At 72.4% G+C, this 111095-nt stretch carries 114 protein-coding genes, 4 tRNA genes, 1 pseudogene and 1 riboswitch (2 of these 120 running past the window's edge); of the genes and pseudogenes, 81 read left to right on the forward strand and 38 right to left on the reverse strand.

Annotation, left to right across the window (positions count from 1 at the left end):
* A protein-coding gene (locus PIJ49_RS00305) for a methionine ABC transporter ATP-binding protein (RefSeq protein WP_209685010.1) crosses the window boundary here: on the reverse strand, positions 1-181 show its 5' end (the start). The gene continues 860 nt to the left of window position 1, outside the view; only the first 181 of its 1041 coding nucleotides appear in the window; it begins with the start codon at positions 179-181; its stop codon lies beyond the left edge, outside the window.
* On the reverse strand, positions 181-1131 hold the full coding sequence (locus tag PIJ49_RS00310) for a MetQ/NlpA family ABC transporter substrate-binding protein (RefSeq protein ID WP_271825091.1): 951 nt from the start codon (positions 1129-1131) through the stop codon (positions 181-183). Before PIJ49_RS00310 ends, PIJ49_RS00305 begins: the two co-directional genes overlap by 1 nt.
* 237 nt (positions 1132-1368) lie before the next feature.
* Between PIJ49_RS00310 and PIJ49_RS00315 the strand changes: the two genes are divergently transcribed.
* On the forward strand, positions 1369-1860 hold the full coding sequence (locus PIJ49_RS00315) for a 2'-5' RNA ligase family protein (protein ID WP_271825092.1): 492 nt from the start codon (positions 1369-1371) through the stop codon (positions 1858-1860).
* 27 nt (positions 1861-1887) lie between these two features.
* On the opposite strand, the gene PIJ49_RS00320 is transcribed toward PIJ49_RS00315, so the two are convergent.
* The 3 genes from PIJ49_RS00320 to PIJ49_RS00330 form a co-directional block, all read right to left on the reverse strand.
* A complete protein-coding gene (locus PIJ49_RS00320; RefSeq protein ID WP_271825094.1) occupies positions 1888-3135 on the reverse strand; it encodes a D-arabinono-1,4-lactone oxidase in 1248 nt (415 codons plus the stop codon).
* A 71-nt stretch (positions 3136-3206) separates the two neighbouring features.
* Positions 3207-4691, reverse strand: a complete 1485-nt coding sequence (locus PIJ49_RS00325) for an MDR family MFS transporter (protein WP_066655368.1) — start codon at positions 4689-4691, stop codon at positions 3207-3209.
* Positions 4692-4833: 142 nt separating this feature from the next.
* Positions 4834-5115, reverse strand: coding sequence for an acylphosphatase (locus PIJ49_RS00330; RefSeq protein ID WP_066655367.1), 282 nt, complete (start codon positions 5113-5115; stop codon positions 4834-4836).
* A 102-nt stretch (positions 5116-5217) separates the two neighbouring features.
* On the opposite strand from PIJ49_RS00330, the gene PIJ49_RS00335 reads away from it, so the two are divergent.
* The 6 genes from PIJ49_RS00335 (at position 5218) to PIJ49_RS00360 (ending at position 11426) form a co-directional block, all read left to right on the forward strand.
* The gene (locus tag PIJ49_RS00335; RefSeq protein ID WP_271825096.1) at positions 5218-5937 is read left to right on the forward strand and encodes an NUDIX hydrolase; all 720 of its coding nucleotides are present in this window, start codon (positions 5218-5220) and stop codon (positions 5935-5937) included.
* 8 nt (positions 5938-5945) lie between these two features.
* Positions 5946-7217, forward strand: coding sequence for a quinolinate synthase NadA (gene nadA / locus PIJ49_RS00340; protein ID WP_271825097.1), 1272 nt, complete (start codon positions 5946-5948; stop codon positions 7215-7217).
* A 32-nt stretch (positions 7218-7249) separates the two neighbouring features.
* Positions 7250-9007, forward strand: coding sequence for an L-aspartate oxidase (locus PIJ49_RS00345; protein ID WP_271825099.1), 1758 nt, complete (start codon positions 7250-7252; stop codon positions 9005-9007).
* Complete coding sequence (gene nadC / locus PIJ49_RS00350; protein ID WP_271825101.1) at positions 9004-9891, forward strand: carboxylating nicotinate-nucleotide diphosphorylase; 888 nt, start codon at positions 9004-9006, stop codon at positions 9889-9891. Before PIJ49_RS00345 ends, nadC begins: the two co-directional genes overlap by 4 nt.
* A 4-nt stretch (positions 9892-9895) precedes the next feature.
* The gene (locus PIJ49_RS00355) at positions 9896-11080 is read left to right on the forward strand and encodes a cysteine desulfurase family protein (RefSeq protein WP_271825102.1); all 1185 of its coding nucleotides are present in this window, start codon (positions 9896-9898) and stop codon (positions 11078-11080) included.
* A 79-nt stretch (positions 11081-11159) separates the two neighbouring features.
* A complete protein-coding gene (locus PIJ49_RS00360) occupies positions 11160-11426 on the forward strand; it encodes a hypothetical protein (RefSeq protein WP_066655361.1) in 267 nt (88 codons plus the stop codon).
* Positions 11427-11721: 295 nt separating this feature from the next.
* Here the strand turns inward: PIJ49_RS00360 and PIJ49_RS00365 are convergent, their stop codons facing one another.
* Positions 11722-12183, reverse strand: a complete 462-nt coding sequence (locus PIJ49_RS00365) for an MSMEG_6728 family protein (protein WP_271825103.1) — start codon at positions 12181-12183, stop codon at positions 11722-11724.
* An 87-nt stretch (positions 12184-12270) separates the two neighbouring features.
* On the opposite strand from PIJ49_RS00365, the gene PIJ49_RS00370 reads away from it, so the two are divergent.
* Complete coding sequence (locus tag PIJ49_RS00370; RefSeq protein WP_209685020.1) at positions 12271-12867, forward strand: NAD(P)H-dependent oxidoreductase; 597 nt, start codon at positions 12271-12273, stop codon at positions 12865-12867.
* Between the two features lie 251 nt (positions 12868-13118).
* Here PIJ49_RS00370 and aroQ read toward each other — a convergent pair whose 3' ends face one another.
* Positions 13119-13598 carry a type II 3-dehydroquinate dehydratase gene (gene aroQ / locus PIJ49_RS00375; RefSeq protein ID WP_209685021.1) on the reverse strand — a complete coding sequence of 160 codons (480 nt, stop codon included), beginning with the start codon at positions 13596-13598 and terminating at the stop codon, positions 13119-13121.
* A 136-nt stretch (positions 13599-13734) separates the two neighbouring features.
* Here aroQ and PIJ49_RS00380 point away from each other — a divergent pair, with 136 nt between their 5' ends.
* Positions 13735-15405 (forward strand): sodium:solute symporter family protein, encoded by a 1671-nt coding sequence (locus PIJ49_RS00380; protein ID WP_066655354.1) that lies wholly within the window; start codon positions 13735-13737, stop codon positions 15403-15405.
* Positions 15406-15429: 24 nt separating this feature from the next.
* Entirely contained in the window at positions 15430-15756 is a 327-nt protein-coding gene (locus tag PIJ49_RS00385) for a hypothetical protein (protein ID WP_194074877.1), read from the forward strand.
* Between the two features lie 336 nt (positions 15757-16092).
* Here the strand turns inward: PIJ49_RS00385 and PIJ49_RS00390 are convergent, their stop codons facing one another.
* A complete protein-coding gene (locus PIJ49_RS00390; RefSeq protein ID WP_271825105.1) occupies positions 16093-16623 on the reverse strand; it encodes a DUF3800 domain-containing protein in 531 nt (176 codons plus the stop codon).
* A gap of 104 nt (positions 16624-16727) precedes the next feature.
* Between PIJ49_RS00390 and PIJ49_RS00395 the strand changes: the two genes are divergently transcribed.
* Entirely contained in the window at positions 16728-17135 is a 408-nt protein-coding gene (locus PIJ49_RS00395) for a VOC family protein (protein ID WP_245172227.1), read from the forward strand.
* Positions 17136-17190: 55 nt separating this feature from the next.
* On the forward strand, positions 17191-17787 hold the full coding sequence (locus PIJ49_RS00400; RefSeq protein WP_066658490.1) for a DNA-3-methyladenine glycosylase I: 597 nt from the start codon (positions 17191-17193) through the stop codon (positions 17785-17787).
* Positions 17788-17797: 10 nt separating this feature from the next.
* On the opposite strand, the gene PIJ49_RS00405 is transcribed toward PIJ49_RS00400, so the two are convergent.
* The gene (locus PIJ49_RS00405; RefSeq protein ID WP_066655347.1) at positions 17798-18268 is read right to left on the reverse strand and encodes a GNAT family N-acetyltransferase; all 471 of its coding nucleotides are present in this window, start codon (positions 18266-18268) and stop codon (positions 17798-17800) included.
* A complete protein-coding gene (locus tag PIJ49_RS00410) occupies positions 18265-19047 on the reverse strand; it encodes a LysR family transcriptional regulator substrate-binding protein (RefSeq protein ID WP_209685023.1) in 783 nt (260 codons plus the stop codon). Before PIJ49_RS00410 ends, PIJ49_RS00405 begins: the two co-directional genes overlap by 4 nt.
* Before the next feature lie 33 nt (positions 19048-19080).
* Here PIJ49_RS00410 and PIJ49_RS00415 point away from each other — a divergent pair, with 33 nt between their 5' ends.
* The 3 genes from PIJ49_RS00415 to PIJ49_RS00425 are packed head-to-tail and all read left to right on the forward strand — an operon-like array spanning position 19081 to position 20575.
* Complete coding sequence (locus PIJ49_RS00415) at positions 19081-19470, forward strand: DUF5997 family protein (RefSeq protein WP_066655342.1); 390 nt, start codon at positions 19081-19083, stop codon at positions 19468-19470.
* Positions 19471-19500: 30 nt separating this feature from the next.
* Entirely contained in the window at positions 19501-20016 is a 516-nt protein-coding gene (locus PIJ49_RS00420) for a hypothetical protein (protein WP_066655339.1), read from the forward strand.
* 31 nt (positions 20017-20047) lie between these two features.
* Positions 20048-20575 carry an Lrp/AsnC family transcriptional regulator gene (locus tag PIJ49_RS00425; protein WP_066655337.1) on the forward strand — a complete coding sequence of 176 codons (528 nt, stop codon included), beginning with the start codon at positions 20048-20050 and terminating at the stop codon, positions 20573-20575.
* A gap of 48 nt (positions 20576-20623) precedes the next feature.
* Here the strand turns inward: PIJ49_RS00425 and PIJ49_RS00430 are convergent, their stop codons facing one another.
* The gene (locus PIJ49_RS00430) at positions 20624-21055 is read right to left on the reverse strand and encodes a GNAT family N-acetyltransferase (RefSeq protein WP_126892230.1); all 432 of its coding nucleotides are present in this window, start codon (positions 21053-21055) and stop codon (positions 20624-20626) included.
* 111 nt (positions 21056-21166) lie between these two features.
* Here PIJ49_RS00430 and PIJ49_RS00435 point away from each other — a divergent pair, with 111 nt between their 5' ends.
* The 7 genes and pseudogenes from PIJ49_RS00435 (at position 21167) to ribH (ending at position 30613) form a co-directional block, all read left to right on the forward strand.
* Positions 21167-22618, forward strand: a complete 1452-nt coding sequence (locus PIJ49_RS00435; protein WP_271825110.1) for a hypothetical protein — start codon at positions 21167-21169, stop codon at positions 22616-22618.
* A 29-nt stretch (positions 22619-22647) separates the two neighbouring features.
* The gene (locus tag PIJ49_RS00440; protein ID WP_271825112.1) at positions 22648-24450 is read left to right on the forward strand and encodes a hypothetical protein; all 1803 of its coding nucleotides are present in this window, start codon (positions 22648-22650) and stop codon (positions 24448-24450) included.
* A 171-nt stretch (positions 24451-24621) separates the two neighbouring features.
* The gene (locus tag PIJ49_RS00445; protein WP_235426350.1) at positions 24622-25950 is read left to right on the forward strand and encodes an alpha/beta hydrolase; all 1329 of its coding nucleotides are present in this window, start codon (positions 24622-24624) and stop codon (positions 25948-25950) included.
* Positions 25947-28391 (forward strand): MprF family protein, encoded by a 2445-nt coding sequence (locus PIJ49_RS00450; protein WP_066655328.1) that lies wholly within the window; start codon positions 25947-25949, stop codon positions 28389-28391. The genes PIJ49_RS00445 and PIJ49_RS00450 overlap by 4 nt, the downstream gene beginning before the upstream one ends.
* A gap of 182 nt (positions 28392-28573) precedes the next feature.
* A riboswitch (FMN riboswitch) is annotated at positions 28574-28707 on the forward strand.
* 96 nt (positions 28708-28803) lie between these two features.
* Positions 28804-29445, forward strand: a complete 642-nt coding sequence (locus PIJ49_RS00455) for a riboflavin synthase (RefSeq protein WP_066655327.1) — start codon at positions 28804-28806, stop codon at positions 29443-29445.
* A 44-nt stretch (positions 29446-29489) separates the two neighbouring features.
* Positions 29490-30113: pseudogene (ribB, locus tag PIJ49_RS00460) on the forward strand (3,4-dihydroxy-2-butanone-4-phosphate synthase); the annotation flags it as partial.
* 20 nt (positions 30114-30133) lie between these two features.
* Positions 30134-30613 carry a 6,7-dimethyl-8-ribityllumazine synthase gene (gene ribH / locus PIJ49_RS00465; RefSeq protein WP_066655326.1) on the forward strand — a complete coding sequence of 160 codons (480 nt, stop codon included), beginning with the start codon at positions 30134-30136 and terminating at the stop codon, positions 30611-30613.
* Between the two features lie 280 nt (positions 30614-30893).
* On the opposite strand, the gene PIJ49_RS00470 is transcribed toward ribH, so the two are convergent.
* Both PIJ49_RS00470 and PIJ49_RS00475 read right to left on the reverse strand, forming a co-directional pair.
* Entirely contained in the window at positions 30894-31064 is a 171-nt protein-coding gene (locus PIJ49_RS00470) for a hypothetical protein (protein WP_153257430.1), read from the reverse strand.
* A 91-nt stretch (positions 31065-31155) separates the two neighbouring features.
* Positions 31156-31710, reverse strand: a complete 555-nt coding sequence (locus tag PIJ49_RS00475) for a TetR/AcrR family transcriptional regulator (protein ID WP_066655324.1) — start codon at positions 31708-31710, stop codon at positions 31156-31158.
* A gap of 136 nt (positions 31711-31846) precedes the next feature.
* Here PIJ49_RS00475 and PIJ49_RS00480 point away from each other — a divergent pair, with 136 nt between their 5' ends.
* The 5 genes from PIJ49_RS00480 to PIJ49_RS00500 all read left to right on the forward strand — a co-directional run bounded on the left by PIJ49_RS00480 (position 31847) and on the right by PIJ49_RS00500 (position 37959).
* Positions 31847-33910 (forward strand): aldo/keto reductase, encoded by a 2064-nt coding sequence (locus PIJ49_RS00480; protein ID WP_271825118.1) that lies wholly within the window; start codon positions 31847-31849, stop codon positions 33908-33910.
* Positions 33889-34911 (forward strand): LacI family DNA-binding transcriptional regulator, encoded by a 1023-nt coding sequence (locus tag PIJ49_RS00485; RefSeq protein ID WP_271825119.1) that lies wholly within the window; start codon positions 33889-33891, stop codon positions 34909-34911. The genes PIJ49_RS00480 and PIJ49_RS00485 overlap by 22 nt, the downstream gene beginning before the upstream one ends.
* Positions 34912-35135: 224 nt before the next feature.
* Positions 35136-36659, forward strand: coding sequence for an MFS transporter (locus PIJ49_RS00490; RefSeq protein WP_066658484.1), 1524 nt, complete (start codon positions 35136-35138; stop codon positions 36657-36659).
* Between the two features lie 131 nt (positions 36660-36790).
* Positions 36791-37300 (forward strand): flavin reductase family protein, encoded by a 510-nt coding sequence (locus tag PIJ49_RS00495; protein WP_066655321.1) that lies wholly within the window; start codon positions 36791-36793, stop codon positions 37298-37300.
* Positions 37301-37344: 44 nt separating this feature from the next.
* Complete coding sequence (locus PIJ49_RS00500) at positions 37345-37959, forward strand: superoxide dismutase (RefSeq protein WP_209685033.1); 615 nt, start codon at positions 37345-37347, stop codon at positions 37957-37959.
* Between the two features lie 203 nt (positions 37960-38162).
* On the opposite strand, the gene PIJ49_RS00505 is transcribed toward PIJ49_RS00500, so the two are convergent.
* The 6 genes from PIJ49_RS00505 to upp all read right to left on the reverse strand — a co-directional run bounded on the left by PIJ49_RS00505 (position 38163) and on the right by upp (position 44581).
* Positions 38163-38735, reverse strand: coding sequence for a TetR/AcrR family transcriptional regulator (locus tag PIJ49_RS00505; RefSeq protein WP_144411343.1), 573 nt, complete (start codon positions 38733-38735; stop codon positions 38163-38165).
* Between the two features lie 90 nt (positions 38736-38825).
* Complete coding sequence (locus PIJ49_RS00510) at positions 38826-40316, reverse strand: serine hydrolase domain-containing protein (protein WP_209685034.1); 1491 nt, start codon at positions 40314-40316, stop codon at positions 38826-38828.
* The gene (locus tag PIJ49_RS00515; protein WP_271825125.1) at positions 40313-41662 is read right to left on the reverse strand and encodes a cryptochrome/photolyase family protein; all 1350 of its coding nucleotides are present in this window, start codon (positions 41660-41662) and stop codon (positions 40313-40315) included. The genes PIJ49_RS00510 and PIJ49_RS00515 overlap by 4 nt, the downstream gene beginning before the upstream one ends.
* Positions 41659-42147, reverse strand: a complete 489-nt coding sequence (locus PIJ49_RS00520) for a MarR family winged helix-turn-helix transcriptional regulator (protein ID WP_066658477.1) — start codon at positions 42145-42147, stop codon at positions 41659-41661. Before PIJ49_RS00520 ends, PIJ49_RS00515 begins: the two co-directional genes overlap by 4 nt.
* 318 nt (positions 42148-42465) lie before the next feature.
* Positions 42466-43236, reverse strand: coding sequence for a winged helix-turn-helix domain-containing protein (locus PIJ49_RS00525; protein WP_144411342.1), 771 nt, complete (start codon positions 43234-43236; stop codon positions 42466-42468).
* Between the two features lie 709 nt (positions 43237-43945).
* Complete coding sequence (upp, locus tag PIJ49_RS00530) at positions 43946-44581, reverse strand: uracil phosphoribosyltransferase (RefSeq protein ID WP_066655308.1); 636 nt, start codon at positions 44579-44581, stop codon at positions 43946-43948.
* Positions 44582-44656: 75 nt separating this feature from the next.
* Between upp and PIJ49_RS00535 the strand changes: the two genes are divergently transcribed.
* Positions 44657-45088, forward strand: a complete 432-nt coding sequence (locus PIJ49_RS00535; protein WP_271825353.1) for a nucleoside deaminase — start codon at positions 44657-44659, stop codon at positions 45086-45088.
* A gap of 67 nt (positions 45089-45155) precedes the next feature.
* On the opposite strand, the gene PIJ49_RS00540 is transcribed toward PIJ49_RS00535, so the two are convergent.
* Positions 45156-46112 carry a cation diffusion facilitator family transporter gene (locus PIJ49_RS00540; protein ID WP_271825128.1) on the reverse strand — a complete coding sequence of 319 codons (957 nt, stop codon included), beginning with the start codon at positions 46110-46112 and terminating at the stop codon, positions 45156-45158.
* A gap of 95 nt (positions 46113-46207) precedes the next feature.
* Here PIJ49_RS00540 and proC point away from each other — a divergent pair, with 95 nt between their 5' ends.
* Entirely contained in the window at positions 46208-47038 is an 831-nt protein-coding gene (proC, locus tag PIJ49_RS00545) for a pyrroline-5-carboxylate reductase (protein WP_251159589.1), read from the forward strand.
* Positions 47039-47133: 95 nt separating this feature from the next.
* On the opposite strand, the gene PIJ49_RS00550 is transcribed toward proC, so the two are convergent.
* Positions 47134-47772 (reverse strand): potassium channel family protein, encoded by a 639-nt coding sequence (locus tag PIJ49_RS00550; RefSeq protein ID WP_066655303.1) that lies wholly within the window; start codon positions 47770-47772, stop codon positions 47134-47136.
* 67 nt (positions 47773-47839) lie between these two features.
* On the reverse strand, positions 47840-49279 hold the full coding sequence (locus PIJ49_RS00555; protein WP_066655299.1) for a TrkH family potassium uptake protein: 1440 nt from the start codon (positions 49277-49279) through the stop codon (positions 47840-47842).
* 71 nt (positions 49280-49350) lie between these two features.
* Between PIJ49_RS00555 and PIJ49_RS00560 the strand changes: the two genes are divergently transcribed.
* The 5 genes from PIJ49_RS00560 to PIJ49_RS00580 all read left to right on the forward strand — a co-directional run bounded on the left by PIJ49_RS00560 (position 49351) and on the right by PIJ49_RS00580 (position 51055).
* Positions 49351-49866, forward strand: a complete 516-nt coding sequence (locus tag PIJ49_RS00560; protein WP_066655298.1) for an ArsR/SmtB family transcription factor — start codon at positions 49351-49353, stop codon at positions 49864-49866.
* Between the two features lie 146 nt (positions 49867-50012).
* On the forward strand, positions 50013-50207 hold the full coding sequence (locus PIJ49_RS00565) for a helix-turn-helix domain-containing protein (protein WP_058729786.1): 195 nt from the start codon (positions 50013-50015) through the stop codon (positions 50205-50207).
* Positions 50208-50332: 125 nt separating this feature from the next.
* On the forward strand, positions 50333-50431 hold the full coding sequence (locus PIJ49_RS00570) for a 30S ribosomal protein bS22 (RefSeq protein ID WP_003792170.1): 99 nt from the start codon (positions 50333-50335) through the stop codon (positions 50429-50431).
* Between the two features lie 70 nt (positions 50432-50501).
* A complete protein-coding gene (locus PIJ49_RS00575; RefSeq protein WP_066655297.1) occupies positions 50502-50765 on the forward strand; it encodes a glutaredoxin family protein in 264 nt (87 codons plus the stop codon).
* Positions 50762-51055 carry a Dabb family protein gene (locus PIJ49_RS00580; RefSeq protein ID WP_066655295.1) on the forward strand — a complete coding sequence of 98 codons (294 nt, stop codon included), beginning with the start codon at positions 50762-50764 and terminating at the stop codon, positions 51053-51055. The genes PIJ49_RS00575 and PIJ49_RS00580 overlap by 4 nt, the downstream gene beginning before the upstream one ends.
* Positions 51056-51127: 72 nt before the next feature.
* Here PIJ49_RS00580 and aspS read toward each other — a convergent pair whose 3' ends face one another.
* Positions 51128-52468, reverse strand: a complete 1341-nt coding sequence (aspS, locus tag PIJ49_RS00585; RefSeq protein ID WP_251154606.1) for an aspartate--tRNA(Asn) ligase — start codon at positions 52466-52468, stop codon at positions 51128-51130.
* 141 nt (positions 52469-52609) lie between these two features.
* Here aspS and PIJ49_RS00590 point away from each other — a divergent pair, with 141 nt between their 5' ends.
* Both PIJ49_RS00590 and PIJ49_RS00595 read left to right on the forward strand, forming a co-directional pair.
* Positions 52610-52990, forward strand: a complete 381-nt coding sequence (locus tag PIJ49_RS00590; RefSeq protein WP_271825239.1) for a hypothetical protein — start codon at positions 52610-52612, stop codon at positions 52988-52990.
* The gene (locus tag PIJ49_RS00595) at positions 52944-53156 is read left to right on the forward strand and encodes a hypothetical protein (protein WP_251154607.1); all 213 of its coding nucleotides are present in this window, start codon (positions 52944-52946) and stop codon (positions 53154-53156) included. The genes PIJ49_RS00590 and PIJ49_RS00595 overlap by 47 nt, the downstream gene beginning before the upstream one ends.
* Positions 53157-53195: 39 nt before the next feature.
* Here PIJ49_RS00595 and PIJ49_RS00600 read toward each other — a convergent pair whose 3' ends face one another.
* Complete coding sequence (locus tag PIJ49_RS00600) at positions 53196-53570, reverse strand: MerR family transcriptional regulator (RefSeq protein WP_235426653.1); 375 nt, start codon at positions 53568-53570, stop codon at positions 53196-53198.
* A 136-nt stretch (positions 53571-53706) separates the two neighbouring features.
* Here PIJ49_RS00600 and PIJ49_RS00605 point away from each other — a divergent pair, with 136 nt between their 5' ends.
* The 6 genes from PIJ49_RS00605 to ccsB all read left to right on the forward strand — a co-directional run bounded on the left by PIJ49_RS00605 (position 53707) and on the right by ccsB (position 60008).
* Positions 53707-55197: a SulP family inorganic anion transporter gene (locus PIJ49_RS00605; RefSeq protein WP_066655289.1), complete on the forward strand. Its 1491-nt coding sequence runs from the start codon at positions 53707-53709 to the stop codon at positions 55195-55197.
* A 108-nt stretch (positions 55198-55305) separates the two neighbouring features.
* The gene (locus PIJ49_RS00610) at positions 55306-55962 is read left to right on the forward strand and encodes a histidine phosphatase family protein (protein ID WP_066655287.1); all 657 of its coding nucleotides are present in this window, start codon (positions 55306-55308) and stop codon (positions 55960-55962) included.
* On the forward strand, positions 55962-56573 hold the full coding sequence (locus tag PIJ49_RS00615) for a TlpA family protein disulfide reductase (RefSeq protein ID WP_066655286.1): 612 nt from the start codon (positions 55962-55964) through the stop codon (positions 56571-56573). Before PIJ49_RS00610 ends, PIJ49_RS00615 begins: the two co-directional genes overlap by 1 nt.
* Positions 56574-56618: 45 nt before the next feature.
* The gene (locus tag PIJ49_RS00620; protein ID WP_066658457.1) at positions 56619-57317 is read left to right on the forward strand and encodes a cytochrome c biogenesis CcdA family protein; all 699 of its coding nucleotides are present in this window, start codon (positions 56619-56621) and stop codon (positions 57315-57317) included.
* A gap of 73 nt (positions 57318-57390) precedes the next feature.
* Positions 57391-59019 (forward strand): cytochrome c biogenesis protein ResB, encoded by a 1629-nt coding sequence (gene resB / locus PIJ49_RS00625; RefSeq protein WP_066658460.1) that lies wholly within the window; start codon positions 57391-57393, stop codon positions 59017-59019.
* An 8-nt stretch (positions 59020-59027) separates the two neighbouring features.
* On the forward strand, positions 59028-60008 hold the full coding sequence (gene ccsB, locus PIJ49_RS00630; RefSeq protein WP_144411449.1) for a c-type cytochrome biogenesis protein CcsB: 981 nt from the start codon (positions 59028-59030) through the stop codon (positions 60006-60008).
* A 253-nt stretch (positions 60009-60261) separates the two neighbouring features.
* On the opposite strand, the gene PIJ49_RS00635 is transcribed toward ccsB, so the two are convergent.
* The gene (locus tag PIJ49_RS00635; RefSeq protein WP_066655283.1) at positions 60262-61242 is read right to left on the reverse strand and encodes an o-succinylbenzoate synthase; all 981 of its coding nucleotides are present in this window, start codon (positions 61240-61242) and stop codon (positions 60262-60264) included.
* Positions 61243-61440: 198 nt separating this feature from the next.
* Between PIJ49_RS00635 and PIJ49_RS00640 the strand changes: the two genes are divergently transcribed.
* From PIJ49_RS00640 to PIJ49_RS00655, 4 genes are all read left to right on the forward strand, one after another.
* Positions 61441-62025, forward strand: coding sequence for a hypothetical protein (locus PIJ49_RS00640; protein WP_209685044.1), 585 nt, complete (start codon positions 61441-61443; stop codon positions 62023-62025).
* 72 nt (positions 62026-62097) lie between these two features.
* The gene (locus PIJ49_RS00645; protein ID WP_066655279.1) at positions 62098-63027 is read left to right on the forward strand and encodes a 1,4-dihydroxy-2-naphthoyl-CoA synthase; all 930 of its coding nucleotides are present in this window, start codon (positions 62098-62100) and stop codon (positions 63025-63027) included.
* 16 nt (positions 63028-63043) lie between these two features.
* Positions 63044-64195 carry an AMP-binding protein gene (locus tag PIJ49_RS00650; RefSeq protein WP_271825241.1) on the forward strand — a complete coding sequence of 384 codons (1152 nt, stop codon included), beginning with the start codon at positions 63044-63046 and terminating at the stop codon, positions 64193-64195.
* Positions 64196-64219: 24 nt separating this feature from the next.
* Entirely contained in the window at positions 64220-65215 is a 996-nt protein-coding gene (locus PIJ49_RS00655; protein ID WP_235426349.1) for a 1,4-dihydroxy-2-naphthoate polyprenyltransferase, read from the forward strand.
* Positions 65216-65279: 64 nt separating this feature from the next.
* Here the strand turns inward: PIJ49_RS00655 and PIJ49_RS00660 are convergent, their stop codons facing one another.
* Positions 65280-65621, reverse strand: a complete 342-nt coding sequence (locus tag PIJ49_RS00660) for a DUF4229 domain-containing protein (RefSeq protein WP_066655275.1) — start codon at positions 65619-65621, stop codon at positions 65280-65282.
* A 78-nt stretch (positions 65622-65699) separates the two neighbouring features.
* Between PIJ49_RS00660 and PIJ49_RS00665 the strand changes: the two genes are divergently transcribed.
* On the forward strand, positions 65700-66077 hold the full coding sequence (locus PIJ49_RS00665) for a PLDc N-terminal domain-containing protein (protein WP_251154611.1): 378 nt from the start codon (positions 65700-65702) through the stop codon (positions 66075-66077).
* Complete coding sequence (gene menD / locus PIJ49_RS00670) at positions 66025-67812, forward strand: 2-succinyl-5-enolpyruvyl-6-hydroxy-3-cyclohexene-1-carboxylic-acid synthase (RefSeq protein ID WP_271825242.1); 1788 nt, start codon at positions 66025-66027, stop codon at positions 67810-67812. Before PIJ49_RS00665 ends, menD begins: the two co-directional genes overlap by 53 nt.
* A 37-nt stretch (positions 67813-67849) precedes the next feature.
* Here the strand turns inward: menD and PIJ49_RS00675 are convergent, their stop codons facing one another.
* Positions 67850-69109, reverse strand: a complete 1260-nt coding sequence (locus PIJ49_RS00675; protein ID WP_271825243.1) for an isochorismate synthase — start codon at positions 69107-69109, stop codon at positions 67850-67852.
* Positions 69110-69193: 84 nt separating this feature from the next.
* On the opposite strand from PIJ49_RS00675, the gene PIJ49_RS00680 reads away from it, so the two are divergent.
* Genes PIJ49_RS00680 through PIJ49_RS00695 form a run of 4 tightly spaced genes read left to right on the forward strand, consistent with a single transcriptional unit; the run spans position 69194 to position 73654 of the window.
* The gene (locus PIJ49_RS00680; RefSeq protein WP_066655267.1) at positions 69194-69985 is read left to right on the forward strand and encodes a demethylmenaquinone methyltransferase; all 792 of its coding nucleotides are present in this window, start codon (positions 69194-69196) and stop codon (positions 69983-69985) included.
* 32 nt (positions 69986-70017) lie between these two features.
* The gene (locus PIJ49_RS00685) at positions 70018-71094 is read left to right on the forward strand and encodes a polyprenyl synthetase family protein (protein WP_066655261.1); all 1077 of its coding nucleotides are present in this window, start codon (positions 70018-70020) and stop codon (positions 71092-71094) included.
* A 57-nt stretch (positions 71095-71151) separates the two neighbouring features.
* Positions 71152-72522, forward strand: coding sequence for an FAD-dependent oxidoreductase (locus tag PIJ49_RS00690; RefSeq protein WP_271825244.1), 1371 nt, complete (start codon positions 71152-71154; stop codon positions 72520-72522).
* Positions 72523-72532: 10 nt separating this feature from the next.
* On the forward strand, positions 72533-73654 hold the full coding sequence (locus tag PIJ49_RS00695; protein ID WP_271825245.1) for a heparan-alpha-glucosaminide N-acetyltransferase domain-containing protein: 1122 nt from the start codon (positions 72533-72535) through the stop codon (positions 73652-73654).
* Positions 73655-73696: 42 nt separating this feature from the next.
* Here PIJ49_RS00695 and cls read toward each other — a convergent pair whose 3' ends face one another.
* Positions 73697-75157: a cardiolipin synthase gene (gene cls / locus PIJ49_RS00700; RefSeq protein WP_209685048.1), complete on the reverse strand. Its 1461-nt coding sequence runs from the start codon at positions 75155-75157 to the stop codon at positions 73697-73699.
* A 10-nt stretch (positions 75158-75167) separates the two neighbouring features.
* Complete coding sequence (locus PIJ49_RS00705; RefSeq protein ID WP_066655250.1) at positions 75168-75656, reverse strand: YajQ family cyclic di-GMP-binding protein; 489 nt, start codon at positions 75654-75656, stop codon at positions 75168-75170.
* A 118-nt stretch (positions 75657-75774) separates the two neighbouring features.
* Between PIJ49_RS00705 and PIJ49_RS00710 the strand changes: the two genes are divergently transcribed.
* The 5 genes from PIJ49_RS00710 (at position 75775) to PIJ49_RS00730 (ending at position 78429) form a co-directional block, all read left to right on the forward strand.
* Positions 75775-75856 (forward strand) — tRNA-Tyr (locus tag PIJ49_RS00710).
* Positions 75857-75943: 87 nt separating this feature from the next.
* On the forward strand, positions 75944-76765 hold the full coding sequence (locus PIJ49_RS00715) for an inositol monophosphatase family protein (protein ID WP_066655248.1): 822 nt from the start codon (positions 75944-75946) through the stop codon (positions 76763-76765).
* Between the two features lie 179 nt (positions 76766-76944).
* Entirely contained in the window at positions 76945-78156 is a 1212-nt protein-coding gene (locus tag PIJ49_RS00720) for a peptidoglycan DD-metalloendopeptidase family protein (protein WP_271825246.1), read from the forward strand.
* A gap of 92 nt (positions 78157-78248) precedes the next feature.
* A tRNA-Thr gene (locus tag PIJ49_RS00725) sits at positions 78249-78320 on the forward strand.
* Positions 78321-78352: 32 nt separating this feature from the next.
* A tRNA-Met gene (locus PIJ49_RS00730) sits at positions 78353-78429 on the forward strand.
* A 311-nt stretch (positions 78430-78740) separates the two neighbouring features.
* Here the strand turns inward: PIJ49_RS00730 and PIJ49_RS00735 are convergent.
* A complete protein-coding gene (locus PIJ49_RS00735) occupies positions 78741-79118 on the reverse strand; it encodes a hypothetical protein (protein WP_251159577.1) in 378 nt (125 codons plus the stop codon).
* A gap of 119 nt (positions 79119-79237) precedes the next feature.
* On the opposite strand from PIJ49_RS00735, the gene PIJ49_RS00740 reads away from it, so the two are divergent.
* Genes PIJ49_RS00740 through PIJ49_RS00750 form a run of 3 tightly spaced genes read left to right on the forward strand, consistent with a single transcriptional unit; the run spans position 79238 to position 81143 of the window.
* Entirely contained in the window at positions 79238-79687 is a 450-nt protein-coding gene (locus PIJ49_RS00740; protein WP_081984962.1) for a MaoC family dehydratase N-terminal domain-containing protein, read from the forward strand.
* The gene (locus PIJ49_RS00745; protein WP_066655238.1) at positions 79684-80109 is read left to right on the forward strand and encodes a MaoC/PaaZ C-terminal domain-containing protein; all 426 of its coding nucleotides are present in this window, start codon (positions 79684-79686) and stop codon (positions 80107-80109) included. The genes PIJ49_RS00740 and PIJ49_RS00745 overlap by 4 nt, the downstream gene beginning before the upstream one ends.
* On the forward strand, positions 80106-81143 hold the full coding sequence (locus PIJ49_RS00750; protein ID WP_066658454.1) for a UDP-N-acetylmuramate dehydrogenase: 1038 nt from the start codon (positions 80106-80108) through the stop codon (positions 81141-81143). The genes PIJ49_RS00745 and PIJ49_RS00750 overlap by 4 nt, the downstream gene beginning before the upstream one ends.
* Positions 81144-81261: 118 nt before the next feature.
* On the opposite strand, the gene PIJ49_RS00755 is transcribed toward PIJ49_RS00750, so the two are convergent.
* Complete coding sequence (locus tag PIJ49_RS00755) at positions 81262-82446, reverse strand: pyridoxal phosphate-dependent aminotransferase (RefSeq protein ID WP_066658451.1); 1185 nt, start codon at positions 82444-82446, stop codon at positions 81262-81264.
* 215 nt (positions 82447-82661) lie between these two features.
* On the opposite strand from PIJ49_RS00755, the gene PIJ49_RS00760 reads away from it, so the two are divergent.
* The 6 genes from PIJ49_RS00760 (at position 82662) to PIJ49_RS00785 (ending at position 86253) form a co-directional block, all read left to right on the forward strand.
* Positions 82662-82734: transfer RNA gene (locus PIJ49_RS00760), tRNA-Trp, on the forward strand.
* A 20-nt stretch (positions 82735-82754) separates the two neighbouring features.
* A complete protein-coding gene (gene secE / locus PIJ49_RS00765; RefSeq protein ID WP_066658449.1) occupies positions 82755-83033 on the forward strand; it encodes a preprotein translocase subunit SecE in 279 nt (92 codons plus the stop codon).
* A gap of 146 nt (positions 83034-83179) precedes the next feature.
* Positions 83180-84232 carry a transcription termination/antitermination protein NusG gene (gene nusG, locus PIJ49_RS00770; protein ID WP_209685055.1) on the forward strand — a complete coding sequence of 351 codons (1053 nt, stop codon included), beginning with the start codon at positions 83180-83182 and terminating at the stop codon, positions 84230-84232.
* 122 nt (positions 84233-84354) lie between these two features.
* Positions 84355-84786, forward strand: coding sequence for a 50S ribosomal protein L11 (gene rplK, locus PIJ49_RS00775; protein WP_017888638.1), 432 nt, complete (start codon positions 84355-84357; stop codon positions 84784-84786).
* Between the two features lie 84 nt (positions 84787-84870).
* Complete coding sequence (rplA, locus tag PIJ49_RS00780; protein WP_066655236.1) at positions 84871-85560, forward strand: 50S ribosomal protein L1; 690 nt, start codon at positions 84871-84873, stop codon at positions 85558-85560.
* Positions 85561-85644: 84 nt separating this feature from the next.
* Positions 85645-86253, forward strand: a complete 609-nt coding sequence (locus tag PIJ49_RS00785; protein ID WP_271825253.1) for a Pr6Pr family membrane protein — start codon at positions 85645-85647, stop codon at positions 86251-86253.
* Here the strand turns inward: PIJ49_RS00785 and PIJ49_RS00790 are convergent.
* Both PIJ49_RS00790 and PIJ49_RS00795 read right to left on the reverse strand, forming a co-directional pair.
* Entirely contained in the window at positions 86250-87005 is a 756-nt protein-coding gene (locus PIJ49_RS00790; protein WP_308201951.1) for a YqaJ viral recombinase family protein, read from the reverse strand. The two genes, PIJ49_RS00785 and PIJ49_RS00790, sit on opposite strands and share 4 nt — an antisense overlap.
* A gap of 59 nt (positions 87006-87064) precedes the next feature.
* Positions 87065-88276 carry an ROK family transcriptional regulator gene (locus PIJ49_RS00795; RefSeq protein WP_066655230.1) on the reverse strand — a complete coding sequence of 404 codons (1212 nt, stop codon included), beginning with the start codon at positions 88274-88276 and terminating at the stop codon, positions 87065-87067.
* A 143-nt stretch (positions 88277-88419) separates the two neighbouring features.
* Here PIJ49_RS00795 and PIJ49_RS00800 point away from each other — a divergent pair, with 143 nt between their 5' ends.
* The 6 genes from PIJ49_RS00800 (at position 88420) to PIJ49_RS00825 (ending at position 94949) form a co-directional block, all read left to right on the forward strand.
* Complete coding sequence (locus PIJ49_RS00800) at positions 88420-89166, forward strand: sugar phosphate isomerase/epimerase family protein (RefSeq protein WP_066655229.1); 747 nt, start codon at positions 88420-88422, stop codon at positions 89164-89166.
* Positions 89163-90320, forward strand: a complete 1158-nt coding sequence (locus tag PIJ49_RS00805; RefSeq protein WP_066655228.1) for a Gfo/Idh/MocA family protein — start codon at positions 89163-89165, stop codon at positions 90318-90320. Before PIJ49_RS00800 ends, PIJ49_RS00805 begins: the two co-directional genes overlap by 4 nt.
* A 159-nt stretch (positions 90321-90479) precedes the next feature.
* The gene (locus PIJ49_RS00810) at positions 90480-91781 is read left to right on the forward strand and encodes an ABC transporter substrate-binding protein (protein WP_271825255.1); all 1302 of its coding nucleotides are present in this window, start codon (positions 90480-90482) and stop codon (positions 91779-91781) included.
* Positions 91782-91951: 170 nt separating this feature from the next.
* Entirely contained in the window at positions 91952-92947 is a 996-nt protein-coding gene (locus tag PIJ49_RS00815) for a carbohydrate ABC transporter permease (protein WP_200884102.1), read from the forward strand.
* A complete protein-coding gene (locus tag PIJ49_RS00820; protein ID WP_271825257.1) occupies positions 92940-93779 on the forward strand; it encodes a carbohydrate ABC transporter permease in 840 nt (279 codons plus the stop codon). The genes PIJ49_RS00815 and PIJ49_RS00820 overlap by 8 nt, the downstream gene beginning before the upstream one ends.
* A 153-nt stretch (positions 93780-93932) precedes the next feature.
* On the forward strand, positions 93933-94949 hold the full coding sequence (locus tag PIJ49_RS00825) for a TolB family protein (protein ID WP_271825258.1): 1017 nt from the start codon (positions 93933-93935) through the stop codon (positions 94947-94949).
* Positions 94950-95094: 145 nt separating this feature from the next.
* Here PIJ49_RS00825 and PIJ49_RS00830 read toward each other — a convergent pair whose 3' ends face one another.
* From PIJ49_RS00830 to PIJ49_RS00840, 3 genes are read right to left on the reverse strand one after another with little or no spacing between them, the layout of a single operon-like run.
* Positions 95095-95826 carry a glycosyltransferase family 2 protein gene (locus tag PIJ49_RS00830; protein ID WP_271825259.1) on the reverse strand — a complete coding sequence of 244 codons (732 nt, stop codon included), beginning with the start codon at positions 95824-95826 and terminating at the stop codon, positions 95095-95097.
* Complete coding sequence (locus PIJ49_RS00835; RefSeq protein ID WP_271825260.1) at positions 95823-97172, reverse strand: bifunctional PIG-L family deacetylase/class I SAM-dependent methyltransferase; 1350 nt, start codon at positions 97170-97172, stop codon at positions 95823-95825. Before PIJ49_RS00835 ends, PIJ49_RS00830 begins: the two co-directional genes overlap by 4 nt.
* Entirely contained in the window at positions 97169-98209 is a 1041-nt protein-coding gene (locus PIJ49_RS00840) for an acyl-CoA dehydrogenase family protein (protein WP_271825261.1), read from the reverse strand. Before PIJ49_RS00840 ends, PIJ49_RS00835 begins: the two co-directional genes overlap by 4 nt.
* A gap of 143 nt (positions 98210-98352) precedes the next feature.
* Between PIJ49_RS00840 and PIJ49_RS00845 the strand changes: the two genes are divergently transcribed.
* From PIJ49_RS00845 to rplL, 4 genes are all read left to right on the forward strand, one after another.
* The gene (locus tag PIJ49_RS00845; RefSeq protein WP_368859905.1) at positions 98353-99087 is read left to right on the forward strand and encodes a response regulator transcription factor; all 735 of its coding nucleotides are present in this window, start codon (positions 98353-98355) and stop codon (positions 99085-99087) included.
* The gene (locus PIJ49_RS00850; RefSeq protein WP_209685066.1) at positions 99084-100532 is read left to right on the forward strand and encodes a sensor histidine kinase; all 1449 of its coding nucleotides are present in this window, start codon (positions 99084-99086) and stop codon (positions 100530-100532) included. Before PIJ49_RS00845 ends, PIJ49_RS00850 begins: the two co-directional genes overlap by 4 nt.
* A 266-nt stretch (positions 100533-100798) precedes the next feature.
* A complete protein-coding gene (gene rplJ / locus PIJ49_RS00855; RefSeq protein ID WP_058727460.1) occupies positions 100799-101314 on the forward strand; it encodes a 50S ribosomal protein L10 in 516 nt (171 codons plus the stop codon).
* Between the two features lie 51 nt (positions 101315-101365).
* Positions 101366-101749: a 50S ribosomal protein L7/L12 gene (rplL, locus tag PIJ49_RS00860; protein WP_066655204.1), complete on the forward strand. Its 384-nt coding sequence runs from the start codon at positions 101366-101368 to the stop codon at positions 101747-101749.
* Positions 101750-101921: 172 nt separating this feature from the next.
* Here rplL and PIJ49_RS00865 read toward each other — a convergent pair whose 3' ends face one another.
* Together PIJ49_RS00865 and PIJ49_RS00870 are read right to left on the reverse strand one after the other, a co-directional pair.
* Positions 101922-102845, reverse strand: a complete 924-nt coding sequence (locus PIJ49_RS00865; protein ID WP_271825262.1) for a hypothetical protein — start codon at positions 102843-102845, stop codon at positions 101922-101924.
* A 210-nt stretch (positions 102846-103055) separates the two neighbouring features.
* The gene (locus tag PIJ49_RS00870) at positions 103056-104480 is read right to left on the reverse strand and encodes an APC family permease (RefSeq protein WP_209685069.1); all 1425 of its coding nucleotides are present in this window, start codon (positions 104478-104480) and stop codon (positions 103056-103058) included.
* Positions 104481-104607: 127 nt separating this feature from the next.
* Here PIJ49_RS00870 and PIJ49_RS00875 point away from each other — a divergent pair, with 127 nt between their 5' ends.
* From PIJ49_RS00875 to PIJ49_RS00895, 5 genes are all read left to right on the forward strand, one after another.
* Positions 104608-106509, forward strand: coding sequence for an ABC transporter ATP-binding protein (locus PIJ49_RS00875; protein ID WP_271825355.1), 1902 nt, complete (start codon positions 104608-104610; stop codon positions 106507-106509).
* Positions 106510-106519: 10 nt separating this feature from the next.
* Positions 106520-107884: a cystathionine beta-synthase gene (locus PIJ49_RS00880; RefSeq protein WP_271825264.1), complete on the forward strand. Its 1365-nt coding sequence runs from the start codon at positions 106520-106522 to the stop codon at positions 107882-107884.
* Between the two features lie 118 nt (positions 107885-108002).
* Positions 108003-109148: a cystathionine gamma-synthase gene (locus tag PIJ49_RS00885; protein WP_271825266.1), complete on the forward strand. Its 1146-nt coding sequence runs from the start codon at positions 108003-108005 to the stop codon at positions 109146-109148.
* Positions 109149-109279: 131 nt separating this feature from the next.
* On the forward strand, positions 109280-110665 hold the full coding sequence (locus tag PIJ49_RS00890) for an MFS transporter (RefSeq protein WP_271825267.1): 1386 nt from the start codon (positions 109280-109282) through the stop codon (positions 110663-110665).
* 47 nt (positions 110666-110712) lie between these two features.
* Positions 110713-111095, forward strand: the 5' portion of a protein-coding gene (locus tag PIJ49_RS00895) for a substrate-binding domain-containing protein (protein WP_066655196.1). The gene runs 187 nt beyond the window's last position; only the first 383 of its 570 coding nucleotides appear in the window; its start codon is at positions 110713-110715; its stop codon lies off the right edge, out of view.

Below are 111095 nucleotides of genomic sequence, written 5' to 3' on the forward strand. Positions count from 1 at the left end.
GCTCGAGGGCGTTCACGAGGCGGACGAGGGTGGACTTGCCGGCACCGGAGTACCCGATGACGCCGAGGACCTCTCCCTGGTGCACGTCCAGGGAGACGTCCTCGACGGCCACCACGGTCTCGCCGGTGTCGGCGCGGCGGTAGTGCTTCGAGACGCCGCGGAGTTCGACGAGGGCGGGCACTACTGCTTGGCCGCCTTCGCGTCCTGCTCGACCGTCGCGAGCTCGGCCTGGAGTTTCGTGGCGCTCTCGTCGCGGGCGACGGCCTCGGGCAGGTCCTTGGCGAAGGCCTTCTGCACCGCCGGGTCCTGGAACAGCTTCGCCAGGTCGAGGTAGGTCTTGTTGTCCTTGTCGGCGTCGCGCACCGCGAAGACGTTCACGTAGGGGGCGGCGCTCGCACTGGCCGGGTCGTCCTGGAAGACGATGTCGCTGGTCGGGAGCTTCGCGGCGGTGGCGAAGTTGTTGTTCACGACCGCGGCGGCGACGGAGCCCTGCTGGAGCGCGTTCGCGGTCTGCGAGGCGTCGAGGGGCTGGACGTCGACCTTCGACGACTCGATGCCGGTCGTGGTCGAGAAGGCCGAGCCGCCGTCCTTGAGCTCGAGGAGCTTCGCGGACTGCAGGATGAGGAGCGCGCGCGCCTGGTTGATCGAGTCGTTCGGGATCGCGACCTTCGCACCCTCGGGCAGCTCGCTCGGCTTCGAGTACTGCGTGGCGTACAGCGGCAGCGGGTACACGGCGGTGGAGCCGATCGGCTGCAGGTCGTCGTCGGAGGTGACGTTGTAGTCCGCCAGGTACTGGATGTGCTGGAACTGGTTGATGTCCAGCTGGCCGTCCTTGAGTGCGGGGTTCGGCAGCGAGTAGTCCGAGAAGTTGGTGAGCTCCACCGTCACGCCGAGCTCGTCCTTCGCGAGCTTCGTGTACGTGCTCCAGTAGCCGAGCGACTTGTCGGCGACGCCGATCGTCACGGTCTTCCCGGCGCCGTCACCGGAGGCAGCGCCCTCGGACCCGCCGGAGCGGACGGCCGCCACGACGACGGCGACGACGATCGCGACCACGACGACCGCGGCGGCGATGATCCAGCCGACGGGGCGCCTGCCCTTCGGCTTCTGGGGCAGGACGGGTGCTGCGGACATGGGTGCTCCTCGTGGGGGACGTGCCCGGACGGGTGGGGCGGGGCCGGGCGGGGCGAGCCCGGACGGCGGCGTGCACGGGCGGTGCGTGGGGAGCCGCGGGATGCCGCGGCCAGGTTCCGAGTGTGGCTGCCCGCGGCGCGACACGCACGATCCGTTCCGCCGTGTTACATCCGTGCCGTTCTCCACAGGTGCCGCACGGCGAGCACCGGGCGCTGCGGGGCTTGGTTGACTCGGAGCGTGCGCAGCCTCGAACTCGTCCTCGACCCCGACTCCGACGCCGCCGTGCGCGCCGCGTGGGACGCCCTGACGGCAGCCGACCTGCCGAGCCTCGGCCGGTCGGGGACGAACGACCCGCACGTCACCCTCGCGGCCGGCGACGCGCTGCCGGTCCCGGAGGGGTTCGACGCCGCGGTGCCGATGACGCTCCGGCTCGGTGGCCTCCTGCTGTTCCCCGCCGGCGCCGGGCGGTCCGTGCTCGTCCGTGCCGTCGTCGTGGACCCGGTCCTCGCGGCCTTCCACGCGGCGGTGCACCGGCGGGCACCCGACGCCGTGGAGACCTCGCTGCCCGGCGGCTGGTCGCCGCACGTCACCTTCGCCCGTCGGGTGCGCGACGAGGACCTGCCCGCCGCGGTCGCGACGCTCCGGGCGACCCCGCTGCCGGAGACCCTGACCGTCGGCGGGGTCCGCCACTGGGACGGCGAGACGAAGACGGTCACCCCCGTCGCGTGAGGGGTGGCCCCGGTCGGGAGGCGCGGCTCAGGTCCGCAGCACCCGCTCACCGAACACGGACGCGAACCGCCGCTCCGGGTCGGCCGCCGCCACCAGCCTGCGGAAGTCCGGCAGGCGCGGCCAGAGGGCCTTGACCGCGTCGGCGTCGAGCGAGCTCGTCTTGCCCCAGTGCGGCCGGCCGTCGAACGGCGCGAGCCGTGCTTCGAGGTCCGGCAGCAGCGCCGCGACCGCCTCGGGGTGCTTCCGCCAGGTGAACGCGATGCAGAGGACGTCCTCGCCCTGCGTCGGGCTGAGCCAGGACGGGTCGGCGGCCATCGTGCGGAGCTCGCACACGTGCAGGTGTGGCTGGATCCGGTCGACGAGCCCGCGGAGGGCCTCGAGTGCGGCGGCAGCGTGCCGCAGCGGGACGAAGTGCTCGCTCTGCACCTCGGACCCGACGCTCGGCACCGCGTCGATCGGGAAGTGCGGCAGCCGGTCCCACCACGGGCCCACGGTGCCGTCGCGAGCGGTGACGTGTCCGTCGGCCGGGCGTCCCGGCAGCCGCGGTGCGCCGAGCAGGGCCTCCGGGACGTCGACGTCGTCGGCGCCGTCCGGCACGCGGGACTTCAGCAGCACCTCGCCGACCTCGTCCCCGAACACCGTGTAGGAGCACACCGAGTAGGCCGCGGCGTGCACGTCGGCCACGTGCGCGACGAACCGGTCCCACGGGATGGGCCCGTACGCGTCCTGGCGCATCCGGTAGGACGGTTCGACGTCCACCTCGACGCGCGTCACGATGCCGAGCAGCCCGAGGTGCAGCACGGCCCCGTCGAAGTCGTCCTCGCCGCGACGGACCGTCCGCACGGCACCGTCCGGTCCGAGGAGCTCGAACGACCGGACGGCGGTGCTCAGCGACCCGAGCGTCGTGCCCGACCCGTGCGTCCCGGTGGCGATCGCGCCGCCGATCGAGATGTGCGGCAGCGAGCCGGTGTTGTGCAGGGCGACCCCCGCGGCGTCGAGTTCCGGCGCCACCACCCCGTAGCGGGTACCGGCACCCATCGAGGCCGTGCCGGCGGCGGCGTCGACGACGAGGTCCGTGGGGAGCCCCGTCAGGTCGAGCAGCACCCCGTGGGCGTCTGCCACGTCGTTGAACGAGTGGCGGGTGCCGAGCCCGTGCACCCGCTGCGACCGGGCGACGACCTCGGCGGCCTCCTCGAGGGTGCGCGGCCGTTCGACCCGTTCGGCCGAGTAGGTGACCGTACCGGACCAGTTGACCTCGCGCGCCGTCGACCGCATGCCGCCCACGATGCCACGCCGTCGTCGACGTGGCACCGGGGACCGCCGGCCCGGTCCGGTGGTGTTCCGGGTCAGTGCATCGCGGGGGCGCCGGCGGGTGCGCCCTCGGGCGTCGCCGGGCGGCGGACGAACGCCGAGGTGAGGATGCCGACGAGGGAGATGACGCCGCCCACCAGGAACGCGGTCTGCACGCCCGAGGCGGTCGCGGCGGCGACCCCGGCGGCGTCCGCGTCGGCTCCCGCCGAGGCCGCACCGATCGTCAGGAGCGTGACGAAGAGCGCTGTCCCCGCGGCACCTGCGAGCTGCTGCGTCGTCCCGAGCACCGCGCTGCCGTGCGAGTACAGCTTCGGCGGCAGGCCACCGAGCGCGGCGGTGAAGAGCGGGGTGAAGGTGAGCGCGAGGCCGATGCTCAGCACGACGTGGGCGCCGAGGACGAACCACACGCTGGTGTCGACCCCGACCGTGGAGAGCGCCCAGAGCACGGCACTGATGATGATCGACCCGGGCACGAGGAGCACGCGGGGGCCGCGGCGGTCGTAGATGCGGCCGACGAGGGGCGAGAGCAGCCCCATGATCAGGCCGCCGGGCAGGAGCAGGAGCCCGACGGTCAGCACCTCGAGCCCGAGGACGCGCTCGAGGTAGATCGGCAGCAGGATCAGCGTGCCGAACATCGCCATGAAGCTGATCCCCATCGCGACGATCGGGACCGTGAAGCCCTTCGTGCGGAAGGTCCGGAGGTCGAGCAGGGCGCTGTCGGTGCGCTGCAGGCGGGTCTGCCGGACGACGAAGAACGCCAGTGCCGCGAAGCCGACGACCAGGGCGAGGACGGGGACGAGCGGCCCGGTCGACCCGGCCTCGCCGAAGCTGGACAGCCCGAAGACGATCCCGCCGAACGCCACGGCGGAGACCACGACCGACAGGACGTCGAGCGGCGCGCGGCGGGGCGTGGTCACGTTGCGGACCTTGAGCACGCCGAGCACGAGCGCGGCGACGGCGATCGGCAGCACGAACCCGAAGAGCCAGCGCCACGAGAACGCGTTGAGGATCAGGCCCGAGATGGTCGGGCCGACGGCGGGCGCCACCGAGATGACGATCGAGATGTTGCCCATGATGCGGCCGCGGTGCGCGGGCTCGACCAGGTTGAGGACGGTCGTCATGAGCAGCGGCATCATGATCGCGGTGCCGCTGGCCTGCACGATGCGGCCGACGAGCAGCACGGGGAAGCCGGGTGCCGCGAGGGCGACGAGCGTGCCGAGACTGAACAGCGCCATCGCCGCGATGAAGACCTGGCGCGTGCTGAAGCGCTGGAGCAGGAACCCGGTGATCGGGATCACCACCGCCATGGTGAGCAGGAAGCCCGTGGTGAGCCACTGCCCGGTGGCCGCCGAGATGTCGAGGTCCTCCATGAGCCGGGGGAGCGCGACGCCCATGATCGTCTCGTTGAGGATGACGACGAACGCGGAGACGAGCAGCAGCCCGATCACGAGTCTGGTCTCGCCGGCGGAGGGCTGCGAGACGCTCCCGGTGCGCGGGGCGGAATCGACGGCCTGGGTCATGCGGGGCTCCTGGGGAGTGACGGGGGAGTACGGCGGAGAGGACGAGGGCGCGCGGATCGCGCAGACAGGGCAACCGCCTGAACGGATCCGAGTATTCCGCTTCCGTGTGTCGTCCTCGTGAACAGGTCCACCCCGAGCGCGGTCAGCGCAGGATCGCGAACCCGTCGCCGTCGCCGTGCGGGACCACGCTGCGTCGGGCGACGTCGGTGACCGTGGCGGTCGGCGGACCGGTGCGGAGGAACGCCATGAGGGCCTCGACCGCCTCGGACGGCCCCTCGGCCTCGACCTCGACGGTCCCGTCGAACAGGTTCCTGGCGTACCCGTCGAGTTCGAGCCCGTCTGCCTTGCGTGCGGTCCAGTACCGGAAGCCGACCCCCTGCACCGAGCCGGACACCACGGCGTGCACCCTCGTCACCGTCGTCATGGCGCCAATGTAGGCACGTCGGGGACCCTGCACGTTACGGCGCTGTTCCGGTTCCGTGAACCGCCTGATAGTGTCATTGCAACCCGAACACTTCGAGTCATCATGACACAAACACATCCCACCAGCATCCGCGTCGCGGTCTCCACCGTGATCGTCGCCCTGCGCCCGCACCCCGACACCGGTGGCCCGGCGCTGTGGATGCCGCTCGTGCGTCGTGTCGCCGATCCGTTCGAGGGGTCGTGGGCGCTGCCCGGTGGCTGGGTCGGCCCGGACGAGGGGCTCGAGGACTCCGCCGCGGCGCGCCTACGCGAGACGACGAACGTGCAGCCGCGGTACCTCGAGCAGCTGTACGCGTTCGGCGACGTCGACCGTTCGCCGAGCCGCGTGGTGTCGATCGTCTACTGGGCGCTCGTCCACCCCGACGAGGCCGAGTCCGTCCCCGACGACTGGAACGTCCGCTGGTTCCTGGCCGACGAGCACCCCGCACTCGCGTTCGACCACGACCACATCGTCGCCTACGCCCTCTGGCGGCTCCGCAACAAGGTGTCGTACTCGCGGATCGCGCAGGCGTTCCTCGGGGACCGGTTCACCCTCGCCGAGCTGCGCGGGGTGTACGAGGCCGTGCTCGGGCGGGCGCTCGACCCCGCGAACTTCCGTCGACAGGTCGCGCAGTCCGACGCCGTCATCGCGACGGACGAGACCACGAGCGGTGACCGGCACCGCCCGGCTCGGCTGTACCGCTCGAACCCCGACCTGGCCTACGCGGACAACGGCCCGCTGCAGCCCGCCCACCCCCGGCAGCACCACCCGCAGAACCGATAGGAACCACAGTGTCCATCGCCACCACGATCGAGCTCATCTCCAACGGCAAGGCCGACGGCAGCACCTGCACCTCCGACCTCGCCGCGCCGACCTGGGACTTCGACAGCCGCCCGGGCTACGGCCCCGGCTCGTCGATGTCCGACGTCATCCCGACCTCCGCACCGCGGCAGGGGCAGCTCCCCGACGAGTACCGGACCGCGAGCGACGCGGAACTCCACGAGCGCATCGAGCGGGCGAAGGCGACGCTGGGGGACCGGGTCGTCGTGCTCGGCCACTTCTACCAGCGCGACGAGGTCGTCCGGCACGCGGACTTCCTCGGCGACTCGTTCCAGCTCGCGAACGCCGCCCTGACCCGGCCCGACGCCGAGGCCATCGTGTTCTGCGGCGTCCACTTCATGGCGGAGACGGCGGACATCCTCGCCCGTGACGACCAGCGTGTGGTCCTGCCGAACCTCGCCGCCGGGTGCTCGATGGCGGACATGGCCGACATCGACAGCGTCGAGGCGGCCTGGGCCGAACTCGCCGCCGTGTACGGCACCGAGCCCGACGCCGACGGCCGCGTGCCGGTGATCCCCGTCACGTACATGAACTCCGCCGCCGACCTCAAGGCGTTCTGCGGCCGGAACGGTGGGATCGTCTGCACGTCGTCGAACGCGGCGACCGTGCTCGAGTGGGCGTTCGAGCGGGGGCAGCGCGTGCTGTTCTTCCCCGACCAGCACCTCGGTCGGAACACCGCGAAGGCCATGGGGATCAGCACCGACCGCATGCCCATGTGGAACCCGCGGAAGGCGCTCGGCGGCAACGACGCACAGACCCTGCTCGACGCGCAGGTGGTCCTCTGGCACGGGTTCTGCTCGGTGCACCGCCGGTTCACGGTCGAGCAGATCGACCAGGCCCGTCGGGAGGACCCCGGTGTGCAGGTCATCGTGCACCCCGAGTGCCCGATGGCCGTCGTGGACGCCGCGGACGCTGCGGGCAGCACCGACCTCATCCGCCGGACCGTCGCCGCCGCCACCGAACCGACCTCGTTCGCGATCGGGACCGAGATCAACATGGTGAACCGGCTCGCGGCCGAGTACCCGCAGCACCGGATCACCTGCCTCGACCCCGTCGTCTGCCCCTGCTCGACGATGTACCGGATCCACCCGGGCTACCTCGCCTGGGTGCTCGAGGCACTCGTCCGCGGCGAGGTCCTCAACGAGATCACGGTGCCCGCCGACGTGCAGGCCGACGCCCGGGTCGCGCTCGAGCGCATGCTCGCCGCGAAGCCCCGCGGCTGACGGCCCCGCGCGAGGACACCGGGGACCGCACCGTGCACGTCGTCATCGTCGGGTCCGGCATCGCCGGGCTCACCGCCGCGATCCGCGCCAGCGCCCGCCACGACGTCACCCTGGTGACGAAGGGCGGGCTCGCCGACGGCGCCACCGCCGCTGCCCAGGGCGGGATCGCCGTCGCGCTCGGCGCCGACGACGCCGTCGCGCTGCACGAGCACGACACCCACGTCGCGGCAGTCGGTGGGGCCGATGCGCGCGCCGTCGCGCTGCTCTGCGCCGACGGGCCCGCCCGGGTGCGGGACCTGCTCGCGCTGGGCGTCCCGTTCGACCGGACGTCGGACCCCGCGTCCCTCGACCGCCACGGCGACGACCTGGCACGCGGGCGCGAGGCCGCGCACGGTCGCTGGCGCGTCCTGCACGCCGACGGCGACGCCACGGGCGCCGCGGTCGAGCGCACGCTCGTCGCCGCCCTGCACCGGCAGCACGTCACGGTCCTGGAGCGCACCTGCCTCACCGACCTGGTCGTCCGGGACGGAGCGGTGGTCGGTGTGGACGTGCTCGACCTGCTCGGCGAGCCCCGACGCATCGAGGCGGACACGGTCGTGCTCGCCTCCGGGGGCGCCGGCCACCTGTACCGCGAGACGACCAACCCGCTGGTCGCGACCGGCGACGGTGTCGCAGCGGCCTGGCGGGCGGGGGCCGTCCTCGCCGACCTGGAGTTCGTCCAGTTCCACCCGACCCGGCTGGCCGTGCCCGACGGTGGGCTCGTCTCCGAGGCGGTCCGCGGCGAGGGTGCCGTCCTGCGCGACGCCGCCGGACGACGCTTCATGAGCGCCGTGCACCCGGACGCCGAGCTGGCGCCGCGCGACGTGGTCGCCCGCGGCATCGCGGCCGCCGTCCGCGACCAGGGCGGCGCCCCCGTGCTCCTCGACGCCACGGGGCTCGGCGCGGACCGGCTCGTCGCACGCTTCCCCGGCCTCACCCGCGCGACCCGCGCGGCCGGCTTCGACTGGACGCGGGAGGGCGTGCCGGTCGCCCCGGCGGCGCACTACGCGATGGGCGGGATCGCCACCGACAGCGAGGGGCGCACCAGCCTCCCCGGACTGCTCGCCGTCGGCGAGGCCGCCTGCACCGGCGTCCACGGCGCGAACCGACTCGCGTCGAACTCCCTGCTCGAGGGGCTCGTCTTCGGCGTGCGGACCGCCGACGCGATCGGTGCCCCACGACCCGCGCAGCTGCGCCTGCGCGGCGACGCGGCCCTGCCCGTGCGCACCGTCCCCGACGACCAGGTGGGCACGGAGGCGGAGCCGCACCGTGCCTCCCGGCCGGACGGAGGGGTGCCGGGATCGACGCCGCACGGGACGGACCGCAGCGGACGGCCTGGAGGCGCCGCCCACCCGGACCGTGCCACCGACCTCCGGCAGGCGGTCCAGACCGAGATGACGGAGCGGGTCGGCCTGCTCCGGGACGCGGACGGACTCGCCGCCGCACGTCGCGCGCTCGCTGCGCTCCGGTCGCCGGCGGCGCGCACCGTGCGGGACCACGAGGACCGCGCCCTGCTCGACCTGGCGCGGGTCACCGCGCTCGCGGCGGCTTCCCGGACCGAGTCGCGCGGGTCGCACGCGCGCACCGACCACCCGGAGACCGATCCCTCCGCGCCGGTGTCGACCGGGTGGGTCCGCGCCGTCCGGCGCGGCAGCGCCCCGGCCTCCGTCCAGTCCAGCAGCACAGCGCAGTCCAGCAGCACCGCGCAGTCCAGCAGCACCGCGCCCGTCCAGCAGGGAGTCCCCGCATGACCACCACCACCGCAGCCGACCCCGGGACGATCCCGCCGCACGCCCTGCGTCGCGTGATCGAGACGGCGCTCGAGGAGGACGCTCCGTGGGGTGACGTCACGAGCGAGACGCTCATCCCCGTCGACGCCCGCGCGACCGCGACCCTGGCCGCCCGCGAACCCGGCGTGCTGTCCGGCGGCGCGGTGTTCGCCGCCGTGATGCACGCCGTCGACCCCACGGTGCGCACGGAGCTGCACGTGGCCGACGGCGAGCCCTTCGACGCCGGACAGGTCCTCGCCACGGTGCACGGCCCTGCGCGCTCGGTCCTGCGCGCCGAGCGGGTCGGGCTCAACCTGGTGCAGCGGATGTCCGGCATCGCGACCGTCACCGCGCGGTACGTCGCGGCCGTCTCGGGGACGGGCGCACGGATCGTCGACACCCGCAAGACCACTCCGGGCCTCCGGGCCGTCGAGCGGTACGCCGTGCGCTGCGGCGGTGGCCACAACCACCGGAACTCGCTGTCCGACGCCGTCCTCGCCAAGGACAACCACCTGGCCGTGCTGCTCGCCGGCGGCACCGCGATCGGCGACGCCGTCCGCGGAGCCCGTGGTCGGCTCGGGCACACGGTCCACCTGGAGGTCGAGGTCGACCGGCTCGACCAGGTCGAACCCGTGGTCGCGGCCGGTGTCGACACGATCATGCTCGACAACTTCACGCCGGAGCAGCTCGTCGAGGGCGTGCGGCTGGTCGCGGGCCGCGCGCTCGTCGAGGCCTCCGGCGGGGTCTCGCTCGACACGGTGGGCGCGATCGCGCGCACCGGGGTCGACGTCGTCTCCGTCGGCGCACTCACCCACTCGGCGCGGGCGCTCGACCTCGGGCTCGACGTCGACGTGACCGGCGGCTGACCCGGTGTTCTACCTCGACCGCGCCGCGACCACCCCGGTCCGCCGCGAGGTGCTCGAGGCGATGTGGCCGTACCTCACCGGCGTCTTCGGCAACCCGTCGTCCACGCACGGGGTAGGCGAGGCGGCCGCCCGGGGACTCGCCGACGCCCGGGCGACGATCGCCCGGTTCCTCGGGTGCCGTCCGGGCGAGGTCGTCCTCACCACCGGCGGCACCGAGGGTGCGAACACCGCGGTCAAGGGCATCGCGCTCGCGGCACCCCGCGGCCGGCACGTCGTCACGAGCGCGATCGAGCACGAGGCGGTGCTCGAGAGCTGCCGGTACCTGGAGCGCCACCACGGGTTCACCGTCACGCTCGTGCCGGTCGAACGCGACGGGACCGTGACGCCCGAGGCGCTCGCGCGGGTCGTCCGTCCGGACACCACGCTCGTCTCGGTGGCACACGCCGACAACGAGGTCGGCACCGTGCAGGACCTCCCGGCCCTCGCGGCGGTCGCGCACCGCGTCGGCGCCCGGTTCCACACCGACGCCGTGCAGAGCGCTCCGTGGCTGCCCCTCGGGCTCGACCGGCTCGGCGTCGACGCGCTGTCGTTCTCCGGGCACAAGCTCGGCGCACCGAAGGGCACCGGCGCACTCGCGGTCCGGGGTGGGGTACCGCTCGAGCCGCTGCTGCACGGCGGGGGACAGGAGCGGGGGAGACGGTCGGGGACCGAGGACGTCGCCGGAGCGGTCGCCCTCGCCACCGCGGTGTCGCTCGTCGAGGGGGCCCGGGGCGCCGCTGCCGCCCGTGCGACCGTGACCCGGGACGCCGTGGTCGAGGGCGTGCTGGCCTCGGTGCCCGGTGCCGTGCTGACCGGGGCGGCGCCGGTCGGGTCGGCGCTGGGCGGGGCGGGTCGGCTCCCGGGGCACGCGTCGTTCTGCTTCCCGGCGGTGCCGGGTGGTCCGCCGGCGGTCAACGGCGAGACCGTGCTGCTCGAACTCGAGGAGCGCGACGTCGTGACCTCCTCCGGGAGCGCCTGTGCCGCGGGGAGCACCGAGGCCTCACACGTCCTCACCGCCCTCGGACTGTCGGAGGACACCGCGCGCACGGCCCTGCGACTGACGTTCGACGACGGGCTCACGGACGAGGACGTGGCCGTCGTGGTGCGGGCGGTCGCCGAGTCGGTCGCCGCGGTTCGGCACCTGAGCTGAGTGTACTAGACGTTCTACTCCATAGTTGGGGGTGATGTCCCCCCTTCTGCGGACAGCGATCGTCCGTCACGATGGAGCCATGGCGAACGCGATCACCACCCGGGACCGACAGGAGGTCCCCTTCCGTGCGGTCCAGCTCCTGCCGGCACCCGCGACCGTGGTCGCCATCGCACTCGCCGCGCAGCACGACCTCGGCACCGCCCCGCTCGGCGCCATCGCGACCGTGGGGGCACTCGCCACCGTCGTGAGTGCCCTGCTCCCGACGGTCGGCACCGCGGCACTCCGTCGGGCCATGCCCGCCCCCAGCGAGACGGACCGGTACCGAGGAGACACCGAACACCTCTGAGGAACCCACCACCCGAGGCCAGCACCGCGCGGTCCCGTCCCCCCCCGGGGCCCGCGGTGCTCATGACCGGACGCAGCACCCCTGACCGCGTCCGGCGCCGGACACGACATCCCCTGTCGTCGTGCCCGAGCGGCCGCCGCGCCCGTCGTGGACGCGGCGCCGGACCCTGACCGGCGCCGCACCCCCTGTCAGTCCACGACGGGTCGCGGTGGCGTCGAACGGCCGCGCAGCTGCCGTCCCGCCGTCGAGCGGCGGCCGCCCGGTCGTCGTGCCCGGGGGTGAGCGTGTCAGCGTGTCAGCGTGCCGGCGGCTCGGGGACGCCCGGCCAGACGTAGTCCAGGTCGTCGGGCACGTCGGGGAACAACGGTCGGTAGTGCTCCGGCGCCTTCTGCACGAGCTTCGACCGGTGCGAGGCGTGCACCGCCGGGTCGGTGTTCCACGCGGGCACCGCGAAGTCGCCGCGCTCGTACGCGACCAGGTCCTCGGGGACCAGCCCGAGGTCGGCCAGGGTCTTCTCCAGGCAGGTGTCGGCGTGCCCGCGCTCGAGCCACACCCGGCACGTCGCGTCCTGGTAGGCCATCAGCGCCGGGCGGTACCCGCGCCACATGGCGACGACGGGGTGGTGCTGCCAGCCGTAGTCCGGCAGGGTCAACGCCCGCATCACCTGCAGGGTCTCGACGCGCTGCTTGCCGAGTCGCTTGTCGTCGAGGACCTCGGCCGAGGCGCGGAAGTCGGCGAACGGCAGGAACGTCTGCATCACCCGGACGGTACCCGCGCGTGCTGGTGGGCGACACAAGTCGTCACACCCGGACGGGCCCTCGGACGACGTGTGAGCATCGACCGCATGGACGGAGCACTCGTCGTCGGCGTCAGCGGCAGCCCATCGGACCCCTCGCGCACCTCGACCCTGGTCGGGGCGACCGTGGCGCGCATGGCGGAGGACCTGCCGGACGCCCGGACCGCACAGGTCGAGATCGGACCCCTGCTCGCGGACCTCGGTGCCGCGCCCTCCCGCGAGGCGATGTCGGACCGCACCCGGCGAGCGCTCGAGACCGTCGAGGCAGCGGACGTGCTCGTCGTCGGCAGCCCGGCGTTCCGGGCCGCCTACTCCGGTGCCTTCAAGCTCTTCTTCGACTGGGTGGGGCAGTACGACCTCGTCGACACCCCGGTGCTCCTGACCGCCACGGGCGGCAGTGACCGGCACGCACTGCTCGTCGAGCACCAGATGCGGCCGCTGTTCGGCTTCTTCCAGTCGACGACCCTGCCGCTCGGCGTGTTCGGGAACGAGCGCGACTTCACCAAGCGCGAGGGCGGGTACGACATCGCCAGCGTCGACCTCGAGCTGCGCATCGACCAGGCGGTCCGGCGCGCGCTGCCGATCGTCCGCGGAGGCTTCGCCGCCGTCGGCGCCGACGACGTCCGCCGTCCCGCCGACTTCTAGTCGCCGCCCGCCCGCCGCTCGCGGTCGCACGACGCGCCGCCGGTCGCGCCGCCGAGCGGGCACGACACGCCGCGCGTCGTCCGCCGAGGGGGCGATGTACGTCACGGTCGATCGCGACCGTGACGTACATCGCCCGTTCGGAACCTCACCGGGACGGGACGGGACGGGGCGGACGGGACGGGACGGACGGGACGTCTGGACGCGGGGCGGACGGGAGGCGCGTGGCGGGCGGGTGCCGCGCCTCCAGGCCGTCAGTCGGTCGGGTCGGCCACCAGTGACGCGACGTGGGCGACCGCCAGGCGGTATCCGTCGGCGCCCGCACCGGCGATGACCGCGGTCGCCGCGGTCGCGACGTGGTCGACGTGCCGGAACGGCTCGCGCTTCCACGTGTTCGAGAGGTGCACCTCGACGACCGGGACGCTCAGTGCCTCGACTGCGTCGTGCAGCGCGACCGAGGTGTGCGCGTAGGCGGCGGGGTTGATGACCACCGCGACGAAGTCGTCGAGCGCCTCGTGCAGCCACTCGACGAGCTCGCCCTCGCGGTTGGTCTGCCGGAAGTCCGCCTCGAGCTCGTGGACCGCCGCCTCGGTGTGCACGATCGCCTCGAGCTCGGCGAGCGTCACGGTGCCGTACTGTGCCGGGTCGCGACGCCCGAGGATGTCGAGGTTCGGCCCGTTCAGGACGAGGATCCGCCGGGGGCGTGTCGTGGTGTCGGTGACCGGCTCGCTCATGGGGAGAGCCTACCGAGCGGCGGGGCTGCAGCGACGGCGACGGATGCGCGAGCTATGTGAACGGTCACATCGCGGTGTAACGTTCCCGCTCGGGTCGGCGCAGTTGCCGACTGCAACACACTGATGTGGAGATCGCATGGTTCTCGCTGCGGCGACCAACGGGATCCGGCTCGAACTGGGCTGGGTCGACTACTTGATGATCATCGTGTACTTCGCGGTGGTCATCGGCATCGGGTTCACCGCCCGCAAGCAGGTGCGGACGAGCATGGACTTCTTCCTGTCCGGCCGCTCGATGCCGGCCTGGATCACGGGCCTCGCCTTCGTGTCCGCGAACCTCGGCGCGACCGAGATCCTCGGCATGGCCGCGAACGGCGCACAGATCGGCATGGCGACGCTGCACTACTACCTCATCGGTGCCGTGCCCGCGATGGTGTTCCTCGGGCTCGTGATGATGCCCTTCTACTACGGGTCCAAGGTCCGGTCGGTGCCGGAGTTCATGCTCCGCCGCTTCGGCAAGGCGCCGCACCTGGTGAACTCGATCGCGTTCGCGGTGTCGAACGTGCTCATCGCCGGCATCAACCTCTACGCCATGGCGATCGTCATCGAGGCGATGCTCGGTTGGCCGGAGTGGCTCGCGATCCTGGTGTCCGCCGCGTTCGTGCTCGCCTACATCACCCTCGGTGGCCTGAGCAGCGCGATCTACAACGAGGTCATGCAGTTCTTCGTGATCATCGCGGGCCTCGTGCCGCTGACGATCGTCGGCCTGCACCGTGTCGGCGGGTGGGGCGGTCTCACCGAGGCCATCAAGCAGACCCAGGGCGTGCAGCACCTGCAGGCCTGGACGGGTACCGGCATCGGCGACGTCACGAACCCGATCGGGGCGAACTGGCTCGCCATCGTGCTCGGCCTCGGCTTCGTGCTCTCCTTCGGCTACTGGACGACGAACTTCACCGAGGTGCAGCGCGCGTTCTCGGCGAAGAACATGTCGGCAGCCCGCCGGACCCCGCTCATCGCGGCGATCCCGAAGCTCTTCATCCCGTTCATCGTCGTCGTGCCGGGGCTCATCGCCGCGGCCGTCGTGGGCAACCAGTTCGCCTCGGGGGAGCTGACCTACAACGACGCGATCCCGAAGCTCATCCAGATGTACCTGCCGACCGGCGTGCTCGGCATCGCGGTGACGGGTCTGCTCGCCTCGTTCATGGCGGGCATGGCGGCGAACGTCTCGTCCTTCAACACCGTCTTCACGTACGACATCTGGCAGCGGTACATCAAGCCGAACATGCCCGACCTGCACTACCTGAAGACCGGTCGCTGGGTCACGGTCGTCGGCGTGGTCGTCGGCATCGGCACGGCGTTCCTCGCCGCGCAGGCCGGCAACATCATGACCTACATGCAGACGCTGTTCTCGTTCTTCAACGCACCGCTCTTCGGCGTCTTCATCCTCGGACTCCTGTGGAAGCGGATGACCACCCAGGGCGCGCTCTGGGGCTACGTGCTCGGCATCGTGACGCCGACGATCACCTGGATCGCGTACCTCGTGAACCCGTCGCTGTTCTCGACGGCGACGGCGGAGACGATGTACGGCGCGATCATCTCGTTCGTCACGGTGCTCGTCGTCGGCGTGCTCGTCTCGCTCGCCACGAAGCCGAAGGACGTGTCGGAGCTCGGCGGCCTGGTGTACGGCGTCGGCAAGATCGACATGACCGCCGGTGCCGTCGCGACGGACACCGCCTGGTACCGCTCGCCCGCGCTGCTCGGCACCGTCGCGCTCGTGCTGTGCGTCGCCCTCTACCTGCCGTTCCTCTAGGCCCGGACCCGAAGGAGTACTCCCATGCGTGAGGACACCACGAAGCTCACCGAGGAGCAGGCGGCGCTCGTCCGCTCCACCCGCCGACTCGACCTGCGCCGCATCCTCGGCGGCCTGTTCGTGCTCTACGGCGTGATCACCACCATCGTCGGCATCGTCCACTGGGACACCGACCCCGAGAAGACCGGCGGCATCCACATCAACCTGTGGGTCGGGCTGTCGCTGCTCGTCGGCGGGCTGCTCTTCTTCCTGTGGGACCGGCTGAACCCGGTGCCCGCCGAGGACATCGTCGGGCAGGCCGAGGCCGAGGCCGACCAGCGCGCCGCAGGCGAGGGGCGCGAGCGGGTCTGACCCCGCTGCGCGCGGCTGCGCGGCTGAACGGCCCGCCTGACACGAACGGGCGTACCCGGCACGAACGGGCGTACCGGGTCGGATCATCCGACCAGGTACGCCCGTTCTCGCTTCCCACTTCGAGCGTTCTGGGAAACACCGGGCGGCCAGGAGGCACGGGGCGGTTGACGGCGTCGGTCATCGTTCCTAGCATTGACATGTCGGTCGCGTGTTGCTCGACCGGAAGTGAGCCCCGGATACGCCTGCAGCCAGCGCGGGCCCGGGGCTTCGCGCTGTCCGGGCCTCGGGGCCCGGTGTCACGACACGTCGGTTCGCTCCATCGCACGACGAGTCGCTTCAGCGCACGGCGACGATCTCTGCGCCGATCTCCTCGTGCATCCCGGACGCGTACGCGCCGCAGGCCAGGTCTGCGAGGGCGACAAGGGGCTCGTCCGTCCCTCGGACGTGCTCGTACCGGACCGATCGGCCGACGCCTCGTCGACGGAGCGCATCGAACATCGACCGATCGGCAGCATCACAGGAGGCTCCTCGCGACTCGAGCACGACGTGCTGCACCCCGCGGACCTCGAGCTCCCACACGAGGCGCTCCAAGCACGACCGACGTCGCCGCTCCGCTCGCGCAGGGGCACCGTCGTAGCGAACGACCAAGACCGCTGCCGCGACGGCGAGCAGGTCCAGCCAGGAGATGCGCTGTGTCCGGAGCGCCTCGTACCAGTGCAGCTTCCGCATGCGGGAGGGCTTGGCTGACCGGACCGCCGCACGCGCAGTCTCGGCTCGGCACTGAACGACCACCACCGCCGCGAGGACGTAGCTGGTGTGATCGAGCCCACCGCCGGGCTCGGACTCGTCGACGTAGGCCCGCTCCATGTGACCAGAGTATGACGTTCCAGTTGGTTGCAGAGAGGAACGGTTGCGCTCGACGGGCGGCTGCGCCAGGTTGGTGCTCGACGAAGGGAACCACCGTGGAGCAGATGGTGTTCATCAACCTGCCGGTCACCGACCTGGACCGGGCAGTCGGCTTCTACGAGGCGCTCGGCTACACGGTGAACCCGGAGTTCACCGACGAGACCGCCGCGTGCATCGTCGTGAGCAGCACCGTGTACGTGATGCTCCTCACGCATGCGAAGTTCCAGGAGTTCACCGACGGGACGATCGCCGCCCCCGGGACGGTCGAGGTGATCAACTCGCTGAGCGCAGCTTCGAAGGACGAGGTGCACCGCATCGTCGACGCCGCCGTCATGAGCGGCGGGAACGAGGACCGCCCGGAGACCGACCTCGGCTTCATGTACCAGCGCAGCTTCACCGACCCGGACGGCCACCGGTGGGAGTACGTCTGGATGGACCAGGCCGCGATGACGGGCGACGGCACCGACCGGTGACCCCGGGGTCGTCGGTGCGGTCGGCCAGGATGGACGCGTGAGCGACGACCCGACGATGATCCCCGACGGCCTGGTGACCGGAGAGGACGGCCTCGCGCGCCCGGTCTGGGCCGCGACCGACCCGATGCTCCGCGAGTACTACGACACCGAGTGGGGCATGCCGGTCCGCGACGAGCGCGGGGTGTTCGAGCGGTTGTCGCTCGAGGCGTTCCAGTCCGGGCTGTCCTGGCGCACGATCCTGGCCAAGCGCCCGGCGTTCCGCGCGGCCTTCGCGGACTTCGACCCGGACGTGGTCGCGGTCTTCGGGGACGACGACGTCGAGCGCCTGATGGCGGACGCCGGCATCGTCCGGAACCGGGCGAAGATCCGCGCGACGATCACGAACGCGAACGCGACGATCGCCCTGCGCGCCGACGGTGGGCTCGCCGACCTCGTGTGGTCCTTCCGGCCGGACGCGACACCGGCGCCGCGGACGATCGCCGAGGTCCCGACGACGAGCGAGGCGTCCGTGGCGCTGTCGACGGCCCTGCGGAAGCGCGGGTTCGCGTTCGTCGGGCCCACGACGATGCACGCCCTGATGGAGGCACTCGGCATCGTCGACACGCACCTGGTCGGCAGTCACCGACGCGGCACGTCCGGCGTCTGGGCCTGACAGGCCGCGATCAGTCGAGCGGGAGCTGCATCTGCGTCGCGGTGACGCGGTAGCCGAGCGCGGCGTACAGGTCCTGCGCGCCCGTGTTGTACCCGAACACGTTGAGCCCGATGCTCGTGGCGCCGTGCTCACGGGCGACCCGCTGCCCGGCCTCGAGCGCCCGTCGGGCGTGACCGCGGCGACGGAACGGCTCGTCGACCTCGACGTCGAACACCCACCACTCGGTGCTGCCCGACGAGAACGGTCCGATCCAGAGGTACCCCACGACGGCGTCCGCGTCGTCGACCAGGTCCCAGACGAAGTGGTCGGGCAGGGGTGCTCCGTCCGGGAACCACTGGTCGAGCGACCGCTGCTTGTTCGCCTCGGCCTGCTCGCGGGTCTCACCGGCCCGCATGCGCGATCCGACGTACTCCGCCATCGTGCGGTCCAGCCAGGCCGGGAGGCGCGTGGCCGGCATCGGGACGAGCCGCGTGTCCGTCACCGGTTGCCCTTGGACCCGCGTTTCGGCTTGCCGTTGCCGAGCCGCTGGGTGCCCGGTCGTCCGGTCCCGCGCGGCTTGCGCGCGCCCTTGCCGCCCGCCTTGCCGCCGGCGGCCTGCTTCGCGGTGGCCTTGCCACCACCGGCGCGGGCGGTGCTGCCGCGACCGGCTCCGGAGCCGTCCCGCGTGCCGCGCGAGCCGGCGTCGTCGGCGTTCGTCGTGCCTCCCGGTCGGTCGGCGGCGTTCCGCGAGCTGTTGGCGGTGCGACCGCGCACGACACCGATGAACTCCTCGGTGGTGTCGGAGGCGTCCGCGTCGCGCCAGACGAGGGCGATCCGGGTGCCCGCTGCGCCGTCGAGGGGCTTCGCCACCAGGTCCTTGCGGCTGGCCGCGCGGAAGAGGGACTGGGGGAGCACGACGACCCCGACGTTCGCCTCGACCAGGTCGAGGGCGGCGGACACGTCCTCCGGCACGGGCCCGGCGTCGACGACGTGCACGTCGGCCAGGTCGGCCTCGGTCACCACGTCGGAGGAGGCGAGGGACGCGTCCTTCGGCATCGCGACGACGGCCGTCTCGGTCCAGAGCGGGATGGCGTTGAGGTGGGCGCCGACGGGCATCCGGGCGAAGGCCATGTCGGCCTCGCCGGTGAGCGCGTCGTCGACCTCGGTCGGTCCGATCGGCAGCAGGCCGAGCTCGGCGTCCGGGAAGCGTTCCCGCCAGACCCGGACCCACTTCGCGGGGGAGACCCCCGGGACGAAGGCGATGGTGAGGGCCGCGGTCATGCAACCGAGTGTAGGGGCCGTACCCTGGTACGCATGGCGCAGGAACAGACGATGAAGCCCGAGACGGCTGCGAAGAAGCTCGGCATCCTGCTGGCGGCAGCCCCGGAGTCGTTCCGCGCGGAGCCGGTCACCCGGACCGCCTTCGACGAGCTCCGCACGCAGCCGCCGGCGTGGCTCGAGGAACTCCGTCGCGAAGGGCCGCACCCGCGTCCGGTCGTCGCACAGAAGCTCGGCGTGTCGATCTCCGGCCTGGTGCGCGCCGGGGTCGAGGAGCCCCTGACCACCGCCGAGGTCAAGGCCCTCCTGCAGGAGATGCCCGAGTGGCTCGTGCGTGAGCGTGCGACGCAGGCCGAGGTGCACGCCGAGAACGCCCGCGTGAAGCAGGAGCGTGCCGACAAGGCCGCTGCGCGCGCCCAGGACTGACCGACCGGACCGACCCGGACGCCGCTCGCCGTGACCGCCGTGCACGAGACCGTCGCCGACGCGATGCTCGTCGTGCCGCAGTTCGCGTCGGTCTGCTGCATCGTGGGGGACCGCTACCGGCCCCGACCGGGTGTGATCGTCCCCGCCGCGGTGATGCTCGTGGCGATGGTGCTCCCCGTCGTGCAGGCGGGCGCCTCGTGGACGCTGCTGGCCGCGGCGACGCTGCTGCTCCTCGCGCCGCTGCCCGTGCTGCGGCGCCGTCGGCCGGACGGGCGTCGGGCGGAGCCGATGGACGTGCACCGGGCGCTGTCGTCGGTCGTGATGGCCGGCATGCTCCTGATGGGGCACGCGACCGGGCTGTCCGACGGGCACGCCGGACACGGGATCGCGCTCTCCGCGGTCCTCGGAGCCGGTGTGATCGGCTACTGCGCGTTCAGCGGGTGGCTGCTCCGGTACGAGTGGGCGCGCGAGGACCGTCGAGCCGTCCGCAGCGGTGAGGTCTTCGCGATGACGGTCGCCGTGGTCGGGATGACGCTGGCGATGTAGCGCGGGGGTCGACCAGCGGTAACGTCGGGGCGTGTCCGACCGAACCGTCCGTCGCCCCGATCCCGCACCGCGCCTCGACGAGGTCGACGAGCGCATCCTCTGGACCCTGGCCGGCGACGCCCGGATGCCGAACAACCGGCTGGCCGCCGCGGTCGGGGTCGCGCCGTCCACGTGCCTGACGCGGGTGCGCGCGCTCGAGGACGCCGGGGTGATCCGCGGCTACCGGGCCGACGTCGACGTCGCGAAGCTCGGGTTCGCGATCGAGGCGATGGTGTCCGTCCGGGTGCACGCCGCGGCCCGGCACGAGCTGCGCGACTTCGCGAAGCGCCTGCTCCGGGTGCCCGTCGTGCAGGACGTGGCGTTCCTCGCCGGCGACAAGGACTTCCTCGTGCACATCGCCTGCACGTCGACGGAGCAGCTGCGGGACTTCGTCGCCGACGAGCTGAGCGGGGACCCCGCCGTCGCGACGACACAGACGAACATCGTGTTCGAGCGGCTCGTCGCGGACCGCGCGCACCAGGGGCGGTCGTTCGACGAGCTCCGCCGCTGGCGCGCCTGACCCGGGCCGACGACCTCGCACCGACCCGGGACGCGGACGACAGTGCGCTCAGCGGGTGCGCGTCATCGGGACGTGCGGGATCGCGTCCTCGAGGAAGTCGTCGCCGGACCGCACGAAACCGAACCGGCCGTACCACTGCTCGAGGTGCGCCTGCGCGTTGATCGCGATCGACGACGAGCGGGACTCGGCGATCGCCGCCTCCATGAGCTGCGCCCCGAGCCCCTGCGACCGCGCGTGCCGGGCGGTGGCGACGCGGCCGATGCGCTCGGTGCCGTCGTCCTCGCGGAGCAGCCGGAGCGTGGCGTCCACCGAGCCCTGTCCTGCCCAGAACTGCACCGTGCCCGGCTCGAGGTCGCGGCCGTCGATGTCCGGGTAGGCGCACTCCTGCTCGACGACGAACACGTCCTGTCGGAGCCGCAGGATCTCGTGCAGCGTCACGATGTCGAGGTTGCGCGTCGGGGCGGAGAAGATCGAGACCACGTGCGGCCTTTCCTGAGAATTTCTTCCGTGACCGGTTCCGGTCCGGGATCGATCGGCGTACAGTGCCGGTCAACCACTCTACGTGCGCAGCCGAGATCAGGAGGTGAGCGCATGGACCAGCCGTTGCGCGACCCCTGGCGCGCGCTGCTCCGGACCGCCCTCGTGGGCGTCGGGGTCGCCGCTGCGCTCGTGCTGCTCTCGCTGCTCCTCGGTGCCCGTCCGGCCGCAGCAGCCGAGGGGGCTCCGCAGCAGCGCGGGCTGGTCAGCGGGCTGGTCCAGGACGTCGGCGACACCGTGCAGGGAGCGACGCAGGCCGTCGACAGTGCGGTCGCCCCCGTGCGGCAGGCCGTCGCACCGCCCGCCGCTGCCCCGGTGCCAGCGGCTCCGGCTCCCGCAGCTCCCGCCCCCGCTGCTCCGGCTTCCGTCGCTCCGGCTCCTGCCGCCGCGGCTCCCGCCCCGGCGCGTCCCGCCCCGCCGGCACCCCCGGTCGCGCAGCACACCGCACCGACGGCCCCGGCGACGGCGATCGCGCAGCACACCAGCACGCAGACGCCGACCACCCAGCAGACGACGACCGCACAGCAGACGCCGGCGGCCCAGCAGGCCCCGACCACGCCGCAGGCGTCGCCGACTCCGCCGACCGGCACCGCCGCGATCCCGGCCACGCCGACGACCGCCGGTGGTGAGGACGTGGCGAGCAGTGCCTCCCGGCCGCTCACCGACACCCTCACCGGCGCCCTCCGCCCCGTCACCGAGACGGTGCAGACGGTCACGGGAGCACGGCCCGTCACGGGCGTCGTCGACACGGTCGACAGCGTGGTCGGCGCCCTCCCGGTGACCCGCGACCTGCTCGGTGACGACACCGTCGGCACCGTCACCGCGCCGGTCACCGGAGCGGTCGACGACGTGGTCGACCGTGTCGGGACGACCGTCGGATCGCTGCCCGGCACGGTCGAGCAGGTCCTCCCGCCCGTCGAGGACGCGCTCCCGGTCCTGCCGCTCCCGGTGACGCCTGTCCTGCCGCTCCCCGTCTCGCCGGCCCCGCTGCCGCCCCTCCTGCCGGGAGGCACGGCGCCCGTCCCCGGGACCGCGCCGACCCCGGTGGGCGGCACGGACGAGCAGCCGGTGCGCGTCCGGCACGACGCGCCCACCCCGGCCTCCGCCGTCGCCGTGGACGGCGCCAGCGGCCCACTGACGGTGGCCGGTGACCCGGCAGTACCGGGTGACGTCGCACGCGACGTCGCTCCGGCCATCGAGCACGTGGCGGTCGCCACCGTCGTCGGTGCTGCCGCCCCGGCCGCTCCGGTGCCGGCCGCGGCGACCGTCGGCGGGGCGGCGCTGCTCGTCCCGGCGGACGGCGACGGCCACGACGGCCTCCCGTCCGGCCCGGGCGTGTCCGGTGCCGCGGGCGGTGCCACCTCCGGCTCCGCGGGCGCCGCGCCCGTCGGGCTCGACGGCACCTCCGGTGTCCGGTTCTCCCTCGCCGTGGGGTCACGCGGCAGCCTCGCCGACGACGTGGTCCCCGCGTCCGTCGTCGGCGACCACGACGTCGCTCCTGACTGAGATCGGTGCGCCTGTCCAGCACGGCAGGCATGCACCACCCGACCGCGATCGCGGTCGGAGGACAGATCTCGATCAGTGAGGAACGAACGACCATGAACAAGTACGTCTCGAGAGGGCTCTGGTTCACCCTCTTCGTCGGCGGCCTGACGCTCGGGGGGACCGCGGTGGCGAACGCCGCCACGACCTCCGGTGACGACGGCCTGCTGTCCGGCACCCAGGTGGCACCGTCGATCAGTGCCCCGGTGTCCGTCTCCGGGAACGCCCTCGGGGTGCTCGGCGACGCCGTGTCCACGACCGGCTCGGCTCCGGCTGCTCCGGCTCCCGCTCCGGCTGCTCCGGCTCCTGCCCCTGCCCCTGCGCCGGGCACCTCGGGTGACGACGGCATCGCGTCCGGCACCCAGGTCGCGCCCGTCGTGACGGCACCGGTGCAGGCGAACGGCAACGCGGTCGCCGTGGCGGGCGACGCCGTGGCGACCGCTCCGGCGCCCGCTTCGGCTCCCGCGCCCGCCCCGGCTCCTGCTCCTGCTCCGACGACGACCGGCTCGGACGCTGTCGCGTCGGGGACGCAGGTCGTCGGTGACGTCACCGCTCCGGTGTCGGTCACCGGCAACGCCGTCGGTGTCGCGGGTGACGCGGAAGCCGCTCCGGCGTCCGCTCCGGCCGCAGCGACGAGCAGCCCGGCGGTCCCGGAACCGGCAGCCGAGCCGGTGACGTCCGGTTCGGACGGCATCGCGTCCGGGACGCAGATCGCCCCGGTCGTGTCCGTCCCCGTGACCGTCGGCGGCAACGGCATCGGGGTGCTCGGTGACGGCTCCGCGACGGGGACGGCGCCGACCGCTGCCCCGGGTTCGGGTTCGGGTTCGACTCCGACCGCGGGTGGCACGACGTCCGGTGACGACGCTGTGCTCGGTGGCACGCAGGTGTCACCGATCGTCGACCTGCCGATCACGATCGGCGGGAACGGCATCGGCGTCGTCGGTGACGGCACCAGCACCGGCACCGGCACGACCGGCACCGGCGGGGGTTCGGGTTCGACCCCGGTCGCGGGTGGCACGACGTCGGGTGACGACGGCGTGGGCTCCGGGACGCAGGTCGCCCCGGTGGTCGCGATCCCGGTGACCGTCGGTGGGAACGGCATCGGCGTCGTCGGTGACGGCACCAGCACCGGCACCGGCACGACCGGCACCGGCTCGGGTTCGGGTTCGACCCCGGTCGCGGGTGGCACGACCTCCGGTGACGGCGGTCTGCTCGGCGGGACGCAGGTGATCCCCGTGATCAGCGTGCCGATCACCGTCGGCGGGAACGGCATCGGCATCGTCGGTGACGGCACCAGCACCACGACCCCGGGCACCGACCCGGGTACGGACCCGGGCACCGACCCCGGTACGGACCCGGGCACCGACCCCGGCACGGACCCGGGGACCGACCCCGGTACGGACCCGGGCACCGACCCCGGTACGGACCCGGGAACCGACCCCGGTACGGACCCGGGGACCGACCCCGGTACGGACCCGGGGACCGACCCCGGTACGGACCCGGGCGTGACGCCCGGTGACACGACGGGCGGGACGACCCCCGGCACCTCGCTGCCGGAGGCGACCACCGTCCCGGTCGCGAGCACGGAGGTCACCGCGGCCGGCGCGGTCACGGCGACCAGCGCCTCCCGGTCGACCGTGGCGTCCTCGACGGGGACGACCGCCGCTGCTGCGCCGGCGGCGCAGCCGGAGCTCGCGTACACCGGAGCCGGCTCGCAGACGGTCCCGGCGGGCATCGCGTTCCTGCTCCTGCTCCTCGGAGCCGGCGTGCTCGTGCTCCGCAGGCGCACCGCCTGACACCAGGGAGTCGGAGGGGCGTCGTCCGCGGCGCCCCTCCGACCCGTGTCCGCGAACCGGATGCCGCTGTGGAGCGCCTGGAGCATCCCTGGGAGCGATCAGTGCCCAACCTGTGCGCAGTGGAAGCGCTTCCGAGGCTGTGCGGCAGCGGTGCGGGGCCACGATGAACCCGTGCTCCACGAACTCCTCCGCGTCCCGATCACCGGCAGCCGCCTGCTCGTCCCGGTGTACGTCCTCGCAGCCCTCCTCGCCGGGTGGGTCCTGGTCGGTCCGGTGCACGAGCGGCACCGGCTGCGTCGTGCCGCGGTCCGGGTCGGGGGAGCGGCGGTCGGAGCGGCGATCGGCCTCGTCGCCGTGTGGTGGACCGGCGACGTGCAGGACGACTTCGGCGTGCAGTTCACCCCGGTCACCCGGATGTGGGTGGCGTTCGCGTTCGCGGGCGTGGCGCTCCTGCTCGTCGTGGCGGTGCAGGGCGGGTGGCTCGCACGGGTCCTCGCCGTCGCCGCTGCCGGTGCGCTCCTGCTGTCGGCGGGCCTCGGCGTCAACGTGGACTTCGGGTTCTACAAGAACATCGAGCAGGCCGTCGCGACCAACCCCTACCGGAGCCGGGACCTGCCGCCGCTGTCGGACCCGGGGTCGCACCTCGAGGTCGACGCGGCGGACTGGCACGCGCCGGCGGGCATGCCGTCGAAGGGCGAGACCATCAGCGTGACGATCCCGGGGACGGTGTCGCACTTCCGGGCGCGCAAGGCGGTGGTCTGGCTCCCGCCGGCCGCACAGGTGGCCCACCCGCCGCGGCTGCCCGTCCTCGTCGCGCTCTCCGGGCAGCCCGGGCAACCGGCCGACATGTTCCAGACCGGCGACCTCGGCAGCTTCCTCGACCGCTACGCCGCCGCACACCACGGCCTCGCCCCGATCGTCGTGTCGCCGGACCAGCTCGCGGCGCCGAACCGGAACCCGATGTGCGTGGACTCCCGGCGCCTCGGCAGGAGCGCCACCTACGTGATGACCGACACGGTGCACTGGATCGAGCGGCACCTGCCGGTCGCCAGCGGAGCAGGAGCCTGGGGCATCCTCGGGTTCTCGCAGGGCGCGACGTGCACGATGCAGTTCTCCACCGAGCACCCCGACGTCTTCGGTGCGGCCCTGGCGATCTCGAGCGAGCTCGCCCCGGTGACCGGCGACGCGCAGCGGAGCACCGCGCTGGCGTTCGGTGGTTCGGCTGCCGCCTACCGTGCCGCGGCGCCCGTCGCGATCATGGCGGCGCACGGGCCGTACCACGACCACCTCACCGTCTTCGGCTACGGTCAGGACGACGCCCCCTACCGGGCGTCGACCGAGACCCTGCACGCCGCAGCGGTCCGTGCGGGCATGCAGACGCAGGTCATCGTGTCGCCGGGTTCGGCGCACGACTGGAACACCGTGCGGTACGTGCTGGCCCACGGACTGCCGGTCGTCCTGGCACACCTCGGTCTCCCGCAGGAGGACGGTGCGCTGTGAGCAGGACCACGTCAGGAGCGGCCGCCCTCGGGTCGCGGATCGTCAGGTCGACCCGGCGGCACCCGGTCACGGCGGTCGTCGTCGTCCTCGTGCTCCTCACCTCGATCGCGGGCCTCGTCGTCCGCGTCGTCGGGCACACCGGCTCCCTGGACACCGTGCACTTCGGACCCTTCCGGGTCTTCGCCGTCACCACCGGGGCGCTGGCGCTCGCCCTCACCCTCGTTGGTGTGGTGGCGCTCGTCGGGGCGTCGGAGCGACTGATGGGCAGCAGGCGGACGGCCCTCGCGTTCGTCCTGACCACCGTCGTCGGCACGGGGCTCGGCGCCCTCACGGCCCTCGTCGACCAGGACGGCCGCGCGGCCGGCGCGCTGCTGCTCGGACGCGCGACGAGCTTCGACCCGTGGACGGCCATCGTCGGGACGATCGTCACCGCGAGCGCGTTCGCCGGTCCGCTGTGGCGCCGACGGATCCGGGTCAACGTCGTCGCCGTCGTCGCCGCGCTGCTGCTGTACGCCGGACACGCCTCGGACCTCTACGCATCGCTCGCGGCGGCGGCCGGGTGGCTGCTCGGCGACCTGCTCCGCCGAGGCCCCGCCCGGATCGGCTGGACCAGGAGCTCGCACCGCGAGACCCGGGTCCTGCTCGGCACCGTGGTCCTCGTGTCGGCCGTGGGTCCGGTCATCGCGCTCCTCTCCCGTGCCCGCGTCGGGCTCCTGGCCCCGCTCGCGGCCGTCGTCGGCACCGGGCCGGTCACCCCCGTCCACGGCTGCCACGCGGACAGCGCGTCGGGCGAGTGCCTGCGGGGGCTGCTGGCGTACCGGGCCACCGACCCGTGGACGCTCGTGCTCGCGGTCGCACCACTCCTCGTGCTCCTCGTCGCCGGCCTCGGGCTGTTCCGGGGGAGTCGCTTCGCGGTCTGGCTCGCCGTGGTCGTCGACGTCGTGCTCGCCGTCGCTGCCGCCGTGACCTACGGGCTCCTGCCCGCCGGGGCGGCGGAGCTGCACGGGGCCGAGAACCGCTTCGTGGTCACCGTCTCGGTGACCGCCTCCGTCGTCGTGCCGCTCGCCACCGCGCTCGTGCTCGTGCTGCTCCGCCGTTCGTTCACGGTGCTGCCCGCACGGCGACGCGTCGTGACCTTCGCCGTGGTCGTCCTCGTCGCACTCGGCGTGGTGACGACCGTCGTGCTCGTCACCGCGGCGTCCACGCGCGAGACGGTCGCGGACCCGCTGCGGCTCGTCGTCGCGGCGCTCGGCCCGCTGTCGCCCGTGGTGTTCTGGGACCGGCTGGCGTCCCTCGACCCGGCGCTCCGCTTCGTGCTCGGCGCCGCTGGCCCGGTGCTCTGGCTGGTCGTGGCCGGTGCCGCCGTCCGTCCCACGGGCGCTGTCGAGCCGGACGCCGACGTCGACGGACTCCGCGAGAGCCGACTCCGCGCCCGCACGCTGCTCGAGGCCGCCGGCGGCGACACCTTCGGGTGGATGACCACCTGGCAGGGCAACGCGTACTGGTTCAGCGAGGACGGCCGCGCCGGTGTCGCGTTCCGCCGCAACGGGCGGGTCGCAGTGACGGTCGGCGGTCCCTTCGGGTGGCCGGACGCCCGCGACGCAGCGATGGTCGCGTTCGCGCGGTGGTGTGACGACAACGGCTGGACCGCCGTCTTCTACGGCATCGGAACCGAGGCCGCCGGGACCCTCACCGCGCAGGGGTGGGAGACGCTGCCGGTCGCGGAGGACGCCGACCTCGACCCCCGCACGTGGACCACGAGCGGCAAGAAGAAGCAGGACGTCCGCACCGCCGTGAACAAGGCGGACCGCGAGGGCATCACCGCCCTGTGGTCCTCGTGGCAGGACCTGCCCCCGGCGACGGTCCGGCAGATCGAGGCGATCTCCGAGGAGTGGGTCTCGGAGCGCGAGCTGCCCGAGATGGGCTTCACGCTCGGTGGCGTCGACGAGATGCGGGACCCGGCGGTGCGCACGCTCGTCGCGCTCGACCCCGAGGGCACCGTCCTCGCCGTCACGAGCTGGCTGCCGAGCCACCGGGCCGGCAGGGTCGTGGGGTGGACGCTCGACGTGATGCGGCGCACGGGTGCGGCCCCGAACGGGGTGATGGAGTTCCTCGTCGCGAGTGCGGCGCAGCGGATGCGCGAGGACGACGTCGAGCGGCTCAGCCTGTCCGCCGCACCGCTCGCGCAGTCCGCGGAGGGTGCCCCCGCGGGCGAGGGCGTGCAGGACCTGCTCGACCTGGTGGGCGGCGTGCTCGAACCGGTCTACGGGTTCCGCTCGCTGCTGCGCTTCAAGGCGAAGTTCGGGCCGGAGCTGCACCCGCTGGTGCTCGCCTACCCGGACCCGGTGGCACTCCCGGCGATCGGTGTCGCCGTCGTGCGGGCCTACCTGCCGGACCTGTCCCTGCGGCAGGCGGTGGCGCTGGTCCGCGGGCGGAGCTGAGACCGGTCCGGCCGTGCCGGACCGACGTCGGCGTCCCGCACGCACCACGCGACGGACGGGAGGCCCGTGGCGGCGCCGCCCCGCGCCTCCCGTCCGTCCCGTGCCCGGCAGGCGTCTCCACGTCACACGGGGCAACGGCCCCGGACGGGCGCCCGGTGTGTGGGGTATCATTTCAGTCACGCAAGCGCTCCGGGGTCGGTGCAATTCCGAACCGGTGGTGACAGTCCACGAGCTGACGCAGGGTGCGAACCCCGCCGATGTTGACCCGGCGGAACTCCGGGACCGACGGTGAGAGTCCGGACGGGAGGAAGCGCAGGCGGACAGGACGTGCCCTCGTACCCGGGGTGCCACGACCCGTCCGTCCATGCCGACGATCGTCGAGCACCCCCGGAGTCCCGTTGAGAGGACACCAGTGTTCACCGGCATCATCGAGGAACTCGGCACCGTCACCGCCGTCGAGCAGCACGGCGACTCCGTCGCGCTCACCGTCCGCGGCCCGAAGGTCGTCGCCGACGCGCGGCACGGCGACTCCATCGCCACGAGCGGCGTCTGCCTGACCGTGGTCGAGCAGACGGACGAGACCTTCACCGCCTTCGTCATGAAGCAGACGCTCGACATGAGCGCGCACGGCGCGCTCGACGTGGGTGATCGACTCAACCTGGAGCGAGCGGCCTCGGTCGGCGACCGACTGGGCGGCCACATCGTGCAGGGGCACGTCGACGGCACCGCCACGGTGCTCGAGACCGCCGACGGTGACGGCTGGCGGCGCGTCCGCTTCTCGCTCGCCCCCGACCTCAGCCCGCTCGTCGTCGACAAGGGGTCGGTCGCGATCGACGGCGTCTCGCTCACGGTCAGCGCCGTCTCCGCCGAGGACGTCCCGCCGACCGATGCCTGGTTCGAGGTCAGCCTCATCCCGGAGACACTCGAAGCCACGACGCTCGGTACCCGCGTGCCCGGTGACCGGGTCAACATCGAGACCGACGTCCTCGCGCGACACGTCCGCCGCATGCTCCGGCTCGACGCCGCCACGGCTCCCGTCCCGGAGGCACGGTGAGCGCCGTCGACGCCCCGCACGCCGAGCAGGCGGCCGGGCCGCACCTGTCGAGCATCGCCGACGCGGTCGCGGCGATCGCCGCCGGGCGTCCGGTGATCGTGGCCGACGACGAGCACCGTGAGAACGAAGGCGACGTGATCCTCGCCGCCGAGACGGCCTCGCCGGAGTGGATCGCGTGGACGGTCGCGCACTCGTCGGGTTTCATCTGCGCCCCGGTCAGCGCCGAGATCGCCGATGCGCTCGACCTGCCCCCGATGGTCGCGCACAACGAGGACGTCCGCGGCACCGCGTACACGGTGACGGTCGACGCTGCGGTCGGTGTGACGACCGGCATCAGCGCGCACGACCGGGCACGGACGCTGCGGGTGCTCGCCGACCCGACCTCGGTCCGGGACGACCTGCACCGCCCGGGACACGTCGTCCCGCTGCGGGCCCGACCCGGCGGCGTCCGTGAACGCGCCGGGCACACCGAAGCCGCGATCGAACTGGTCACCGCAGCCGGGCTCCGGCCCGCGGCGGCGATCTGCGAGATCGTCGGCGAGGACGGCGAGATGATGCGTCTGCCGGGCCTCGTCGAACTCGGGGCGCGCGAGGGCGTGCCCGTCATCACCATCGCCGCACTCGTCGAGTGGCTCGAGGCGGCAGACCGGGCGGCGGCGGAGTCCGCACCCCAGGAGGGAACGACACGATGAGCGGAGCAGGAGCGGCGGAGCGCGACCACGTCGACGGGACGGGCGTCCGGGTGGCGATCGTGACCGGGCAGTGGCACGAGACGATCGCCGGGGGTCTCCTCGCCGGAGCCCAGCGCGAGGTGCAGCGCCTCGGCGCCACTGCACAGGTCGTCCCGGTGCCGGGGAGCTTCGAGCTGCCGGTCGTCGCGAAGGCGGCGCTCGAGAGCGGGTTCGACGCGGTCGTCGCCCTCGGGGTGATCATCCGCGGGGGCACCCCGCACTTCGAGTACGTGTCGAGCGCGGCGACGGACGGTCTGACGAGCGTCGCGCTGCAGACCGGCAAGCCCGTCGGGTTCGGCGTGCTGACGCTGGACGACGAGCAGCAGGGCATCGACCGCGCCGGTCTGCCCGGGTCGAAGGAGGACAAGGGCGCCGAGGCCGCGCATGCGGCGATCGCCACGGCCCTCTCGTTGCGGAGCCTGCGCCAGATGGCCTGACCCGCGACGGCGAGGAGCGGCCGAGCGGGCACGAGCCCTGCGGGGCGTCAGGGTCACCTCCTCGCGCCCACCGCACAACGGGAAGCACCTCGCGCCACGCCGTTGCGTGGCGCGAGGTGCTTCCCGTTGTGCTGGAGCAGTTGCAACCACGACGTGCTCGTGCCCGTCCGACCGCCCGTCCGACCGCCGTCCCGACCGCCCGTCCGCCACGGCGCCCGCACGGACGACGACGGCCCCGCACCCTCCGGAGAGGTGCGGGGCCGTCGCGGTACGGCTGTGGTTACTTCTTGCCGAAGACGTGGATCGGCAGGAAGAACGAGAGGCTCATGAGGACGAGGCCGCCCATGAAGACGAACGCCTGGCCCGACTGCACCTGGAACGCGAACCCGAACAGGTACATCGACACCAGCAGCAGCAGGATCGAGAAGAAAGCGGCGATGACGCGGCCCACGGTGGTACCTCCGGTTCGAGCGGGTGGATCGGGACCAGTCTATCCCCAGGAAGGAGCGGACCGGTTCACGGACGTCCGGGAGACGCCGACGTCAGGCTGCCGGCCGGGTCGCGATGAGCCGGTCGACGACCGCGAGCAGGGCGTCCATGTCGACGGTGCCGCGGTTCGGGCGGACGTCGGTCGCGATCGCGGCGCCGAGGGACGCCTGGTGGTAGAGCCCGTCGCCGAGCAACTTGACCGCCTGCGCCGTGGGGACGTCCCCGAGTGCGTCGACCAGGGTCTCCAGCCACGCGTTCTCGGTCTCGTCGAGGGTGCGCCCGGCCTCCTCGTACCCGGCCTGCTGCAGCCGGCTGGCCGCGAGCAGGGCGAGGTCGAGCTCGCTGCCCACGAAGAGGCAGTTGCGCACGAAGTACCGCGCAGCGCCGTCCTCGGCGTCGCGCATGCGGTCGACGTCGATGGCGGACAGGTCGGACAGGCGCTCGCACAGCCCCTCGACCAGCGCTGCCTTCGACCCGAAGTGGTAGAGCAGCCCGCCCTTCGAGACACCGGCCCGCGCGGCGACGGCGTCGAGGGTCGCCGGACGCTCGCCCTCCTCGCACACGATGGCGACGAAGCTGTCCAGGACACGGTCTCGGGCACTTGCCATGCGGACGAGTCTAGGGAACCGTCCGGACCGTGACGACCGCCGGGTTCCGTGAACGTTCACGAACGGGTTGTCCCGCAGCATCTGCGCGGCTAGCGTCGCCGTGACCGTGAAGGTTCACGACACGAACAGGATCCGCATGTCAGCGCAGACCGCGACCCCCTCCAGCACGCCCGCCGACGGCCCCGGGACGGACGGCTCGGCGACCCCGGCCCCGACCAGAGCGGGCTGGGCCGTCCTCGGTCCGGGTGGCATCGCCCGCCGCTTCCTCTCCCAGCTGCCTGCGAGCACCGGTACCCTCGTGGCCGCCGGCAGCTCCTCGACCGACCGGGCGCAGGCGTTCGCGGACGAGGCGGCCGACCACGGCTTCACCGACGTCCGAGCGGGGGAGTACGACGCCGTGCTCGCCGACACCGCCGTGGACGCGGTGTACGTCTCGACCGTGCACACCGGCCACGCCGACCTGGTGCTCCGCGCCCTCGACGCCGGCAAGGCCGTGCTCTGCGAGAAGCCCCTCGCCCCGAACCACGGCACGGCGATGGCCCTGGCCGACGCCGCCCGCCAGGCCGGACTGCCGCTGGTCGAGGCGTACATGTACCGCTTCCACCCGCAGACCGCCGCACTGCTCGACCTCGTGCGCGAGGGCGTCGTGGGTGACGTCGTGCACGTCGACGCGTCCTTCGCGTTCCGCAGCGAGGAGCGCACCGGTCGGCTGTTCGACGTCGCCACGGCCGGCGGCGGGATCCTCGACGTCGGCGGGTACCCGGTGACCATGGCCGCCGCGGTCGTGCAGGCCGCCACGGGCGTCGCTGTCGCCGAGCCCGTCGAGCTGACCGCCACCGGCACCCTCGGGCCGACCGGCGTCGACGAGTGGACGGTCGCGCACCTGACCTACCGCGACGGCACCACCGCCAGCGTCCGCACCGGCGTCCGCGTGCAGGACGAGAACGCCGTCACGGTGCACGGCTCGCGCGGTCGCATCGTGCTGACCGACCCGTGGACGCTCTCCGCCGACCCGACGATCACCGTCCACACGGTCGACGAGGAGCCCCGCACGCTGTCCTTCGGCGGTGCGCAGCCCTACGCGCTCGAGGCCGACGCGACCACGGCGGCGCTGGCGTCAGGCGCGGTCGAGGCGGCGCAGATGACCCTGGACGAGAGCCTCGCCACCGCCCGCACGCTCGACCGCTGGCGCGCCGCGATCGGCCTGCGCTACCCGTTCGAGGCCGAGACCGCCGACGTCCCGACGGTGAGCGGCCGTCCGCTGCGCGTCCGCGACGACGCCCCGATGCGCTACGGCGAGGTCCCCGGCGTCGGCAAGCGCATGTCCCGCCTGGTGATGGGTGTCGACAACCAGCCCGACCTCGCCCACGCGAGCGCGATCTTCGACATGTTCGTCGAGCAGGGCGGCAACGTCTTCGACACCGGCTACGTCTACGGCGGCGGGGTGCTCGAGGGTCGGCTCGGCCAGTGGATCCAGAACCGCGGGATCCGCGACGACGTCGTGGTCATCACGAAGGGTGCGCACACGCCGTACTGCGACCCGGAGTCGTTGACCCGGCAGCTGCTGGAGAGCCTGGAGCGTCAGGGCACCGACCACGCGGACATCTACATGATGCACCGCGACAACCCGGACGTGCCGGTGGGGGAGTTCGTCGACGTCCTCGACGAGCACCGTCGCGCCGGCCGGATCCGCGTCTTCGGCGGATCGAACTGGACGCCGGCACGCTTCGACGAGGCGAACGCCTACGCGGCGGCGAACGGGAAGCACGGCTTCGAGGTCCTCAGCAACCACTTCGGCCTGGCCGAGGCGTACGACGTGCCGTGGGACGGCTGCGAGCACGCCACGGACCCGGCGTCGAAGCGCTGGCTCGAGGAGCGCCAGGTGCCGCTGCTGCCGTGGTCGTCGCAGGCCCGCGGGTTCTTCACCGGCCGCGCCGCCCCGGACGACACGAGCGACGCCGAACTGGTGCGCTGCTACTACTCGGACGACAACTTCGAGCGGCTGCGTCGCGCCCGTGAGCTCGGCGAGCAGTACGGCGTGCCGGCGACGGCGATCGCCCTGGCGTACGTGCTGCACCAGCCGTTCCCGACGTTCCCGCTGTTCGGGCCGCGCACGATCGCCGAGGCCCGCTCGTCGATGACGGGGCTGTCGGTCGAGCTCAGCGCGGAGCAGGTCGCGTGGCTGGACCTGCGCGCCTGAGCCGCACCGTCGGCCGGACCCCGGCGCGCGCCACGATCCACGACGTCGCGGCCGCGGCCGGGGTCTCGCGCCAGACGGTCACCCGCGCGGTGAACGGCCTGTACGGCATCAGCCCGGCGACGAAGGAGCGCGTGCTCGCGGCGGCGGCGGCGCTCGACTACCGCCCGTCGCGCTTCGGCCGTGGGCTCGTCACGGGTGGCGACCGGCAGCTCGGTCTCGTCGTCGACGACCTGCGGAACCCGTACTCGCCGGAGCTCGCGGCGGCGGTGCTCCGGCTCGCGGCGGGTCGTGGGTGGGACGTCATGCTGGCCGACGCGGGGCTCGCGGGCGACTCGGACCGCGCGGTCCAGGCGCTCGGGGTCCAGACGGACGTGGTGCTCGGCTACCTCGGTGCCCGGGCGCCCGAGCTCATCGAGCGTCTGGGCACCGTCCCCGTGGTGGAGCTCGACCCTGCCGGCGAGGTCCTCCGCGGTGCCGTCCGCATCGACCCCGCCGAGGCGGTCGAGGACCTCGCCGACCACCTCGTGCACACGGGGGTCCGGCACCCGGTGATCGTCGATGCGTCGGACACCGGCCGTCCGAGCGGTCGCGGTCGGCTCATGCTGGACGCCCTCCGGCGCCGTGGGTACCTGCCCGAGATCGCGATCGCCGACGCCCCGACCTCGGAGCTGGGCGCGGCGATGGCGACCAGGGCGCTCGAGCGCTTCCGTCGCGTCGACGCGGTGCTGGCCTTCAACGACCTCATGGCGCTCGGGGTCCTGGGTGCCTGCCGCCGGGCCGGGGTGGACGTGCCGGGCGACGTGCGGGTGGTCGGGGTCGACGGCCTGGCGATCGGCACGCTCGTCGCGCCGACCCTCACGACGCTCGCGGTCGACCTCGACGCGGTCGCGCGCGAGGCCCTCGACCTCGCCATCGGCATGCTCGCCGGTGACCTGCCGCGCTCCGGCGCGGCGGTGCAGCGCACCGTTCGCCACCGGTTGCTGGTGCGCGAGTCCGCCTGAGTGCCCACGGCCGCCGACGGGAGCGGAAGGCGGACGGGAGGCTCGTGGCGGTCCGGCCACGGGCCTCCCGTCCGCCCGTTGGTTGCACTTGCAACCACAACCGTCCAGACGGTACACTCATGGAGTCCTGACGGGGCGCGTGACCACTTCCGCGTCCCGTCTCGTCTGCCCCACCGAAAGTGTCCGCCGTCGACCTGGTCCGGCTCGTTCCCCAGGGAGTCACCGTGTCCACTCTGCTCACCAGCCCCGTCGCCACCGCCGTCACCGGCAGCCGCGCCCGACGGTTCGCGGCGCTCGCCGTCCTGATGCTGCCGGTGCTGCTCATCTCCGTCGACAACACCGTGCTGAGCTTCGCGCTGCCGACCATCGCGCGCGCCCTCGACCCGAGCGCGACGACCCAGCTCTGGATCGTCGACGCCTACCCCCTCGTGCTCGCCGGCCTGCTCGTCGTGATGGGCAGCATCGGCGACCGCATCGGGCGACGCCGGATCCTCGTGATCGGCGCGACCGGCTTCGCACTGCTGTCCGTCGCGGCGGCCTTCGCGACCGAGGCCTGGATGCTCGTCGCAGCCCGCGCCGTCATGGGGGTCTTCGGTGCGATGCTCATGCCGGCGACGCTCTCCATCATCCGCAACGTCTTCGTCGACGCCGGGGAACGGCGGATGGCGCTCGCCGTCTGGTCGACGATGTTCGCGGCCGGCAACGCACTCGGTCCGCTCGTCGGCGGCGTCCTGCTCGCGCACTTCCACTGGGGTGCGGTGTTCCTGGTCGCCGTGCCGATCCTCGTCGTCATGCTCGTCGCGGTGCCGTTCACCGTGCCGGAGTCGCGCGACCCGCAGCCCGGCCCCGTCGACGTCCCGAGCATGCTCCTGTCGCTCGGCGCCCTCGCCCCCACCGCCTGGGCGATCAAGTCGGTCGTGCACCCCGAGGAGCGCGGGTTCGCGATCGCGCTGCTCGCCGTCGGCGTGCTCTGCGGGATCGCCTTCGTCCGCCGCCAGCTCCGCTCCCGCGCGCCCATGCTCGACCTGCGGTTGTTCCGCAGCACCGCGTTCACGGGCAGCGTGCTCATGAACATGGCCGCGATGTTCTCGCTCACCGGCTTCCTGTTCTTCATCGCGCAGCACCTGCAGCTCGTCGCCGGGCTCGACCCCTTCGCGTCCGGTCTGGTGCTCGTGCCCGGTTCGGTGCTCACCATCGTCGCCGGACTCGTCGTCGTGCCGATCGTCGCGCGGGTGGCCCCCCGCTGGGTCGTGGCCGTCTCCCTGACGTTCTCGGCCGCCGCGTACGCGATGGTGTCGGTCCTCGGACACCACGCGTCGATCGTCGCGCTGGCGTTCGCCTTCGTGCTGCTCGGCATCGGCATCGGGGCGTCCGAGACGGTCACGAACGACCTCATCATCTCGACGGCCCCCGCGGACAAGGCCGGTGCCGCGTCGGCGGTGTCCGAGACCGCGTACGAGATCGGCGCGGTGCTCGGCACGGCGGTGCTCGGGACGATCCTCGCGACCGCGTACCGGTCGCACGTGGTGGTGCCGGACGCCCTCGCCGGCTCGGCGCGGACGGCGGCGCAGGAGACCCTCGGCGGTGCCGTGTCGGCCGCCGCCGACCTCGGAGGCTCGGCCGGTCAGGCGTTGCTCGAGAGCGCTCGTGCGGCGTTCGACTCCGGTGTGACGATCACCGGCGCCGTGGCGGCGGTGCTCATGCTCGTTGCCGCGGCGGCCTCCGTGGTCATGCTCAAGCGCGACTGAGCCGGGTCGTCCGGCGCGCCCGGGATCGGACGAAGCTGGGAATCGTTGACCGGAACCCCGGTCGAGGTCCTACGTTGGGAGGTGGCCGCGCAGCCGCGGCCGATCCCACCCGGAGGAACACCACGACTGCCATGCCCGACGAAGCCCCGGCCACGACCGCCGACGCGTACAAGGCCGCCTTCCGCGGACACCCCGCCGGTGTCGCGGTCATCACCGCCGAGGGGCCGGACGGTCCCACGGGCCTGACCGCCTCCAGCGTCGCGAGCGTCGCGGTCGACCCACCCGTGCTCGTCTTCTCGCTGTCGACCAAGTCCGGCTCGGCCGGCGTCGTGCTCGGCGCGGACGTCTTCGTCGTGCACCTCGTGGACTCGCTCAGCGTGGGCCTCGCCAAGCGGTTCGCCGCGACCGGTAGCCCCGCAGCGGACGACCCGATGTGGGGCACGTTGCCGACCGGGGACCGGTACCTGCCCGCCGCCGCGACGGCGCTGCGGTGCCGACCGCGATCGACGACCGAGATCGGCTCGTCCACCGTCGTCGTCGCCGAGGTGCTCGACATCGTGGTGGGTCAGGCGCACGGTGAGCCGCTCGTCTACCACAACCGGGAGTTCCACTCCCTCTCCGAACGTTCCCGGCTCTCCTGAGCCGCGGAGCCCGCTCCACCAACCCCAGATCGAAAGGACCTCGAATGGCCGAGTACACCCTGCCCGAGCTGCCGTACGACTACGCCGCCCTCGAGCCGCACATCAGCGGCAAGATCATGCAGCTGCACCACGACAAGCACCACCAGGCCTACGTGACCGGTGCGAACACCGCGCTGCAGCAGCTCGGCGAGGCGCGCGAGTCCGGCAACTTCGCAAGCGTCAACAAGCTCGAGAAGGACCTCGCGTTCCACCTCGGCGGCCACGTCAACCACTCGATCTTCTGGACCAACCTCGGCCCGGACACGAAGGTCCCGGAGGGCGAGCTCGCCGCCGCCATCGACGAGTTCTTCGGCTCGTTCGAGCAGTTCCAGGCGCAGTTCGCCGCCGTCGCCAACGGCATCCAGGGCTCCGGCTGGTCGGTGCTCGCGTGGGACCAGGTCGGTCAGAAGCTCGTGACCTTCCAGCTCTTCGACCAGCAGGCCAACGTGCCGCTGGGCGTCGTGCCGATCTTCATGCTCGACATGTGGGAGCACGCCTTCTACCTCGACTACCTCAACGTCAAGGCCGACTACGTCAAGGCCGTGTGGAACATCGTCGACTGGGAGAACGTCGCGGCTCGCTTCGCGAACGCCAAGTCGCAGTCGTTCGTCACCCTCTGACGCGGCTGCCGGTCACGTGCTGACCGGCTGACGGACGGGAGGCGCGGTGCCGGCTGGCACCGCGCCTCCCGTCCGTCTGTCGGTGCCGATCCGTCCGACGGTGCCGGTCGGTCCGTCGGCGCCGGTCCGTCCGACGGTGCCGGTCCGTCCGACGGTGCCGCTCGATCCGACGGTGCCGGTCCGTCCGTCGTGCCGTGTGGCCGTCAGGCGGCCGCCAGGCGGACGGACGACGCGAGCTCCTCGGCGATCGCCCGCAGCGCGCCGTCCACGTCCGAGCGGTCGGGGTCGACGAGTGCGCTCCACTGGGCACCGCGTGCCGCAGCGACCACCGCCCGGGCGGTCCGCTCGGCGTCCGTCCCGCACCGGCCGTGCGCACGGCACCAGGCCGCGAGCTCGTCGACCCGTCGTCGGTGGAGCCGCTGCTGGCGGTCACGGCCGTCGAGGCCCTCGACGCAGCCGAGCTCGAACGTCAGACGGGCTGCGAGTCGCCGCTCCGGGGTGTCGAGCCCGCCGAAGACGGCGAGCAGGTGGTCGGTGAGCGCGCACGGCTCCGCGGCGGGGTCGAGCGCCCGGTCCTGGTCGACGGACAGGTGGTCGACCACGGCGTCGATCAGGGACTCCCGCGAACCGAAGTGGTACACGATCGGGTACGCGCTCGTGCCGAGCACCCGGCCGAGGCTGCGGACGGAGGCGTCCTCGAGCTTGGTGTCCTGCAGGTGCCGTGCGACCTTCGCGACGATCGCGGGCTTCAGGGTCGGGTCGGGTCTCCTGGGCATGGCGTCTCCCGCGAGGTCGAGTGATCGGTCGGCGACCGTGCGCACACGATCACCTGAAATGTTAGCCGATCACCGGCCGGTCCGCGTGGTTCAGTGCTCGGCACGCTCCGGCGTCACCGTCAGGCTCTGCACCCGACCCGCCGCGAGGGGGGCGAGCCGGATCTCGATCCGCAGACGGCCGGCGCTGCCGGGCAGCCACCAGCGCAGGTGCGACGGCACCGAGGACTGCTCGTCGACCGGTGCGGCGGCGAGGTCTGCACCGACGGCGTGCGCGGACTCGAGCAGAGCGCGCCGTCGAGCGGTCCACGGGCGGTCGAGGGGGACGTTCGGCGTGCAGACGGCGGCGCCCAGGTCTGCCGCGCTGTCGTCGTCGACGGCCGGGTCCGCCCAGGCCTGCAGCAGCGTGGTGACGGCCCGACGCGCGGTGTGCGTGGCCTCCGTGGTCTGACGGACGCCCGGCGCGGCTGCTGATCCGCTCGTGGTGGTGGCGGCCGCCGGCGCCGCCGAATCGGCGTCGAGCGCCGCGGCGAGCAGCAGGTCGAGTGCCCGCTCGGCCGGCGCTGAGACCTTCGCCTGCGTGGCGTTCTCGAACGCGACCACGCCGAGGCCGTGCTCCACCGACCACCGGACGTGCGCGGAGAAGCCGGGGTAGCCGCCGGAGTGCGACACGATCTCACCCGCGCGGTCGTCCTGCTCCACGAACAGTCCGAACCCGTACGCCGTCGGTCGCTTCGCCGCGGGCACCACCGAGGACGGCACGATCCGCATCGCCTGCTGCATCGCGCGACGGTCCGCGGGGGAGACCGGCCCGTCCTCCGGCGCTGCGGTGGACGCCGACGCGAGGTACCGGGCCCACCGCGCCAGGTCGCGGACGGTCGAGAAGAGTCCGCCGATGGGCGAGAACGCGCCCGGCCCGGTCATCGGCTGCGGGGTCCACGACCCGTCGTCGTCGCGCTGGCCGACGACGACGAAACCGCGCGCCTCGGCGGCGCTGAACACGGTGTCGGTCAGTCCGAGCGGCCGGAGCACGCGGTCCGTCACCGCCCGGGCGTAGGGCGTGCCGGCTGCTCGGGCGATCGCGCGCCCGAGCAGGGCGTAACCGGTGTTCGAGTACGCGAAGCGGGTGCCCGGGACGGAGTCGAACAGCAGCCCTGCCCGGAGGACGGCATCGAGGGCGTCGTCGTCGATCGACTCCTGCCGGTCCGCCCACGGGTCGTCGGTCGGCAGCCCGCCGGACATCGTCAGGAGCATCCGGAGCGTCGGCACCGGGGCGTCCGGCGACGGGAGGGCGACCTCGGCGAACGCGGGTACGGCGGTGGTGATCGGGTCGTCGAGGGCGACGGACCCCTCGGCGACCAGGGTGAGCAGCGTCGCCGCGGTCACGCTCTTGGTGCACGACGCGATCCGGTAGACGGTGTCGGCGTCGGGCGCGCTCCCGTCGCCTCGGTCACCGTGTCCTCCGGACGCGACCAGGCCCTCCCGGTCGAACACGCCCCAGACGCTGCTCGGCGCGACCCGGTCGGCGACCCGCGCGGCGAACAGGGCGTCGACCTCGGCGAGCACGTCGCGCGGGACCGTCATGCGCGACGCATCTGGTCGTAGGCGTCCAGTGCACGTTGCCGGGAGGCCTTGAGGTCCACCATCGGCTCGGGGCGTTCCTCGTCCGCGGGGACCCAGCGCCGCACGTACTCCTTGTGCGGGTCGAAGCGTTCCATCTGCCGGTCGGGGTTGAACACGCGGAAGTACGGCGCGGCGTCGAAGCCCGAGCCCGCGACCCACTGCCAGTTGCCCGCGTTGTTCGCCGGGTCGGCGTCGACCAGGGTGTCCCAGAACCACTGCTCGCCGATGCGCCAGTCGACGAGCAGGTTCTTCACGAGGAAGCTCGCCGCGGCCAGCCGGACGCGGTTGTGCATCGCCCCCGAGTGCCAGAGCTCCCGCATGCCGGCGTCGACGAGGTCGAAGCCCGTCCGCCCGTGCCGCCAGCGGTCGAGCTCGTCGTCGTCGACGTCACGCCACGGGAACGCGTCGAACTCGCGGCGGACGTTCACGGTCGCGATGTCGTCGCAGTGGAAGTACTCGTTCCAGTTGAACTCCCGCCACGCGAGCTGGCGGAGGAACGCCGGGGCCTGGCGGCGCTGCTCGGGCTCGAGCTCGCCGTGCAGGCGGTGCCACACCTGGTACGGGCTGACCTCGCCCCAGCGCAGGTGCGGCGACAGGTCGCTGGTCGCCGCCATCGCGGGCTCGTCACGCTGGTCGTAGTCCTCGAGCGCGTCGTGCACGAACTGCTCGAGCTTGCGGTGCGCCCCCGCCTCGCCGGGCTCCCACGCGTCGCGGAGGCCGCCGGCCCAGTCCGGCTCCGTCGGCAGCAGGGCCCAGTCGTCGAGGTCGTCCGAGTCCACGTCCGCGGGAGCGGGCAGGTCGCGCGGCTTCGGCAGCGGGTGCCGTGGTTCGGGCATGGCCTGTGCCGCTCGCCAGAACGGGGTGAACACCTTGAACGGCTCGCCCTGACCGGTGAGCACCGTCCACGGCTCCCAGAGCAGGTTCGCCGCGAAGCTGTGGGCCTCCGTGCCGTCGTCCGTCAGGGCGCTCTTGATCCCCGCATCGAGATCGCGCTCGACCCTGCCGTACCGACGGTTCCAGTAGACGGCGTCCGCCCCGGCCTGCGCGACCACCTCGGGGATCACCCGCGCGGCACTCCCGCGGCGCAGGACGAGTCGCGAGTGCCGGGACCGCAGTTCGGCGTCGAGGGCGGCGAGGGAGTGGTGGAGCCACCAGCGGCTCGCGGCGCCGGCGGGACGGATGCCCGCGGACTCCTCGTCGAGCACGACCACGACGGTGACCGGGCCGCCGTGGTCGATCGCGGCACGGAGCGCCGGGTTGTCGCCGAGCCGCAGATCCTCGCGCAGCCAGACGACCGCGCCGCTCACGCGGACACCGCCTCGGACGGACGGGGACCGGTACCGCCGGCTGCGGTGCGCAGCTTCGTGCACAACTCCGTGAGGGTGCGGAGCTCGTCGTCGTCGAGTCCGGCTCCGACCTGGTCGGCGATGGTCTGCGCGTGCTGCACCGCCACCGAGCGGTAGACGTCGAAGCCGTGTGCCGTGAGGGCGACGATCACGCCGCGCGCATCCGACGGGTCGGGTTGCTTCTCGACGATGCCGCGCGAGGCGAGGCGGTCGACCAGGCGGCTCACGCTCGGCTGTGTCAGGAGCAGGTGACCGGTCAGGTCGCGCATCCGGCAGCGTCGTCCGGGCTGCGTCGACAGGTTGAAGCAGACGTCGTACTCGTTGAAGGAGATCTCACCGCCCGGGAAGTCGGTGTTGAGTGCGCGCATCACGGTCACCTGTGCCCGGAACAGGGCTTCCCAGGCCGCGACGGCGGTCGCCTTGTCGCTGCGGCGTACGTCGTCCACGGTCGTCGTCCCTCCGGTCGTACGGTCGGTCCACACTACCGAGGGGCGTGTGACGCCGGTCGGGTCGCGGGGGACAGCGGACCGGGCCGGGATGTTACGAGGGCCGGGACGTGACGAGGGCCGGGACGTGACGAGGGCCGGTCGCCTTCTGAGCGACCGGCCCTCTCCCTTGCACCAAGAGTGTCCTGCAATCACATTCCACAGGCGGTGCCACAGCAAACACTGCCTGCGACTCCGACTGTATAACGGCGAGGTAACGGCGCGCCAGCGTGTCCGGGCTCCGTTCGCTGCGAGTTCGCCGAACGTCGTCGGAGCAGATCAGAAGAGGTCGGGCGACGGCGTCGAGGCGTAGCGCACCGCGACGTCGGCGTGCCGGTCGAAGCGGTAGCCGACGCCGCGCACGGTCCGCACGATCTCCTCGAACGCACCGAGCTTCGAGCGCAGCCGACGCACGTGCACGTCGATGGTGCGCTCGTTCGGGGTCTCGTCCTCGTCGTCGGACCACAGGCCCTCGATGATCGCGGCACGGTCGACGGTCTGGCCCTCGCGCAGCACGAGGAACTGCAGGAGCTCGAACTCCTTGTAGGTCAGGGGAGCGGCTTCGCCGTCGAGCGTCACGCGCTTCCGGGAGATGTCGATGACGACTCCGGTCTCCTCGGGCTCGGGCTTCTCGGCCTGCTTGCGGGCGGCCACGGCGGAGCGGTCCTGCAGCGCGAGACGGACCACGTCCACGTCGCGGCCCCCGGACCCCTCGGCGGCGACGGCGACGGCGGCGTAGGTCTCCGACGACGGGACGAGCTGGGCGGTGAGGGCCTTGAGCTGCTCGACCACGGCCGCGAGGCTCGTCCCGGCGGCAGCGGCCGCGGCCTCGTCGATGCCGACGTAGAGCGCGAAGCCACGCGCCTCGGTGCCCTCGGGGAGCGCCCGGTTCCGCTGCGGAGCGACGACCGGGCTGGTCGGGATCCCGCTCGGCACCGGCGGGGCGACGGGCGTGCGACGCGGACGGATCGGGGTGACGGTGCCGAGGTCGGTCGGCACCGTGGTGGCGGGACGGAGGGCGGTGCGGGGCTGGGGGATCGTGAGCGACATGGCGGTTCTCCGGGCGGGGCTGCGGTGCGGTGCACCGTGCGGTGTCGAGTGCGTCGGTCCGGGTACGGCTGATCGCCGTGTCGCCCAGCGGTCCTGCGGTGGACCGGGGCCTCCCGGGAGGTACGGGTGGTCTGCGCTCCGACGGGACGCGGTGTGGGGGCGTCGCCGAGGTGCTGTCACCCGGGGATCACACGCGCGCGACCGGGGTGGTGTCGCGGGGGATCCGGCTGGAACGGGTACCGATCAGGCACACATTCGACAACGCATGACCGCCGACGCCGGCATCATGGTGCCGGCGTTCCCCAGGGCCTCGGAGAGGACTCGGGAGGACACGGTTGCAGTCATGGGACGAGTATCCGCGGTATACCAAGGCGCTGTCAACCGTCCGCACGGACGGTGACGAGAGCGGACAGGCGGTGGTCGGGCGGACCCCGCTGCCGGACGGGAGGCGCGCTGCCGGCCCGCCACGGGCCTCCCGTCCGCCGTCGCGTGGGCGGGGCGCGGTGCGCGTCACGCGGTCTGCGCGCGAGACGCCACTTCTCGCGCGAGACGCCGCCCTTCGCGCGAGACGCACCCGGAAGCGGCGGTGTCTCGTCGAGTCGGCGGCGTCTCGCGACGACGACACCGTCCCGCGCGAGCGCCGAAGACGCGAGACGCCCCCGTCGACACGGCCGGAGCCGGGTCGACGGGGGCGTCGGGGGAGCGGGTGCTACTCGGCCAGGCCGTACAGGCGGTCGCCCGCGTCGCCGAGACCCGGGACGATGTAGCCGTTCTCGTCGAGCTTCTCGTCGAGGGCGCCGAGGACGATGCTCACGTTGCGGTCACCGACGGCCTGCTCGACGGCGGCCAGGCCCTCGGGTGCGCCGAGGATGCAGACGCACGTGACCTCCTCCGCGCCGCGGTCGAAGAGGAAGTCGATGGCGGCGGCCAGCGTGCCACCGGTCGCCAGCATCGGGTCGAGCACGAAGCACTGCCGACCGGACAGGTCGTCGGGCAGGCGCTCCGCGTAGGTCTGCGGCTCGAGCGTGTCCTCGTTGCGGGCCATGCCGAGGAAGCCGACCTCGGCGGTGGGGACGAGCTTGACCATGCCCTCGAGCATGCCGAGCCCGGCGCGCAGGATCGGCACGACGAGCGGACGGGGCTTCGCGATCGCGACACCCATCGTGTGCGCGACGGGGGTGTCGATCGGCGTGGCGGTGACCCGGACGCTGCGCGTGGCCTCGTAGGCGAGCAGCGTCACGAGCTCCTCCGTCAACGCACGGAAGGTCGGGGAGGGTGTGGTCCGGTCGCGGAGCACCGAGAGCTTGTGGGTGATGAGCGGGTGGTCGGCGACGTGGACTCGCATGGTGTCGAGCGTACCGTGCCGATGGGGCAGGATCGACGCGTGGAGCACCCAGCCGGACGACCGTTCACCGCGGCGATGGACCGAGCGCTCGACGAGGCGCGTGCCTGCCTGTCGACCGGGGACGTGCCGGTCGGTGCCGTCGTCCTCGACGCTGCGGGCGAGGTCGTCGCGGTCGGCCGGAACGAACGCGAGGCCCGGCAGGACCCGACCGCCCACGCCGAGGTGCTCGCGCTGCGGGCGGCGGCCGAGGCGACGGGGGACTGGCACCTCGCCGAGCACACCCTGGTCGTCACGCTCGAGCCGTGCCCGATGTGCGCGGGAGCCGCACTCGCCGCACGGGTGCCGCGGATCGTGTTCGGGGCCTGGGACCCGAAGGCCGGGGCGAGCGGCAGCGTCTACGACATCGCGCGGGACCGGCGTCTGCCGCACCGTGCCGAGGTCGTCGCGGGCGTGCGTGAGCAGGCCTGCGCCGAGCTGCTCGATGCGTTCTTCCACGAGCGCCGCTGACGGCTCTGCCCTGACGGCCCTGCCCGGACGGCTCTGTCCGGACAGGCCTGGCTCGACGGGCCTGCGCTCAGTCGGCGGCGCGGATGACGATCGCTTCGGTGGGCGGCCGCGGTCCGGTCCGGAGGACGTCCGGCTCGACGTAGATCACGCGGGCGACCGGCACCGCGGCGCGGATGCGCTGCTCGACGGTGTCGATGCCCGCGGCCACGTCCCCGAGCCGGCGGTCCCCGTCGACCGCGACCTTCATGCCGACCATGAGCTCGTCCGGCCCGAGGTACAGCGTCTTGAGGTGCACGATCGACTCGACCTCGGGACCGTCGAGCACGGCGGCCCTGATGCGCTCCACGTCGGCGACGCTCGCGCCCTCGCCGACGAGCAGGCTCTTCGTCTCGATGCCGAGCACGACGGCGACCGCGATGAGGAGCAGGGCGATGAGGATCGTGCCGATCGCGTCGAACACCCCGTTGCCGGTGACCACCGTGAGCCCGACGCCGAGCAGTGCGAACACGAGACCGGTCAGCGCCGCGGTGTCCTCCAGCATGACCACGGGGAGCTCCGGGGCCTTCGCCCGACGCACGAACTGCACCCACGACTGCGAGCCCTTGTGCGGACGGGCCTCGCGCAGGGCGGTGCGGAGCGAGAAGCCCTCGAGGCCGATCGCGACGACGAGCACGGCGACGGGGAGCCACCAGTTCGTGATCGGGTGCGGGTCGGCGAGCTTCTCGATGCCCTCGTACAACGAGAACACGCCGCCGATGGTGAACAGGATGATCGAGACGACGAACGCGTACACGTACCGTTCGCGGCCGTGGCCGAACGGGTGCTCCTGGTCGGCTGCGCGGCGGGCACGGCGGCCGCCGAGCAGGAGCAGGAGCTGGTTCGCGGAGTCGGCGAGGGAGTGCACGCCCTCGGCGAGCATCGCGGCGGACCCGCTGATCGCGGCCGCGACGAACTTCACGATCGCGATGCCGACGTTCGCGGCGAGTGCGGCGACGATCGCCCTCGTGCCTCCCGAAGCGCTCACGGGTATCCCTTCTCCCTGCCGTGCACCGGGCCCGCACCGCAGGCGGCCCCCTGACGGACCGATCCTAGGCGTGGGCGCTGGGTAGGGTCGGGACCATGACGATCGAACTGCCCCGCACCGCCATGCTCGGCGTCGGCTCCATGTCCGGCAGCGTCCTCGAGGGACTGCTCGCCGCCGGCCTCGACCCCGCGACCGTGACGCTCACCACCCGGTCCGGAGCGTCGGCGGCGGCATGGCGCGAGCGTGGGCTCGAGGCGTCGGCGACGGAGACCGACCCGGACGCGAACCGGCAGGCCGTCCGCGGGGCCGGGCTCGTCGTCCTCGGGGTCAAGCCCTACATGATCGGCGAGGTCCTCGACGAGGTCGCCGCGTCGCTCCACCCCGGTGCGGTGGTCGTGAGCGTCGCGGTCGGCACCACGCTCGCCTCGATGGAGGCGCGTGTCCCGGCGGGCGTCCGTGTGGTCCGGGCGCTGCCGAACACCCCGATCGGCGTCGGCCACGGTGTCACCGGCATCAGCGCCGGGTCCACGGCCGACGACGACGCGGTCGGGATCGCCTCGAGCGTGTTCGCCGCGTCCGGACAGGTCATCGAGGTGCCGGAGTCGCAGCTCGACGCCCTGTCCGCCGTCTCCGGATCGGGGCCCGCGTACGTGTTCCTGCTCGTCGAGCAGTGGCAGCAGGCCGCCGAGGCGCTCGGGTTCACCCCGGAGCAGGCCGCGACGATGGTGCAGGGGACCGTGCGGGGAGCCGTCGAACTCCTCGCCGCGTCCGGGCGGGAGCCCGCCGACCTGCGCCGCGCCGTCACCAGTCCGAAGGGCACCACCGAGCGCGCGGTCGCCGTGCTGCAGGAGGCCGACCTCGCCGGCACCTTCACCCGCGCGTCGCGCGCCGCGATCGCCCGGGCCGAGGAGATCGCCGCGTCCTGACCGCGGGTGCCGGTCGGTCCGTCCGGCGTGACCACGGGACGGACGGGAGGCCCGTGGCCGTGTCCGCCACGGGCCTCCCGTCCGACGTCGGGTCGCTACTCGAGCGCGGCGAAGCGCTCCAGGTCGGTCTCGGTCCCCGAGACGATGATGACGTCGTCCTCGCCGATGACGCTGTCCGGGGTTGCCGGCACGAACGCCCTGCCCGGCGACTTGATGCCGAGCACCGTGAGGCCGTGCCGCGTCCGGATGACGGTCGTGGCGAGGTCCTTGCCGCGCACGGCGCGCGGCGGGAACATCTTGACGACCGCGAAGTCGTCGTCGAACTCGATGAAGTCGAGCATCCGACCGGACACCAGGTGCGCGGTCCGTTCGCCGGCCTCGCGCTCCGGGTACACGACGTGGTTCGCCCCGATGCGGGACAGGATCGTGCCGTGCGAGCGGCTGACGGCCTTCGCCCAGATCTGCGGGATGCCGAGGTCGACGAGGTTCGAGGTGATGAGCACGCTCGACTCGAGGTGCGACCCGACGGCCACGACCGCGATCGCGAAGTCCTGCGCGCCGATCTGCCGCAGGGCGTCGATGTCCGTCGCGTCCGCCTGCACGGCGTGGGTGACGCGGTCCGACCACTTCTGGACGAGGCCGGCGTCGGTGTCGACGACCAGGACCTCGCGGTGCTGGCGCTCGAGCTGACCGGCGGTGGCGGCGCCGAAGCGGCCGAGGCCGAGGACGAGCACGGGGGCGTCGTGGCTGACGGCTCCGGTGACGGGGTGGGGTGCGCGACGGTCGGCGCGGGGACGGCGGTCAGCCAACGATCGGCCTCTCCTCGGGGCGGCGGAACAACTGCCGGCTCTGGCTTGCGGCCAGCGCGGCGGCGATGGTCACTGTACCGACCCGGCCCAGGAACATCGTGGCGGCGAGGACGTACTTGCCCGCCTCCGGGAGCTCGGCGGAGATGCCGGAGCTCAGGCCGCAGGTCGCGAAGGCGGAGATGACCTCGAAGAGCACGCGGTCGAGCGAGTCGCCGGTGATCTGCAGCAGGACCACCGTCATGACGGCGACGATCGTCGCCCCCCAGAGCACGACCGCGACGGCGACGCGCAGGACGTCACCGGGGATGCGGCGCCCGAACGCCTCCATGCCCTGGCGCCCGCGGGCCTCGGCGACCGCGGCCAGGAAGAGCACCGCCAGCGTCGTCACCTTGATGCCGCCGGCCGTCGACGCCGAACCGCCCCCGATGAACATGAGCATGTCGGTGACGAGCAGGCTGGCGCCGTGCATCTGCTCGACGTCGATCGTGGCGAAGCCGCCAGACCGCGTCATCGTCGAGAAGAACAGCGCCTGGAACGCGGTGTGTCCGGCGCCGGCGTCCCCGAGCGTGCGGGGGTTCGAGGCCTCGAGCGCCGTGTAGACGACCGCGCCGAGGACGAGCAGCACCGCGCTGGTGGCCAGCGTGAGCTTCACGTGGATGGGCCACCGCCGCGGGGTGCGGAACTGCTTGGTGACGGCCCGGATCACCGGGAACCCGATCGAGCCCGCCACGACCGCGACCATGAGGAGCGACAGGAACCAGTAGTCGTTCGCGAAGGGGGTGAGCCCCTCGGCGTTCGGCGAGAAGCCCGTGTTCGTGAAGGCCATCGCCGAGTAGTAGAAGGCGTCCCCGACGGCGGTCCAGAACGGGTAGCCGGCGGCGAGCGTGGACGGCAGCAGGAGCACGCCGATCGCGATCTCGATCGTCAGGGTGCTCACCGCCACGGTGAGCAGGAGCGTGCCGACCTCCCCGAGCCGCACGGCCTGCCCCTCGGGGACGGCGCCGGAGTGCGTGCGGAGCGGGTTCGAGTCGCCGGCAGCGATGAGCTTGGCACGGAGCCCCAGCCGCCGTGTCACGACCAGGCCGAGGATCGAGGCGAAGGTGAGGACGCCGACGGCGCCGATCTGGGTCCCGACGACGATGAGCACCTTGCCGAAGACCGACCAGTGCGTGGCCATGTCGACCGTCGCCAGCCCGGTCACGCAGACGACCGACGCCGCCGTGAACAGTGCGTCCGCGAAGTGCGTCGGGGTCCGGTCCGCAGCCGCCCAGGGCGTCATGAACAGGGTCGTGAAGATGAGGATCAGCGCGACGAACACCAGGATCGCGAGCCGCGACGGCGACGACCGGAGGACGCCGAGGGCACCGTCCAGACGCCGTCTCACCCCGCTCGTCGGCGTGTGCCGGTTGAGCGGCTCGGTGCGGTCGAGCATCCTGTGCCTCCGGAGCCGTGGGCAGGTCAGCGGTCATGGTACATGCGTACGGGTCCGGCTAGCCTTGCCGCATGGCCGACATCTTCACCGTCGTGGCGGACCCGACCCGGCGCGAGCTGCTCGGGGCGCTGCTGACGGCGTACGGCTCGGACGCCACCGGCGGCGAACTCAGCGTCGGGCAGCTCGTCGAGAAGATCGGCGTCAGCCAGCCGACCGTGTCGAAGCACCTCCGCGTCCTGCGCGACCACGGTCTCGTCTCCAGCCGTGAGGAGGGCCAGCACCGCTTCTACCGGCTCGACCCGGAGCCGCTCGTCCGGCTCGAGGAGTGGGTCGTCCCCTTCACGGGAGCGGTCGACGCAGACGGTACCCCGGCGACGACCTCGTGGACGCTCGACGGGCAGCCGGTCTCGTTCCGCCGGACCGGCACCGCAGCGCGGTCCACCGTCGAGGTCGGCACCGAGCTGGGTCGCGTCATGGCGGAGGCCTCGCACCGAGCGACCGCCGCGTTCTCGGGTGCGCAGCAGGGCTGGGAGCGTGTCGTCGACCGCAGCCGGAAGCGCTTCACGCGCCGCGGTGAGGACGACTGACCGACCGGTGGGGGACCCCTCGCGCAGCACGGTCGAGCGTCCGCTTGGAGTCTCCTGGACACGTGGTCCCACGCGCCCCTACACTCGCCCTTGACCACACTGGTCACACCGACCCCGCGCGATCCGCGGGTACCCGAAGGCGGACCATGACCGGCAGTTTCGACGACGTGCGCTTCCTCACCGTCGCTGAGGTGGCCGAGATGATGCGCGTCTCGAAGATGACGGTGTACCGCATGGTGCACGCGGGAGAGCTCCCCGCGATCCGGTTCGGCCGGTCCTTCCGCGTCCCGGAGTCGGCGGTCGCCGAACTCCTGCGCGGCGGCATCGCCGACGTCGGCTGAGATCGGCCCGGCGCGCGCCCGTTCGACAGGACCGCTGCGCTCCGCTAGACTCGGCCGGGTTGATTTTCCGCGGTCTCTTCGGGCCCGGTGTCCACACATCTGCATCGTTCCGAGCGAGGTCCACTATGGGTTCTGTCATCAAGAAGCGTCGCAAGCGCATGGCGAAGAAGAAGCACCGCAAGCTCCTTCGCAAGACGCGTCACCAGCGTCGCAACAAGAAGTAAGTCCAGTACTTGCACCCGAAGCCCCGGTCCGCCGGGGCTTTCGTGTTCCCGGGCGCGTTATCGTGGGGACATGCCCGCCGTGACGTTCCTGACGAAGCCCGGCTGCCACCTCTGCGACGACGCCCGTCCGGTCGTGGAGCAGGTCGTGGCCGCCCACCCCGGTGTCACCCTCGAGGAGCGGTCGATCCTCGACGACGACGCGCTGCGCGAGGAGTACGCCGAGGACATCCCGGTCGTCCTCGTCGACGGCCGGGTCCACAGCAACTGGCACGTGGACGCCGACCGGCTGCACGGTGCCCTCGAGAAGGCAGAGAAGGCCGAGGCCAGCGCATGATCCACCACGTCGTCTCCTGGACCGTCCGCGAGGACCTCGACCGCACCGCGACGATCGAGCACGTCCGCGAGCTCCTGACCGGGCTCGTCGGCACGATCGGCTCGATACGGTCGCTCGAGGTCGTCGACAACGTGGCCTACCCGGGGAAGAACCAGGACCTGGCCGTCGTGGCGACGTTCGACGACCTGGCCGGTCTCGACGAGTACCAGTTCCACCCTGACCACCAGGCGGCGGCAGCGGAGATCCGCGAGCTCGTCACGGGGCGGGCGGCCATCGACTGGGAGAGCTGACCCGCGCCTCCCGGCCCGCACGTGACGACGGCCACCCTCCTGTCGGAGGGTGGCCGTCGTCGTCGGTGGTGACTACGGGGTCAGGCGCGTCGGTCCGCGGAACAGGTAGGTGACCTCGCGGATGGACGGCTCGTGCAGGGCGAGCATGAGCACGCGGGCGAGGCCCATGCCGAAGCCGCCGTGCGGCGGGACGCCGTAGCGGAAGAAGTCGAGGTACCAGCCGAGCTCCTCGGGGTCGAGGCCCTTCTCGACGGCCTGCGCCTCGAGCACGTCGACGCGGTGCTCACGCTGGGCACCCGTGGAGATCTCGGCGCCGTTGAACAGCAGGTCGTAGCTGTTCGTGAGCGTCGGGTCGTCGGCGTGACGCATGTGGTAGTACGGGCGGATCGAGGCGTCGTAGTCCGTGACGAACACGAACTCCGAGCCGTGCGTCTCCTTCGCCCAGGCGCTGACGCGACGCTCGCCCTCGGGGTCCAGGTCGCCGTCCGCCCGCACGACGTCGTGTCCGCTGTCGGCGACGATCTTCCGGGCCTCGGCCAGGGTGACGCGGGGGAACGGAGCGGTCGGGACGACGAACTCGAAGCCGAAGACCTCCTCGATCTCCTTGCCGTACTTGTCCTTGACGGCGGTGAAGCCGGCGACGAGGAGCTCCTCGTGCATCGCCATGACGTCGGCGTGCGACTCGACCCACGAGATCTCGGCGTCGACGCTCGTGAACTCGGTGGCGTGACGGCTCGTGAAGGACGGGTCCGCGCGGAACGCGTCCGCGATCTCGAACACCGCGCCGAAGCCGGCGGGCTGCGCCATCTGCTTGAAGTTCTGCGGGGACTGCGCCAGGTAGGCGGTGGTCTCGAAGTACTCGAGCTGGAAGAGCTCGGCGCGCGACTCGGACGCCGACGCCATCAGCTTCGGGGTGTGGATCTCGATGTAGTCACGCTCGACCCAGTACGTGCGGAACGCGTGCTCCAGCGTCGTCTGGATGCGGAAGATCAGGTTCTGCTTGCGGTTGCGCAGGTCGAGGAAGCGCCAGTCGAGACGCTTGTCGAGCGAGGAGTCGTCCGCGATGGGCGTCTCCGGCTTCGCGGCGCTGACCACCTCGAGCGAGCCGACCTTGACCTCGAGCCCGCCGAGCTTCACGCGCTCGTCGTGCTTCAGGGTGCCGCGGACGTGCACGAAGGTGCCGTGCGCGAGCCCGGAGATCTCGTTCGTGACGGTGAGCCGGGCCTGGGCGTCGTCGTCGCCGTCCTCGGCCTCGCGCGTGGCGGGGTTCACCAGCTGCGCGGCGCCGGTCTCGTCGCGGAGGACGACGAACTGGACCTTCTTCTGGTCGCGGACGGTCTCCACCCAGCCGGCGACGGCAACGGGGCCGTCGGGGAGGGCGGCGAGGTCGGCGATGCGGGTGCGTTCGATCACGGTCGTCGAGTCTACGGCCTCCTCCACAGGTGGGGCCCCGGTCCGTTCTCTCCACAGCGTCGGCCGGGAGGCGTGGTTCGGCCCCGGCACGTCCGTAGCGTCGTCCGTGTGGTCGGGTCGCGAGTCGAGAGGGGATCCCGGATGACGGCAACGGGAGCGGGGCTCGCGGCCTGGCCGCCCGTCGCGGTGGCGGCGGTGGTCGCGGCTGCGGTCGGGTCGGTGCTGACGTTGGTCGGCGCGGCCGTGGGAGGCGTCTGGGCGCTGGTGCGGTGGCGGCGGGACGTCGGGCGCGAGGAACGCGACCGGGCCTGGGCGCGGTTCGTGTGGACGGTCGACCAGGTGTGCGACGGCGACGTCGGACGGGCCGAGGTCGGTCGGTTCAGCGCTCGGGCGATGTCCAGAATGCAGATCCTTCGCGCCGATGACGCCGCGATCGGCAAGATCGTGCTCGACCTCATCACGGAAGGGAACGCAGATGGCAGTGGAAGACCCGGTGGTCGCGCTCATCGAACGCGATCGTGACGAGTGGCGGCAGTTGATCCGACGGCAGTACCGCTTCCGACCCTGGGAGGCACGACGGATCATCCGGGTCCACGACGACCTGCTCCGGTGGCGCGATGAACTCCGGGCGGCACAACGGGAGCGGGCGCGGCTCATCGAGTCCGGTGAGCTGCAGGTCGACCGGTGACCGAGCGGTGTCTCCGGCTTGCCGGGTGTCGTCCGGGGCTCAGGGGAGCGTGGCGCGCAGCGTGCTGAGCGTGCCGATGAACTCCTCGGCCATGCCGGCCCGTTCGACGAGCTTCGCGTGCCGGGCGCGGGCGTCCTCGAGCGACGCGTCGAGGCGGGCGGCGAGTGCCGGCTGGTCCTCGGGTCCGGCGTCGGCGAGGGCGTCGACGACGCGCAGGAGCTCCGCCATCTCGTCCAGCGAGAACCCGAGCGGCTTCATCCGACGGATGACGAGCAGTCGCTCGAGGTCCTGCGCCGTGTAGACCCGGAACCCTCCGGTGGTCCGTCCGCTCGGCACGAGCAGCCCGACCTCGTCGTAGTGCCGGATCGTCCGCAGGGACATCCCGGCGCGCTCGGCGAGCTCACCGATGTGCATGGTGTCGCCCGGCGTCGGGGCGGGGGAGTCGATCGCGTGCACGGGAGCCATGGTGGCAGACCGCCGCGCGAGATCGCTCGGAGTGCACGTCTGCCCGGCGCAACCCTCCCCTCACGTCAGGGTATGGTCGCTGGCGATGTCCCTCGCACCGCTCGCCCCCGCGGCACCCACCGTCCTCACCGCGCTCCGGTCGCCCCGGCTCCTCACCCGTGAGGTCCTGGCCGGCGTGGTCACGGCGCTCGCCCTCATCCCCGAAGCCATCTCCTTCTCGGTCGTCGCCGGGGTCGACCCGGCCGTCGGCCTCTTCTCGAGCGTCGTCATCGCGGTGGTCATCTCGATCGTCGGCGGGCGACCCGCGATGATCTCGGCCGCCGCCGGATCGGTCGCGCTCGTGATCGCTCCGCTCGTGCGCGACCACGGCGTCGCCTACCTCGTCCCCGCGGTGGTGCTCGGCGGTGTGGTCCAGCTGGTGCTCGGCTTCCTCGGGGTGGCCCGACTGATGCGCTTCATCCCGCGCAGCGTCAACGTGGCCTTCGTCAACGCGCTGGCGATCCTGATCTTCACGGCGCAGTTGCCCAACCTCCTCGGCGACGACGTCCCGTTCGTGGTCTGGCCGCTGACGGCGCTCGGCATCGGCATCATCGTCGCGTTCCCCTTCCTGACCAAGGCCGTCCCCGCGCCGTTGATCGCGGTCGTCGTGGTCACGGCGATCACGATCGTGTTCGGGGTCGCGGTGCCGACGGTCGGCGACGAGGGCTCCCTGCCGACCGCGCTGCCCGGGTTCGGCGGCATCACGGTCCCGCTGTCGCTCGAGACCCTGCAGATCATCGCGCCGTACGCGTTCGGGGTCGCGATCGTCGGCCTCATCGAGACGCTCCTGACCGCGCAGCTCGTCGACTCCCTGACCGAGACCCGGTCCAGCGGCTGGCGCGAGTCGTGGGGCCAGGGCATCGCCAACATCGCCTCGGCGTTCTTCGGCGGCACGGGTGGCTGCGCGATGATCGGCCAGACCGTGATCAACGTGAAGACCGCCGGCGCCCGGACCCGGGTGTCGACCTTCACGGCGGGCGCGGCGGTGCTCGTCCTGACCATCGTGCTGCACGACCTCGTCGCGCAGATCCCGATGGCGGCCCTGACGGCCGTGATGCTCATGGTCTGCGTCGCGACCTTCGACTGGCACAGCGTCCGGCCCCGCACGCTCGGGCGGATGCCGCTCGGCGAGACGGCGGTCATGGTCGTGACCGTCGTGGTGGTCGTCGTCACCCAGAACCTCGCGACGGGTGTGCTGGTGGGCGTGGTCGTCGCGGCCCTCGTCTTCGCCCGTCGCGCGGCGCACGTCGTGTCCGTGGTGCGCGAGCCGGTCGACGAGCGCACCGTGCGGTACCGCGTGCACGGTGCCCTGTTCTTCGCGTCGTCCAACGACCTGGTGACGCGGTTCTCCTACGCCGAGGACCCGGAGCGGGTGATCGTGGACATGTCGGGCGCGCACGTGTTCGACGCCAGCACCGTCGCGGCACTCGACGGCGTGGAGCAGCGGTACGCGCGGCACGGCTCGACCGTCGAGGTCGTGAACCTGAACACCGGGTCGGTGGCACTGCACGGCCGACTGACCGGACGGCTGGGCTGACGGCAGCGACCGGGCAGAGCCGAACGGTCGCAGGGGCTGAACGGTCGCACATCCGGTGAATCCGCTGTGGGGCGGGTGATGACGGTGGAGCGACCTAGACTGGAACCCATGCCCGCGACACGGATCCACCTCGTCCGGCACGGCGAGGTCCACAACCCGGGGCGCGTGCTCTACGGCCGGTTGCCCGGCTTCGGGCTCAGCGAACTCGGCGCCCGGATGGCCGGTGCGTCGGCGACCGCCTGGCACGACGCCGGGGTCGACGTCCGACGGATCGTCGCGTCGCCGTTGCAGCGCACGCAGGAGTCCGCGGCGCCCTGGGCCGCCGCCTACGGGCTCGAGGTCTCGCTCGACGAGCGCCTCATCGAGCCCACGAACCGCTACGAGGGCCAGCGCCCCGGCTTCACGAAGCGCTCCATCGGACGCCCTGCGGAGTGGCCCTGGATCGCGAACCCGTTCCGGCCGAGCTGGGGCGAGGCCTACGAGTCCATCGCGAACCGCATGCTCGCCGCGGTCGCCTCCGCCTGGGAGAGCGTTGACGGCGGCGACGTCGTCCTCGTCAGCCACCAGCTCCCCATCTGGACCGTGCACCGCAAGCTCGCGGGGGAGCCGCTCTGGCACGACCCGCGCAAGCGTCGGTGCGACCTGTCCAGCATCACGACCCTCGAGCGTGTGCCCGCCACCTCGTCCGGTCGCTTCACCGAGGTCGGGTACGCGGACCCCGCGCAGTCCCTGCGTGCGTCCGCGGTCGACGAAGGAGCAGTCTGATGTCCGCACGCAGCCGGATCGCCGCCGTCGCGGCCTCGGCGGTGATCGCAGCCCTGGCGCTCGCCGGGTGCTCGTCGTCGAACGACGACCTGTCCCGCCAGTACGGCAGCGGCACCACCCAGAACTACATCTCCGGCACCGGTGCGGTGACCGAGGTCGCGACGGACGAGCGGAGCGCCCCGGTCGACTTCACGACGAAGGACACCGACGGCGACACCGTCTCGGCGGAGGAGCTCCGCGGCAAGGTCGTCGTGCTCAACTTCTGGTACGCCGGCTGCCCGCCGTGCCGGGCCGAGGCGAAGTACCTCAACCAGGTGCACGACCAGTACGCCGACGACGACGTGGTCTTCGTGGGCGTCAACGTGCGTGACGAGGAGGGCACGGCGGCGGCGTTCGAGCGCACCTTCGGCGTCGACTACCCGACCGTCCTCGACGCCCGCGACGGCACCGTGCAGCTCGCGCTGTCCGGGCAGATCGCTCCGAACGCCGTGCCCGCCACGATCGTCCTCGACAAGCAGGGCCGCGTCGCCGCCCGCGTCCTCGGCGCGATCGACGGCAAGAGCATCCTGCAGACCCTGGTCAGCGACGAGCTCGACGGCAAGGCGTCCTGACCCGTGCCCGGCAACCCCTTCGCGGACGCGATCCTGAGCGGCCAGATGCTGGTCGCGTTGCCCGTGGCAGCACTGGCCGGGCTCGTGTCGTTCCTCTCCCCGTGCGTGCTCCCGCTCGTACCGGGCTACCTCGGGTACGTCGGCGGGATCGCCGAGGGTGGGCAGCGCCGCGGTCGGGTCGTGCTCGGCGTCGTGCTCTTCGTGCTCGGCTTCACCGCGGTGTTCGTCGCCTACACGACGGTCTTCGGTGCGCTCGGCTTCTGGCTCGTCCGGTGGCGTGACCTCATCACGCAGGTCCTCGGTGTCGTCGTGATCACGATGGGCCTGGTGTTCATCGGACGCTTCACCTTCCTGCAGCGCTCGATCAAGCCGTCGTGGACCCCCGCGACTGGCCTGGTCGGGGCGCCGCTGCTCGGCATCGTGTTCGGCCTCGGCTGGACCCCGTGCCTCGGGCCGACGCTCGCAGCGATCAACCTGCTCAGCGTGCAGTCCGGCAGCGCGTGGCAGGGCATGTGGCTCGGCGTCGCGTACTGCCTCGGGCTCGGCATCCCGTTCGTCCTCGTCGCGCTCGGCGCCGGGTGGGCGACCGGCGCGATCCGCATCGTGAAGCGTCACATGCGCACCGTCAACATCATCGGAGGAGCGATCCTGATCGTCATCGGTCTGCTCATGGTCACCGGCATCTGGTCGGCCGTCATGTCGAGCCTCGGGGCGGTGATCCAGAGCTTTGTCCCCGCGGTCTGAGCGCGACACCACCCCCGAGCAGTCGGGTAGCGGACCGGGGTCCGCGGACGACGTGTCCGCGGGCGCCGACCCGATGCGGCCGTCCGACCACGTCGACAGTGCCGCACCGGCCCCCGGAGCGGACGACGGCCCGACGCAGCCGAAGCTCGGGTTCGTCGGCTACGTCCGCTTCTTCTGGCGGCAGCTGACGAGCATGCGCACGGCGCTCTTCCTGCTCATGCTCCTGGCGCTCGCGGCGATCCCGGGATCCCTCGTGCCGCAGCGCACCGCCGACCCGAACGGCGTCGTGCAGTACAAGGCGGACCACCCGCAGCTCTTCCCCGTGCTCGACACACTGCAGGTCTTCGACACCTACACCTCGGTGTGGTTCTCGGCGATCTACCTGCTGCTGTTCGTCTCGCTCATCGGGTGCATCGTCCCGCGCACGAAGCACCACTGGCAGGCGCTCCGGACGCGACCGCCGAGGACGCCGGTGCGTCTCGGCCGACTCGCCGGCTACCGGTCCGTCCCGGTCGAGGCGGACGCGACCACGAGCCTCCCGTCCGTCGACGAGGCCGTGACGCGCGCGGCGGCACTGCTCAAGCGGTCCGGCTACCGGGTCGAGCGGTTCGGCGACTCCGTGAGCGCGGAGCGCGGGTACCTGCGCGAGACCGGCAACCTCGTCTTCCACGCGGCGCTCGTCGGCGTGCTCGTGGCGGTCGGCCTCGGCGGTGGCTTCAGCTACACCGGGCAGCGACTCCTGGTCGAGGGGCAGACGTTCTCGAACGTCCTCGGCTCCTACGACTCGTTCAACCCCGGCCGCTGGTTCCGGCAGACCGACCTGCAGGGCTACAACCTGACGCTCGACAAGTTCACCACGACGTACGAGGAGAAGAACCTCGACGCCCTCGGCCAGGCACTGGACTACTCGGCGACGGTGACGAGCCGCGAGAAGGGCCAGGAGCCGAAGACCGGTCGCATCGGCGTGAACGACCCGCTGTCGGTCGGTGGCACGAACGTCTACCTGCTCGGCAACGGCTACGCGATGCAGGTCACGATCCGCGACGGCAAGGGGAACGTGGCGTTCCAGGACGTCGTGCCGTTCCTGCCCGAGGACGCGAACTACACGTCCACCGGCGTCATCAAGGTGCCCGACGCCTCGCCGTCGCAGCTCGGGCTCGTCGGGTTCTTCTACCCGACGGCGTCGAAGCTGTCGACCGGCGCGTTCGCCAGTGCCTACCCGGACGCGCAGAACCCGCTCCTGACCCTGCAGGTGTACCGCGGCGACCTCGGTCTCGACAGCGGCGTCCCGCAGAGCGTGTACTCGCTCGACACCAGCGGTCTCGAGCAGATCGCCGGGCGGCAGTCGACGACCCCGAGCATCGAGCTGAAGCCCGGTCAGACGAAGACCCTGCCGGACGGTACCGGCTCGATCACCTTCGACGGCGTGAAGCGCTACGTCTCGCTCGACGTGCACCACGACCCCTCGCAGGCGTTCGTCGCCGGGTTCGCGGTGCTCGCGGTGCTCGGCCTGCTCACCTCGCTGTTCGTGCCCCGCCGCCGCGTGTGGGTGAAGGCGGTCCCGCGCCGGGGAGCCGAGCACGGCGAGTACGACCTCGAGTACGCCGGTCTGGCGCGCGGCGAGGACCCCAACCTCGAGCGCGCCGTCGACGACATCGCCAAGAGGCACCTGTCGGACCTCGGAGTTAGGATCCCTGCGTGAACCCGGACATGACGACCAACCTCGCGACCTACTCGGTCGTCCTGACGTACTCCGCGATGGCGGTCTACGTCATCGCGTTCATCTCGTTCGCGCTCGACATGGCGAAGCGGTCGGGTCAGGTGGCGTCCGCCTCGGCTGCTGCGCCGACAGCGCCCGCCGCGCGCACCGTCGCGACGGTGCAGGGCGGGACGGTCGTGCTCGAGAAGGTCGAGGCCGACCGGGGTCGCCCCGGCGGCGGCGGGACGAAGTTCGAGCGGGTCGGCATGGCGATGACGATCCTCGCGCTCGTGCTGCACGTCGGTGCCACGGTCCTGCGCGGCATCGCGGCCGACCGTGTCCCGTGGGGCAACATGTTCGAGTTCTCGCTCACGGGCACGGCGCTCATCACGCTGATCTTCCTGCTCGTGCAGCTCTGGCAGAACCTGAAGTTCCTCGGTGTGTTCATCACCGGTCTGACGATCATCCTGCTCGGCATCGCGACCGTGAACTACTGGGTGCCCGTCGTGCCGCTCCAGCCCGCGCTGCAGTCGTACTGGCTGGTCATCCACGTCTTCGTCGCGATCGCCGGGACGGGCTTCTTCGCCCTCGGCGCCGGGCTCGCCGTGGCGCAGCTCGTGCAGACGTACCGCCAGGGTCGTCCCGCGTCGAAGCAGCTCCGCTTCATGGAGACGCTCCCCGACGCCGAACGGCTCGAGGTCCTGACCTACCGCGTGCTGCTCGTCGGCTTCGTGCTGTGGACCTTCACGCTCATCGCGGGTGCGGTCTGGGCCGAGCGCGCCTGGGGCCGGTACTGGGGGTGGGACACCAAGGAGGTCTGGACCTTCATCATCTGGGTGGTCTACGCCGGGTACATCCACGCGCGTGCGACCCGCGGGTGGCGCGGTGCGCGGTCGTCGTGGCTGGCGCTCATCGGGTTCGCCGCGGTGATGTTCAACTTCTCGGTCGTCAACGTCTTCTTCAAGGGCCTGCACAGCTACTCCGGCCTGTGAGGCAGACCGGGCGTCGCTGCGGCGGCGACCCCGGGACGGACGGGAGGCGCGGTGCCATCGGGCACCGCGCCTCCCGTCCGTCGTGTCCGGGCGTTCCTGCCTCGCGAGAGCGGGCACGATCTGTCACGCTCGGCGGTCGAGGCCGACGAGTCTCGCCCATCCGGCGGACGTGAGCGGCACGTCCTGCGCGCTCGTCGCCGCCCGGACACCGTTCGGTCGGTTGCTCCCTCGTCCTCGCCCGCGGCAGCCCGGTCTACGCGGCGGCGAGCAGGGCGTGGACGCGCTCCAGCCGCGCGAGCCACCACGCCGTCCGCTCCGGCGATGCCGCGTTCCGCTCCAGCAGCTCCCGCGACACCTCCGCACGGCGGACCGGCACCCGACCGTCGACCGGCAGCAGTGGCGTGTCGGTGACGTCCGTCTCGAACATGGCCGCCGTCCCGAGCCCGGCGGCGTAGCCGGGGCTCATCGCCGCCGCCGCGAGGAACGCCCCGGTCCCGAGCCCCACGGACGTGTCGAGCGCACTCGACACGACGCACGGCAGCCCCGCCTCGGCCACGATCGCCCGTGCCGCGGTGACCCCGCCGAGGGGCTGGGCCTTCACGACGAGCACGTCCGCCGCCCCCGCACGGGCGACGGCGAGCGGGTCCGAGGCCCGGCGCACGCTCTCGTCCGCGGCCACGGGCACGTCGAGTCCCGCGATCCGGCGTCGGAGCTCGGCGAGTTCCGGCACCGACCGGCACGGCTGTTCGGCGTACTGGAGTCCGTACGGCGCGAGTCGTTCGAGGGCCTCGACGGCCTGGTCGACGGACCAGAGCCCGTTGGCGTCCACCCGGACGGCCGCTCCCGGCCCCATCACCCGACGGACCTCGGCGACGCGGGCGACGTCGTCGTCGGTGCTCGTGCCGGGCTCGGCGACCTTGACCTTCGCGGTCGTGCAGCCGGGGTAGCGGGCCAGGAGGTCGGCGACCGCGTCCGGTCCGACGGCGGGCACCGTGGCGTTGACGGGCACGGCGTCGGCGGCGGGGTCGTGCTCGGTCCACCCGAAGTCGATCGTGCTCCGGAGCCACGCGGTCGCCTCCCGGTCGTCGTACTCGACGAAGGGCGAGAACTCGGTCCACCCGGTGGGTCCGCGGAGCACCAGGGCCTCGCGGACGGTGATGCCGCGGAAGCGGACGCGCATCGGGAGTGCGACGACGTGGGCGTCGGCGGTCAGGTCGGCGAGGTCGGGGAGCACACCCCATCCTCGCGCACGGGCAGGTGCGGTGCCCGGACGCGGTGGGCGGCAGGGGCTGGTCGCGCGTCCAGCGCTCCCGCCGGTTCCTCGGAGCCGACCGCCAGGGCCGGGCACTAGCATGCACCGGTCGGCCCAGCGCCGGCGTCGCCACGAACCACCGTGGCGCGTCCGTGAGGGGACCGAAGAGAGGGAGGGCCGGTGGCGTCGGATCCGCAGCAGCGCGCAGCCGCGCAGCGTGCAGCAGCGCAGCGTGCGGCCGCGCAGCCGACCGCGGCCCAGCGCGCGGCGGCCCAACGTGCCGCAGCCCAGCGCTCGGCAGTGCAGCGCTCCGGTGCCGCGCGACCGACGGCGCCGCAGCGCGCCGCCGCCCCCGGGACGACACGGCCGACAGCGAGCGCCGGGAGCCGGTCCGGTGACACCGGCGACTTCGAGCGGCTGATGCAGCGGAACACCGTCGACGCCCGGGCCCTCGAACGGTCCGCCCGGCGGCGTCGGAACCCGATCGTCGGCAAGATCGCCCTCGGGCTCGCCGTCGTCTCCGCCGCGGTCGACGCGAGTGCGTTCGCGGTCTTCATGGGCGGCGACACCACCTTCGCGTTCGGCATCTGCTTCGTGGTGGTCTTCCTCACCCTCATCGCTGCGGTGCTCGGCTTCATCGCCGCGGTCGGGTCGTTCGGCCGTTGGTACGGCGCGATCGGGGTCGTGCTCGCCTTCTTCGCGAACCCGGTCATCCTCATCGTGCTGCTCGTCGTCCTCGTGCCCGAGGCCCTCTCGGGCACCTAGCGCGGGACGGCACCGCACCACGGCCCGCCTCGGGTGCGGGCCGGCGCCGGGCGCCGGCGATACGGTGGGCACATGGCTGCTCCCGTCTCCGACCTGTTCGACCCCGACGTCTGGACCGCCGCACCGGTCGCTGAGCACTTCACCGACATCACGTACCACAAGCACGTCTCGCAGGGCATCGTCCGCGTCGCGTTCGACCGGCCCGAGGTCCGCAACGCCTTCCGCCCCCGCACCGTCGACGAGCTGTACCGCGCCCTCGACGACGCGCGACAGGACCCCCGCGTCGGTGTCGTCCTGCTCACGGGCAACGGCCCGAGCCCGAAGGACGGGGGCTGGGCCTTCTGCTCCGGCGGTGACCAGCGCATCCGCGGGCGCAGCGGCTACCAGTACGTCGGCGACGAGGGCGCCCCGCCGGAGGGCGTCGACCCCGCTGCCGCCCAGGCGTCGATGGGGCGGCTCCACATCCTCGAGGTCCAGCGCCTCATCCGCATGATGCCGAAGGTCGTCATCGCCGTCGTGCCCGGGTGGGCCGCCGGCGGCGGGCACTCGCTGCACGCCGTCGCGGACCTGACGATCGCGAGCGCGGAGCACGGCCGGTTCAAGCAGACCGACGCCGACGTGGGGTCCTTCGACGGCGGGTACGGCAGCGCCTACTACGCCCGCCAGATCGGCCAGAAGCTCGCGCGCGAGGTCTTCTTCCTCGCGGAGGAGTACTCGGCGCAGCGCGCGTACGAGATGGGCGCGGTGAACAGGGTGGTCCGGCACGAGGACCTCGAACGCGAGGCGATCCGGTGGGGCGAGACGATCCTCGGCAAGTCCCCGACAGCCATCCGCATGCTCAAGTACGCGTTCAACGCCGTGGACGACGGCATGGTCGGCCAGCAGGTCTTCGCGGGCGAGGCGACGCGCCTCGCCTACGCCTCCGACGAGGCGGTCGAGGGCCGCGATGCCTTCCTCGAGAAGCGCCCGCCGGAGTGGACGTCCTTCCCGTGGCACTACTGACCCCGCGGGCCCACCGGTGAACCGCGCGCTGGTCGCCGTCGGCGCGTCCGACCCGTCGGCGGTGCTGCGCGGCCTGGAGGCTGCCCTCGCCGGCGGACCCGCGCTGCTCCCCGTCGCCGAGGACGGCCCGGCGCTGCCCACGCGCCCGCCGTCGCACGTCGCCCGCCGGGTCGCCCTGGTGGTCGAGACGAGCGGTTCCACCGGGACCGGCAAGCGCGTGGCACTGTCGTCGGAGGCGCTGCTCGCGGGCGCCGCGTCCGCCGACGCGACGCTCGGCGGGCCCGGCCGGTGGCTGCTCGCGCTGCCGACGCACTACATCGCCGGGCTCAACGTGCTGACCCGATCGGTCACGGCGGGCACGACGCCCGTCGTCCTCCCGCCGGGACACTTCGACGGCCGGGCGTTCGCCGACGCGGTGGACCGGCTCGACGTCGGTCCCGAGGCGCCGCGGCGCTACACCTCGCTCGTCCCGGTGCAGCTCGCCCGCGTGCTCGACGACCCCCGCGCCACCGCCGCCGCGACCCGCTTCGCCGCCGTGCTCGTCGGGGGCCAGGCCACGCCCGCACCGCTCCGGCAGCGTGCCCTCGACGCCGGTGTCCGGGTCGTCACGACGTACGGCGCGAGCGAGACGAGCGGTGGCTGCGTGTACGACGGCACGCCGTTCGGGACGGTCCGCGCGGAACTCGTCGACGGCGCCCTCGAACTGGCCGGCCCGATGCTCGCCGAGGGGTACCTCGACGACCCCGAGCGCACGGCCCGGACCTTCGCCGAGCGCGACGGCCACCGCTGGTACCGGACCGGCGACGCTGCGACCACCGACGACGACGGACGGCTGCGGGTGCTCGGGCGGCTCGACGACGTCATCGTGTCCGGTGGCGAGAAGGTCCCGCTCGGGGCGGTGGAACGGCGCGTGCGCGAGCTCGCGGGCCAGGACGCCGCGGTCGTCACGCGGCGCGCGTCCGGGGAGTGGGGCGAGGTGCCCGTCGTCGTCACGGAACGTCCGCTCGACCTCGACGAGGTCCGCGCCCACGTCGCGGAGACCCTGGGCCGTGCGGCCCGTCCCGCGGAGGTCCTGGTCGTCGACGCGGTGCCGATGCTCGCGTCCGGCAAGCCCGACCGCCGGGCCGTCCGGGCACTCGCGGACCGCGGGGGCGCACCGACCCTCTAGCGGTCACGGATACGATGGTCGGCCGTGGCACGTACGAAGAACAGGACCCCGGTCAAGGGCCGCAGCGGCAACCCGGCGAAGGCCGCGGCACCGCAGCGCACGAAGCAGCGGGCGACCGCGAGCGACTGGATCGGCGGCGCCCGGCTCCGGACCCTCACGCTCGGCGTCGTGCCGGTCGTGCTCGGCACCGGCGTCGCGTTCGTCGACTCCGGTGAACCGGGCGACTTCGGGTCGTACCTCGGCCGCGACCACCACCTGGCGGTCGCCCTGCTCGCGCTCGCGGTCGCGCTGTTCCTGCAGATCGGCGTGAACTACAGCAACGACTACTCGGACGGCGTCCGGGGCACCGACGAGTTCCGCGTCGGCCCGGCCCGGCTCACCGGAGCGGGGCTGGCGAAGCCGCGCACCGTGCTCACGGTCGCGCTCACGTTCTTCGGACTGGCTGCGGTCGCCGGACTGGTGATCGTGCTGCTCACCGGCACGTGGTGGCTGCTCCTCGTCGGCGCGGCGGCGATCGTCGCGGCCTGGTACTACACGGGCGGGAAGAAGCCCTACGGCTACAACGCCCTCGGCGAGGTCTTCGTCTTCGTGTTCTTCGGGTTGGTCGCCGTGCTCGGCACCCAGTACGTGCAGATCCAGGCGGTCACCACGAGCGGCTGGGCGGCTGCGGTCGCCGCCGGGTTCTTCGCCTGCGCCGTGCTCATGGTCAACAACATCCGCGACGTGGACGAGGACCGACAGGCCGGCAAGCGCACGCTCGCCGTCGTGGTCGGCCGCCCCGTCGCACGGGTCCTGTTCGGCCTGTTCCTGATGCTGCCGTACGTGGTGCTGCTCTGGTTCGTGCTGCTGTACTTCCGCACCGGCTTCGCGTACTTCTCGCTCCTGCTCGCGCTCCCCGCGCTCGCGATCGGCGTCTCGTCCCGCAAGCCCCGCGAGCTCATCACGGCGCTGCAGCTGTCGTCGTTCGCGTCGCTCGCCTACGGCGTGGTGCTCGGCCTGACCCTGGTCCTCCTGCCGTAGCAGCGTCGGACGCGGCGACCGAGGTCGAGCGGCCGCTCGGCCGACCGACCGACGAGGATCGGGACTAGTCCTCGTCGTGCTCGCGACGCGCGCGGTGCCGGTCGGCGTCCGAGACCGCTCGGTCGGCGGCGGGCGCACCGGTGTCGGCCGCGTCGGTGTCGGCGGCGTCGACGAAGTCGTCCTCGAAGTCCGAGTCGGCGTCCCGCTCCGGTCGACCCCGGCGAGCGGCGATGTCCGAGGTCACCCGACCGCGGAGCCCGGGCAGTGCGATGTACGACACGAGCAGACCGATCAGCGCGGCGCCGATCGCCGCCCAGTACCACCGCAGGCCGATGACGAACAGGACCGCCAGCGCCGCGGCGAAGATGCCGAGTCGGGCAAGGGTGTAGACGAGCCACGCTTTCACCCGATGATCCTACGTGGCGTCGTTCGTGCACCGGCTGACGGGCAGCCCGGTCCCAGGCGCGCTGCCTAGAGTCGTCGCATGGTCCGTCTGTGGTTGATCATCGCCGTCGCCGCCGTGGCCTTCACGGTCTACGCGGTCATCGACTGCGCGACCATGCCGCGGCAGCGCATCCGCTCCCTGCGGCGTGGGTGGTGGATCCTCCTCGTGCTCGTCCTCCCGGTGCTCGGTGGCCTGCTGTGGTTCGTGCTCGGCCGGGCGCCCGCCACCCCGGGGCCGACGCCCCGGTACCGTGGACCCGAAGACGACCCCGACTTCCTCGGCGGCCCGCGCGGCCCCGGGACACTCCGCACCGGAACGGACCAGGACGACGAAACCCTCCGAGACCTCGAGGACCAGTTCCGCGATGAACGACGCGACCGCGACGAACGAGACGACGACCGCCCCGCCGATCGCTGACGGGTCCGCGGGGTCCGGCAGCGCTGCCACCGACTTCGCCCTGGCACTGCTGCGGGAACTCGCCCGTGCCGGGGTGACCGACGTCGTCGTCAGCCCGGGCTCCCGGTCGCAGGCGCTCGCCCTCGCGGCGGTCGCGCTCGAGCGCGCGGGCGGCACGACGGTGCACGTCCGGCTCGACGAGCGGACCGCCGGGTTCTTCGCCCTCGGGCTCGCCGTCGAGTCCGGCCGTCCGGCCGCGGTCGTCACGACCTCGGGCACCGCCGTCGCCAACCTGCACCCGGCCGTGCTCGAGGCGCACCACTCCGGCGTGCCGATGGTCGTCCTCTCCGCCGACCGGCCGGACGAGCTGCGGGGCATCGGCAGCAACCAGACCACGGTCCAGCCGGGCATGTTCGGCCCTGCCGTGTCCTTCGTGCGCGACGTGCAGGCGCCCACCGCTGACGGCGCTGTCGACGCGGACGCCGTCCGGACGCTCGCCCGGGAGGCCGTCGCCGTCGCCGCCGGGCACACCGGGCAGCCCGGTCCCGTCCAGCTGAACGTCGCGTTCCGCGAACCGCTCTCCGCCGGGCTGCGTGCCGAGGACGTCGCCGCCGTGCCGCACGACGAGGTCGACACCGACCACGCCCGTCGTCGGGTGCACGCCGGACTGCCGGTCGTCGAACTCGCGCCGGACGACGAACCCGCGACGGTCGTCATCGCCGGACACGACGCCGGCGAGGACGCCGAACGGATCGCCTGGGAGCTCGGTGCGCCGCTGCTGGCCGAGGTGTCGAGCGGCGCGCGGTTCGGGCGCAACCTGGTCGTCGCCTACCGCGAGCTGCTGCGCGACCCCGAGCTCGGCGGAGCGGTCCGTCGCGCGGTCGTCCTCGGACACCCGACGCTCAGTCGCGAGGTCCCGGCCCTGCTGCAGCGGGCCGACGTCGAGACGATCGTGGTCCGCGGACCCGGGGCCGACCCGTTCGACCCGGCCCGTGCCTCCCGGCCGGACGCCGCGACCACCTTCGTGTCCGACGTGCGCGTGACGGGCCGCACCACCCCGGGACACCGCGCGTGGGTCGGGCGGTGGGTGACGACCAGTCGCGCGCTCCTCGGGGACGGTGACGCCGGTCCGGACCTCGACGCGAAGCGGTCGGGGGACCGCGCCGAGCGCAACCGGTACCTGCGCGACGAGGTCGCCCTGCGTCGCAGGCCCGTCGACCGCACCATGCTGGTCGACGCCGTCTGGGGCGCCACCTGGCCGCACGACCGGCTCGTCCTCGGTGCCTCGCAGCTCATCCGTGTCGCCGACGCGCACGTCCCGGGCAAGAAGGTCCGGGTGCACGCCAACCGCGGTCTCGCCGGCATCGACGGCACGGCCTCGACCGCACTCGGCATCGCGGCCGCGCTCGAACGGACGCCCGACTCCGTCGGCACCACGCGGGTGCTCGTCGGCGACCTGACCTTCCTGCACGACCTCGGGGCGTTCGTCACCGGGACCGAGGAGCCGACGCACCGCGTCCAGGTCGTCGTCGGCAACGACGGTGGCGGTGCGATCTTCCGCGGGCTGGAGGTCGCCGCGACCACCCCGGAGCAGGACATGCGCCGCATGATGACGACGCCGCAGCACGTCGACGTCGAGCGTGTCGTGACCGGTCTCGGCTGGTCCTACCGACGGGCCGGGACGTGGGGCGACCTCGAGGGTGCACTCACCGATCCGGCCCAGCGCCTGGTGGTCGAGGTGCCGCTGACCGACTGACCACCGGGGTCAGGGGTCAGGGGTCAGGGGCCAGGGGTCAGGCGAGCGCGTCGCGGATCGGGCGGAACTTCAGGGCGGTCTCGGCGACCTCGCGCGCCGGGTCCGACCCCGCGACGATCCCCGCGCCGGCCCACGCGCGCACGGTCCCGTCGTCGTCGATCCGGGCGCTGCGCAGCGCGAGCATCCACTCGCCGTCGCCGTTCGCGCCGAGCCAGCCGACCGGCCCCGCGTAGCGACCACGGTCGACGCCCTCGAGCTCGGCGACCAGTCGGACGGCGACGTCGGTGGGGGTGCCCGCCACGGCCGCGGTCGGGTGCAGGGCGTCGGCGACGTCGAGCGAGGTGGTGCCGACCGGCAGGGTCGCGCGGACGTCGGTGGCCAGGTGCCACAGGTTCGGCAGCTGGAGCCGGAACGGCTCGGGGTCCGCGCGGACGTCGGTGGCGACGGTCCGGAGCGCCTGCAGCAGGCTGGTGATCGCGAAGCCGTGCTCCTCGACGTCCTTCGCGCTCGACGCCAGGGTCTCGGCCGCGGCCCGGTCGGACACCGGGTCGTCGCCGCGCGCGGCGCTCCCGGCGAGCACCCGCGCCGACAGCTCCGTACCGTCGGTCCGGGCGAGGGTCTCCGGGGTCGCTCCGACGAGTCCGTCGACGGCGAAGGTGACGCACTGCGGGTAGGCCGCCGCCAGGTCGAGCAGGACCGCCCGTCGGTCGGCACCGGCGGGCAACGTGCCGACCAGGTCGCGCGCCAGGACGACCTTCTCGGCCTCGCCTGCGGTGATCCGACGGACGGCGTCCGCGACGGACGCGGCGTAGGCGTCCTCGTCGACCCGGCCGGGGCCGAAGGCGACCGAGACGTGCCCGCCGACGGCCGGCACCGGCACCGAGGTCCGCGAGAACGCGAGGGGCTGCGGGTCCGGTGTCGTGTCGACGGCGGTGAGCCAGGCCTTGCCGCGGCGCTTGCCGATCACCACGCGCGGCACGACGAGCACGCTCTGCTCGGCGGAGTCGTCGGCGAACGCGAAGGACCCGAACGCGACCAGCCCGGTGCCGCGCAGCTGCACGGGGTCGTCCACCGTGGCGCCCTGCACCAGGTCCCGCCACACCGCCGACGCCTGCCGCATGCGGTCGGCTCCGGAGAACGTGAACCGGAGCGCTTCGCCGATCCCGACGATGCCGTCACCGCTCCGGACGAACGCCAGCGGCGCGTCCCGCAGGGTGTGGCGCAGGACGTCCCCCGGGTCGTCGAGGATCCGGGTCGAGACCGTGAGCGAGGGGGCCGCCGTGGTGGTTCGGGTCACGGACCGATCGTACGCGCGCGGCGACCCGCCGGACCCCGGCCGGGCGTCCGGGCAGCCCGGGGCCGCGACCTCTAGGATGGTGCGGTGAGCAGAGCGGACCTGAGCAAGCGGCCGGACGAGGTGGCGGCCATGTTCGACGACGTCGCCGCGAAGTACGACCTCACGAACGACATCCTCTCGGCGGGCAACGCCCCGCTGTGGCGCGTCGCGACGGTCCGTGCGGTCGACCCCCAGCCGGGCGAGCGGGTGCTCGACATCGCCGCCGGGACGGGCACGAGCGCAGCGGCGTTCGCGAAGAAGGGCGCCGACGTCACGGCGCTCGACCTGTCGGCGGGCATGATCGCGGTCGGGCGCGAGCGGCACCCGGAGATCACGTTCGTCGAGGGTGACGCGGAGCACCTGCCGTTCGACGACGACTCGTTCGACGCGGTGACGATCTCCTTCGGCCTGCGCAACGTCAACGACCCGATGCAGGCGATCACCGAGATGCTCCGGGTGCTCAAGCCCGGGGGCCGACTGGTCATCTGCGAGTTCTCCACGCCGCCCGTGGCGCTCCTGCGCTTCGGCTACGGCGCGTACCTCAAGCGCGTGCTCCCGGGCATCGCGCGGCTGTCGAGCAGCAACCCGGCAGCCTACCGCTACCTGGCCGAGTCGATCGAGGCGTGGCCCGACCAGCAGGTCCTCAGCCAGTGGCTGCGCGGCGTCGGCTTCACGATGGTCGCCCACCGCAACCTGACCGCGGGCATCGTGGCGCTGCACCGCGGCCGCAAGCCCGTCGCGGGCACGGTCCGCGAGTCCGTCGCCCGCCGGGCGAAGGCCCGTCGCGAGCACCAGCACACCGGCGAGCAGCCGAGCGTCGAACCCGGCGACGCCTGACCGGTCACCCGACCCCGAACACGGAGCAGCACTTGAACCCGAGCGTCCCGGTCGCACGCCGCGCACCGAGCCTCCGCGCCTCGCTGGGCATCGGCGAGCGGTTGTTCGCGACCCCGTCCGAGCGCCGCTTCATCAGCGCGGTCGACGACGGGCTCGAGCTCGTCGAGCAGGGCCTCGAGGAGGCCATGCGCTCGACCGACACCCTGGCGGACACCACGAGCCGCTACCTGCTCTCGGCGGGCGGCAAGCGCATCCGGCCGACGCTGACGCTGCTCATCGCGCAGCTGGGCAACGGGGTGACCGACGCGGTGGTCAAGGCCGCGGTGAGCATCGAGACCACCCACCTGGCGTCGCTGTACCACGACGACGTCATGGACGAGGCCCCGGTCCGCCGGGGGGTCCCGGCGGCGCACGTGACCTACGGCAACAACGTCGCGATCCTGACCGGCGACCTGCTCTTCGCACGTGCCAGCCTGATCACCGCCGACCTCGGGACCGAGGGCATCCGGATGCAGGCGGAGACCTTCCAGCGCCTCTGCATGGGGCAGCTGCACGAGACGACGGGCCCGCAGCCCGGGGACGACCCGGTCGAGCACTACATCCAGGTGCTCAGCGACAAGACGGGCTCGCTGATCGCCACCGCGGCCCGCGCCGGCGTGATGTTCTCCGGAGCCGACCGCGCCTACCTGCACGCCGTCGGGACCTTCGGCGAGAAGGTCGGCGTCGCCTTCCAGCTCGTCGACGACGTCATCGACCTCGCCCCGGCGAAGGACCGCACCGGCAAGATCGCCGGCAACGACCTGCGCGCCGGCGTGGACACCCTGCCGCTGCTGCAGCTGCGTCGCCTGGCCGCCGCCGACGACGGCGCGGCCGACCTGCTCGCCCGGATCGAGCACGACGTGAAGGACGCCCCCGACGACGCCGTGGACTCCGCGCCGTACCGGTCGGCCGTCGCCGCGCTGCGCGAGCACGAAGCCACCACCGCCACCCGCGCCGTCGCCGTCCGTTGGGCGGAGGAGGCGGTCGAGGCCCTGGAACCGCTGCCCGACGGCACCGTGAAGCGCGCGCTGACCCGCTTCGCCGAGTCCGTCGTCGAACGCAGCCGCTGACACGAGGGCCCACCGAGGCCCACCGGGAGCACCCGCCCGAACGAACTGGAGACATCAGTGCCCACCCTGCGAATCGCCATCGTCGGCGCCGGTCCCGCCGGCATCTACGCCGCGGACATCCTGCTGCGCGAGGCGCACGGCACCGACGTGTCGATCGACCTCTTCGAGCAGCTCCCCGCGCCCTACGGCCTGGTCCGCTACGGCGTCGCACCGGACCACCCGCGCATCAAGGGCATCGTCAACGCCCTGCGGGACGTCCTCGACCGCGGAGTCGTCCGACTCTTCGGCAACGTGCGCTTCGGGGAGGACATCACCCTCGACGACCTCAAGCAGCACTACAACGCCGTGCTGTTCTCGACCGGCGCGATCAAGGACGCCGAGCTCGACGTCCCCGGGGTCGACCTCGACGGCTCCCACGGTGCCGCGGACTTCGTCAGCTGGTTCGACGGGCACCCGGACGTGCCGCGCACGTGGCCGCTCACGGCGTCGAGCGTCGCGGTGATCGGTAACGGCAACGTCGCGCTCGACGTGTCCCGCATCCTCGCGAAGCACGCCGACGACCTGCTGCCCACCGAGATCCCGGCGAACGTGTACGAGGGGCTGCAGGCGAGCCCGGTCACCGACGTGCACGTGTTCGGACGACGCGGTCCGGCGCAGGTGAAGTTCACGCCGCTGGAGCTCCGCGAGCTCGGTGAGCTCCGCGACGTCGACATGGTCGTGTACGACGAGGACTTCGGCCACGACGAGGCATCGCTCACCGCGATCCAGACCAACAAGCAGGTCATGGTGATGAACCGTGTCCTGGAGCAGTGGCGCACGCGTGAGGTCGGGCAGGCCAGTCGCCGGCTCCACCTGCACTTCTGGGCGAAGCCCGTCGAGATCGTCGGCGAGGACGGCCACGTCACGGCACTGCGGTACGAGCGCACCCGGCCGAACGGCGAGGGCGGCGTCGAGGGCACCGGCGAGGTCCGCGAGCTCCCCGTGCAGGCCGTGTACCGAGCGGTGGGCTACTTCGGCTCCCCGCTGCCAGGTGTGCCCTTCGACGAGAAGACCGGCGTCATCCCGAACCGCGAGGGCCAGGTGCTCGACGAGGACGGCTCGCCGCTCCCGGGCGTCTACGCGACCGGGTGGATCAAGCGGGGCCCGGTCGGCCTGATCGGGCACACCAAGTCCGACGCGATGGAGACCGTCCAGCACATCGTCAACGACCAGGCCTCGTGGTGGACGCCGGCCGACCCGTCGCCCGAGGCGGTCCCGGCACTGCTCCGCGAGCGCGGCGTGGACTACACCGACCTCGACGGCTGGCACGCCCTCGACGAGCACGAGCAGGCCCTGGGCGCCGCGGAGGGTCGCGAGCGCATCAAGGTCGTCCCGCGCGACGAGATGGTCGACGTCTCGCTCCGACGCATGCCCTCGCCCACGAGCTGACCGCAGCACGATGACCGCGTCACGCCCCGCACCGCCCGCCGCGATGCGGGGCGTGCTCGTCGCGCCCGGTCGTCTGCAGGGCGTCGACGTGGCGCGGGCGCTCGCGCTCCTCGGCATGATGGCGGCCCACGTCGGCGGCATCGCCGAGGCCGTGGACTGGGGTGACCCCGGCACGTGGTCCGCCGTGGCGCACGGACGGCCCTCCACCCTGTTCGCGGTGCTCGCGGGCGTCTCGATCGGTCTGACGAGCGGACGGACGGATCCGCCAGGACCACCGGCCATCGGGCGGATCCGGGCACGGCTGGCGATCCGGGCCGTGGCGGTGGTCGCGGTCGGGCTCCTGCTCATGGCGCTCGGCACACCCGTCTACGTCATCCTGCCCACGTACGGCGCGCTCTTCCTGCTGGTGCTGCCGGCGCTCCGGTGGCGACCGGGCTGGTTGCTCGTCGCCGCGGCGGTGTGCGCGCTGCTGTCGCCCGTGGTCGCGCTCGCGTCGGCACCGTTCTACGCCGGCGCCGGCATGTGGGAGGTGCAACTCGGGCTGGTCTACCCGGTGGTCACCTTCCTGGCGTACGTCCTGGTCGGTCTCGCGGTCGCCAGGGTCGGACTGGAGGCGCGGCGTGCGCAGGTCGCGCTCCTCGCGTCCGGGCTGCTGGTCGCCGTCGCGGCCTACGTGGTCGGCAACGTCCTGGCGCCGGTCCCGGTCGACGCCGGGGTCGAGGCGTTCCCCGGGGTCCCGTGGGCGCCGGACGGCAGCGGGGGAGCCGTGGCGCTCGCGCAGCTGCTGCTGTCCCCGCGCGACCACTCGTCGTCGGTCGTCGACGTCGTCGGGACCGCCGGGGTCGCGGTGGCGGTGCTCGCCCTGTGCACCCTGGTGTTCGATGGCCGCGGCCGGACGGTCTCGCGGATCGCGTTCCCGCTCGCCGCGGTGGGGTCGATGCCGCTGACGGTCTACGCCGGGCACCTCGTCGTGATCGCGCTGCTGCCGGAGTACCCGGAGTCGGGCACGGTGTGGGCGGGGTTCGCGATCGGCTCGGTGCTGTTCGCGATGCTGTGGCGCACGTTCCTCGGGAGTGGACCGCTCGAGCGCGTGGTCGCTCGCCTCACCCGTCTGGTGCCGGCAGCGCCCTGACCGGGGAGGCGGGCGGTCGCCGATCCTCCCGGCCGTGGGTCCCTACTGCAGGGCGGCGGTGAGCCGCGCGACGTTGTCGAGGACCTGGGACCGGCGCGGGCGCTCGAGCCACGCGTCCAGGGTGAGCTCGAACGACGCGTCCTTGTACGCGGCCTGCACATCGCGGAGCGCATCGACGAACCGGCTGCCGCGCACCATCACCGAGACCTCGAGGTTGAGGCTGAACGACCGCATGTCCATGTTGCTCGACCCGATGACGGAGACGTCGTCGTCGATGGTGAAGTGCTTCGCGTGCAGGATCGTCGGCGCCCGGTAGAGCCAGATCCGGACACCGGCGCGCAGGAGCTCCTCGTAGTAGGAGCGCTGTGCGTGCCACGTCATCGCGTGGTCACCCATCTCGCCGACGAAGAGCTCGACCTCGACCCCGCGCTGGGCGGTCGTGGTGATCGCGTAGAGCATCGAGTCGTCGGGGACGAAGTAGGGCGAGGTGATGGACACCTTCTCCTGCGCGGAGTACAGCAGCGCGTTGAACAGGCGCAGGTTGTTCTCACCGTCGAAGCCGGGCCCGGACGGTACGACCTGGCAGTCGAGCGCGTCGCCGCGGTCGGCGCGCTGGACGGGGTCGCTCTCGCGGAGCAGGAGCTCGTCGGTCTCGCTGTACCAGTCCGTCACGAACAGGGCGTTGAGTCCCGCGACGACGGGACCCTCGAACCGGGCGAACAGGTCCTTGTAGACCATGCCCTTCTCGATGTGCGACTGCAGGTCGTACGACGGGTCGATGAGGTTCTGCGAGCCCGTGAAGGCCACCGAGCCGTCGATGACCATGATCTTCCGGTGGTTGCGCAGGTCGGGCCGCTGGAACTTCCCCTGCAGCGGCTGCAGCGGCAGCATGAGGTGCCACTCGATGTTCGCCCGGTCGAGGAACGCGAGCGTGTCCTTGTAGCCCGGGTACCCGCGGCTCGCCCAGTGGTCGAGCAGGAACCGCACGGTGACACCGCGTGCCTGGGCACGGGCCAGCGCCTCGAAGTACGGCCGGGTGGTGTCGTCGATCGTCGCGATGTAGAACTCGACGTGCACGAAGCGCCGAGACTGGTCGATCGCCCGCGTCATCTCCTGCACCGACTCGTACGAGTCGGGGTAGAGCTCGGCGGAGTTGCCGCCGACCAGGGGCATGGCGCCCAGCTCGCGGTTCAGCTTCGTCACGGACTCGAGCCACAGCGGCCACGGGTGGTCGCGGCGCACACGCTCGATGCCCTCGGTCTGCTCGAGGATGTACGCGTTGATCTCGGTCTGCTTCTCGCGCCGTGCCTTCGGCAGCTTCGTCGACCCGATGACCATGAAGACGATGAACCCGATGTAGGGGATCAGGAAGATCGCGAGCAACCAGGCCGTCGCGGTCTGCGGCTTCCGGTTGTAGGGGACGTAGATGATCGAGAAGACGCGGATCGCCAGGTCCAGCAGGACCAGGAGGACGGTGACCGCGACGCCGAGCCAGTGCTCCACGGGCGCGGCGCTAGCGGAAGTTGATGAACTGCAGCGGCACGTCGAACTCTTCACCCTTGAGGAGCTGGATCGTGTTCTGCAGGTCGTCGCGGCTCTTGGAGGAGACGCGGAGCTCGTCGCCCTGGATCTGGCTCTTGACGCTCTTCGGGGCGTTCGCGCGGAGGAACGCGCCGATCTTCTTGGCGACGTCCTGCTCGATGCCGTTCTTGAACTTCACCTCGATGCGGTACTCCTTGCCCGAGGGGTACGGGTCTCCGGCGTCCAGGCTCTTCAACGAGATGTTCCGCTTGATCGCCTTGGTCTGCAGCACGTCGAGGACGGCCTTGGCGCGCTCCTCGGAGTTCGCCTTGATGAGGACGTCCTCGCCGCTGAACGCGATCGAGGCGTCGGCGCCCTTGAAGTCGTACCGCTGCTCGATCTCCTTGGCGGCCTGGTTGAGGGCGTTCTCCGCCTCCATCTTGTCGACCTTGCTGACCACGTCGAAGGAACTGTCTGCCATGCGGGACAGCCTAACGGCGCGACGGGATCCCGGTTCGGTGGTCACGAGCACCCTCCGACGTCCGGTATGCTCTTCAGCGCGCCTTCGGTTGGTGACCACACCGGTCGGGTGCGCACACGGCAAGTTACCCAAGCGGCCAAAGGGATCTGACTGTAAATCAGCCGGCGTAGCCTTCGGGGGTTCGAATCCCTCACTTGCCACAGCGAACAGCCCCGTCCGATCCGGACGGGGTTGTTGCCGTTCCCGGCCTGGCGTCCTTCCGGGGCGTGATCCGGCAGGCTGGTGCCATGCCCGACAGCCTCGCTCCCGCCCAGTTCGCCGACCTCGCCGAGTCGATCGCCCGTGAGGCAGCAGCGCTCGCGGCCCGCCGACGAGCGGAGGGGGTCGAGGTCGCCGACCGGAAGTCGAGCATCGTCGACGTCGTCACGGCTGCCGACCGGGAGGTCGAGGACCTCGTCCGCACGCGGATCGCCGAGGCGCGTCCCGACGACGCCTTCCACGGCGAGGAGTCCGGCTCCGGTGCCGGGTCCACGGGGATCACCTGGGTGGTCGACCCGATCGACGGCACGGTCAACTACCTCTACGGCAGTGAGCAGTACGGGGTGAGCATCGGCGTCGTGCGGGGGAGCGCGGACCCGACGCAGTGGGAGGCGCTCGCGGGGATCGTCGTGGCGCCGGCGACCGGCACCGTGTTCCGGGCGGTGTCCGGCGAGGGCGCGACACGCGACGGCGTCCCGCTCCGCGTGTCGACCCCGTCGTCCCTCGCGGAGACGCTCGTCGCGACGGGCTTCGGCTACACCGCCGACCGTCGGCGTGAGCAGGTCGCGGTGCTGGCCGGCCTGATCGGCGAGGTGCGGGACGTCCGTCGCGCGGGAGCGGCGTCGCTCGACTGCTGCGCGGTCGGGGCCGGCACCGTCGATGCGTACTACGAGCGCGGCATCAACCCGTGGGACATGGCGGCGGGGTCGCTCGTCGCCGCCGAGGCCGGAGCGAGCGTCCGGATATGGGAGGCCGGCGGCACGCGCTCCTTCCTGTTCGCGGCCCCCGCCGTCGCCGACCAGCTGGAGTCCCTGGTCCGTCGGCTCGAGTCCGAGGTGCTCGCCGACTGACGGCCCGGAGGCGCACTCGCCGGGCGCCGGCAGGGTCCGGTGGGGCACCGCTCGCGGACGGTGCACGGTCGTGCAGACGACTGGCGGTGCGCGACGGCCCCTGCTAGCGTGCTCCAGTCCCGTTATCTGCTCGTTACACACGAGCGCCCCGTGCCCCGATCAGGATCAGCCTCGAACACATGCCCCACGCCTCCACGACTGCGCAGACGCCCACCCGCACCGAGACCGAGCCGGTCGTGCACCTGACGCGACGCGCACGCATCGAGGCCGAGCGTCGAGCGGCTGCGACCAGCACCCCGCGCTCCGCAGCGGCTCCGCAGTCCCCGGTCGACGTGCCGTCGTTCGACGAGCTCGTCGCCCCGACGACGCCCGCAGCCCCGGTCTCACCGATCGACCTCGCGCCGGCCTCAGCGGTCCGGCCGGCACCGTCCGCCGGAGCGGTCACGCCGCCCGCGCCGGTCTCGCCCGACGTCGCGCCGGCGGCGGACGCCTCGCGCGCCCCGACCCCGGTCGTCGATGCGGTCCGTCCGTCGGGAGCGCGACGTCCCGCGACCGCCCCGACGTCCGGCGGCAGGGCTCCGGAGGCCGGCCGCGGCCGTGCACGGCGCACCGCCACGGCCGTCCGCGTCGACCGTGCGACCCGTCACATCAGCAGCGCCTCGGCGTCGTCGGTGTCCACGGGCAGCACGCGCGGTGACGCCTTCCGCCGGAACGCCTCGCGGGTCACCGCCGTCGGCGCACTGCTGTTCGCCGCCGGGCTGGTCGTGTCGACGTCGCTGCCGGCGCAGGCGCTCTGGGTGCCGCCGGCGGACACCACCGCGGCTCGCGCCACCGCCGCCGGCGGAGCACAGTCCCTCAGCGTGGGCAACGGTGCCGTGGACGCCGAGACCACCCGCGACCAGTACTCGGTGACGTCCGCCACGCAGTACAAGAACGTCGACGCGTCGTCCTTCTCGAACGACCCGAACGGCTCGATCCAGTGGCCGTTCCTGACCGGGGTGCCGATCACGTCGGGCTTCGGCGGTCGTCAGGTCGAGGGCTGCTCGTTCTGCTCGACGAACCACATGGGCGTCGACTTCGCCCCGGGCGAGGGGACCCCGATCCGCTCCGTCGCCGCGGGCACGGTCATCAAGGTGCAGGCGCACGACGGCGGCTTCGGCAACGACGTGTGGGTGCAGCACGACGTCGACGGCAAGCAGTTCGTCAGCGTGTACGGCCACATGAAGGACGGCACGTTCAAGGTCGTCACCGGGCAGGAGATCGCCGTCGGCGACGAACTCGGCGAGGTCGGGTCGACCGGCAACTCGACCGGTCCGCACCTGCACCTGGAGATCCACGTCGGTGGCGTCCCGGTGGACCCGCTGACCTGGCTCCGCGCCAACGCGAACTAGCGGAGGAGCGGCGGCACGCCCGGGCGACACGTCGGGTTCCCGACCACCGTCGCACGTCTGCTACGCTCGTCTGGTGCCGCCGAGCGGCACTCGCCCCGATAGCTCAGTGGTAGAGCACTTCCATGGTAAGGAAGGGGTCGTCAGTTCAATCCTGACTCGGGGCTCCGACCCGGAGCTGTTGTCGCTCCGGATCTCCGGCGGGGTAGCTCAGTTGGTTAGAGCACACGACTCATAATCGTGGGGTCACGGGTTCAAGTCCCGTCCTCGCTACCACAGGCCCGGCGGCCAGATCGCCGGGCTTTCGTCGTTCCCGGGGCGCGTCGTTCCCGGGCTGCGTCGGTCTCGAGGCACGTCGGCTCGGGGCGTCATCGGTCTGATCCGAGGCCCGTCGCTCCGCCCGATCCTTCCCATCGCGGGCGCTGTACCGAGTGGGATCGAGCATGCCGAGGGTTCCTGGCAGACCAGGTACGCCCGTCCTCGCCAGGTACGCCCGTTCTCGCCAGGTACGACTGTCCTCATCAGGCGCGCCCGTTCTCGCCGGGTGTGCCTGCCCGTGCCGCGCTGTGACGCTCCGCGGTCGCGCCTCAGCGCGGGGGAGTGGTCAGCACTCCCGCCCCCCGGAGGGCCCGTTCGAGCGTCGCCTCCACCTGCTGCCGGGCGCTCCGCCGACGCCCCGCACCGATGCCGCCCCCGGACACCGCCGTGGCGTGCTGGGCGTGCCGGAGCGTGATCGTGGTCGACGTCCCCGTGACGGTCGTCGAGAGCTCGTACCGCCGGAACTCCCGCGCCGGGTGCACGAGGGCGCCGAGCAGGATCGTCAGCAGCCGGTTGCCGATCGTCGCGGTGATCGTGCCCCCGGTCGACTCGACCCGGTGCCCGGTCTGTCGGAGTGCCGCGCCGGCGACCTCCATGGCGGTGCACCGGTCGCCCGTGTGGACCGCGTACTGCGTCGTGTGCTCCATGAGTCCCTCCCCGTCCCCGGAGTCGTACCCGGCGTCCCCCCGGACACCGTGCGGCGAGCATAGCCGATGCATGCTCAGGGAGAGGGCGTGTGTCGAGCGTGCTCGGTAGACTCCCACGCGTGTCAGTGAACCCCGAGCTCGTCGGCAGGACGTTCCCGCCGGCCCAGCCCTACCTGGTCGGTCGTGAGAAGGTGCGCGAGTTCTCGCGTGCCGTGTTCGCGACGAACCCGATCCACCACGAGCCCGACGCCGCCCGTGCCGCCGGCTACACCGACGTGGTCGCCCCGCCGACCTTCGCCGTCGTCGTGCAGGAGGCGACGCTCGCCCAGCTCCTGGCCGAGCCGGACGCCGGCATCGACTTCTCCCGTGTCGTGCACGGTGAGCAGTCCTTCACCTACGACCGGCCGATCGTCGCGGGCGACGAGCTGACCGCCACGCTCACCGTCACCAGCGTGAAGACCCTCGGCGGCAACGCCATGGTGACCGCCGAGAGCACGATGCAGGACGCCTCGGGGGAGCACGTCGTCACCGCGACCTCCACCCTCGTGGTCCGAGGAGACGACGCATGACCACCGCACCCGCCACCGCGCTCGAGGTCGGCACCGTCGTCGCCGAGCGCGAGGTCCACCTCACCCGCGACGCGCTCGTCCGCTACGCCGGCGCCTCGGGCGACTTCAACCCGATCCACTACCGCGACGACGTCGCCGCCTCCGTCGGGCTCCCCGGCGTGCTCGCGCACGGCATGCTGACGATGGGGCTCGCCGTCCAGCCCGTTGCCGAGTGGCTCGGCGACCGCGGCTGGGTCCAGCGCTACGGCGTCCGTTTCACCCGCCCCGTCGTCGTCGACCCCGAGCAGGGCGCGACCGTCGGCGTCGTCGCGAAGGTCGGCACCGTCGACGACCAGGGGCGTCCGCAGCGCATCGACCTCACCGTGACCGCCGCCGGGCAGACCGTGCTCGGCAAGGCGCAGGTCACGGTGGTGTTCCGCTGACCGTGTCGACGCGACTCGCCGACCTCACCACGTTCCGCGTCGGAGGTCCTGCGGCGACGCTCCTGGTCGCGGACACGACCGACGAGCTCGTCGCGCACGCGCACACCGCGTGGCAGGACGACGAGTGGCTCGTCGTCGGTGGCGGCAGCAACCTGCTCGTCGCCGACGACGGCTTCGCCGGCACCGTCGTGCTCGTCCGGACGCGCGGTGTCGACGCCGAGCCCGACGAGGACGGCGTCACCGTCCGCGTCGCGGCCGGTGAACCGTGGGACCGGTTCGTCGCGACGACCGTCGAGAACGGTTGGACCGGCCTGGAGGCACTCAGCGGCATCCCGGGCACGGTCGGTGCCGCCCCCGTGCAGAACATCGGCGCCTACGGGGTCGAGCTCTCCGACGTGCTCTCCCGCATCGAGTTCCTCGACGCGTCGACGGGGGAACGCGCGTGGGTGGACGCGGCCGAGCTGGCGCTCGGCTACCGCACCTCGACGCTCAAGCACGGGCGACGAGGCGTGGTGCTGACGGTCGAGTTCCGGCTCGGCGCCACCGTGGTCGAGGGCGTGCCCGTCCGCTACGCCCAGCTGGCCGGCTCGCTCGGCGTCGAGCTCGGCACCCCGGTGGACCCGATGACCATCCGGACGACGGTGCTGCGCCTGCGGTCGTCCAAGGGGATGGTGCTCGACGACGCCGACCCGGACACGTGGAGCGCCGGCTCGTTCTTCACGAACCCGATCGTGTCGGCCGGGTTCGCCGAGACGCTGCCGCCGGAGGCCCCTCGTTGGCCGGCCGGCGACGACGTGAAGCTCAGCGCCGCGTGGCTCATCGAGCACGCGGGGGTGCATCGCGGGTACACGGTCCCCGGGTCGCACGCCGCGATCTCGTCGAAGCACACCCTGGCGCTGACCAACCGTGGGGGTGCCACCGCAGCCCAGGTCGCCGAGCTCGCGCGGTACGTCCAGGTGACCGTCCTGAACCGCTTCGGCGTCTCGCTGGTCCCGGAGCCGGTCGTGGTGGGGGACCTGCTCGGCGCGAGCTGACCACCGGACGGTCGCCGCGCCTCCCGGCCGTCGCAGTCTCGCGAGACGCAACGTGGGCGGCTCCGCGCAGCGGTCAAGCGCTGCGCGGAACCGCCCACGTTGCGTGCTGCGGAGGGGGCTACGCGGAGAAGAACGCCGCCAGCCGCCGGACGCCCTCGGCGATGTCGTCGTCGCCGAGCGCGTAGGACATCCGGATGTAGCCGGAGGGACCGAAGGCCTCGCCCGGGACGACCGCGACCTCGGCGTGCTCGAGGATCAGGTCCGCGAGCTCGAGCGTGGTCGTCGGGGTCGACCCCGCCCACTCGCGGCCGAGGAGCGCCGTGACGTCGGGGTAGACGTAGAAGGCGCCCTTCGGGGTCGGGGTGACGAAGCCCGGGATCGCGTTGAGCCCCTCGACGATGGCGCGACGGCGGCGGTCGAACGCCTCGCGCATCGCCGCGACGGGCTCCTGCGGGCCGGTGAGGGCTGCGATCGCGGCACGCTGCGACACGTTCGCCACGTTCGACGACAGGTGCGACTGCAGGTTGGACGCGGCCTTCACGGCGTCGGCCGGGCCGATGGACCACCCGACGCGCCACCCGGTCATGGCGTACGTCTTCGCGACGCCGTTGACGAGGATCGTGGTGTCGGCGAGGGCCGGCACCGCGTCGAGGATGCCCGTGAAGGCGACGTCGTCGTAGACCAGGTCCTGGTAGATCTCGTCGCTGACCACCCAGATGCCGTGCTCGAGCGCCCACTCGCCGATGGCCTTCGTCTGCTCGGCCGAGTACACCGAGCCGGTGGGGTTCGACGGCGAGCAGAACAGCAGCGCCTTGGTCCTCGGCGTGCGCGCTGCCTCGAGCTGCTCGACCGTGACGAGGTAGTCCTGGTCGCTGCCCGCGAAGACCTCGACCGGGACGCCGCCGGCCAGGCGGATCGCCTCGGGGTAGGTGGTCCAGTAGGGAGCGGGCAGCAGGACCTCGTCGCCCTCGTCCACGATGGTCTGGAACGCCTGGTAGACGGCCTGCTTCCCGCCGTTGGTGACGATGACCTGCGACGGGTCGACGGTGACGCCGGACTCGCGAGCGGTCTTCTCGGCGATCGCCCGCTTGAGCTCGGGCAGGCCCGTCGCCGGCGTGTAGCGGTGGTTCGCGGGGTCCTGGACGGCCAGGACGGCGGCGTCGACCACGTGCTGCGGCGTCGCGAAGTCCGGCTCGCCCGCCGCGAACGAGATCACCGGACGACCGGCGGCCTTGAGCGCCTTGGCCTTCGCATCGACCTTGAGCGTCGCGGACTCGGCGATCGCGGCGATGCGCGACGCGATGCGCGGACGGTCGGAGGTCGCGGCGACGGAGTCCGTCGCGGTCTCGGGGGCGGTGGACTCGGGGCCGGGGGCTGCGGTGCTCACGGCCGCCAGCCTACCGGCGCGGCACGCCGGGGGGAGCGGCCGAGTGGACAGCGTGTGACGGACTCCCGTACACTCGACCACCGGCGCACGGAACGGTGACGGGACGTGCCCCAGGGGGTTCCGACCCCTACAGGGCGGTGGCTCAATTGGTAGAGCAGCGGTCTCCAAAACCGCAGGTTGCAGGTTCGAGTCCTGTCCGCCCTGCAAGTCTGGAAGGTGTGAAGGTGGCGAGCAAGGACATGGAGACGACGGCGGACGACGTCGTCGCGAAGGCCAAGGCCGACCGTGCTCAGCGTGGTGGCCCGATCGCTGCCGTCGTCCTCTTCATTCGCCAGGTCATCGGCGAACTCCGCAAGGTCGTCACGCCGACCCGCAAGGAGCTCTTCAGCTACACCGGCGTCGTGCTCGTCTTCGTCGTCGTGATGATGATCCTGGTGTCGATCCTCGACTTCGTCTTCGGTCTCGGCGTCGGTTACGTCTTCGGCAACGGTCCCACGGCCTGACCCGTCGCCGACCGGCCTGACGGCTGGTCTGCTGCGTCCGTTCACCTGGCCGGACCCCGACAGGAGTACGGTCGCCCGAGACGGCGACGGACGCGAACCGCTCCGGCCACTCACCCGATCCGCACCACCGAACGGAAAGAACCGCAGTGTCTGACTACTCCCGCGACGACATCGACCTCGCCACGGCTGCCGAGCAGTCCTCCGAGGTCGAGGAGAACCAGGAAGGCGACGTCGAGACCGCCGAGGGCCGTTCGGTCGAGTCCGCCGAGGAGCGCGCGATCTCCGTCGAGGACGAGGACGCCGAGTCCCTCGGGACGAGCGACGAGCCGGACGACGGCACGGTGGACACCTCCATCGACGAGGCGCTCACGGCGCTGGCCGAGTCCCGCGACCCCGAGGCCGACGCCGTCGTCGACGACGCGCTCGACATCGACTCCGCCGACGAGGCCGAGGCCGCCGTCGAGGCGGTCGAGGACGAGGAGGAGACCGAGCTCGAGGACGCCTCCGCAGCCGAGGCGAACGAGACGCTCGCCGCGGACGAGGCCCTCGACGCCGACGAGGTCGACGACGAGCCCGCCGAGGTCGACCCGTACGACGCCTTCAAGGCCGAACTCCGGATGAAGCCGGGCAAGTGGTACGTCATCCACTCCTACGCGGGCTTCGAGCGCCGCGTGAAGTCGAACATCGAGAACCGCATGATCTCGATGTCGATGGAGGACTCGATCTACCAGGTCGAGGTCCCGATGGAGGACGTCGTCGAGATCAAGAACGGGCAGCGCAAGCTGGTCACCCGCGTCCGGATCCCCTCGTACGTGCTCGTCCGCATGGACCTCAACGAGGACTCGTGGTCGGTCGTCCGCCACACCCCCGGTGTCACCGGCTTCGTCGGCAACGCCCACAACCCGACGCCGCTCCGCTTCGACGAGGCGTTCGGCATGCTGAAGTCGCTCGTGCAGGTCGCCGAGGCCGCACCGACCAAGGGCGGCGCGAAGTCCGGCGGTGCCGCACAGGCGCAGCCGCAGGCCGAGGTCGACTTCGAGATCGGCGAGACGATCACCATCAAGGAAGGCTCGTTCGCGGGCCTGCCGGGTTCGATCTCCGAGATCAAGCCGGAGAGCGGCAAGCTCACCGTCCTCGTCTCGCTGTTCGAGCGCGAGACCCCGGTCGAGCTCAGCTTCGACCAGGTCACCAAGCTGTAGTAAGCTACTGAGGTTTGGCCCCGCGTGCTGTGGCATGCGGGGCTTCACCGCGGTCCGGATCCGCCGGGCCAGCGGGAGAGTGCACGGATCCCCGTGCGTTCGATTCCAGGAGGAAGCACAACATGGCACCGAAGAAGAAGGTCACGGGCCTCATCAAGCTGCAGATCAACGCGGGCGCCGCCAACCCGGCCCCGCCGATCGGTCCTGCGCTCGGTCAGCACGGCGTGAACATCATGGAGTTCTGCAAGGCGTACAACGCCGCGACCGAGTCGCAGCGCGGGAACGTCGTGCCGGTCGAGATCACCGTCTACGAGGACCGTTCGTTCACGTTCGTCCTCAAGACCCCGCCGGCCGCAGAGCTGATCAAGAAGGCCGCGGGTGTGCAGAAGGGGTCCTCGACCCCGCACACGGTCAAGGTCGCGAAGATCTCGATGGACCAGGTCCGTCAGATCGCCGAGACCAAGCAGGCCGACCTGAACGCCAACGACATCGAGCAGGCCGCGAAGATCATCGCCGGCACCGCTCGTTCGATGGGCATCACGGTCGAGGCGTAAGCCTCAGCGCCCCACACACCCCGACCCCTTTCCGTGGGAGAGCCTCGCCGGCTCGTCAACCACGTAGCTCCTGAGGAGAACACCATGGCGAAGAAGTCCAAGGCCTACCAGGCCGCGGCCGCGAAGATCGAGGCCGACAAGTTCTACACCCCGACCGAGGCAGTCGCCCTCGCGAAGGAGACCGGCTCGGCGAAGACCGACTCCACGGTCGAGGTCGCGCTGAAGCTCGGCGTCGACCCGCGCAAGGCCGACCAGATGGTCCGCGGCACGGTCATCCTGCCGCACGGCACGGGCAAGACCGCCCGCGTCATCGTCTTCGCCGTGGGCGCTGCGGCCGAGGCCGCCATCGCCGCCGGTGCTGACGAGGTCGGTGGCGACGAGCTCATCGCGAAGGTGGCCGAGGGCTACACCGCGTTCGACTCCGCCGTCGCGACGCCGGAGCTCATGGGCAAGGTCGGTCGTCTCGGCAAGGTGCTCGGCCCGCGTGGCCTCATGCCCAACCCGAAGACCGGTACCGTGACCCCGAACGTGGCGCAGGCCGTCAACGACATCAAGGGCGGCAAGATCGAGTTCCGCGTCGACAAGCACGCCAACGTGCACTTCGTCGTCGGCAAGGCCTCGTTCACGCCGGAGCAGCTCGACGAGAACATCTCGGCCGCGCTCGAGGAGATCGTCCGCCTCAAGCCGTCCGCGTCGAAGGGCCGCTACATCATGAAGGGCGCCGTCTCGACGACGTTCGGACCGGGCATCCCGCTCGACGTCAACGCCATCTGATCGACTGATCAGGCCAGGAGGACCCGCACCGATCGGTGCGGGTCTTCCTGCGTTCCCGGGGGTCCGACCGGATACCGTGGCCTCGTGCGGACCCTCGTGAACTCCCTCCGGCTCGTCGCCGTGATCGCGGTCGTCGCCGCGGTCCTCGCGCAGTGGCTCGTGACCTCCCGGACGCCGGACTACCTCTTCTGGAACTTCTTCGGCTACTTCACGATCCAGTCGAACATCATCGTCGCGGTGGCCTTCGCACTGACCCTGGTGGCAGCAGCGCGACGGCAGCGCAGCAACCTGCTGCTCACCGGGTTCCGGGGTGCGGCGACGGTGTACATCGCCACGACGGGCGTCGTCTACAACACGCTGCTCGTCGGGGCCTCGGTGTCGAACACGGTGCCGTGGTCGAACGACGTGCTGCACAAGGTGGTCCCGCTGTACGCCGTGCTCGACTGGCTGGTGTTCTCCGACCGGGCGCGGCTGCTCCTCCGGCACGTCTGGTGGTTCCTGGTCTACCCGGCGGTCTGGCTCGTCGTGGTGCTCGTCCGCGGCGCGACCGACGGGTGGGTCCCGTACCCGTTCCTGGACCCTGCGCAGGGCTACGGCGTGGTGGCGCTGTACTGCCTCGGCGTCGCGGTGTTCATCGGGCTCATGGGGATCCTCGTGGTGGGGATGAGCCGGCTGCGTCTGCTGCGGGTCTAGACCCGGAACGTCCGGAGCTTGTCGAGCACGAGGTCCGCGAGCTGGACGAGCCCGCGGATCTGGTCGTCGTCGCGGTCCACCCACCGGCACTCGGGTTCGTCGGCGACGGGCACGAAGTCGTCGTGGCGCTCCCACACGAACAGGGTGCGGTCGGCCCCCAGGACGTACTGCTGCCACCAGACCTGGCGCAGGTAGTGCCGGGGGATGCTCCGCCAGCCCTTGCCCGTGGTCTTGATCTCGGCGAGCACGAGTCGGTCGGACGCGTCGTGGCCGACGCCGTCCGGGGTCGCCAGGTGCGCGCGGTTCGCGCTCGCGTGGAAGAGGTGGGCCGACGGCTCGATGCCGTGCGTGGCCGCGACCCAGGCGGCGATCACGGGCTCACGGTCCTTGCCGTGCTCGGTCCAGGCGTTGCCCGAGAACCGGGAGCCGTACCGCTTCTCGGCGACGACGGTCTCGACCGCGCGCAGCGACGCGAGCCGTGCGACGTCGGTCGCGGTGATGCCCATCGCGCGGGCGCGGAGCCACGCCACCCGGTCGGACGAGTGCGCGACGATCCGCTCGGTGTGCCCGCGGAGCGCGGTGAACGCGTCGTGGCCACCGGGCGCGGATCGCGGGCCCGCGGCAGGACGACCGACGGGAGCAGCGTCGCGTGCAGCCGACCGCACGGCGGACGTGGCCGGCGCGGCGGAGGCGGGGAGGGCCTCCAGACCGGGGTCCAGGTCGCCCCACAGGGTGGGCTGCACGATCGTCACCGGACGATTGTCACCCCGCGGGCCGACACGGCGCGAACCGACGCGCGCGGCGTCCGCCCTCAGGAGACGAGCTGACGGCCCTCGGCGGGGGCGACGAGCTCGTCGACGCCGGCGGGGGAGAGCGCGTAGTCGAGGGCGAGCACGGCTGCGCCCTGCAGTGCGGCGACGGAGCCCGCACGGGACTGCGCGATCACGAGGTGCTCGGTGGCGAGGGGCATCGAGCGGGCGTAGACGACCTCGCGGACACCGGCGAGCAGGTGCTCCCCGGCACGGGTGATGGAGCCGCCGAGCGTGATCACGGACGGGTTGACGAGCGAGACACAGGTCGCGAGGACCTCGCCGATGTCCCGGCCGGCCTGTCGGACGGCCCCGATCGCGTCGAGTTCCGAACGGTTCACCAGGTCGATGACGTCGCCGCTGGTGTGCACGTCGTGACCCTTCGCCCGCAGGGCGCGGGCGATGGCCGGGCCGGAGGCGACGGCCTCGAGGCAGCCGGTGTTGCCGCAGTGGCACGGCACGTCGCCCGCGCGGGACACGCGCACGTGACCGATGTCGCCCGCGGTGCCCTGCGCGCCCCGGCGGAGCTGCCCGTCGGAGACGATGCCCGAGCCGATGCCGGTCGCGACCTTCACGAACAACAGGTGGTCCAGGTCCGGCCAGCCGTACGCCCGTTCGCCGAGCGCGGCGATGTTCACGTCGTTGTCGACCAGCACGTGCGCGGCGACGTGGCCGCGCAACCATCCGGGGACGTCGAAGCCGTCCCAGCCCGGCATGATCGGCGGGTTCGCCGGGCGCCCGGTGGAGAACTCGACCGGGCCGGGGACGCCGATGCCGATCGCGACGACGTCGTCGCGCCGCCGACCGACCTCGTCGAGCAGTTCGTCGACGGTCTCGACCAGCCACGTGAGGGTGGGGACCGGGCCGGCGGCGATGTCGATCGCGGCCTCCCGCGTCGCCAGCGGGGCCCCGACGAGGTCGGTCACGGCGACCCGCCCGTGCGAGGCACCGAGGTCGGCGGCCACGACGAGGCGTGCGCGCGGGACGAGGGCGACCTGGGCGGGGGGACGGCCGCCGGTCGACGCGGCGGTCTCCACGGGGCCCACGAGCCCCACGTCGACGAGGGCGTCCAGGCGCACGGCGATCGTCGAGCGTGCGAGTCCCGTCAGGGCGGCGAGCTCCGCCCGGGTCCGCGGCACACCGTCGCGGAGGATCTGGAAGAGTTCGCTCGCTCCGACCGGCGGCGACGCTGCCGTCCGGGTGAAGTCGATCATGTCGGGAGTGAAGCACACATCGAACGCGCCACGCAACGAAGACTGTCGAGGACTTCGCAACTTCTGCTTGACCGCCGACAGAAGCGGCCATAGTGTGACGCTCGATCACTGACGATCCACCATCTCGACGAGGAGAACCCCTGGTGACACAACCCCTGTCGGTCCAGCTCTACACGGTGCGGGACGCCCTCTCGGCGGACCTGCCGGGCACGCTCCAGCGCATCGCGTCCATCGGCTACACGAACGTCGAGGCCTTCGGCTTCGTCGACCGCGCCGAGGAACTGCGCGACGCCCTGGCGGCCGCTGGCCTGCAGGCACCGAGCGGCCACGCCCGTCTGCTGGACGCCGGGGAGCAGGACCTCGAGCGCATCCTCCACGCCAGCGTCACGGTCGGGCTGGGGACGCTCATCGACCCGCACATCGACGAGGCCCGCTGGACGACCCGCGAGGACGTCGAGGCCGTCGCCCGCGAACTCAGCGCACTGGCTCCCCGCGCCGCCGACCACGGACTCGTGCTCGGCTACCACAACCACGCGTTCGAGTTCTCGAACCGCATCGACGGCGTGAGCGCCTACGAGGTCTTCGCCGACGCGCTGTCCGACGACGTCGTCCTCGAGCTCGACACCTACTGGGTGACGGTCGGTGGCGACGACCCGGTCGCGATCCTCGGCAAGTACGGCGACAAGGTGCAGTTCCTGCACGTCAAGGACGGCGACGGCTCGCACGACGACGAGAAGCAGGTCGCGGTGGGCAACGGCGTCATGCCGATCCGCGACATCGTCGCCGCGGCGCCGGACGCCCAGCACGTCGTCGAGCTCGACGGCCACGAGGGCGACGTGTTCCAGGCCGTCGCCGACTCGTACACGTTCCTGCAGGGGGTCCGCGCATGACCGACACGACGACCGCGGCGGGCGCGCAGCAGTCCGACGACGCCGCGCGCCGCACCGGCCCGGTCGGGGTCGGCGTCATCGGGGCCGGGGTCATCTCCGACCAGTACCTGTCGAACCTCACGGTCTTCCCCGACGTCGAGGTCCGGTTCATCGCCGACATCGACGAGGCACGTGCCGCCGCCCAGGCCGAGAAGTGGGGCGTCGCCGGATCGGGATCGGTGGAGGAGCTCCTCGCCGACGACGACGTCGAGATCGTCGTGAACCTGACCATCCCGGCCGCGCACGTCGAGGTCGCCCTCCGCGCCCTCGCCGCGGGCAAGCACGTCTGGGGCGAGAAGCCCTACGCGCTCGACCGTTCCAGCGCGGCCGAGCTCCGGGACGCGGCGCGCGCCGCCGGCAGGACCGTCAGCGTCGCGCCGGACACGTTCCTCGGCGCCGGACTGCAGACCGCCCTCCGGACGATCCGCGACGGTCGGATCGGCACGCCGCTGAACGGTCTGACGCTCTTCCAGAGCCCCGGCCCGGAGTCGTGGCACCCGAGCCCCGAGTTCCTGTTCGCGGACGGCGCCGGCCCGCTGTTCGACATCGGCCCGTACTACATCACCACCCTGGTGCAGGCGTTCGGACCCGTCGCGAAGGTCACCGCCACCGCCTCGAAGTCCCGTGCCACCCGCACGATCGGCTCGGGTCCGAAGGCCGGGACGGAGTTCCCCGTCGACGTGCCGACGAACCACTCGGCGCTGATCCAGTTCGAGGACGGCGGGAGCGCGCAGAGCGTGTTCTCGTTCGAGTCCGACCGTGGCCGCACCGGCTTCGTCGAGATCGCGGGGGAGACGGGGACCGTCGTGTTCCCGGACCCGAACGACTTCGACGGCGACACCGAGCTGTACGTGCTCGGCGCCGACGAGCCCGAGACGATCCCCGCCGTCGGGTCCACCTACTCGCGGGGGACGGGCGTGGTCGACCTGGCCCGCTCCCTCCGTGCGGGTGAGGAGAACCGGGTCCCCGGCGACCTCGCCTTCCACGTCCTCGACGTGATGGTCTCCATCGCCGAGGCGGCAGAACGTGGTGAGACGGTGCTCGTGGAGAGCACCGTCGCACCCTCCCCGACCCTCCCCGAGGGCTGGGACCCCGCGGAGTCGACCCTGTCCTGACCGGACGCGCCGGCGTCCGTCCGCGGACGACGGCACACCCGGGCAGGGCATCGGGACGACCCCGCACGCCGGTGACGGCGACGTCGACCGGCACGCACACAGCAGCACCCGACACGTACACCCCTTCGCACCATCTCAACGACGAGAAAGTAGAGAGTCATGCGCACTGCCATCCGCGCACTGGCCATCACCGCGGCCGCGGCACTCACCGTGGCCGGCCTGGCGGCCTGCTCCTCCGGGTCGTCCGGTTCCTCCGGCGACTCGAAGACGCTCACGTACTGGGCGTCCAACCAGGGCACGTCCCTGCAGAACGACAAGGAGGTGCTCACCCCCGTCCTCGAGAAGTTCACCAAGGAGACCGGGATCAAGGTGGACCTCCAGGTCATCGGCTGGAACGACCTGCAGACGAAGATCACCACCGCCGTCACCTCGGGCCAGGGCCCGGACGTGGTCAACATCGGCAACACCTGGGCGACGTCGCTCCAGGCCACCGGCGCCTTCCAGGAGTTCGGTGACTCGGAGATGGAGGCGATCGGCGGTGCCGACAAGTTCGGCAAGGTCGCGCTGTCCACCGGTGGTGCTCCGGGCAAGACCGTCACGAGCGTCCCGCTCTACGGCCTCGCCTACGGCCTGTACTACAACAAGCAGATGTTCAAGGACGCCGGCCTCGAGGCACCCACCACGTGGGAGGAGCTGACCGCCGACGCGAAGAAGCTCACCACCGACGGCAAGTACGGCTTCACCATCGCCGGTGGCTCGTACACCGAGAACGCGCACTTCGCCTTCATCAACTCGGCGCAGAACGGCGGCGAGTGGTTCGACGAGGACGGCAACCCGACGTTCACCCAGAAGGCGAACGTCGACGGCATCAAGCGTTACCTCGACCTGATGCAGTCCGACAAGGCGGTCAACACCTCGAACGCGCAGTACGACAACGGCACGCAGGCGGTGTCGGACTTCGCGAACAAGAAGGCCGCGATGATGCTGACGCAGAACAACGCGAACGCCACGATCACGTCGAACGGCATGTCCGCCGACGACTTCGGCGTGGTGCCCTTCCCGGCACCCGAGGGCGCGAAGGACATCGCCTCCTTCCCCGCCGGCATCAACCTGTCGGTCTTCAAGAACACGAAGAACAAGGACGGTGCGCTGAAGTTCGTCAAGTACATGACGAGCGAGGACACCCAGACGACGCTCGACAAGCCGTACTCGGCCCTGCCGGTGCTCGCCTCGGCTGCCGACTCGGTCTCCGACGAGCAGACGAAGACGTTCCTCGACATCTACAACAACAAGGCGAAGCCGCTCCCGCTGGTGCCCGCCGAGGACCAGTTCGAGTCGACCGTCGGCAAGGCGATGAACGACATGTTCGCCAAGATCGCCACCGGCGGCACGGTGTCCGACAGCGACATCAAGACGGCCCTGCAGACCGCGCAGGACCAGGTCTCGCAGTCGGTCGGCTAGTCGGCCGGGAGGCCCGGGGTGCGTCCGCAGGACACGCCCCGGGCCTCGCCCCTCCACACCCGGCCCCGCGCCGGGGGTGAGCGCATCGGCTCACGCACGCCGCGCCTCCCGTCCGCTGCCACGGACCCGCGCGAAGCACCGATCCCCCTCCTGCCGGAAGGCCCCCACCCATGACCACCTCGGTCCTGCCCGACTCCGAGCGCATCGACCTGACCCACACGAAGGCACCGACCCTGTCGGGGCCGCAGCCGGGTCGGAAGCCGAAGCGCCACTGGCTGCCGTACGCGCTCGTCGCGCCGGCGGTCCTCTTCGAGCTGCTCATCCACATCGTGCCGATGCTCACCGGCATCTGGATCTCGTTCGTCCAGCTCACCAAGTACTTCATCGCGAACTGGGGAGCCGCGCCCTTCGCCGGGCTGCGGAACTACTCGGTCGCCATCGACTTCGACCAGGCCATCGGCAAGGGCGTCCTCAACTCGTTCCTCATCACCTGCGGCTACACGGTCATCGTCGTCGCGCTGGCGTGGACCTTCGGCATGGCTGCGGCGGTCGCGCTGCAGAAGCCCTTCAAGGGCCGCGGGCTCTTCCGCACGCTCTTCCTCGTGCCGTACGCGCTGCCGATGTACGCCGGCATCATCACCTGGAAGTTCATGTTCCAGCGGGACTCGGGTGCCGTGAACCACGTCCTCGTCGACCAGCTCGGACTCTTCGGTGGGCAGGGACCGTTCTGGCTGATCGGCTCGAACGCGTTCGTCTCGGTCGTCGTCGTCGCGATCTGGAAGACCTGGCCGTTCGCGTTCCTCATGCTCATGGCGGGCCTGCAGTCGGTGCCGAACGACGTGTACGAGGCCGCGTCGGTGGACGGTGCGAAGCCCTTCCGCCAGTGGCGCTCCATCACGCTGCCGATGGTCCGCCCGGTCAACGTGACGCTCGTGCTCGTGATGTTCCTCTGGACGTTCAACGACTTCAACACGCCCTACGTGCTGTTCGGCTCGACCGCGCAACCGCCGGCCGCCGACCTGCTCAGCTTCCACATCTACAACGCGTCGTTCATCACCTGGAACTTCGGTTCCGGCGCCGCGATGAGCGTGCTGCTCCTCATCTTCCTGCTCATCGTCACGGGCATCTACCTGGCCGTGACCAACCGGAGGTCCGTCCGTGCGTGAAACAATGGGCGCCAAGTCCTTCAAGGTCGTCACGATCGTCCTGTTGACGTTGTTCACGGTCGTCCCGCTCTACGTGATGATCACCACGGCGATGAAGCCGCTCGGCGACGTGCAGGACAACTTCACGTGGATCCCGACCAACATCACCCTCCAGCCGTTCATCGACATGTGGTCGACGGTGCCGCTGGCGAAGTACTTCGTGAACTCGCTCGTGGTCTGCACGATCGCGACGCTGTTCTCGCTGATCATCGCCCTGTTCGCCGCGTACGGTGTCTCGCGCTGGAACTTCAAGGGCAAGAGCACCTTCACCACGGCGGTGCTCTCCACCCAGATGTTCCCGGGCGTGCTGTTCCTGCTGCCGCTGTTCCTCATCTTCACGAACCTCGGCAACGCGCTCGGCATCCAGCTCGTCGGGTCGTGGCTCGGCCTGATCATCACCTACCTGACGTTCACGCTGCCGTTCTCGATCTGGATGCTGTCCGGGTACTTCGAGACGATCCCGCGGGAGCTCGACGAGGCCGCGATGGTCGACGGCTCCGGCCCGATGGGCGCGCTGTTCCGGGTCATCCTGCCCTCGGCGCGACCCGGGCTCGTCGCGGTCGGCATCTACTCGTTCATGACCGCGTGGGGCGAGGTCCTCTTCGCCTCGGTGATGACGAACGGCGACGGGCAGCTGCTCGCGAACGGTCTGCAGCAGTACTCCACGCAGACGAACGTGTACTGGAACCAGATCATGGCGGCGTCGCTCGTCGTCTCGATCCCGGTCGTGGTGGCGTTCCTCATCGTGCAGCGCCAGTTCGTGGCCGGTCTGACCGCGGGTGCGGTGAAGTAGGCGCTCCCGGCCGGCCCGGCCGGGCTCGGCTGGCGGGCCCGGCCGGCCTACCCGAGACTCGGCTCGGCGGACAGTTTCGCGGGACTTCGCCCGTGGAACTGTCCGCCGGGCCGAGTCTCGTCGGTGCGTGGTCCGATGCGACAGGATGGACAGATGACGGGGACGCGAGGACGGCAGCTGCTGCCGCGGCAGAGCAGCCGGGTGCACGTGTACGACGTCGAGACCCGGACGTCGAGGCTCGTGTTCTCGTCGGACCGGGTGCTCGTCGAGGCGCCGAACGTGCGCGACGACGGCACGCTCGTGCTGAACGGGGACGGGGACCTCTGGCTCCTGACCCCGCCGGCGACGGGCAGCGACACGGTGCTCGACGAGACCGCTCTCGTCCGCGTGCCGATGCGGGGCGTCGACGAGATCAACAACGACCACGTGCTCGACCCCGGCGGCGACTCCGTGGTGGTGAGCGCCCGCGACGGCGAGCTGTACCGGGTCCCGTTGCCCGAGGGCGGGTCGGCGGTCCGCATCACCGACACCGCCGCGGTGCTGCCGGTGGTCCGGAAGTACTACCTGCACGGCATCGCGCCCGACGGCTCGGCCCTCGCGGCGATCGTGGGGGAGCGCACGCCGGAGGGGGTCTGGACGACCGACGTCGCCCTCGTCGACGCAGCGTCCGGCGACACGACCTTCCTCACGCGGGACCCCCACCCGGACGACGGGTGCGCGATCACGCCGGACGGCGCCACCGTCCTGTTCAACACCGAGCGCTTCACACCGGGCACCGCGCAGCTCGCGTCGCTCCGGCTCGGGGCCCGCGACGGCGCTGCGGGCGACGGCGGTGTGGGCGACGGCGCTGCGGGCGACGGCGGTGTGGGCGACGGCGGTGCGGGCGGTCCCGTGCAGATCACCGCCGACGACCGCGTGAACTGGTTCCCGCACCTGTCCCCGGACGGCGCGCACCTGCTCTACCTGTCGTACGGCCCCGGCGTGCAGGGGCACCCCGCCGACCACCGGGTCGAGCTGCGGCTGCTGCCCGGGGTCCTGGCCCGGGGCGCGCGGATCGCCGTCGTGCCCGAGACCCTCGTCGCGCTCGACGGCGGCCAGGGGACCGTCAACGTCCCGCCGTGGTCGCCCGACTCGCGCTGGTTCGCGTACTGCGACTACCCCGTCACCTGAGCGCGTCGAGCCGCTCCGCGGGAGTCTGCGCGTGGACCCGCACCGCACGACGCAACGTCGGCGACTGCTCGCAGCGGTGTCGCCGTGCGGGCAGCCGCCGACGTTGCGTTCCGCGGAAGGGGCGGGCGGGGGCCGGAGGGGCGGGTCAGCCGGCGTCGCCGTAGGTGCGACGGAGGTGCTCCGCGTACCCACCGGGGGTCCGGCCGGCGAAGCGTCCGCTCGTGACCACCGGGAGCTCGGTCGTCGCCCGGACGTCGAGCCCGAGTGCCCGTGCCCGGTCCACCAGTCGGACGTCCTCGTGCTCGGGCACGGGGTCGAAGCCGCCCAACGCGGTGTCGGCGTCCGCCCGCACGCCGAGGTTCGCGCCGTGCACGTGCCCGATGGTCGCTCCGGGCGGGTGTGCCGCCCGCCAGCGGTCGAGCACCGCGGGGTCGAGGTCGTCCGGGTCGGGGACGACCGCGCCGACGAGCAGGTGCGCTCCGGCGAGCAGGGCGTCCACCTGCTGCACGAGCCAGTCCGGGTGGACGCGCGAGTCGGCGTCGGTGTGCGCGAACCAGTGCCGGCCGGGCGGGGTCGCCCGGGCGAGGGTCCTCGCGTGCGCGGTGCCGAGTGCCCGTGCGCGACCCACGCCGACGCGCGCCGAGGTCCTGACGTGCAGGCGACCCGTCCGCCACACGGGGTCCGCCTGCCGCGCCGTCTCGACGATGTCGGCCGTGCCGTCCGTGCAGCCGTCGAGGACGAGCGTCACGGCGGCCCGGGTCGACGGGTGCGCGTCGTGGAGTGACGTGACGGCGGTCGCCAGTGCGTCGAGGGCGGAGCGGACGGAGGTCTCCTCGTCGTGCACCGGGACGACGACGTCGATGCGGGTGGCGCTCACCGGACGAGCCCCTCGGCCCGGGCGACCGAGGTGACGGCGGGTCCCGGCAGCACACTGAGCACGAAGTCCTCCTCGACGTGCCGGACGAGTGCGGGCCGCGGCCAGCGGGTGGCCAGCCGCGCGTCCACGGTGTCGCCGTCGGTCACCGCGTCGTCGTCCGGGTGGCGCCAGTGGCAGGCGACGAGCACGCCGTCGTCGTCGAGCGTCTCGAGCACCCGGTCGAGGGTGCGGTCGAGGTCGTCCGGCGACAGGTAGTAGCCGACCTCCGAGAGCACCACCAGGTCCCACCGGCCGTCCGGCCACTCGGCGGGGAACGCGGCGGTCTCGAACCGGGCGCCCGGTGCCCGTCGCTCCGCCCGCTCGATCGCGGCGGCAGCGACGTCCGTGCCGAGGACCGCGTCCGCGCGCTCGGTGAGGGCCGCGGTGAGCACGCCGGTCGCGCAGCCGAGCTCGAGCGCCGACCGGAAGCGGGGGCGGGGGAGTGCGGCCAGGGTGACGGCGCGCTTCCGTTGCTCGTACCAGGAGCCGTCGAAGTCCCACCCCTCGGGCTTCCGCGCGTAGTGCGCGTCGAAGGAGTCCCCGGAGCGCGACCGCACCGGCGCGAACAGCCACTCCTCGACCCGCAGGTGGTGCGCCGCGTGACGGTCGTCGACGATCGCCTCGTCCCCGGGTGCTGCCGACAACGGCAGCGTCTGCGACGGGTAGGCGGCCAGCGCCCGGGCCTTCCGGTCACGGACGTCCGCGTCGAGGGTGAGCGTGCGGGCCCGGTCCCACGGTGCGGTCGGAGCAGCCGGGTCGTCCCAGTGCCAGGCCCACACCGGGTACGCGAGCAGGTCGGTGCCCGGCGTCGCGTCGACCACCTGCTCCGCGACCTCGCCGGCGATCCGGTGGTCGCGGTGTCCGTCCCCGCGCCAGGGCGCGACGACGAGCGTCGGACGCGGCGCCCCGGCGAGACGGTGCTCGAGTGCGGCGCGCAGCACGTCGACGTGTTCCCGCACCGCGCCGTCGGGCACGTCGAGCTCGGTCGCGCCGGCCGTCGGGTGCAGCACGCGCAGCGCGGCCCGGAACTCGGCGGCGCGACGGGGCGCGAGCTCGGCGGGTGTCACCGTGGGGGAGTCCGGGTGCGAGCGCTCGCCGCGGGTGACGAGCAGCACGTGGACGGGGATGCCGGCGTCCGCGGCCGTCGCGATCAGGCCACCGGCGCCGAGGGTCTCGTCGTCGGGGTGCGGCGCGACGACGACCACCGAGCCGACACCGTGCAGGTCGACCGGCACCGCGGGCACCGAGCGGAGGAACGCCGTCCACGCCGCGGGATCGGTCCCGGGTTCGCGGTGGTCGAAGCTCACCACGCGACACCGCCGCGTTCGGTGACGATGCGTCCGACCCGGGCGAGGTCGCGCTCCCCGTGGTCCTGCAGCACGTAGAGCCCGAGGTCGGCGACCCGTGCGGCGACCGCGGGGTCGCTCGTCAGCGGGGCGGGGCCGAGCGTCGCGACGACGCGCTGCGACACGGCGTCGACCGCGCGACGGACCCGCGACCGCGTGACCTGCGCCACGAGCGACCAGTCGGTGTCGTCGTCCGACCCGGCCGCGTCGATCCGGGCGGCGGCGGTCGCCAGGGCGTCCTCGGCGTCGGCGAGGTCGAGGACCGTCGCGCCGAGCGCTGCCCGGAGCAGTTCGGCGTCGGGTCGGGCCGCCGCCGCGGACCGCAGCAGCCGGGCGAGCCCGACGGCTCCGCCCCACCAGCAGGCCGCGACGCCGATGCCGCCCCACGCGAAGCCCGGGCGGGTGAGGTACCAGCCGGGTGCGCCGACCGCGGTCGCCCGGACGCCGGTGCAGTCGACCGGGCCGCTCGGGACGTCGGGCATCCCGCGCGCGACCCAGGCATCGTCGTGCGCCGTGACACCGTCCTGTCGCAGGTCGACCGCGAACAGCTGCCGGTCGTCACCGACGTGCGCGGTGACGAGCGCGTGCGAGAGCGTCGACGCGAGCGAGCACCAGGGCTTCGTCCCGTCGAGTCGGACGGCGTCGGGACCGTCGGCGGGGTCAGGGGTCGCGGTGAGCGTCGTCCCCGGCGCCTCGGCCGCGAAGACGCCCCAGGTCGAGCCCTCCGGGGCGGCCGAACCGGCCTGGGCGAGGATGCCGAGCGCGTCGAGGTGCGGTTCGACGGTGCGGGCGAGCGCGACGTCGGCGGCGGCGACCGCGGCGAGGGCCGCGAACGCGCCGCCGGCGGATCCTGCGGACAGGGGCGGAGCGGTGTCGGCCAGCCACCGTGCGAAGGCGAGCCGGTCCTGCGGGGACGAGCCGGTCCTCCCGGCCGCCGCCTCGACGCCCGCGGTGTCGACGTCCGTCACGGACGGGGGCCAGGCCGGGGATCGCAGCATGGTGCCGACGCTACGGGCGACCGCCCGGGCGGCTGCTCGGGAAGCGTCGACGAGCCCCGGGACCGGTCGGACGATCCACAGGACGAGGAGGGCTGGGCCACAGACGGCTCATAGGAACCACACCGATCCTCGATGACGTGACGATCTCCCAGCCCGCAGCAGCCCCCCGCCTCACCCGCGCCGACGGCACGCCGTTGCGCATCCTCGTCGTGGACGACGAGGCCAGCCTCACCGACCTGCTGTCGATGGCGCTGCGCTACGAGGGCTGGGACGTCAGGAGCGCGAACGGCGGTCAGCAGGCCCTCGCCACGGCCCGTGAGTGGCAGCCCGACGCGATGGTGCTCGACGTGATGATGCCCGACCTCGACGGGTTGCAGGTGCTCGGTCGGCTCCGGCAGAACAACGACGACACCCCGGTGCTGTTCCTCACCGCGAAGGACTCCGTCGAGGACCGGGTCACCGGGTTGACCGCCGGCGGCGACGACTACGTGACCAAGCCGTTCTCCCTCGAGGAGGTCGTGGCGCGCCTCCGTGGGCTCATCCGTCGCTCGCAGATCTCGGTGTCGGAGGCCGGTGACTCCCGCATCGTCGTCGGCGACCTGGTGCTCGACGAGGAGTCGTACGAGGTGTCCCGCGCCGGTCGGTCCATCGAGCTCACGGCGACCGAGTTCGAGCTGCTCCGCTTCCTCATGCGCAACCCTCGGCGGGTGCTCTCCAAGGCGCAGATCCTGGACCGGGTGTGGTCGTACGACTTCGGCGGCAAGAGCTCCGTCGTGGAGATCTACATCTCCTACCTGCGCAAGAAGATCGACGCCGGCGAGACCCCGATGATCCACACGGTGCGCGGCGTCGGGTACGTCATCAAGCCGACCTCGTGACGCTCCGACGACGACTCGTCCTGAGCATCGTCGCGATCGTCGTCGCGCTCAGCACGGTGATCGGGGCGGGCAGCATCATCGCGCTGTTCTCGATCCAGCGTGCGGCGATCGACGAGCAGCTCTCGTTCGCGACGACGCGCGCCCAGCGGTCGGTCGAGCAGCAGGGACCGGGCGGCCCCGGGCTCGAGATCGGTCGACCGAGCGGACAGTCGGCCGGCACGTTGACGGCCTACTTCCTGAACGGCAACGCCGTCGTCGGCAGCGTGCTCGACAACGCCGGCGACGTCGACCGGCTGGCGTCCTCCGCCGTGCGGCCGCTCGGGGACGTCACCGTCGACGGCTCGGCCCAGACCGTCGACCTGGGCACCGACCTCGGCCGCTACCGGGTCACCGCGGTGTCGCTCGGGTCCGCGGTCCTCGTCGTCGGCCTGCCGATGGCGCCCGTGTACGAGAGCGTCTGGAAGCTCTTCGGCGTGGTGCTCGTGGTCACCGCCCTCGCCCTGCTCGCAGCGACCGGGGTCGCCGCGGTCGTGGTGCGCCGCTCGCTCCGCCCGCTCGAGCGCGTGGCCGAGACCGCGTCGTCCGTCGCCCGGATGCCGCTCGAACGGAGCGACGCACTCGACGGCGTCCGCGTCCCCGACACCGACCCACGGACGGAGGTCGGCCGGGTCGGGACCGCCTTCAACCGCATGCTCGGACACATCGCGGGCGCCATGCAGGCCCGGGAGCGCTCGGAGCAGAAGGTCCGGCAGTTCGTCGCCGACGCCTCGCACGAGCTCCGCACCCCGCTCGCGTCGGTCCGCGGGTACGCCGAGCTGACCCGACGGATGGGCGCCGACCTGCCGCCGGACGTCGTGTACGCCATGAGCCGGATCGAGTCGGAGTCGGAGCGCATGACGAGCATGGTCGAGGACCTGCTCCTGCTCGCCCGCCTCGACGAGGGCCGCGAGGTCCAGTTCGCCGACGTCGACCTGACCGGTCTGGTGCTCGACGCGGTGAACGACGCCCACGCCGCGTCGCCGGACCACGTCATCGCGGTGGACGTGCCGGACGAACCCGTGGTCGTGCCCGGTGACGCCGCCCGACTCCACCAGGTGGTCGTGAACCTCGTCACGAACGCCCGGACGCACACCCCGGAGGGCACCCGCATCACGGTCGGTATCGCACCCGGCGCCGACGGCGTCGACCTGACCGTGCGCGACGACGGGCAGGGCATCGACCCGGAGTTCCTGCCGAAGCTCTTCGAACGGTTCGCCCGGGCCGACAGCTCACGGTCGCGGAGCGCCGGGTCGACGGGCCTCGGCCTGGCCATCGTCGACGCGGTCGTGCAGGCGCACGGCGGCAGCGTGGCGGTCACGAGCCGACCCGGCGACACGGTGTTCACGGTGCACCTGCCGGCCACGCGGCCGGCGGTCGCGTCCGGCACGGTGACGCCGACCGCCTGACGGTCTGGAGGAACGTGGCGGCGCCGCCCCGCGCCTCCCGTCCGGCGCTTGGTCACCGTCGGATCCTGTGGTACCTTCTTCGAAGCCAAAGACCGCCGGTCGTCTGTGCGCTCGCGCACAGACCGAAGGTCCTCACTCGTGGGGCAGCCAGCGCAGGTGTTCAGATCCACTCCTCCCGTTCGCGGGGGAGCAGCTCCGAGCCTCTGCGCCGGAGCTTTTTTCGTGTGGTGACCAGGGGCTAGCCGGCAAGAACCCCAAGGAGAACCATGGCGAACAAGGAAGCTGCGGTCGCCGAGCTCACGGAAGCATTCCAGAGCTCGAACGCCGTTCTGCTCACCGAGTACCGCGGTCTCACGGTGGCGCAGCTCAAGGAGCTCCGCAACTCGATCCGTGAGCACGCCACGTACGCCGTGGTGAAGAACACGCTGACCAAGATCGCGGCGAACAACTCCGGCATCACCTCGTTCGACGACGAGCTCGCCGGTCCGTCCGCTCTCGCCTTCGTCCACGGTGACACCGTCGCCGTCGCGAAGTCGCTGCGTGCATTCGCCAAGGCGAACCCTCAGCTCGTGGTCAAGGGCGGTTACTTCGACGGTAACCCGCTCACCGCGACCGAGGTGGACAAGCTCGCTGACCTCGAGTCCCGCGAAGTGCTGCTCGGCAAGCTCGCCGGCGCCTTCAAGGCCTCGCTGTTCGGTGCTGCGTACCTGTTCCAGGCACCCCTCTCGCAGGCCGTCCGCACCGTGGACGCCCTTCGCGAGAAGCAGGAGTCCGCGGCCTGACCAGGCACGCGTTCATCAACCACACGTACTAGCTAGTAGTAGGAGAAAATCATGGCGAAGCTTTCGCAGGACGAGCTCATCGAGGCCTTCAAGGAGCTCACGCTCATCGAGCTCTCGGACTTCGTGAAGAAGTTCGAGGAGGTCTTCGAGGTCACCGCTGCTGCCCCCGTCGCGGTCGCCGCGGCCGGTGGCGCTGCTGCCCCCGCCGAGGAGGTCGAGGAGAAGACCGAGTTCGACGTCGTGCTCAAGTCGGCCGGTGACAAGAAGATCCAGGTCATCAAGGAGGTCCGTGGCCTCACGTCGCTCGGCCTGGGCGAGGCCAAGGCGCTCGTCGAGACCGCCGACGCCAAGATCCTCGAGGGTGTCAACAAGGAGACGGCCGACAAGGCGAAGGAGGCCCTCGAGGCCGCCGGCGCCACGATCGAGCTCGCGTAAGTACTGCGTACTGCTCTTCGCGAAGGCCGCTGCCCCTCGGGGTGGCGGCCTTCGTCGTGCGCGGGGCGCTGCCGGCGGTCGGGCGGGCGGTCCGGCGGTCCGCGAGACTCGGCCTCGCGGACACATTCGTGGTTCACGTGCCGCGAAGTTGTCCGCGGGGCCGAGTCTCGTCTCACAGCACCAGCCCGTGCGCCCGGAGGAGGCCCTGGAAACGATCCAGTCGTTCCAGGTGCCACCACGTCACGCGGATGACGGTCCGCACCTCGCTCCGCTGCCGGAGTCGGTCCTCCCGGCGCTTCTCCGCCCAGGCGACCTCACCCGGGTCCCTGCCCGCGAGCATCGTCGGGTCGGTGTACTTGACCTTCCCGTCGAACTCGATGACCGTCCCGCTGTCCGGGAGCCAGAAGTCGACGCGGTCGACGACGTGGTCGTGGCGGAACTCGTGCTGCGGTACCACCCGGTCGATGCCGCTCTCGACCAGCCGGGCGGCCGTGTAGGACTCACCGACGGTCTCGTGCCGAGCGTCGAGCGCCCGCAGCACGGTCTGTGCTCGTCGAGATCCGCGCGCAGGGCCGGCGGGGAGTGCCGTGGCGAGCTCGGACGGCGTCAGCGCACCGGCGCGCACCGCCCCGTCGATCGCCACGGCAGCCACGTGCACGGGCAGCGAGGTCGCGACCGTCGATGCCGTGGTCACCAGGTCCGTGACCGGGACGCCGTCGAGGCGAGCCGGGGCCAGGCGCACCTGCGTGCCACCGGTCGCGTGCAGGACGAGGCCGGCGCGGTGGAGGGTGCGCTCGGCCCCCGGTACCGTCACGTGGACGCGCTCGGGTGCCGGGCCGAGCAGGGGCCATCCGTGCACGAGCGCGGCGGACACGTGCGAGAACGCAGCTCCGGTGGGTACGGCCGGCGCGACCGCCCAGATGCGGACGAGGTGCCGGTCGGCTTCATCGAGCTCGACCCAGGACGTGCGAGGCAGGTACGTGCCGGCGCGGAGCCGGACGAGGAGGCCAGCGCGGTGCTGTCGGCGGAGGGTCCGCGCGCATGAGTCGTCACCGTCGGCGCGCAGCAGGGTGGGTCGTTCTCGGTGGTGTCGCACACCTCCACTGTCGGGCTCCCACTGCGGAACAGGCGGCAGGGGAGGCGATCTGTGGGTCCTGCTGTGGTCGTGGGGACGTGTGGATGGAGCGTGAGACTCGCTCCTGCGGACACGTTCGTGGGTGATCGGGTGCGAAAGTGTCCGCGCAGCCGAGTCTCGGGGCGCGGGCGCGGTCGCAGGCGCGGCGCGGCGCGGCCGGGCGCGGGCGCGTCAGCGCAGGGTGCTGCGGCGGCGGCCGTAGGCCAGGTAGAGCACCGCGCCGGCGAGCATCCACAGGCCGAACGCGATCCAGGTGCCGGCGCCGAGGAAGACCGCGAGGAGCACGCAGCAGAGCGTGCCGAGGACCGGGACGACCGGGAACAGCGGGACCCGGTACGACCGCTCGAGCTCCGGGCGGGTGCGTCGGAGAACGATCACGGAGACGTTGACGAGGGCGAAGGCCACCAGGGTGCCGATGCTCGTCGCGTCGGCCAGCTCGCCGAGGGGGACGAGCGCTGCGCCGACGGCGACGACCACACCCACGATGAGCGTGTTCGGCACGGGGGTGCCCGTCCGGGGCGAGACCCGACCGAACACCGGCGGCACCATGCCGTCGCGCGCCATGGTCAGCAGGATGCGGGTCTGGCCGTAGAGCACCGTGAGCACCACGCTCGCGATGGCGATCACCGCGCCGATCGAGAAGACGAGCGCGACGACCGGCTGCCCGGTGACGTCGACCACGATGCGGACGAGCGAGGCCTCGTCGGACGAGAACGACGTCCACGGGCGGGCACCGATCGCGGCGATCGCGACCAGGATGTACAGCGTCGTGACGATCACGATGGACCCGATGATCGCGCGGGGCAGGTCGCGGCGGGGGTCCTTCGCCTCCTCGCCCGCGGTCGATGCGGCGTCGAAGCCGATGTAGGAGAAGAACAACCGCGACGCGGCGGCGGTCACACCGGCGGCCCCCATCGGCGCGAGGGGCGCGAAGTTCTGGGACGAGAAGGCCGTGAACGCGACGACCACGAAGAACACGAGCAGGGCGATCTTCACCACGACCATGAGCGTGTTCACCCAGGCGCTCTCGCGGGCACCGGGCAGCAGCACGGCCATCGCGAGGAGGACGAGCACCGCCGCCGGCAGGTTCACCACACCACCGTCGCCGGGGGGAGCGGCGATCGCGGCCGGCAGGTGCAGCCCGAAGACGCGCAGGGTCTCGTCGACGTACTCGCTGGCGCCGACCGCGACCGCGGCGACCGAGACCGCGTACTCGAGCACGAGGCACCAGCCGCAGACCCACGCGATGCCCTCGCCCATCGTGGCGTAGGTGTACGAGTAGCTCGACCCCGAGGTCGGCACGGCGCCGGCCATCTCGGCGTACGACAGCGCGGAGAGCAGTGCGGCCACGCCCGCGAGCACGAACGAGATCCAGACGGCCGGACCGGCGAGCGGCACGGCCGTCCCGAGCACGACGAGGATGCCGGTGCCGAGCGTCGCCCCGACGCTGATCATCGTCAGGTGCCAGACGCCGAGCGAGCGGCGGAGCGGCTCGCCGTCGACGCCCGCCGCGGCCTCGGCCTGCAGCTGCTCGATCGGCTTCCGGCGAGCGAGCTGGTGACGGAGGGACGTGGGGCGGGAGGGCGCGGACGTCATGGGACCTCGTGATCGGCGCGGGGAAGGGGACGGACGATGGTCGCACGGCCCCTGAACGGGGTCAAATACGCCCACGGCGGAGCCCGCCGCCCGTGTCCGCCGCCGGGGATACGTTGGTGCCATGAGCATGGGCCACGGGATTCGCGGGGGTGGGCCCCGCGGTGGCGGGCGGATCTCGAGCGGCGACGCCGCCGCGCAGCGGGCCGCCAACGCCGAGGCGCCACGGATCCCGCACCTGCTCCGGCGCATCGCGGGGCTGTTCGTGCCGCACCGCCGCGCGATCGTGGTGACCGTCGTGCTCGTGCTCGTCGGTGCGGCACTCTCGGTGATCCCGCCGCTCCTCACCCAGCAGGCGTTCGACCGGGGGCTCTTCCCGCCCTCGGGTCGCCCGGACCTGCCCGTGCTCCTCGAGCTCGTCGGCGCGATGATCGCGCTCTGGATCGCGAGCGCCGGCGTCGGGATCTGGCAGACGTACCTGACGGCGACGGTGGGCAACGAGGTCATGGGCGCCATGCGCATGCGGTTGTTCGCGCACCTGCAGCGGATGGAGCTCGCGTTCTTCACGAGGACGAAGACGGGCGTGATCCAGTCGCGCCTGCAGAACGACGTCGGCGGCGTCGCGAGCGTCCTCAACAACACGATCTCGTCGGTGCTCGGCAACACCGTCACGGTCATCGCGGCGGTCGTGGCGATGCTGCTGCTCAGCTGGCAGATGACCCTGGTGGCGGTCGTGCTCCTGCCGCTGCTCGTCATCGCCCAGCGCCGGGTCGGCCAGGTCCGCGCCCGGATCGCCGCGCAGACGCAGGAGTCGCTGTCGGACATGACCGCGATCACCCAGGAGGCCCTGAGCGTCTCCGGCATCCTGCTCGCCAAGAGCTTCACCCAGCAGCGCAGCGAGACCCGGCGCTACGGGGACGAGAACCGCAACCAGATCCAGCTGCAGGTCCGGCAGCAGATGTCCGGGCAGTGGTTCTTCGCCATCGTCCAGGTCTTCCTGTCGATCATCCCCGCGGTCATCTACGTGGTCGCGGCCCTCCTGATCGTCGGCGACGTCCCGATCACGGCCGGCACGATCGTCGCGTTCACCACCGTGCAGTCGCGCCTGCTGTTCCCGACCGTCGGACTGCTCCGCGTCGTGCTCGACCTGCAGACGTCCGGCGCGCTGTTCGCGCGGATCTTCGAGTACTTCGACCTGCGCCCGGCGATCACCGACGCCCCCGACGCGCAGCGTGTCGACGCGTCGCGCGTGGGGCACGTCGCGTTCGAGGACGTCTCCTTCACCTACCCGGACGGCGAACCGGACAAGCCGACGCTCCGCGGGGTCTCGTTCGAGCTCGAGCCCGGGCAGTTCGCCGCGTTCGTCGGGCCGTCGGGTGCGGGGAAGACGACCATCTCGTACCTGGTGCCGCGCCTGTACGAGGCGTCCTCGGGCACCGTGCGCTTCGCCGGAGCCGACGTGCGCGACCTGGAGCACGAGGACCTGATGCGCCACGTCGGCATCGTGAGCCAGGAGACGTACCTGTTCCACGCCTCCATCGGCGACAACCTGCGGTACGCGAAGCCGGACGCGACCGACGAGGAGCTCGAGCGCGCCGCACGCGCGGCGAACATCCACGAGACCATCGCCTCGTTCCCGGACGGGTACGACACCGTCGTGGGGGAGCGGGGCTACCGACTGTCCGGCGGCGAGAAGCAGCGCATCGCCATCGCCCGCGTGCTGCTGAAGGACCCACCCGTCCTGGTGCTCGACGAGGCCACGAGCGCGCTCGACTCGATCTCCGAGCACGTCGTGCAGACCGCGCTCGACACCGCGGCAGCCGGGCGCACCACCATCGCCATCGCGCACCGGTTGTCCACGATCCGCGAGGCCGACGTCATCTTCGTGCTCGACCACGGGCGGATCGTCGAGCGGGGCGACCACGACGAACTGCTCGCGCGCGGCGGTGTCTACGCCTCGCTGTTCCACCAGCAGGACCAGACGTCGACATCGTTCGTCGCAACCCAGCCGACGGCCGAGCCGGCCACCTAGACTCGGCCGCGTGCGTTACGCGAACTCCGTCGTCGACCTGGTCGGTGACACCCCGCTCGTCCGACTGAACCGTGTCACCGAGGGGATCCGGGCGACCGTCCTGGTGAAGGTGGAGTACCTCAACCCGGGCGGCTCCTCGAAGGACCGCATCGCCACGCGGATCATCGACGCGGCCGAGGCGTCCGGCGAGCTGGGACCCGGCGGCACCATCGTCGAGCCGACCTCCGGCAACACCGGTGTCGGCCTCGCGCTCGTCGCCCAGCAGCGCGGGTACCGCTGCGTCTTCGTGCTGCCGGACAAGGTCGGCGAGGACAAGCGCAACGTGCTCACGGCCTACGGCGCCGAGATCGTCGTGACGCCGACGGCGGTCCCGCCGGAGCACCCCGAGTCCTACTACTCGGTGTCCGACCGCCTCGTGCGGGAGATCCCCGGCGCCTACAAGCCGAACCAGTACGCGAACCCGAACGGTCCCCGGAGCCACTACGAGACGACCGGTCCGGAGATCTGGCGCGACACCGACGGTCTGCTCACGCACTTCGTCGCCGGCGTCGGCACCGGTGGCACCATCTCGGGCACGGGCCGCTTCCTGAAGGAGGCGTCCGAGGGACGCGTCCGGATCGTCGGCGCCGACCCCGAGGGCTCCGTCTACTCGGGCGGCACCGGTCGGCCGTACCTGGTCGAGGGCGTCGGCGAGGACTTCTGGCCCGGCGCGTACGACGCCGGCGTCCCCGACGAGATCATCGCCGTCACCGACGCCGAGTCCTTCGCGATGACCCGACGGCTGGCGCGCGAGGAAGGGCTGCTCGTCGGCGGGTCGAGCGGCATGGCCGTCGTCGCGGCGCTGCGGGCCGCACGCGACCTGACGGAGGACGACGTGGTCGTGGTGCTGCTGCCCGACGGCGGCCGTGGGTACCTCGGCAAGATCTTCAACGACCGGTGGATGCGCTCCTACGGCTTCGCCGAGACCGACGACGCCCGCACGGTCGGCTCCGTCGTCGCCGGCAAGGACGGCCGACTGCCCGACCTCGTGCACGCACACCCGTCCGACACCGTGCGCGACGTGGTGGAGATCATGTCCACGTACGGCGTCTCGCAGATGCCCGTGCTGAGCGCCGAACCGCCCGTCGTGATCGGCGAGGTCGTCGGTGCGGTCGCCGAGAAGGACCTGCTCGAGCAGGTCTTCACGGGCACCGCCGCGATGACCGACGCGGTGAGCGGCTTCGTCGGTGACCCACTGCCCCTCATCGGCATCGGTGAATCGCTGTCCGCAGCCCGCCGGGCGCTCGAGACGGTCGACGCGCTGCTCGTCGTCGACGACGGCAAGCCCGTCACCGTCCTGACCCGGCACGACCTGCTCACGTCGCTCTCCGAGTGACACCGGGCGCTCGCCCACACCGAGCGCCCGCCCGCACCGACACCGAGCGCCCGCCCGCACCGACAGCGAGCGCTCGCCCGCACCGACCCCACCCCGACCCCACGAGGAACCCCAGCGCATGACCGAGTTCGCCACCCGCGCCGTCCACGCCGGCCAGGACCCCGACGCCACGACCGGTGCCGTCATCCCGCCCATCCACGTCACGAGCACCTACGTGCAGGACGGCGTCGGGAACATGCGGAACGGCTACGAGTACTCCCGCGGCGGCAACCCCACGCGCGACGCGCTGCAGACCCTGCTCGCCGACCTCGACGGCGGCGTTGCGGCGTACTCGTTCGCATCGGGCCTGGCGGCCGAGGACGCCCTGCTCCGCGCGTACCTCGAGCCCGGCGCCCGCGTCGTGATGGGCAACGACGTGTACGGCGGGACGCACCGGCTGGTCAACCGCCTGCACGTGCCGTGGGGCGTGGAGCTCGTGGTCGTCGACATGAGCGACGTCGACCGGGTCCGTGCAGCGCTCGAGGGCGCCCCGGCGAAGACGGTGCTGTGGGTGGAGACCCCGACGAACCCGCTCATGAAGATCGCGGACATCGCGCTCCTCTCCGAGGTCGGTCACGCCGCAGGTGCCCTGGTCGTCGTCGACAACACGTTCGCGTCGCCGTACCTGCAGCAGCCGCTGTCGCTCGGCGCCGACGTCGTGTCGTACTCGACCACGAAGTACCTCGGCGGGCACTCCGACGTCGTCGGCGGCGCGGTCGTCCTGCGGGACCGCGAGTTCGCGGACCAGGTCGGTTTCCTGCAGTTCGGCGCGGGCGCGATCGCGTCGCCGTTCGACGCCTTCCTGACGACCCGGGGGATCAAGACGCTGCCGGTCCGGATGGAGCGGCACTCGTCGAACGCGCAGGCCGTGGCGGAGGCGCTCGTCTCGGCGCCCGGCGTCGAGCGGGTGTACTACCCCGGTCTCGCCGACCACCCCGGACACGAGGTCGCCGCGAAGCAGATGCGCGGCTTCGGCGGCATGCTCTCGGTCGCCCTGTCCGGCGGACCCGAGGCGGCGAAGCGCTTCGTCGAGTCCACCGAGGTCTTCACGCTCGCGGAGTCCCTGGGCGGCGTCGAGTCGCTCATCGGGTACCCGAGCGAGATGACGCACGCGTCGGTCAAGGGCACCGAGCTCGCCGTCCCGGAGAACGTCGTCCGCCTGTCGGTCGGCATCGAGGACCAGGGCGACCTGGTCGCGGACGTGCTGCAGGCACTGTCCCGGTGACCGCGGCCGGGTGACCGCGGCCTGCTGACGCAGACGTGACGGACGGGAGGCTCCCCACCGGACCGGTGGGGAGCCTCCCGTCCGTCATCAGGACCTGACGGATCGTCGGTGCGCGCCCCTAGGCTGGCCCGGTGAGCAGTGTGGCGACGAGGTCGGGGATCCTCAGCGGGCGCTACGCGCTCGCGACCCTGGGGATGGTCGCCATCGTCGGGGTGGCCGCGTTCCAGAACCTCGCGATGACGACGGTGATGCCGGAGATCAGCCGCGACCTCGACGGGCAGACGCTCTACGCGCTCGCGTTCGCGGCCCCGCTCGCCGCCGGCGTGCCCGGGATGGTGCTCGCGGGGACCTGGACGGACCGCTCGGGCGGCCGCGTCGTCGCCTGGGTGTCGGCGCTCTTCTTCGCCGTCGGGACGGCCGTCGTGATGACCGCGCCGACGATGGAGGTCTTCCTGGCCGGTCGCCTGGTCGAGGGCTTCGGAGCCGGTGCGATCGACGTCGTGCTCTACGTGCTCGTCGCCCGCATCTTCCCCGCCGAGCTGCACGGTCCGGTCTTCGCCGGGTTCGCCGCGGCCTGGGTCGTCCCGGCACTCGTCGGCCCGGCGCTCGCCGGGGTCGTGACGGAGGTGTGGGGGTGGCACTGGGTCTTCGCCGGCGCCCTCGTCATCGCGGTCGTCGCGTTCGCCCTCCTCGTCCCGACACTGGCACGCCTGCACGCGCCGCCGGTCGAGCGCCGACCCCCGTGGCAGGCGGGGCGCATAGCGTGGTCGGTCGCGGCGGCGCTCGCGATCCTGCTGCTCAACGTCGCGCCGGACCTCGGTCCGTGGGCACGAGTCGTGGCCGTCGTCATCGGCGTCGTCGGCGCCTGGGCGGCGCTGCGGCCCCTCCTGCCGGCCGGGACCTTCCGGGCGGCCGCGGGCCTGCCGTCCGTGGTGCTGTTGCGCGGCCTGGTCGCGGCGGCGTTCTTCGGCAGCGAGGCCTACGTGCCCTTCCTGCTGCAGGCACGGCACGGCCTCAGCGCCTCGGCGGCGGGGCTCGCGCTGACCGTGGCCGCCCTGAGCTGGGCCGGGGCGAGCTGGCTGCACGGTCGGCTCGGGGAGCAGCGGCTCACCGCGGCGCGGACCTTCGGCGCCGGACTCACGCTCGTCCTCGTCAGCCTGCTCGCCGCGCTCGCCGTCGCGGTGTGGGGGTTGCCGTGGTGGCTGCTCGTGGCCGGGTGGTTCGTCGGCGGCGCGGGCATGGGCGCGATGTACCCGCGGCTGTCGATGCTGACGCTCCGCTTCTCGGGCGAGGGCGACGACGGGTTCGCGAGCTCGGCCCTGACGATCGCCGACGCCTCGGGCAGCGTGGTCGGCCTCGCCGTCACGGGCCTGCTCTTCGTCGGCAGCGGGGGAGCCGACGGCGACTGGTCGTTCCCGCTCGTCTTCGTCGCGATGACCGCGATCGCACTCGTCGGGATCGTCGCGGTCCGGCGCCTCGGTCCCGTGCCCGCACCGCCGACCCCCGGCGCCGAGTGACCCGCCCCGCGGTAGCGTGGGGCACCGGATCGAGCGGAGGTCACCGGGTGCGCACCGTCGTCGTCGCCGTCCTCGTGGCGGCGTCCCTCGCCCTGACCGGGTGCCAGGGACCGACGACCGCTGCGCCGACCCCGGTCCGCAGCACCGACCTCACCAGCTCCGACGGCGGGTTCGCCGACGACGCCGTGGTCGGCGCGGTGCTCGCGCCCGGGGACGACGCGCTCGCCGCGGACCTCGAGCGCGGGCTCGACCGTGCCGGGTTCTCGCCGGACGTCCGGGTGGTGCCGTCCTCCGGTGCCGCGGCCGAGCAGGCCCGTGCCGTCGACGCGCTCGTCCGCGGTGGAGCGAAGGCGCTGCTCGTGCACGCCGTCGACGCCGACGCGCTCGCGGAGGCGGTGCAGACGGCGCACGACGCCGGTGTGGTCGTGGT

Origin of the sequence: Curtobacterium uvaldense (assembly GCF_028307415.1) — a bacterium.
Lineage (GTDB): Bacteria > Actinomycetota > Actinomycetes > Actinomycetales > Microbacteriaceae > Curtobacterium.

Coding starts and splice junctions, on each gene's coding strand:
- PIJ49_RS00310 (WP_271825091.1), bottom strand. CDS start 1,131: ATGTCCGCAGCACCCGTCCTGCCCCAGAAGCCGAAGGGCAGGCGCCCC.
- PIJ49_RS00320 (WP_271825094.1), bottom strand. CDS start 3,135: ATGCGGTCGACGGCGCGCGAGGTCAACTGGTCCGGTACGGTCACCTAC.
- PIJ49_RS00325 (WP_066655368.1), bottom strand. CDS start 4,691: ATGACCCAGGCCGTCGATTCCGCCCCGCGCACCGGGAGCGTCTCGCAG.
- PIJ49_RS00330 (WP_066655367.1), bottom strand. CDS start 5,115: ATGACGACGGTGACGAGGGTGCACGCCGTGGTGTCCGGCTCGGTGCAG.
- PIJ49_RS00335 (WP_271825096.1), top strand. CDS start 5,218: ATGACACAAACACATCCCACCAGCATCCGCGTCGCGGTCTCCACCGTG.
- nadC (WP_271825101.1), top strand. CDS start 9,004: ATGACCACCACCACCGCAGCCGACCCCGGGACGATCCCGCCGCACGCC.
- PIJ49_RS00360 (WP_066655361.1), top strand. CDS start 11,160: ATGGCGAACGCGATCACCACCCGGGACCGACAGGAGGTCCCCTTCCGT.
- PIJ49_RS00365 (WP_271825103.1), bottom strand. CDS start 12,183: ATGCAGACGTTCCTGCCGTTCGCCGACTTCCGCGCCTCGGCCGAGGTC.
- PIJ49_RS00370 (WP_209685020.1), top strand. CDS start 12,271: ATGGACGGAGCACTCGTCGTCGGCGTCAGCGGCAGCCCATCGGACCCC.
- aroQ (WP_209685021.1), bottom strand. CDS start 13,598: ATGAGCGAGCCGGTCACCGACACCACGACACGCCCCCGGCGGATCCTC.
- PIJ49_RS00380 (WP_066655354.1), top strand. CDS start 13,735: ATGGTTCTCGCTGCGGCGACCAACGGGATCCGGCTCGAACTGGGCTGG.
- PIJ49_RS00385 (WP_194074877.1), top strand. CDS start 15,430: ATGCGTGAGGACACCACGAAGCTCACCGAGGAGCAGGCGGCGCTCGTC.
- PIJ49_RS00390 (WP_271825105.1), bottom strand. CDS start 16,623: ATGGAGCGGGCCTACGTCGACGAGTCCGAGCCCGGCGGTGGGCTCGAT.
- PIJ49_RS00395 (WP_245172227.1), top strand. CDS start 16,728: ATGGTGTTCATCAACCTGCCGGTCACCGACCTGGACCGGGCAGTCGGC.
- PIJ49_RS00400 (WP_066658490.1), top strand. CDS start 17,191: ATGATCCCCGACGGCCTGGTGACCGGAGAGGACGGCCTCGCGCGCCCG.
- PIJ49_RS00410 (WP_209685023.1), bottom strand. CDS start 19,047: ATGACCGCGGCCCTCACCATCGCCTTCGTCCCGGGGGTCTCCCCCGCG.
- PIJ49_RS00415 (WP_066655342.1), top strand. CDS start 19,081: ATGGCGCAGGAACAGACGATGAAGCCCGAGACGGCTGCGAAGAAGCTC.
- PIJ49_RS00435 (WP_271825110.1), top strand. CDS start 21,167: ATGGACCAGCCGTTGCGCGACCCCTGGCGCGCGCTGCTCCGGACCGCC.
- PIJ49_RS00440 (WP_271825112.1), top strand. CDS start 22,648: ATGCACCACCCGACCGCGATCGCGGTCGGAGGACAGATCTCGATCAGT.
- ribH (WP_066655326.1), top strand. CDS start 30,134: ATGAGCGGAGCAGGAGCGGCGGAGCGCGACCACGTCGACGGGACGGGC.
- PIJ49_RS00475 (WP_066655324.1), bottom strand. CDS start 31,710: ATGGCAAGTGCCCGAGACCGTGTCCTGGACAGCTTCGTCGCCATCGTG.
- PIJ49_RS00480 (WP_271825118.1), top strand. CDS start 31,847: ATGTCAGCGCAGACCGCGACCCCCTCCAGCACGCCCGCCGACGGCCCC.
- PIJ49_RS00495 (WP_066655321.1), top strand. CDS start 36,791: ATGCCCGACGAAGCCCCGGCCACGACCGCCGACGCGTACAAGGCCGCC.
- PIJ49_RS00500 (WP_209685033.1), top strand. CDS start 37,345: ATGGCCGAGTACACCCTGCCCGAGCTGCCGTACGACTACGCCGCCCTC.
- PIJ49_RS00505 (WP_144411343.1), bottom strand. CDS start 38,735: ATGCCCAGGAGACCCGACCCGACCCTGAAGCCCGCGATCGTCGCGAAG.
- PIJ49_RS00510 (WP_209685034.1), bottom strand. CDS start 40,316: ATGACGGTCCCGCGCGACGTGCTCGCCGAGGTCGACGCCCTGTTCGCC.
- PIJ49_RS00525 (WP_144411342.1), bottom strand. CDS start 43,236: ATGTCGCTCACGATCCCCCAGCCCCGCACCGCCCTCCGTCCCGCCACC.
- upp (WP_066655308.1), bottom strand. CDS start 44,581: ATGCGAGTCCACGTCGCCGACCACCCGCTCATCACCCACAAGCTCTCG.
- PIJ49_RS00535 (WP_271825353.1), top strand. CDS start 44,657: ATGGACCGAGCGCTCGACGAGGCGCGTGCCTGCCTGTCGACCGGGGAC.
- proC (WP_251159589.1), top strand. CDS start 46,208: ATGACGATCGAACTGCCCCGCACCGCCATGCTCGGCGTCGGCTCCATG.
- PIJ49_RS00555 (WP_066655299.1), bottom strand. CDS start 49,279: ATGCTCGACCGCACCGAGCCGCTCAACCGGCACACGCCGACGAGCGGG.
- PIJ49_RS00560 (WP_066655298.1), top strand. CDS start 49,351: ATGGCCGACATCTTCACCGTCGTGGCGGACCCGACCCGGCGCGAGCTG.
- PIJ49_RS00565 (WP_058729786.1), top strand. CDS start 50,013: ATGACCGGCAGTTTCGACGACGTGCGCTTCCTCACCGTCGCTGAGGTG.
- PIJ49_RS00570 (WP_003792170.1), top strand. CDS start 50,333: ATGGGTTCTGTCATCAAGAAGCGTCGCAAGCGCATGGCGAAGAAGAAG.
- PIJ49_RS00575 (WP_066655297.1), top strand. CDS start 50,502: ATGCCCGCCGTGACGTTCCTGACGAAGCCCGGCTGCCACCTCTGCGAC.
- PIJ49_RS00580 (WP_066655295.1), top strand. CDS start 50,762: ATGATCCACCACGTCGTCTCCTGGACCGTCCGCGAGGACCTCGACCGC.
- PIJ49_RS00590 (WP_271825239.1), top strand. CDS start 52,610: ATGACGGCAACGGGAGCGGGGCTCGCGGCCTGGCCGCCCGTCGCGGTG.
- PIJ49_RS00595 (WP_251154607.1), top strand. CDS start 52,944: ATGGCAGTGGAAGACCCGGTGGTCGCGCTCATCGAACGCGATCGTGAC.
- PIJ49_RS00600 (WP_235426653.1), bottom strand. CDS start 53,570: ATGCACATCGGTGAGCTCGCCGAGCGCGCCGGGATGTCCCTGCGGACG.
- PIJ49_RS00605 (WP_066655289.1), top strand. CDS start 53,707: ATGTCCCTCGCACCGCTCGCCCCCGCGGCACCCACCGTCCTCACCGCG.
- PIJ49_RS00610 (WP_066655287.1), top strand. CDS start 55,306: ATGCCCGCGACACGGATCCACCTCGTCCGGCACGGCGAGGTCCACAAC.
- PIJ49_RS00615 (WP_066655286.1), top strand. CDS start 55,962: ATGTCCGCACGCAGCCGGATCGCCGCCGTCGCGGCCTCGGCGGTGATC.
- PIJ49_RS00620 (WP_066658457.1), top strand. CDS start 56,619: ATGCTGGTCGCGTTGCCCGTGGCAGCACTGGCCGGGCTCGTGTCGTTC.
- resB (WP_066658460.1), top strand. CDS start 57,391: ATGCGGCCGTCCGACCACGTCGACAGTGCCGCACCGGCCCCCGGAGCG.
- ccsB (WP_144411449.1), top strand. CDS start 59,028: ATGACGACCAACCTCGCGACCTACTCGGTCGTCCTGACGTACTCCGCG.
- PIJ49_RS00645 (WP_066655279.1), top strand. CDS start 62,098: ATGGCTGCTCCCGTCTCCGACCTGTTCGACCCCGACGTCTGGACCGCC.
- PIJ49_RS00665 (WP_251154611.1), top strand. CDS start 65,700: ATGGTCCGTCTGTGGTTGATCATCGCCGTCGCCGCCGTGGCCTTCACG.
- menD (WP_271825242.1), top strand. CDS start 66,025: ATGAACGACGCGACCGCGACGAACGAGACGACGACCGCCCCGCCGATC.
- PIJ49_RS00695 (WP_271825245.1), top strand. CDS start 72,533: ATGACCGCGTCACGCCCCGCACCGCCCGCCGCGATGCGGGGCGTGCTC.
- PIJ49_RS00705 (WP_066655250.1), bottom strand. CDS start 75,656: ATGGCAGACAGTTCCTTCGACGTGGTCAGCAAGGTCGACAAGATGGAG.
- PIJ49_RS00715 (WP_066655248.1), top strand. CDS start 75,944: ATGCCCGACAGCCTCGCTCCCGCCCAGTTCGCCGACCTCGCCGAGTCG.
- PIJ49_RS00720 (WP_271825246.1), top strand. CDS start 76,945: ATGCCCCACGCCTCCACGACTGCGCAGACGCCCACCCGCACCGAGACC.
- PIJ49_RS00735 (WP_251159577.1), bottom strand. CDS start 79,118: ATGGAGCACACGACGCAGTACGCGGTCCACACGGGCGACCGGTGCACC.
- PIJ49_RS00745 (WP_066655238.1), top strand. CDS start 79,684: ATGACCACCGCACCCGCCACCGCGCTCGAGGTCGGCACCGTCGTCGCC.
- rplK (WP_017888638.1), top strand. CDS start 84,355: ATGGCACCGAAGAAGAAGGTCACGGGCCTCATCAAGCTGCAGATCAAC.
- rplA (WP_066655236.1), top strand. CDS start 84,871: ATGGCGAAGAAGTCCAAGGCCTACCAGGCCGCGGCCGCGAAGATCGAG.
- PIJ49_RS00795 (WP_066655230.1), bottom strand. CDS start 88,276: ATGATCGACTTCACCCGGACGGCAGCGTCGCCGCCGGTCGGAGCGAGC.
- PIJ49_RS00805 (WP_066655228.1), top strand. CDS start 89,163: ATGACCGACACGACGACCGCGGCGGGCGCGCAGCAGTCCGACGACGCC.
- PIJ49_RS00810 (WP_271825255.1), top strand. CDS start 90,480: ATGCGCACTGCCATCCGCGCACTGGCCATCACCGCGGCCGCGGCACTC.
- PIJ49_RS00815 (WP_200884102.1), top strand. CDS start 91,952: ATGACCACCTCGGTCCTGCCCGACTCCGAGCGCATCGACCTGACCCAC.
- PIJ49_RS00825 (WP_271825258.1), top strand. CDS start 93,933: ATGACGGGGACGCGAGGACGGCAGCTGCTGCCGCGGCAGAGCAGCCGG.
- PIJ49_RS00840 (WP_271825261.1), bottom strand. CDS start 98,209: ATGCTGCGATCCCCGGCCTGGCCCCCGTCCGTGACGGACGTCGACACC.
- rplJ (WP_058727460.1), top strand. CDS start 100,799: ATGGCGAACAAGGAAGCTGCGGTCGCCGAGCTCACGGAAGCATTCCAG.
- rplL (WP_066655204.1), top strand. CDS start 101,366: ATGGCGAAGCTTTCGCAGGACGAGCTCATCGAGGCCTTCAAGGAGCTC.
- PIJ49_RS00870 (WP_209685069.1), bottom strand. CDS start 104,480: ATGACGTCCGCGCCCTCCCGCCCCACGTCCCTCCGTCACCAGCTCGCT.
- PIJ49_RS00875 (WP_271825355.1), top strand. CDS start 104,608: ATGGGCCACGGGATTCGCGGGGGTGGGCCCCGCGGTGGCGGGCGGATC.
- PIJ49_RS00885 (WP_271825266.1), top strand. CDS start 108,003: ATGACCGAGTTCGCCACCCGCGCCGTCCACGCCGGCCAGGACCCCGAC.